The 114375-nt window shown below is 71.0% G+C and carries 104 protein-coding genes, 1 tRNA gene and 1 riboswitch (2 of these 106 running past the window's edge); of the genes, 44 read left to right on the top strand and 61 right to left on the bottom strand.

What is annotated here, in order from left to right; all coding sequences use genetic code 11:
* Nucleotides 1-103: the 3' portion of a cysteine synthase A gene (cysK, locus tag VNR19_RS07175; protein ID WP_325725298.1), read on the top strand. Its footprint begins 836 nt before the window's first position; 103 of the gene's 939 nt are visible here — the last part of the coding sequence; the start codon falls outside the window, past its left edge; it ends in the stop codon at nt 101-103.
* Between the two features lies 1 nt (nt 104).
* The gene (epsC, locus tag VNR19_RS07170; RefSeq protein ID WP_325725296.1) at nt 105-674 is read left to right on the top strand and encodes a serine O-acetyltransferase EpsC; all 570 of its coding nucleotides are present in this window, start codon (nt 105-107) and stop codon (nt 672-674) included.
* A gap of 7 nt (nt 675-681) precedes the next feature.
* Here the strand turns inward: epsC and VNR19_RS07165 are convergent, their stop codons facing one another.
* From VNR19_RS07165 to VNR19_RS07110, 12 genes are all read right to left on the bottom strand, one after another.
* The gene (locus VNR19_RS07165) at nt 682-1083 is read right to left on the bottom strand and encodes a phage holin family protein (protein WP_325725295.1); all 402 of its coding nucleotides are present in this window, start codon (nt 1081-1083) and stop codon (nt 682-684) included.
* Nucleotides 1084-1199: 116 nt separating this feature from the next.
* Nucleotides 1200-2279 carry a peptide chain release factor 1 gene (prfA, locus tag VNR19_RS07160; protein ID WP_325725293.1) on the bottom strand — a complete coding sequence of 360 codons (1080 nt, stop codon included), beginning with the start codon at nt 2277-2279 and terminating at the stop codon, nt 1200-1202.
* A 29-nt stretch (nt 2280-2308) separates the two neighbouring features.
* Nucleotides 2309-4183, bottom strand: a complete 1875-nt coding sequence (gene rho / locus VNR19_RS07155; protein ID WP_325725291.1) for a transcription termination factor Rho — start codon at nt 4181-4183, stop codon at nt 2309-2311.
* Nucleotides 4184-4341: 158 nt separating this feature from the next.
* Nucleotides 4342-5298 (bottom strand): homoserine kinase, encoded by a 957-nt coding sequence (gene thrB, locus VNR19_RS07150; RefSeq protein ID WP_325725289.1) that lies wholly within the window; start codon nt 5296-5298, stop codon nt 4342-4344.
* Nucleotides 5295-6404, bottom strand: coding sequence for a threonine synthase (thrC, locus tag VNR19_RS07145; protein WP_325725287.1), 1110 nt, complete (start codon nt 6402-6404; stop codon nt 5295-5297). The genes thrB and thrC overlap by 4 nt, the downstream gene beginning before the upstream one ends.
* 1 nt (nt 6405) lies before the next feature.
* Nucleotides 6406-7752, bottom strand: coding sequence for a homoserine dehydrogenase (locus VNR19_RS07140; protein ID WP_325032906.1), 1347 nt, complete (start codon nt 7750-7752; stop codon nt 6406-6408).
* Nucleotides 7749-9182, bottom strand: coding sequence for a diaminopimelate decarboxylase (gene lysA / locus VNR19_RS07135; RefSeq protein ID WP_325725284.1), 1434 nt, complete (start codon nt 9180-9182; stop codon nt 7749-7751). The genes VNR19_RS07140 and lysA overlap by 4 nt, the downstream gene beginning before the upstream one ends.
* Before the next feature lie 189 nt (nt 9183-9371).
* Complete coding sequence (locus VNR19_RS07130) at nt 9372-10184, bottom strand: LmeA family phospholipid-binding protein (RefSeq protein WP_325725282.1); 813 nt, start codon at nt 10182-10184, stop codon at nt 9372-9374.
* Nucleotides 10185-10212: 28 nt separating this feature from the next.
* Nucleotides 10213-11877 carry an arginine--tRNA ligase gene (gene argS, locus VNR19_RS07125; RefSeq protein WP_325725280.1) on the bottom strand — a complete coding sequence of 555 codons (1665 nt, stop codon included), beginning with the start codon at nt 11875-11877 and terminating at the stop codon, nt 10213-10215.
* 38 nt (nt 11878-11915) lie between these two features.
* The gene (locus tag VNR19_RS07120; RefSeq protein WP_325725278.1) at nt 11916-12821 is read right to left on the bottom strand and encodes an SRPBCC family protein; all 906 of its coding nucleotides are present in this window, start codon (nt 12819-12821) and stop codon (nt 11916-11918) included.
* The gene (locus tag VNR19_RS07115; RefSeq protein WP_325725276.1) at nt 12818-13147 is read right to left on the bottom strand and encodes an ArsR/SmtB family transcription factor; all 330 of its coding nucleotides are present in this window, start codon (nt 13145-13147) and stop codon (nt 12818-12820) included. The genes VNR19_RS07120 and VNR19_RS07115 overlap by 4 nt, the downstream gene beginning before the upstream one ends.
* A gap of 44 nt (nt 13148-13191) precedes the next feature.
* The gene (locus VNR19_RS07110; protein WP_325725274.1) at nt 13192-14037 is read right to left on the bottom strand and encodes a transglutaminase-like domain-containing protein; all 846 of its coding nucleotides are present in this window, start codon (nt 14035-14037) and stop codon (nt 13192-13194) included.
* 101 nt (nt 14038-14138) lie between these two features.
* Here VNR19_RS07110 and VNR19_RS07105 point away from each other — a divergent pair, with 101 nt between their 5' ends.
* From VNR19_RS07105 to VNR19_RS07085, 5 genes are all read left to right on the top strand, one after another.
* Nucleotides 14139-15014 carry an SGNH/GDSL hydrolase family protein gene (locus tag VNR19_RS07105; protein ID WP_325725272.1) on the top strand — a complete coding sequence of 292 codons (876 nt, stop codon included), beginning with the start codon at nt 14139-14141 and terminating at the stop codon, nt 15012-15014.
* Nucleotides 15015-15120: 106 nt separating this feature from the next.
* Nucleotides 15121-15648, top strand: a complete 528-nt coding sequence (locus tag VNR19_RS07100; protein WP_325725270.1) for a DUF1269 domain-containing protein — start codon at nt 15121-15123, stop codon at nt 15646-15648.
* A 102-nt stretch (nt 15649-15750) separates the two neighbouring features.
* On the top strand, nt 15751-16131 hold the full coding sequence (locus VNR19_RS07095) for an SHOCT domain-containing protein (RefSeq protein ID WP_325032915.1): 381 nt from the start codon (nt 15751-15753) through the stop codon (nt 16129-16131).
* A gap of 15 nt (nt 16132-16146) precedes the next feature.
* Complete coding sequence (locus VNR19_RS07090) at nt 16147-16575, top strand: DUF6325 family protein (RefSeq protein WP_325725268.1); 429 nt, start codon at nt 16147-16149, stop codon at nt 16573-16575.
* A gap of 2 nt (nt 16576-16577) precedes the next feature.
* The gene (locus VNR19_RS07085) at nt 16578-16940 is read left to right on the top strand and encodes an SHOCT domain-containing protein (RefSeq protein ID WP_325725266.1); all 363 of its coding nucleotides are present in this window, start codon (nt 16578-16580) and stop codon (nt 16938-16940) included.
* Nucleotides 16941-16946: 6 nt separating this feature from the next.
* Here the strand turns inward: VNR19_RS07085 and VNR19_RS07080 are convergent, their stop codons facing one another.
* Nucleotides 16947-17984 carry an AI-2E family transporter gene (locus VNR19_RS07080; RefSeq protein WP_325725264.1) on the bottom strand — a complete coding sequence of 346 codons (1038 nt, stop codon included), beginning with the start codon at nt 17982-17984 and terminating at the stop codon, nt 16947-16949.
* A gap of 128 nt (nt 17985-18112) precedes the next feature.
* A complete protein-coding gene (locus tag VNR19_RS07075) occupies nt 18113-18523 on the bottom strand; it encodes a DUF7144 family membrane protein (protein ID WP_325725262.1) in 411 nt (136 codons plus the stop codon).
* Between the two features lie 232 nt (nt 18524-18755).
* Between VNR19_RS07075 and VNR19_RS07070 the strand changes: the two genes are divergently transcribed.
* Nucleotides 18756-18995: a DUF8691 family protein gene (locus VNR19_RS07070; RefSeq protein ID WP_325725260.1), complete on the top strand. Its 240-nt coding sequence runs from the start codon at nt 18756-18758 to the stop codon at nt 18993-18995.
* Here the strand turns inward: VNR19_RS07070 and VNR19_RS07065 are convergent.
* From VNR19_RS07065 to gadC, 7 genes are all read right to left on the bottom strand, one after another.
* Nucleotides 18986-19711 carry a potassium channel family protein gene (locus VNR19_RS07065; protein ID WP_325725259.1) on the bottom strand — a complete coding sequence of 242 codons (726 nt, stop codon included), beginning with the start codon at nt 19709-19711 and terminating at the stop codon, nt 18986-18988. The two genes, VNR19_RS07070 and VNR19_RS07065, sit on opposite strands and share 10 nt — an antisense overlap.
* 22 nt (nt 19712-19733) lie before the next feature.
* Nucleotides 19734-22328: a winged helix-turn-helix domain-containing protein gene (locus VNR19_RS07060; RefSeq protein ID WP_325725258.1), complete on the bottom strand. Its 2595-nt coding sequence runs from the start codon at nt 22326-22328 to the stop codon at nt 19734-19736.
* Between the two features lie 71 nt (nt 22329-22399).
* Nucleotides 22400-23455: a DUF998 domain-containing protein gene (locus VNR19_RS07055; RefSeq protein WP_325725256.1), complete on the bottom strand. Its 1056-nt coding sequence runs from the start codon at nt 23453-23455 to the stop codon at nt 22400-22402.
* A gap of 166 nt (nt 23456-23621) precedes the next feature.
* Nucleotides 23622-25205 (bottom strand): MFS transporter, encoded by a 1584-nt coding sequence (locus VNR19_RS07050; RefSeq protein WP_325725254.1) that lies wholly within the window; start codon nt 25203-25205, stop codon nt 23622-23624.
* The gene (locus tag VNR19_RS07045) at nt 25195-26568 is read right to left on the bottom strand and encodes a dipeptidase (protein WP_325725252.1); all 1374 of its coding nucleotides are present in this window, start codon (nt 26566-26568) and stop codon (nt 25195-25197) included. The genes VNR19_RS07050 and VNR19_RS07045 overlap by 11 nt, the downstream gene beginning before the upstream one ends.
* Nucleotides 26565-27014, bottom strand: a complete 450-nt coding sequence (locus tag VNR19_RS07040) for a hypothetical protein (RefSeq protein ID WP_325725250.1) — start codon at nt 27012-27014, stop codon at nt 26565-26567. The genes VNR19_RS07045 and VNR19_RS07040 overlap by 4 nt, the downstream gene beginning before the upstream one ends.
* Complete coding sequence (gene gadC, locus VNR19_RS07035) at nt 27011-28474, bottom strand: glutamate/gamma-aminobutyrate antiporter GadC (RefSeq protein ID WP_325725248.1); 1464 nt, start codon at nt 28472-28474, stop codon at nt 27011-27013. The genes VNR19_RS07040 and gadC overlap by 4 nt, the downstream gene beginning before the upstream one ends.
* Nucleotides 28475-28791: 317 nt before the next feature.
* Between gadC and VNR19_RS07030 the strand changes: the two genes are divergently transcribed.
* Nucleotides 28792-30258: an MFS transporter gene (locus VNR19_RS07030; protein WP_325725246.1), complete on the top strand. Its 1467-nt coding sequence runs from the start codon at nt 28792-28794 to the stop codon at nt 30256-30258.
* A 1134-nt stretch (nt 30259-31392) separates the two neighbouring features.
* On the opposite strand, the gene VNR19_RS07025 is transcribed toward VNR19_RS07030, so the two are convergent.
* From VNR19_RS07025 to VNR19_RS07000, 6 genes are all read right to left on the bottom strand, one after another.
* Nucleotides 31393-31465 (bottom strand) — tRNA-Arg (locus tag VNR19_RS07025).
* Nucleotides 31466-31742: 277 nt separating this feature from the next.
* Entirely contained in the window at nt 31743-33353 is a 1611-nt protein-coding gene (locus tag VNR19_RS07020; protein ID WP_325725244.1) for a M20/M25/M40 family metallo-hydrolase, read from the bottom strand.
* Nucleotides 33354-33492: 139 nt separating this feature from the next.
* Nucleotides 33493-33813, bottom strand: a complete 321-nt coding sequence (locus VNR19_RS07015) for a DMT family transporter (RefSeq protein ID WP_325725242.1) — start codon at nt 33811-33813, stop codon at nt 33493-33495.
* 10 nt (nt 33814-33823) lie between these two features.
* Nucleotides 33824-33888, bottom strand: a riboswitch (guanidine-III (ykkC-III) riboswitch).
* Between the two features lie 50 nt (nt 33889-33938).
* Nucleotides 33939-34841 (bottom strand): CPBP family intramembrane glutamic endopeptidase, encoded by a 903-nt coding sequence (locus VNR19_RS07010; RefSeq protein WP_325725240.1) that lies wholly within the window; start codon nt 34839-34841, stop codon nt 33939-33941.
* A gap of 21 nt (nt 34842-34862) precedes the next feature.
* Nucleotides 34863-35525: a tRNA (guanosine(46)-N7)-methyltransferase TrmB gene (gene trmB / locus VNR19_RS07005; protein WP_325725425.1), complete on the bottom strand. Its 663-nt coding sequence runs from the start codon at nt 35523-35525 to the stop codon at nt 34863-34865.
* A gap of 94 nt (nt 35526-35619) precedes the next feature.
* Entirely contained in the window at nt 35620-36453 is an 834-nt protein-coding gene (locus VNR19_RS07000; protein ID WP_325725239.1) for a DUF3097 domain-containing protein, read from the bottom strand.
* A gap of 174 nt (nt 36454-36627) precedes the next feature.
* Here VNR19_RS07000 and VNR19_RS06995 point away from each other — a divergent pair, with 174 nt between their 5' ends.
* The 4 genes from VNR19_RS06995 to VNR19_RS06980 all read left to right on the top strand — a co-directional run bounded on the left by VNR19_RS06995 (nt 36628) and on the right by VNR19_RS06980 (nt 40930).
* Nucleotides 36628-38670, top strand: a complete 2043-nt coding sequence (locus VNR19_RS06995) for a TPM domain-containing protein (RefSeq protein ID WP_325725238.1) — start codon at nt 36628-36630, stop codon at nt 38668-38670.
* A gap of 73 nt (nt 38671-38743) precedes the next feature.
* Nucleotides 38744-39514: a PspA/IM30 family protein gene (locus VNR19_RS06990; RefSeq protein WP_325725236.1), complete on the top strand. Its 771-nt coding sequence runs from the start codon at nt 38744-38746 to the stop codon at nt 39512-39514.
* 106 nt (nt 39515-39620) lie between these two features.
* Complete coding sequence (locus VNR19_RS06985; protein WP_325725234.1) at nt 39621-40442, top strand: arginase family protein; 822 nt, start codon at nt 39621-39623, stop codon at nt 40440-40442.
* The gene (locus VNR19_RS06980) at nt 40439-40930 is read left to right on the top strand and encodes a Fe-S oxidoreductase (RefSeq protein WP_325725232.1); all 492 of its coding nucleotides are present in this window, start codon (nt 40439-40441) and stop codon (nt 40928-40930) included. The genes VNR19_RS06985 and VNR19_RS06980 overlap by 4 nt, the downstream gene beginning before the upstream one ends.
* On the opposite strand, the gene VNR19_RS06975 is transcribed toward VNR19_RS06980, so the two are convergent.
* From VNR19_RS06975 to VNR19_RS06960, 4 genes are all read right to left on the bottom strand, one after another.
* Nucleotides 40885-41445 carry a hypothetical protein gene (locus tag VNR19_RS06975; RefSeq protein WP_325725230.1) on the bottom strand — a complete coding sequence of 187 codons (561 nt, stop codon included), beginning with the start codon at nt 41443-41445 and terminating at the stop codon, nt 40885-40887. The genes VNR19_RS06980 and VNR19_RS06975 overlap by 46 nt on opposite strands.
* 53 nt (nt 41446-41498) lie before the next feature.
* On the bottom strand, nt 41499-41987 hold the full coding sequence (locus tag VNR19_RS06970) for an SIP domain-containing protein (protein WP_325725228.1): 489 nt from the start codon (nt 41985-41987) through the stop codon (nt 41499-41501).
* 63 nt (nt 41988-42050) lie between these two features.
* On the bottom strand, nt 42051-42788 hold the full coding sequence (locus tag VNR19_RS06965) for a tyrosine-protein phosphatase (RefSeq protein WP_325725226.1): 738 nt from the start codon (nt 42786-42788) through the stop codon (nt 42051-42053).
* Entirely contained in the window at nt 42785-43294 is a 510-nt protein-coding gene (locus VNR19_RS06960; RefSeq protein ID WP_325725224.1) for a carboxymuconolactone decarboxylase family protein, read from the bottom strand. The genes VNR19_RS06965 and VNR19_RS06960 overlap by 4 nt, the downstream gene beginning before the upstream one ends.
* 78 nt (nt 43295-43372) lie before the next feature.
* Between VNR19_RS06960 and VNR19_RS06955 the strand changes: the two genes are divergently transcribed.
* The 8 genes from VNR19_RS06955 (at nt 43373) to VNR19_RS06920 (ending at nt 51084) form a co-directional block, all read left to right on the top strand.
* The gene (locus VNR19_RS06955) at nt 43373-44329 is read left to right on the top strand and encodes an alpha/beta fold hydrolase (RefSeq protein ID WP_414684127.1); all 957 of its coding nucleotides are present in this window, start codon (nt 43373-43375) and stop codon (nt 44327-44329) included.
* Nucleotides 44330-44506: 177 nt separating this feature from the next.
* Entirely contained in the window at nt 44507-46021 is a 1515-nt protein-coding gene (locus tag VNR19_RS06950) for an ABC transporter substrate-binding protein (RefSeq protein WP_325725220.1), read from the top strand.
* Nucleotides 46018-46968, top strand: coding sequence for an ABC transporter permease (locus VNR19_RS06945; RefSeq protein WP_325725218.1), 951 nt, complete (start codon nt 46018-46020; stop codon nt 46966-46968). The genes VNR19_RS06950 and VNR19_RS06945 overlap by 4 nt, the downstream gene beginning before the upstream one ends.
* A complete protein-coding gene (locus VNR19_RS06940; RefSeq protein WP_325725216.1) occupies nt 46968-47864 on the top strand; it encodes an ABC transporter permease in 897 nt (298 codons plus the stop codon). Before VNR19_RS06945 ends, VNR19_RS06940 begins: the two co-directional genes overlap by 1 nt.
* Nucleotides 47865-47922: 58 nt before the next feature.
* Nucleotides 47923-48711 carry an ABC transporter ATP-binding protein gene (locus VNR19_RS06935; protein ID WP_325725214.1) on the top strand — a complete coding sequence of 263 codons (789 nt, stop codon included), beginning with the start codon at nt 47923-47925 and terminating at the stop codon, nt 48709-48711.
* On the top strand, nt 48708-49517 hold the full coding sequence (locus VNR19_RS06930) for an ABC transporter ATP-binding protein (protein WP_325725212.1): 810 nt from the start codon (nt 48708-48710) through the stop codon (nt 49515-49517). The genes VNR19_RS06935 and VNR19_RS06930 overlap by 4 nt, the downstream gene beginning before the upstream one ends.
* 150 nt (nt 49518-49667) lie before the next feature.
* The gene (locus VNR19_RS06925) at nt 49668-50747 is read left to right on the top strand and encodes a M4 family metallopeptidase (RefSeq protein ID WP_325725210.1); all 1080 of its coding nucleotides are present in this window, start codon (nt 49668-49670) and stop codon (nt 50745-50747) included.
* Entirely contained in the window at nt 50719-51084 is a 366-nt protein-coding gene (locus tag VNR19_RS06920; protein ID WP_325725208.1) for a protealysin inhibitor emfourin, read from the top strand. The genes VNR19_RS06925 and VNR19_RS06920 overlap by 29 nt, the downstream gene beginning before the upstream one ends.
* Nucleotides 51085-51108: 24 nt before the next feature.
* On the opposite strand, the gene VNR19_RS06915 is transcribed toward VNR19_RS06920, so the two are convergent.
* Genes VNR19_RS06915 through VNR19_RS06900 form a run of 4 tightly spaced genes read right to left on the bottom strand, consistent with a single transcriptional unit; the run spans nt 51109 to nt 57370 of the window.
* The gene (locus VNR19_RS06915) at nt 51109-55182 is read right to left on the bottom strand and encodes a DUF7507 domain-containing protein (protein WP_325725206.1); all 4074 of its coding nucleotides are present in this window, start codon (nt 55180-55182) and stop codon (nt 51109-51111) included.
* 55 nt (nt 55183-55237) lie between these two features.
* On the bottom strand, nt 55238-55852 hold the full coding sequence (locus VNR19_RS06910; RefSeq protein ID WP_325725204.1) for a GNAT family N-acetyltransferase: 615 nt from the start codon (nt 55850-55852) through the stop codon (nt 55238-55240).
* Nucleotides 55853-55875: 23 nt separating this feature from the next.
* Complete coding sequence (locus VNR19_RS06905; protein ID WP_325725202.1) at nt 55876-56568, bottom strand: uracil-DNA glycosylase; 693 nt, start codon at nt 56566-56568, stop codon at nt 55876-55878.
* Nucleotides 56569-56581: 13 nt separating this feature from the next.
* Nucleotides 56582-57370 carry an SDR family oxidoreductase gene (locus VNR19_RS06900; protein ID WP_325725200.1) on the bottom strand — a complete coding sequence of 263 codons (789 nt, stop codon included), beginning with the start codon at nt 57368-57370 and terminating at the stop codon, nt 56582-56584.
* Nucleotides 57371-57538: 168 nt separating this feature from the next.
* On the opposite strand from VNR19_RS06900, the gene VNR19_RS06895 reads away from it, so the two are divergent.
* The 3 genes from VNR19_RS06895 to metX all read left to right on the top strand — a co-directional run bounded on the left by VNR19_RS06895 (nt 57539) and on the right by metX (nt 61239).
* Entirely contained in the window at nt 57539-58861 is a 1323-nt protein-coding gene (locus VNR19_RS06895; protein WP_325725198.1) for a bifunctional o-acetylhomoserine/o-acetylserine sulfhydrylase, read from the top strand.
* 81 nt (nt 58862-58942) lie between these two features.
* A complete protein-coding gene (locus tag VNR19_RS06890; protein WP_325725196.1) occupies nt 58943-59974 on the top strand; it encodes a DUF2332 domain-containing protein in 1032 nt (343 codons plus the stop codon).
* A 59-nt stretch (nt 59975-60033) separates the two neighbouring features.
* Nucleotides 60034-61239: a homoserine O-acetyltransferase MetX gene (gene metX / locus VNR19_RS06885; protein WP_325725194.1), complete on the top strand. Its 1206-nt coding sequence runs from the start codon at nt 60034-60036 to the stop codon at nt 61237-61239.
* A gap of 13 nt (nt 61240-61252) precedes the next feature.
* Here the strand turns inward: metX and VNR19_RS06880 are convergent, their stop codons facing one another.
* Genes VNR19_RS06880 through VNR19_RS06865 form a run of 4 tightly spaced genes read right to left on the bottom strand, consistent with a single transcriptional unit; the run spans nt 61253 to nt 64540 of the window.
* The gene (locus tag VNR19_RS06880; protein ID WP_325725192.1) at nt 61253-62032 is read right to left on the bottom strand and encodes an NUDIX hydrolase; all 780 of its coding nucleotides are present in this window, start codon (nt 62030-62032) and stop codon (nt 61253-61255) included.
* 38 nt (nt 62033-62070) lie between these two features.
* Nucleotides 62071-62388: a thiamine-binding protein gene (locus VNR19_RS06875; protein WP_325725190.1), complete on the bottom strand. Its 318-nt coding sequence runs from the start codon at nt 62386-62388 to the stop codon at nt 62071-62073.
* Between the two features lie 14 nt (nt 62389-62402).
* Nucleotides 62403-63653, bottom strand: coding sequence for a glycosyltransferase 87 family protein (locus VNR19_RS06870; RefSeq protein ID WP_325725188.1), 1251 nt, complete (start codon nt 63651-63653; stop codon nt 62403-62405).
* Between the two features lie 23 nt (nt 63654-63676).
* Entirely contained in the window at nt 63677-64540 is an 864-nt protein-coding gene (locus VNR19_RS06865; RefSeq protein WP_325725186.1) for an ADP-dependent NAD(P)H-hydrate dehydratase, read from the bottom strand.
* Between the two features lie 32 nt (nt 64541-64572).
* Between VNR19_RS06865 and VNR19_RS06860 the strand changes: the two genes are divergently transcribed.
* Nucleotides 64573-65655 carry an NADH:flavin oxidoreductase/NADH oxidase gene (locus VNR19_RS06860; protein WP_325725184.1) on the top strand — a complete coding sequence of 361 codons (1083 nt, stop codon included), beginning with the start codon at nt 64573-64575 and terminating at the stop codon, nt 65653-65655.
* 36 nt (nt 65656-65691) lie between these two features.
* Here the strand turns inward: VNR19_RS06860 and VNR19_RS06855 are convergent, their stop codons facing one another.
* Together VNR19_RS06855 and VNR19_RS06850 are read right to left on the bottom strand one after the other, a co-directional pair.
* The gene (locus VNR19_RS06855; RefSeq protein ID WP_325725182.1) at nt 65692-66750 is read right to left on the bottom strand and encodes a hemolysin family protein; all 1059 of its coding nucleotides are present in this window, start codon (nt 66748-66750) and stop codon (nt 65692-65694) included.
* Nucleotides 66747-68099 (bottom strand): hemolysin family protein, encoded by a 1353-nt coding sequence (locus VNR19_RS06850; RefSeq protein ID WP_325725180.1) that lies wholly within the window; start codon nt 68097-68099, stop codon nt 66747-66749. The genes VNR19_RS06855 and VNR19_RS06850 overlap by 4 nt, the downstream gene beginning before the upstream one ends.
* Before the next feature lie 376 nt (nt 68100-68475).
* Between VNR19_RS06850 and VNR19_RS06845 the strand changes: the two genes are divergently transcribed.
* Complete coding sequence (locus VNR19_RS06845; protein ID WP_325725178.1) at nt 68476-69438, top strand: hypothetical protein; 963 nt, start codon at nt 68476-68478, stop codon at nt 69436-69438.
* A gap of 130 nt (nt 69439-69568) precedes the next feature.
* Here VNR19_RS06845 and VNR19_RS06840 read toward each other — a convergent pair whose 3' ends face one another.
* Nucleotides 69569-71074: a GuaB1 family IMP dehydrogenase-related protein gene (locus tag VNR19_RS06840; protein ID WP_325725176.1), complete on the bottom strand. Its 1506-nt coding sequence runs from the start codon at nt 71072-71074 to the stop codon at nt 69569-69571.
* A 174-nt stretch (nt 71075-71248) separates the two neighbouring features.
* Here VNR19_RS06840 and VNR19_RS06835 point away from each other — a divergent pair, with 174 nt between their 5' ends.
* A complete protein-coding gene (locus VNR19_RS06835) occupies nt 71249-75028 on the top strand; it encodes a multifunctional oxoglutarate decarboxylase/oxoglutarate dehydrogenase thiamine pyrophosphate-binding subunit/dihydrolipoyllysine-residue succinyltransferase subunit (RefSeq protein WP_325725174.1) in 3780 nt (1259 codons plus the stop codon).
* Nucleotides 75029-75074: 46 nt separating this feature from the next.
* Here VNR19_RS06835 and VNR19_RS06830 read toward each other — a convergent pair whose 3' ends face one another.
* Entirely contained in the window at nt 75075-76367 is a 1293-nt protein-coding gene (locus VNR19_RS06830) for an APC family permease (RefSeq protein ID WP_325725172.1), read from the bottom strand.
* Between the two features lie 98 nt (nt 76368-76465).
* Nucleotides 76466-78025 carry a glycerol-3-phosphate dehydrogenase/oxidase gene (locus VNR19_RS06825; RefSeq protein ID WP_325725171.1) on the bottom strand — a complete coding sequence of 520 codons (1560 nt, stop codon included), beginning with the start codon at nt 78023-78025 and terminating at the stop codon, nt 76466-76468.
* 106 nt (nt 78026-78131) lie between these two features.
* On the opposite strand from VNR19_RS06825, the gene VNR19_RS06820 reads away from it, so the two are divergent.
* Entirely contained in the window at nt 78132-79769 is a 1638-nt protein-coding gene (locus VNR19_RS06820) for an FAD-binding oxidoreductase (protein WP_325725169.1), read from the top strand.
* Nucleotides 79766-80671, top strand: a complete 906-nt coding sequence (locus tag VNR19_RS06815) for a diacylglycerol kinase (protein WP_325725167.1) — start codon at nt 79766-79768, stop codon at nt 80669-80671. The genes VNR19_RS06820 and VNR19_RS06815 overlap by 4 nt, the downstream gene beginning before the upstream one ends.
* Before the next feature lie 102 nt (nt 80672-80773).
* Here the strand turns inward: VNR19_RS06815 and VNR19_RS06810 are convergent, their stop codons facing one another.
* Together VNR19_RS06810 and VNR19_RS06805 are read right to left on the bottom strand one after the other, a co-directional pair.
* The gene (locus VNR19_RS06810; protein ID WP_325725165.1) at nt 80774-81019 is read right to left on the bottom strand and encodes a zf-HC2 domain-containing protein; all 246 of its coding nucleotides are present in this window, start codon (nt 81017-81019) and stop codon (nt 80774-80776) included.
* Nucleotides 81016-81777 (bottom strand): sigma-70 family RNA polymerase sigma factor, encoded by a 762-nt coding sequence (locus tag VNR19_RS06805; RefSeq protein WP_325725163.1) that lies wholly within the window; start codon nt 81775-81777, stop codon nt 81016-81018. The genes VNR19_RS06810 and VNR19_RS06805 overlap by 4 nt, the downstream gene beginning before the upstream one ends.
* 51 nt (nt 81778-81828) lie before the next feature.
* On the opposite strand from VNR19_RS06805, the gene aroA reads away from it, so the two are divergent.
* From aroA to bcp, 3 genes are read left to right on the top strand one after another with little or no spacing between them, the layout of a single operon-like run.
* Nucleotides 81829-83217 (top strand): 3-phosphoshikimate 1-carboxyvinyltransferase, encoded by a 1389-nt coding sequence (gene aroA, locus VNR19_RS06800; RefSeq protein WP_325725161.1) that lies wholly within the window; start codon nt 81829-81831, stop codon nt 83215-83217.
* A 32-nt stretch (nt 83218-83249) separates the two neighbouring features.
* Nucleotides 83250-84293, top strand: a complete 1044-nt coding sequence (gene rsgA / locus VNR19_RS06795; protein ID WP_325725158.1) for a ribosome small subunit-dependent GTPase A — start codon at nt 83250-83252, stop codon at nt 84291-84293.
* A gap of 34 nt (nt 84294-84327) precedes the next feature.
* A complete protein-coding gene (gene bcp, locus VNR19_RS06790) occupies nt 84328-84798 on the top strand; it encodes a thioredoxin-dependent thiol peroxidase (RefSeq protein ID WP_325725156.1) in 471 nt (156 codons plus the stop codon).
* A 25-nt stretch (nt 84799-84823) separates the two neighbouring features.
* Here bcp and VNR19_RS06785 read toward each other — a convergent pair whose 3' ends face one another.
* The gene (locus VNR19_RS06785; RefSeq protein WP_325725154.1) at nt 84824-85222 is read right to left on the bottom strand and encodes a histidine kinase; all 399 of its coding nucleotides are present in this window, start codon (nt 85220-85222) and stop codon (nt 84824-84826) included.
* 249 nt (nt 85223-85471) lie between these two features.
* Between VNR19_RS06785 and VNR19_RS06780 the strand changes: the two genes are divergently transcribed.
* A complete protein-coding gene (locus tag VNR19_RS06780; RefSeq protein ID WP_039397845.1) occupies nt 85472-85720 on the top strand; it encodes a WhiB family transcriptional regulator in 249 nt (82 codons plus the stop codon).
* Nucleotides 85721-85841: 121 nt separating this feature from the next.
* Here VNR19_RS06780 and VNR19_RS06775 read toward each other — a convergent pair whose 3' ends face one another.
* The 3 genes from VNR19_RS06775 to VNR19_RS06765 all read right to left on the bottom strand — a co-directional run bounded on the left by VNR19_RS06775 (nt 85842) and on the right by VNR19_RS06765 (nt 89419).
* Entirely contained in the window at nt 85842-87335 is a 1494-nt protein-coding gene (locus VNR19_RS06775; RefSeq protein ID WP_325725152.1) for a sensor histidine kinase, read from the bottom strand.
* Between the two features lie 69 nt (nt 87336-87404).
* Entirely contained in the window at nt 87405-88796 is a 1392-nt protein-coding gene (locus tag VNR19_RS06770; RefSeq protein ID WP_325725150.1) for a CpaE/TadZ family protein, read from the bottom strand.
* Entirely contained in the window at nt 88793-89419 is a 627-nt protein-coding gene (locus VNR19_RS06765; protein ID WP_325725148.1) for an SAF domain-containing protein, read from the bottom strand. The genes VNR19_RS06770 and VNR19_RS06765 overlap by 4 nt, the downstream gene beginning before the upstream one ends.
* Nucleotides 89420-89519: 100 nt before the next feature.
* On the opposite strand from VNR19_RS06765, the gene VNR19_RS06760 reads away from it, so the two are divergent.
* Nucleotides 89520-89798, top strand: a complete 279-nt coding sequence (locus VNR19_RS06760) for a helix-turn-helix domain-containing protein (RefSeq protein WP_325725146.1) — start codon at nt 89520-89522, stop codon at nt 89796-89798.
* Nucleotides 89799-89835: 37 nt separating this feature from the next.
* On the opposite strand, the gene VNR19_RS06755 is transcribed toward VNR19_RS06760, so the two are convergent.
* Nucleotides 89836-90441: a hypothetical protein gene (locus VNR19_RS06755; RefSeq protein ID WP_325725144.1), complete on the bottom strand. Its 606-nt coding sequence runs from the start codon at nt 90439-90441 to the stop codon at nt 89836-89838.
* A gap of 152 nt (nt 90442-90593) precedes the next feature.
* Here VNR19_RS06755 and VNR19_RS06750 point away from each other — a divergent pair, with 152 nt between their 5' ends.
* The gene (locus VNR19_RS06750; protein ID WP_414684126.1) at nt 90594-91022 is read left to right on the top strand and encodes an Rv3235 family protein; all 429 of its coding nucleotides are present in this window, start codon (nt 90594-90596) and stop codon (nt 91020-91022) included.
* Between the two features lie 38 nt (nt 91023-91060).
* Here VNR19_RS06750 and VNR19_RS06745 read toward each other — a convergent pair whose 3' ends face one another.
* The 3 genes from VNR19_RS06745 to secA form a co-directional block, all read right to left on the bottom strand.
* Nucleotides 91061-91408 carry a hypothetical protein gene (locus VNR19_RS06745; RefSeq protein WP_325725140.1) on the bottom strand — a complete coding sequence of 116 codons (348 nt, stop codon included), beginning with the start codon at nt 91406-91408 and terminating at the stop codon, nt 91061-91063.
* 93 nt (nt 91409-91501) lie between these two features.
* A complete protein-coding gene (locus VNR19_RS06740) occupies nt 91502-92725 on the bottom strand; it encodes a pyridoxal phosphate-dependent aminotransferase (RefSeq protein WP_325725138.1) in 1224 nt (407 codons plus the stop codon).
* 85 nt (nt 92726-92810) lie between these two features.
* On the bottom strand, nt 92811-95642 hold the full coding sequence (gene secA / locus VNR19_RS06735) for a preprotein translocase subunit SecA (protein WP_325725136.1): 2832 nt from the start codon (nt 95640-95642) through the stop codon (nt 92811-92813).
* Nucleotides 95643-95862: 220 nt separating this feature from the next.
* Here secA and VNR19_RS06730 point away from each other — a divergent pair, with 220 nt between their 5' ends.
* The 3 genes from VNR19_RS06730 (at nt 95863) to VNR19_RS06720 (ending at nt 99790) form a co-directional block, all read left to right on the top strand.
* On the top strand, nt 95863-96459 hold the full coding sequence (locus VNR19_RS06730; protein ID WP_325725134.1) for a PadR family transcriptional regulator: 597 nt from the start codon (nt 95863-95865) through the stop codon (nt 96457-96459).
* 112 nt (nt 96460-96571) lie between these two features.
* Nucleotides 96572-98359 carry a DEAD/DEAH box helicase gene (locus tag VNR19_RS06725; RefSeq protein ID WP_325725423.1) on the top strand — a complete coding sequence of 596 codons (1788 nt, stop codon included), beginning with the start codon at nt 96572-96574 and terminating at the stop codon, nt 98357-98359.
* Nucleotides 98360-98440: 81 nt separating this feature from the next.
* On the top strand, nt 98441-99790 hold the full coding sequence (locus VNR19_RS06720) for a hypothetical protein (RefSeq protein WP_325725133.1): 1350 nt from the start codon (nt 98441-98443) through the stop codon (nt 99788-99790).
* Nucleotides 99791-99828: 38 nt separating this feature from the next.
* On the opposite strand, the gene VNR19_RS06715 is transcribed toward VNR19_RS06720, so the two are convergent.
* The 6 genes from VNR19_RS06715 to mtrA all read right to left on the bottom strand — a co-directional run bounded on the left by VNR19_RS06715 (nt 99829) and on the right by mtrA (nt 106758).
* Nucleotides 99829-101049, bottom strand: coding sequence for an MFS transporter (locus VNR19_RS06715; protein WP_325725131.1), 1221 nt, complete (start codon nt 101047-101049; stop codon nt 99829-99831).
* An 8-nt stretch (nt 101050-101057) separates the two neighbouring features.
* Entirely contained in the window at nt 101058-101711 is a 654-nt protein-coding gene (hpf, locus tag VNR19_RS06710) for a ribosome hibernation-promoting factor, HPF/YfiA family (protein WP_325725129.1), read from the bottom strand.
* Nucleotides 101712-101828: 117 nt separating this feature from the next.
* Nucleotides 101829-102497 (bottom strand): ComF family protein, encoded by a 669-nt coding sequence (locus VNR19_RS06705; protein WP_325725127.1) that lies wholly within the window; start codon nt 102495-102497, stop codon nt 101829-101831.
* A gap of 115 nt (nt 102498-102612) precedes the next feature.
* Nucleotides 102613-104319 (bottom strand): LpqB family beta-propeller domain-containing protein, encoded by a 1707-nt coding sequence (locus VNR19_RS06700; RefSeq protein WP_325725125.1) that lies wholly within the window; start codon nt 104317-104319, stop codon nt 102613-102615.
* On the bottom strand, nt 104319-106070 hold the full coding sequence (gene mtrB / locus VNR19_RS06695) for an MtrAB system histidine kinase MtrB (RefSeq protein ID WP_325725123.1): 1752 nt from the start codon (nt 106068-106070) through the stop codon (nt 104319-104321). The genes VNR19_RS06700 and mtrB overlap by 1 nt, the downstream gene beginning before the upstream one ends.
* 7 nt (nt 106071-106077) lie before the next feature.
* Nucleotides 106078-106758 (bottom strand): MtrAB system response regulator MtrA, encoded by a 681-nt coding sequence (mtrA, locus tag VNR19_RS06690; RefSeq protein WP_325725121.1) that lies wholly within the window; start codon nt 106756-106758, stop codon nt 106078-106080.
* Nucleotides 106759-106938: 180 nt separating this feature from the next.
* Here mtrA and VNR19_RS06685 point away from each other — a divergent pair, with 180 nt between their 5' ends.
* The 6 genes from VNR19_RS06685 (at nt 106939) to aqpZ (ending at nt 113481) form a co-directional block, all read left to right on the top strand.
* Nucleotides 106939-108381 (top strand): DUF7847 domain-containing protein, encoded by a 1443-nt coding sequence (locus VNR19_RS06685; protein WP_325725120.1) that lies wholly within the window; start codon nt 106939-106941, stop codon nt 108379-108381.
* Nucleotides 108372-109064, top strand: a complete 693-nt coding sequence (locus tag VNR19_RS06680; protein ID WP_325725117.1) for a DUF4129 domain-containing protein — start codon at nt 108372-108374, stop codon at nt 109062-109064. Before VNR19_RS06685 ends, VNR19_RS06680 begins: the two co-directional genes overlap by 10 nt.
* Nucleotides 109061-110260 carry a DUF4350 domain-containing protein gene (locus VNR19_RS06675; protein ID WP_325725115.1) on the top strand — a complete coding sequence of 400 codons (1200 nt, stop codon included), beginning with the start codon at nt 109061-109063 and terminating at the stop codon, nt 110258-110260. Before VNR19_RS06680 ends, VNR19_RS06675 begins: the two co-directional genes overlap by 4 nt.
* A complete protein-coding gene (locus VNR19_RS06670) occupies nt 110257-111237 on the top strand; it encodes an AAA family ATPase (protein ID WP_325725114.1) in 981 nt (326 codons plus the stop codon). Before VNR19_RS06675 ends, VNR19_RS06670 begins: the two co-directional genes overlap by 4 nt.
* A gap of 20 nt (nt 111238-111257) precedes the next feature.
* Complete coding sequence (locus VNR19_RS06665; protein ID WP_325725112.1) at nt 111258-112571, top strand: DUF58 domain-containing protein; 1314 nt, start codon at nt 111258-111260, stop codon at nt 112569-112571.
* A gap of 121 nt (nt 112572-112692) precedes the next feature.
* A complete protein-coding gene (gene aqpZ, locus VNR19_RS06660; protein ID WP_325725110.1) occupies nt 112693-113481 on the top strand; it encodes an aquaporin Z in 789 nt (262 codons plus the stop codon).
* Nucleotides 113482-113568: 87 nt separating this feature from the next.
* On the opposite strand, the gene katG is transcribed toward aqpZ, so the two are convergent.
* Nucleotides 113569-114375: the 3' portion of a catalase/peroxidase HPI gene (gene katG, locus VNR19_RS06655; RefSeq protein ID WP_325725108.1), read on the bottom strand. 1473 nt of this gene lie beyond the right edge of the window; 807 of the gene's 2280 nt are visible here — the last part of the coding sequence; the start codon falls outside the window, past its right edge; the stop codon is at nt 113569-113571.

Raw genomic sequence — 114375 nt, 5'->3', positions numbered from 1 at the left:
GAAGCGGCCGGAGAACGCCGGCAAGAAGATCGTCGTTATCGTCCCCGACACGGGCGAGCGGTACCTCACCACGGCGCTGTTCGAAGACCTGCGCGAGGACTGACATGGGTGCGTGGCAGAGGGTGCGCGAGGATCTCGCCGCGGCGAAGCTTCGCGACCCCGCCGCGCGCTCATCCATCGAGATCGCGCTGCTCTACCCCGGCCTGCACGCCATCTGGGCGCACCGTGTGTGGCACGCCCTGTGGAAGCGACGCCTGCGGTTCATCGCGCGAGCAGGCTCTCAGATCACGCGCTGGCTGACGGGCATCGAGATCCACCCCGGTGCCCGGATCGGCCGCCGCTTCTTCATCGACCACGGGATGGGCGTCGTCATCGGTGAGACTGCCGAGATCGGCGACGACGTCATGCTCTACCACGGCGTGACCCTCGGCGGTCGCACGCGCGACGGCGGCAAGCGGCATCCGACCCTCGAAGACGGCGTCGCCGTCGGCGCCGGCGCCAAGGTGCTCGGCCCGATCACGATCGGCGCGGGATCGGTCATCGGGGCCAATGCGGTCGTGACGCGCGACGCCCCGCCCGACAGCGTCCTCGTCGGAGTGCCCGCCAAGCCGCGTCGGCGGCGGGCGGGCGAAGACACGCGCGCGATCCTCACGACGCCCGAGTACGTGATCTGACGCGACCTCAGCGCCCTGCGCGCTGCCGCCCGTCGTCCTTGAGGAACAGCGGCGTCAGCAGCCACGTGGCGACGGCCGTCACGAGCCAGACGATGAGCGCGCCCACGATCCACGCGGTGGGACCGTCGATGCCGACCCCCGCCGCTGGGAGGATCACCGCGATCAGCAGCGCGACGAACGTGGAGATGAGGCCGATGCCGCCCAGCAGCGCGTTCGCGCGGCGGCGTGCGAAGCGGGTCAGCAGCGGCGCGAGGATGCTCTGCAGCACCGCGAAGACCAGCACCGCCACCAGGATCCCCCACCAGTCGTTCCAGTGCAGGTGGAAGCCCGGCAGGATCAGGTCGGCCGCGATGAGGCCGAGGGCAGCCGACACGACGAAGATCATGGCGCGGATGAGGGCGGCGATCACGTGCTCAGGCTAGCGCCGCGCGGCTGAAGCCCGCCGAGATTGCGCGAACCGTGGTCCGGGACGCACCGCCGCCGCAGTTCGCGCAATGTCGGCGGGGCTGAGGCGGGAGGGTCAGCTCAGTCGTCGGAGCCGAGGGCCGCGAGACGCGCCTCCTCATCGGCGCGGATCGCGGACTCGATGATCGGGTCGAGCGCCCCGTTCATCACCTGGTCGAGGTTGTACGCCTTGTATCCGGTGCGGTGGTCGGCGATGCGGTTCTCGGGGAAGTTGTACGTGCGGATGCGCTCGGAGCGGTCCATGCTGCGCACCTGAGAACGGCGAGCGTCGGATGCCGCAGCCTCCCGCTCCTCCTGCTGCTTCGCGAGCAGCCGGGCACGAAGCACGCGCATGGCCGCCTCGCGGTTCTGCAGCTGCGACTTCTCGTTCTGCATCGACACGACGATGCCGGTCGGGAGGTGCGTGATCCGCACCGCCGAGTCGGTCGTGTTGACGGACTGGCCGCCCGGCCCCGACGAACGGAAGACGTCGATCTTCAGGTCGTTCGGGTCGATGTGGATCTCTTCCGGCTCGTCGACCTCGGGGAACACGAGCACGCCCGTCGTCGAGGTGTGGATGCGCCCCTGCGACTCGGTGGCCGGTACGCGCTGCACGCGGTGTACGCCGCCTTCGTATTTGAGGTGCGCCCACACCCCCTGCGCCGGGTCGGACGAGTTGCCCTTGATCGCGATCTGCACGTCCTTGTAGCCGCCCAGGTCGGACTCGTTGCGCTCGAGCAGCTCGGTCTTCCAGCCCTTCGACGCCGCGTACTGCAGATACATGCGCAGCAGGTCGGCGGCGAACAGCGCCGACTCGGCACCGCCCTCGCCCTGCTTGATCTCCATGATCACGTCGCGTGCGTCATCCGGGTCCCGCGGGATGAGCAGCCGCCGCAGGCGCTCGTGGGCCTCGGCGAGCTGCTCCTCGAGGTGCGGGACCTCGGCCGCGAACGCCGCGTCCTCTTTCGCGAGCTCGCGCGCGGCTTCGAGATCATCGGATGCCGCGACCCACGCCTCGTACGCGGCGACGATCTTCGACAGCTCGGCGTACCGCCGATTCACGCGCTTCGCGCGCGCGGCATCGGCGTGGACGGCCGGATCGGAGAGCTCGGCCTGGACGGCCTTGTGCTCTTCGATCAGGCTCTTCACCGAATCGAACACGGACTCCCCCGGTTCACGCTTCGACGGGCTCAGCGAATGCTGTTGTCGTGCGCGTGGCTGTGCCCGCCGCCGTGGCCGTCACGGGCAGGAGTCGGAATCGACTTCTGCATCTGCACGAGGAACTCGACGTTCGACTGCGTCTCCTTGAGCTTGCCGAGCACGACCTCGAGCGCCTGCTGCGGATCGAGGCCCGCGAGCGCGCGGCGCAGCTTCCACGTGATCTTGACCTCGTCGGGCGACAGGAGCATCTCCTCGCGGCGCGTCGAGGACGCGTTGATGTCGACCGCGGGGAAGATCCGCTTGTCGGCGAGCTGGCGCGACAGGCGCAGCTCGCTGTTGCCGGTGCCCTTGAACTCCTCGAAGATGACCTCGTCCATCTTGGAGCCGGTCTCGACGAGCGCGGTCGCGAGGATCGTGAGCGATCCGCCGTTCTCGATGTTGCGCGCAGCGCCGAAGAACCGCTTCGGCGGGTAGAGCGCGGAGGCGTCGACACCGCCGGTCAGCACACGGCCCGACGTGGGAGCCGTGATGTTGTAGGCGCGGCTCAGGCGCGTGATCGAGTCGAGCAGCACGACGACGTCGCGGCCCAGCTCGACCAGGCGCTTGGCGCGCTCGATCGCGAGCTCGGCGACCGTGGTGTGGTCCTCGGCGGGACGGTCGAACGTCGACGCGATGACCTCGCCCTTGACGGTGCGCTGCATGTCGGTGACCTCTTCGGGGCGCTCGTCGACGAGCACGACCATGAGGTGCACCTCGGGGTTGTTGATCGCGATGGCGTTCGCGATCTGCTGCAGAACGATCGTCTTGCCGGCCTTCGGGGGCGCGACAATGAGGCCGCGCTGGCCCTTGCCGATCGGGGCGACGAGGTCGATGATCCGCTGGGTCAGCTTCTCGGGCGCGGTCTCGAGGCGCAGGCGCTCCTGCGGGTACAGGGGCGTGAGCTTCGAGAACTCGACGCGGTTCGCGGCGTCATCGACCGACAGGCCGTTGATCGCGTCGACCTTGACGAGCGCGTTGTACTTCTGGCGGCTCGACTGCTCGCCCTCGCGGGGCTGCTTGATCGCGCCGACGACGGCGTCGCCCTTGCGGAGGTTGTACCTCTTCACCTGGCCGAGCGACACGTAAACGTCGCTCTGACCGGGAAGGTAGCCGGTCGTGCGCACGAAGGCGTAGTTGTCGAGCACGTCGAGGATGCCCGCGATCGGAATCAGCACGTCGTCCTCGCCGATCTCGGTCTCGAACTCGTCGGCACCCCCCTGACCGCGACGCTTGTTGCGCTGGCGGTTGCGGCCGCCCTGGCTCTTCTCGTCGTCGTCGGGCTCGGAAGCGGCCTTCTTCTCGTCGGCCTGACCGCCCTGCTGACCGCCCGCCTGGCCGTTCTGGCCGCCGCGGTTGCGGCTGCGATTGCGGCTGCGGTTGCGGCCGCGCGACGGGGCCTCGTCGCCTTGGCCTTCGGCCTGCTGGTCGCCGGATTCGGCGGCGGCCTTCTCGTCGACGGACGCCTTCTCGTCGGCGGCAGCCTCGGCACCCTCGACGGGGGTCACGGCGGCGGCCTCGGCGGGCGCCTCGGTCGGGGTCTCGGCGGGAGCCTGCTGGTCTGCCTCTGCGGGCGCGGCCTCGTCCTTCGCCTCGGCGGCCGGAGCAGCCTTCGCGTCGGTGCTCTTCGCACGGCGCGGAGCGCGCTTGCGCGGCGCCTTCGCGGGAGCGGCCGGTGCCTCGGCGTCGGCGGGTGCGGGTGCCTCGGCCTCTGCGGGCGCGGCCTCTGCGGGCGCGCCCTCCTCGGCAGGCGTGGCCTGCGCGGCGGGCGCGGCCGCGGTGTCAGCCGCCTCCGCGGCGACCTCGGGCGCGTCTGTGCGCTCCTCGGTCGAAGCATCGGCGGCGTGGATCTCGGAGATGGACTCCACGAGTTCTCCCTTGTGAAAACGGATGATGTACGCGTCCGCACGGACACGTAGCGCGACGAGTCACAACCCGGCGCGTGGTCGAGCGATCAGAGTCCTTCGACGCGGCGAGGGCCGTGCGGGGGGTTTCGCAGATTTGCGACGGAGGCCAGATTCACGGGCTACGTGGAACCCTCCGTGTACTCCCTCACTGTACCACCCTTGAAGTCGACGGCGAGCATCAGGGCCTCCCACGGGGTGTCGGCGATGGACGCGGCGACCTCGGCCGCCTCGAGCCGCCGACCCGGTCCGTCGGCGAGGACGAGCACGCTGGGACCGGCACCCGAGACCACCGCGGCGAACCCCGCGTCGCGGAGCGCCCGCACGAGCCGGTCGGTCTCGGGCATCGCCTGAGCGCGGTAGTTCTGGTGCAGCTTGTCCTCGGTCGCCGCCAGCAGCAGCTCGGGGCTCTGCGTGAGCGCGGCGATGAGGAGAGCGGAACGCGAGACGTTGAACACGGCGTCCTCACGCGGCACCTGCAGCGGCTGCAGACTGCGCGCGACGCTCGTCGACATCGTGAAGTCCGGCACGAACACGAGCGGCGACACGCCGCGGTGCACGAGGAGCTTCTTGTGCTGCGGCCCGTTCTCGTCGACCCACGCGATCGTGAGGCCGCCGAACAGGGCCGGAGCGACGTTGTCCGGATGCCCCTCGAGCTCCGTCGCGAGGCGCAGCAGCGTCTCGGGGCCGAGCGCGACGTCCCCTTCGAGGAGTCCCTTCGCGGCGAGCAGGCCCGACACGACCGCCGCGCCCGACGAGCCCATGCCGCGCCCGTGCGGGATGACGTTCTTCGCCTCGAGCCGGAGTCCGGGCATCCGCCGCCCCACCGCCTCGTACGCGTACGCGATCGAGCGGACGACGAGGTTCGACGCGTCGCGCGGCACGCCGTCTGCGCCCTCGCCGGACACCGTGATCTCGAGCTCGCCCTCGGGCAGCCGCGTCGCCACGAGCTCGTCGTACACGCTGAGGGCGAGCCCGAGCGTGTCGAACCCCGGTCCGAGGTTCGCGCTCGTCGCCGGCACGCGCACGATGACGCTCCGCTCCTCGGCGGGGCGATTCGCGGCGGCCGGCGTGCTCACGCGTTCGCCTCGGCGGGGGTTCCGTGGGCTGCCTCGGCGGCGAGGCCGAGAACGGATGCCACCTCCGACGTCGCGGCGTCGACCACGGTCGGCTGGACCTGGGAGCCGTCCGCGTTGCGCAGCGCCCACTGCGGGTCCTTGAGGCCGTGACCCGTCACCGTGAGCACGACGCGCGATCCGGCGGGGATGACGCCCGCCTCCGCGCGGTCGAGGAGGCCCGCGACGCTGATGGCCGACGCCGGCTCGACGAAGATGCCGACCTCGCCGGAGAGGATCTTCTGCGCCGCGAGGATGCGGTCGTCGTCGATGGCGCCGAAGTAGCCGTCGGTCGCGTCGCGCGCCTCGAGGGCGAGCTCCCACGAGGCGGGGTTGCCGATGCGGATCGCCGTCGCGATCGTCTCGGGGTTCTTCACGACCTCACCGCGCACGAGCGGCGCCGAGCCCTCGGCCTGGAAGCCGAACATGCGCGGGACGCGCGTCGAGACGCCGCGCTCCGCCTCCTCGCGGTAGCCGCGCGAGTACGCGGTGTAGTTGCCCGCGTTGCCGACGGGGATGAAGTGGAAGTCGGGCGCGTCGCCGAGCACCTCGACGATCTCGTACGCCGCGGTCTTCTGGCCCTCGATGCGGTCGGGGTTGACCGAGTTCACGAGGTGCACCGGATAGTTGTCGGCGAGCTCGCGCGCGATCTCGAGGCAGTCGTCGAAGTTGCCGCGGATCTGGATGAGGCGCCCGTTGTGGGCGACCGCCTGGCTGAGTTTGCCCATCGCGATCTTGCCCTCGGGCACGAGGACGGCGGCGGTGATGCCCGCGTGGGCGGCGTAGGCGGCGGCGGATGCGGACGTGTTGCCGGTGGACGCGCAGATGACGGCCTTCGCTCCGTGGTCGATCGCGCGCGAGACGGCGACCGTCATGCCGCGGTCCTTGAACGAGCCGGTGGGGTTCATGCCCTCGAACTTGACCCACACGTCGGCGCCGGTGCGGCGCGACAGCGCGGGCGCGGGCAGCAGGGGCGTGCCGCCTTCGCCGAGGGTCACGACGGTCGAGGCATCCGTCGCTCCGAGCCGGTCGGCGTATTCGCGGAGGACTCCGCGCCAGACGTGTGCCATGTCAGTCTCCTTCCACGCGCAGGACCGAGACGACGCGCTCCACGACGCCGCTCGCGGCGAGCCGGTCGACCGTCTCGCTCAGGTTCTGCTCCAGGGCCTTGTGGGTGCCGATCACGAGGCGCGCGACGGTGTCGCTCGCGGGCTCGGTCACGGGGCTGCCGTTGCCGGGGACCGGCTCGCTGCGCACCGTCTGCTCGACGGTCGCGATCGAGACGTCGCCCTCGCTGAGGATGCCGGCGACCGTCGCGAGCACGCCCGGCTGGTCGTCGACCTCGAGCGTGATCTGGTACCGGGTCGTGACGTTCGCGATCGGCAGGATCGGCAGGTTCGCGCGGTTCGACTCCCCCACGCCCACACCGCCCGCGAGGTGGCGGCGCGCCGCCGACACGACGTCTCCCAGGACGGCGGATGCGGTCTGCACGCCGCCGGCGCCCGCACCGTAGAACATGAGGTTGCCCGCGGCCTCGGCCTGCACGAACACGGCGTTGTTCGCGCCGTGCACGCTCGCGAGCGGGTGGTCGCGGCGTACGAGGGCGGGATACACGCGCACCGAGATGGACTCGGCTCCGTCGGCGCCGGTGAGCCGCTCGCACACGGCCAGCAGCTTGATGACGTAGCCCGCGTGACGCGCGGCGTCCATCATCGCCTTGTCGATGCCCGTGATGCCCTCGCGGTGCACGGCCTCGAGCGGAACCGACGTGTGGAACGCGAGGCTCGCGAGGATCGCGGCCTTTTGAGCGGCGTCGTAGCCCTCGACGTCGGCCGTCGGGTCGGCCTCGGCGTACCCGAGGCGCTGGGCGTCGGCGAGCACATCGGCGAACTCCGCGCCCTCGGAGTCCATGCGGTCGAGGATGTAGTTCGTCGTGCCGTTGACGATGCCCATGATGCGCTGCACGCGGTCGCCCGCGAGCGAGTCGCGCAGCGGACGGATGATCGGGATCGCACCGGCGGCGGCCGCCTCGTAGTACACCTGCGCGCCGACCTGGTCGGCCGCCTCGAAGATCTCAGGACCGTGCGTCGCGAGCAGCGCCTTGTTGGCGGTCACGACGTCGGCGCCGGAGTTGATCGCCTGCAGGAGGTACGAGCGCGCCGGCTCGATGCCGCCCATGAGCTCGATGACGATGTCGGCGCCCACGATGAGCGGCTCCGGGTCGGTCGTGAGCAGCTCGCGCGGCAGGTCGGCGTCGCGCGGAGCATCAGGATTCCGCACGGCGATGCCGATGAGCTCGAGATGCGCCCCCGCGCGATCCGCGAGCTCGTCGCCGTGCTTGCGCAGCAGCGACGCCACCTGCGATCCCACGGCTCCCGCTCCGAGCAGGGCCACCCTCAGTCGGCGATAGTCCGTCACTTCGTCTCGCTCCGCTCGCTCAGCACAGGCATGTCCTCCCCTTCCGCCGCGAGCCCGTCGCTCGCCTCGGCCGCAACGTCGCGCGCCAGCAGATCGTCGATCGTCTCGCCCCGCACGATGACGCGGGCGCGCCCGGCACGCACCGCCACGACCGGCGGGCGCGGGACGAAGTTGTAGTTGCTCGCGAGCGAGAAGCAGTACGCACCGGTGGCCGGCACCGCGAGCAGGTCGCCTGGCGCGACATCGGCAGGCAGATACTCCGCGTCGACGACGATGTCGCCCGACTCGCAGTGCTTGCCGACGACGCGCGACAGCTGAGGGGCGGCGTCGCTCGTGCGCGACGCGACGCGCGCGGAGTACTGCGCCCCGTACAGCGCGAAGCGCGGGTTGTCGCTCATGCCGCCGTCGACGCTCACGTAGTGGCGGGTGGCGTCGTCGCCGATGGCGACGGGCTTCGTCGTACCGACCTCGTAGAGCGTGACGCCGGCGCGACCGACGATCGCCCGCCCGGGCTCGAACGCGAGATTGGGCATCGGGATGCCTCGCACCTCGCACTCGCGCGCGACCGCGTCGGCGATGCCGGTCGCAAGGTGCTCGATGGGCGTGGGGTCGTCGGCGGCGGTGTAGGCGATGCCGAACCCGCCGCCGAGGTTGAGGACGGGGATGTCGCCGCCCGCGAGCAGCTCCGCGTGCAGCTCGACGACGCGGGCCGCCGATTCCTGGAAGCCGGCCGAGCCGAAGATCTGCGAGCCGATGTGGCAGTGGAGCCCTGCGAACTGCAGACCGGGGACTTCACGGATGCGGGCGACCGCGGCCGCGGCATCCGTCAGCGTGAACCCGAACTTCTGGTCTTCGTGGGCCGTCGCGAGGAAGTCATGGGTCTCGGCGTGGACGCCGCTGTTCACGCGGACGAGCACGGACTGCGTCGCGCCGGTGCGCTCGACGATCGCGGCCAGCCGCTCGATCTCGATGAAGCTGTCGACGATGATCGAGCCCACCCCGACCTCGACCGCTCGCTCGAGCTCTGCCTGGCTCTTGTTGTTGCCGTGGAAGCCGATGCGCGCGGGGTCGGCGCCGCCGGCGAGCGCGACCGCGAGCTCGCCGCCGGAGCACACGTCGACCGCGAGCCCCTCCTCGGTGACCCACCGCACGACCTCGGTCGACAGGAACGCCTTGCCGGCGTAGTACACGCGGGCCTGCACGCCGTGCAGGGCGGCGGCCGCGCGGAACGCGTCGAGCGCGCGGCGGGCGGCGGTGCGCACGCCCTCCTCGTCGAGCACATAGAGAGGCGTGCCGAACCGGTCGCGCAGCTCGGTGGCGGAGACGCCCCCGATCGCGAGGACGCCGTGCTCGTCGCGCCGCGCCGATGCGGGCCACACGGCCGGAACGAGGTCGTTGACGTCGTCGGGGACCGCCGGCCAGGCGGGCACCGACTGCGATGAGGACGAGGCGGCGGACACTGTGACCAATCAGGATGAAGCGGTTCGGCGGGAGCCGATCAGCGGATGAGACGGGCGCTGCGGCGGGATCACGCGAGCGCCACGCGATGCTTGAAGTCTAGTCTGACCCGCGCGCCGCTCCCCGCCGCCAGCGCCCGCGTGTGACGGCGGATGACCCGTTCACGCGCACGTGCCCGGCGACTGCAGGGCGGTGTCGTGCACGATTCCCGGGGCGATCTCGAAGTCCGCGACGAGCGTCTCCGCCTCCACGCCGACCTCGCTGAGCGTCACGCCCGCCGGCAGGCGGTCGGCGATGCACACACGCCAGTCCCGCAGGAGGACGTCGGCGAGCACGCCGAACTGATCGCGCAGGCGGTCGGCAGAGACCGTCGAGCCCGAGATCTCGAACTCGGCGGGACTCAGCACGAGCTGCGCCTGCTCGGCCGACGGCGTGAGCGCGACCGCGACCGGGAACGTCCCGCCGAACAGCGACAACTCGGTCGACATCGTGACGTTCGGCGCCGCGAGGCCGATCGAATCGGCCGGGAAGCCCTGCACGCCGCTCATGAGCGCTTGCAGTTGCGGCTCGTCGAGAGTGACGGTGGCCGTGGCATCCGTCAGATCTCCGTCGCCGCGCACCGGCACGCCGTGGGCCTCGACGTGGATGTCGCCCGAGAACGACCGGAACACGACGTCCTCCCCGGAGATCGTGAGGCTGTCGAACGTGCCGGCGGCGAGCTGGGGCAGCACGAGTCCGGGCACCTGGACGTCGGCGTTCGAGGCGTCGATGCCCGTGCGCGTCGTGATCTGGTCGCGGATCGTCTTGGTGACGAGATCGCGCACGATCGCCTCGGCGACGAAGAACGCCGCGACAGCGAGGCCGACGACCACGATGATCGTGACGATCCACGGCCACACACGCCGCCGTCGACGCAGGTCACGCGCGGGTGACCCGGGCAGGGGAAGCGTCGGATGCCCGTCCGGCGTCGTCACGATGCCCCTCTCTCTGCGGCGGAGGCCGCTACATGCGCTCGGGCGCGCTCACGCCGAGCAGGTTGAGGCCGTTGCGCAGCACCTGCCCGGTCGCGTCGTTCAGCCACAGGCGCGTGCGGTGCACGTCTTCGACGGGCTCGTCGCCGAGCGGGATCACGCGGCAGTTGTCGTACCAGCGGTGGTAGAGGCCGGCGAGCTCTTCGAGGTACCGGGCGACGCGGTGCGGCTCGCGCACCTCGGCCGCGAACGCGACGACGCGCGGGAACTCCTGGAGGGCGCCGAGGAGCGCCGACTCCGTCTCGTGCTGGAGCAGCTCGGGCGCGAACACGGAGCGGTCGACACCGGATGCCGCGGCGTTGCGCGCCACGTTGTGGGTGCGCGCGTGCGCGTACTGCACGTAGAACACGGGGTTGTCGTTCGTGCGCTTCTGGAGCAGATCGAGGTCGATGTCGAGGTTCGAGTCGGCCGAGCTGCGGGTGAGGGCGTAGCGCGCCGCGTCGACGCCGACGATCTCGACGAGGTCTTCGAGCGTCACGATCGTGCCCGCACGCTTGGACATCCGCACCGGCTGCCCGTTCTTCACGAGGTTGACGAGCTGCCCGATGAGGATCTGCAGGTTGACGTTCGGCTCGTCGCCGAACGCGGCGCACATCGCCATCATGCGGCGCACGTAGCCGTGGTGGTCGGCGCCGAGCATGATGATGCAGCGGTTGAAGCCGCGCTCGCGCTTGTCGAGGTAGTACGCGAGGTCGCCGGAGAAGTAGGCGGGCACACCGTTCGAGCGGATGATCACGCGGTCGCGATCGTCGCCGAACTCGGTGCTGCGCAGCCAGATCGCGCCGTCCTCCTCGAAGATGTGGCCGAGTTCGCGCAGGCGGTCGACCGCGCGCTGCACGGCGCCCGACGTGTGCAGGTCGTTCTCGTGGAAGTAGACGTCGAAGTCGACGCCGAAGTCGTGGAGGCTCTTCTTGATCTCGTCGAACATGAAGTTCACGCCGAGCTCGCGGAAGACCTCCTGCTTCGCGTCAGGCTCGAGCGCGTCGAGGTCTCCTTCATACGCGAGCGCGACGCGACGGGCGATGTCGGCGATGTACGCGCCGCCGTAGCCGTCCTCGGGGGTCGGGCGGCCCTCGTGCGCCGCCACGAGGCTCTTCGCGAAGCGGTCGATCTGCGCGCCGTGGTCGTTGAAGTAATACTCGCGTGTGACGCTGGCGCCCTGCGACGCGAGGATGCGCGCAAGCGAATCGCCGACGGCGGCCCAGCGCGTGCCGCCGAGGTGGATGGGGCCGGTCGGGTTCGCCGACACGAACTCGAGGTTGATGATCTGGTCGGCCAGCGCGTCGGACGTGCCGTACTTCTCCCCCGCGTCGACGATCGTCTTCGCGAGGGCGCCGGCCGCCGCCGCCTCGAGACGGATGTTGATGAAGCCGGGGCCCGCGACCTCGACGGATGCCACGCCCGGCACGCTATCGAGGCCGGAGGCGATCTCCGCCGCGAACTCACGCGGGTTCGCCCCGACCTTCTTCGCGAGCTTGAGCGCCGCGTTCGAGGCCCAATCGCCGTGATCGCGGTTCTTCGGACGCTCGAGCGGGAGGTCTGCCGCCGTCAGCCCCTCGGTCGATCCCGGACGTCGCGCCTCGGCGGCAGGGCGGATGACGTCGAGCAGGGCGGCGGAGAGGGCTGCGGGATCCATAACCCGTCAAGTCTAGTTCGCGGGCGGTGTGCGCCTTCTCAGGGTGCGGATGCCACTGACCGCGCGAGCTCGCCGAGCACGAACTCCCAGCCCTGCCGGTACGACTCGGCCGGGGCGTCGTCGGCCCACGGGCCGGTGTGCCGCACGATGAGCCGCGTGCCGTTCCCGGATGCGGCAAACGCCACGTCCACGGCTTCGTCGCGGCTGACGCCGTCGGCGTCGCTCCACACCCACGTGAACGCGAGGCGCCGCTCGGGCTCGACGTCCACGAACCGCCCCGTCACCGACATGCCCACGCGAGGCGCCTCGATGCGGTAGGCGCCGCCCACGCGCACATCCGCCGCGATCCGCACGTCGTCCCAGTGCGTCCACCACCAGCTCGCGAGTCCGTCGGCGCTCCCCCACGCCTCCCACACGCGCGCGACCGGCGCGTCGATCTCGACCGCGAGCTCGAGCGGGCGGGAGCGCAGCAGCTCCCAGCGCGCGGCGCGGGCCGTGGCATCCGCTTCGTCCGCCGCTGCGCCGACCACCGCCGCAAGCGTCGCGAGGTTGCCCTCCCACCCCGCGCCGTAGCCCACGAGACGGTGCGGTCGCAGACGGTCGTGGTGCACCGTGAGCTCGGTCGCGTCGCCCGCGGGCTCGAGCCGCAGCCGCACGAGGCCCGGATCGTCGTCGCCCGACCACCACGTGTACTCCAATATGCGGGGCGCATCGCACGCCTCGAGCCGCGCGCGCCGCACCGTCCCGCCGCCGATGTCGACCTGGAAGCCGTCGCCCGCTCCGCGCGGCACCGGGCCGACGATCGCGCCGTACCACCGGGCGATGCGATCGGGGTCGGTGAGCGCGCGCCACAGGTCGTCGATCGACGTCTCGTAGCGCCGGACCAGCGTCACGGACTGGTGCTCCTCGTCGCCGGTCAGGGCGCGGATGAAGGGATCGGTCATCGTTCCTCCTTGCGGCGACCGCGGCGCACCTCGGTCTCGAGGGCATCGAGGCGCTGCGACCAGAACGCGAGGTGCCGCTGCACCCAGTCGGTGACCTCGGCGGTACGGGCGGCTTCGAGCGCGTAGATGCGGCGCGTGCCCTCGGGCCGGCTCCGCGCGAAGCCGGACTCGCGGAGAACGCGCAGATGGTTCGACACGGCGGGCTGACTGATGCCGAACTCGGCCGTCACGATCTCGGTGAGCTCCCCCGCCGTGCGGTCGCGTTCGGCGAGGAGTTCGACGAGGCGTCGTCGCACCGGATCGCCGAGGACGTCGAGCGCATGCATGCGACCTTTATATCAGCATCCGTTTATATCACCAAGTGCTGATGTTATGAGATCTGGACGAGCTCCACGTGATCGTCGGCCGCCGGATCCTCCTCGGGCAGGGCGAGCGCCTCGAACCCGTCGAGCGGGGGCCCGTCCGGCACGACCCACGCGTTCACGCGCAGGCGATCGAGGCCGACGTAGCCGCCGTGGTAACTGAGGAAGGCGCTGTCCGCGGCGTCACGCCCCGTCGCGATGCGCACGAGCGACCTCCGGTTCGCGAGACGCGTCGCGTCGATCACGTACCACGCGCCGTCGTGGTACGCCTCGGCGACGGCGTGGAAGTCCATGGGCCGCAGGCCCGGCGCGTAGCACGCGGTGTAGCGCGCGGGCATGTCCATCGCGCGCAGCAGTGCGATCACGACGTGCGCGTAGTCGCGGCATACGCCCTGACCCGTCATGAGGGTCGTCACGGCACTGTCGGTGCCCTTGCTGAGCCCGGGCGTATAGGTCGTGCTGCTCGAGACGAACTCCGACACCGCCGCGATGAGGTCATGGCCGTGCAGCCCTTTGAACTGGCGCCGCGCCTGCTGGAACACCTCGTCGGACTGGCAGTACCGGCTCGGGCGCAGATACGTGATCGCCTCGAGGTCGCTCGTACGGCTCGTGGCGGACTGCCCGTCGACGGTCGCCTCGTAGCGCACCTGGATGTGGCCGGCCTCGCCCGTGAGGCGATGCAGACGGCTTCCGGACTGGTCGACGATCTCGGTCGGCGTGTAGACGCGATCGCCCTGCGTGAAGGTCAGCGACTCGCTCACGACCGGCACCTGCTGGGCGGCGGAGATCTGGAAGATGAGGTCGACCGACGACCCCAGTTCGAGGTCGAGCTCGGCGGTCACGACGCGTTGCATCGGAGTATCCTCGCACGCTCCGCCGAGCATCCGTCGCGGGTCTCCCCAGCCGTCCCCCCAGGCGATTCGGGGTGCGTGAAATCGTGACGTACCCTCACTTCATGACGTCGACGACGCCGACCCGAGCGCGGACGCCGCTGTGGGCCCTCGTGGCCCTCGCGGTCGCGCTGGCGCTCGTCGTCGCGGTGGCCGCGTGGAGGCCGTGGGCGGCTCCCGCGACGCCCGTCGCAGACGGCGAGGCCGCGGCTCCGCCCGCGATGCTCGCACCCGCGCCGCTCGCGCTGCCGGAGCATCCGAAGGTCCTCGTGTTCGGCGACTCGTGGGTGTACGGCTCGGCGGCCACAGTCCCGACGCTCGGATTCGCGTACGTGATCGGCGAGCGCCTCGGGTGGGACGTCGTCGTCGACGGCGTGCGCGGCAGCGGTTACCTGAAGCCGGGCATCGACGGTCCGTCGTACCCCGATCGCATCGCGGCCCTCGACCCCGAGCTCGATCCCGACCTCGTGATCATCGAAGGCTCGATCAACGACCGCAAGCGGCCCGCCGAGGGATACCGCGAGGCCGTGACCGGGGCATGGGACGCACTCGCCGCCCTCTACCCCGACGCCGCGTTCGTCGTGCTGGGGCCCGCGCCGCAGGTGCTCCCCGTCGAGACGGCGACCGCGCGCATCGACAAGGATCTCGCCGAGCTCGCCGGCGCCCGCGGCTGGTGGTACGTCTCCCCGCTACGGGAGGAGTGGATCTCGCCCGAAAACTACCTCGACGTGATCGACACGAGCCCCCTCGGCAACAATCATCCCTCCGACGCGGGCCATGCCTATCTGGCGGAGCGGCTCGAGCGGGCGATCGCGTCGATGACGGGCGTGACGGATGCCGCGGCCGACGTTCCGGCGGAAGAGCTCGATGTCACGCAGACCGTCGACGGCGACCAGGTGGTCGAGAACGTCGACGAGGTCGTGCCGGTAGGCGAGCGCTGACCTCCCACGTCTCACCCGGATCGGGTGAACGCCCCGCGCGTCCCGACGGCGAGAATGAGCCCGACGGCGACCGGGCGGCCGGTCACGCGGTTCGAAGGGGATCTCGATGAGCACACAGAACCTTGCGCTGGTCGTCGGCTCGTACGCCGACACCGAGTCGGCGACCGAGGACTACCGCTCGTTGCGCAGCGGCCAGGACGCCGGAGGCTACGAGGTCATCGGCGCCGTGGTGCTGGTGCGCGGTCGCGACGGAAAGGTGCAGGTCAAGGAGCACGGCGACAAGTCGGTCGGTCATGGTGCTGCCTGGGGCGCCGGCGCCGGTGTCGTCGTCGGCCTGTTCGCACCCCCGCTGCTGGCGGCTACAGCGGTCGGCGCCGGCATCGGTGCGGTCCTCGGGAAGATCAGGAAGAACCGCGAGGAGAAGCAGTTCGGCGTCGACGTCGACGAGTACCTCGCACCGGGCTCGTCCGCCGTGGTCGCCGTCGTCAACGAGAGATGGGCTGACCGGGTCGAAGAGGCGCTGCTGCGATCGGACAAGCGCGTCAGCAAGTCGATCGACTCGGACGACTTCACGCGGCTGCGCAAAGCCATCGAGGAGTCGGCGGACGACGTCGTGGAGCAGCTCAACGCCTGACACCGGCAGTCTCACCCGTGCGGGGTGACGCCGCGGCATCCGTCCTCTCCTAGCGTGCCTGGAGGACGGACGCCGGGTCTGTCATCGACGATTGGCGAGGAAATGGATCTGTGGAGTTGGATCGCGTGGTTCTTCTGGGTGTTCGTCTTCGTCGCCTACCTCATGGTGCTGTTCTCGATCCTGACCGACATCTTCCGCGACCACACGCTCAACGGGTGGCTCAAGGCGGTGTGGATCCTCTTCTTGATCTTCGTGCCGTTCCTGACAGCGCTCGTCTACCTGATCGCCCGGGGATCGAGCATGCAGGAGCGGTCCATGGCGCAGGCGCGTCAGCTGAGGCAGCAGCAGGACGAGTACATCCGCGCCACCGCAGGGGCGCCGAGCGCAGTCGACGACATCGCCAAGGCCAAGTCGCTCCTCGACGCCGGAACGATCTCGCAGACCGAGTTCGACGCGCTCAAGGCCCGGGCGCTCGCGGTGTGAGCCGCGGAGGCCGTGATGACGCGCTTCGACTACGGTCCGCTCGACTTCTACGCGATCGCCTTCGACGGTGATACTCCGGGGCCGGGAGTCCTGAAGGCGATCGACGATCTCGTCGCATCCGGAACCGTCAACCTGTGCGATCTCGTGTTCGCCAAGCGGACGGCGGACGGCGAGCTCACGGTCATGGAGCTCTCCGACACGACGGACAGCGACGGCGTGCCCGCGCTCGACCTCGCGGGTCTCGCGGGGATGGACGACATCGAGACGCTCACCACGCAGATCCCGCCCGGCAAGTCCGCGGCGATCCTCGTGGTGGAGCTGCTGTGGGCGAAGGCCTTCGCGGCCGCGCTGTGGGATGCGGGCGGTGCGGTCGTCGCACGCCAGGGCATCCCGGCGCCGGTCGTGAACGCATTCCTCTCCCAGCACGGCGACGAGGAGGTATGAGCATGCTTCGCAGAGTCGGACGACCGGGGCTCATCGGCATGGCGGCCCGCACCGCAGTCGTCGCCGGAACCGCGACCGCGGTGTCGGGCGCCGTGTCGCGCCACCAGCAGGAGAAGCAGTACGAGGCCTACGAGGATCGGCAGGCCGCGGCCGCGCAGCAGCAGGCCGCGATGGATGCCGCCGCCGCCCAGGCCGTGGCCCGCGCCCAGCAGGCGGCGCCGCCGCCTCCTCCGGCTGCGGCCCCGGCCGGTGCGGGTCGCGTCGACCTCGTCGCCGAGCTACAGAAGCTCGCGCAGCTGCAGCAAGCCGGCGTGCTGACCGCCGACGAGTTCGCGGCGGCGAAGGCGCGGCTGCTCTCCTCCTGACGTCGATCAGACCTTGAGGTCCTGCTTCGGCACGACCAGCTCGTGGATGATCAGCAGGAGCGACGCCATGACCGGCAGCGCGAGCAGCACGCCCAGCACGCCCATGAGCGTCCCGCCGACGAGCGCGCCGATGAGCACGAGCGCGGCCGGGATCGAGACCGCCCGGTTCATCACTCTCGGGCTGATCACGTAGGACTCGAGCTGGATGTAGACCAGATACGCGGCCGCGAAGATGAGCGCCTGGAGCGGGCTCGAGAAGAGCGCGACGATCGACCCGAGCACGAGGAAGATCACGGAGCCGAAGAGCGGCACGAGCGTGATGACGAACGCGACCGCGGCCATGAGCGCCGGGAACGGCAGCCCGATGAGCACGTGGAGCACGAAGACGGCCGCGGCGTTGAACGCGGAAAGCGTGACGGAGCCGAGGAGCGCACTGCCGACGGATGCCGTGATGCGCTCGGTCATTTCGCGCAGCGTCGGGCGGTTCCGTGCCGGCGCGAGCGAGTAGAGCGCGCTCTTCATCGCTGAGAGCGACGCGAGGAAGTACAGCGTGAGCGCGACGACGATGAAGCTCGCCGTGACGAACCCCACGAGCCCGACGACCGCGGCGAGGACGCCTCCTCCGAGGACGGCGAGCGTGTGCGGCGCCGACACGATGATCCGCAGCTGCTCGGCGACTGTCAGGAGGGCGGCCTGCACGTCGGGAGCGAGTCCCGTGATCCACTCCGAGCCGCGGATGTCGGCGAGTGCCTCGGGGATGTACGCGACGAACTCGCCGACCTGTGCGACGACAGGGGGAAGCACGAAGACCAGGAGGGCGACGACGAGCAGGCAGAACACGCCGAACACGATGCCGATGGCGGCGCCGCGCGGAATGCGGCGGCGCTCCAGCATCCGCACGATCGGATCGAGCCCGAGCGCGAGGAACAGCGCCAGCGCGATGTAGGCGAGGATCGTCGAGATCGATCCGAGCGCGCTGCCCAGGACGAGCGCTCCCAGCACGCCGAGAGCAGCCGCGAAGCCGATGATCACGGGGCGCTCCATCGCCGCAAGGACAACCAGGCGGCGGTGGAGCGGTTCGGACCTCGGGGGCGACGCCCGGACGCCCGCCGCCTCCCCGACGGCGGCGGGCGGGCCCGGGGTCCCCGACGCCTCGTCACGAGGCGGGAGTGTCATACGCTGTCCGCCACCCTCATCTCGCGTCCGTGCACGATGATCGCGTAGATCACGAGGATGTCGAGCGCGAGGACGATGAGCGACCACCAGGGCTGAACCGGCAGGAGTGCGAGCTGCCCGAGCGCATTGAGCGCGACGAGGATTACGCCGACGACTCGCGCCCACGTCGCGCCCGTCATCAAGAAGATGCCCACGAGCACCAGGAGCGCACCGGAGATGACATGCCACCAGCCCCAACCCGAGACGTCGAGCAGGAAGAGGTCTCCGGTCGCCGCGAGGAAGTAGGCGCTGTCGGGGCCGATGATCGCGATCAACCCGTAGATGATGTCGAAGAAGCCGGCGACCAGCATGATGACGCCCGCGAACACCACCCATCCGGTCCAGCGCGTCAGCGTCGTATCCGTCATGAATGCTCCCTCCGTCGACGCGATCCGGGTTCGGATCGTCGCGACAGACGCTACGCAGACGGGGCCTGCGGGGACTCACCCCCGCGGGGTGATTGTCCAGGCGCGTCGTGGGTGGTCCGGATGCCCTCGGGGGGGGAATCATCCGGGCGGGGTGATGGAGTCCACGCTCCGGACCGCGATGCTGTCTGAAGCACACGCGCCGACGGGAGATGCGACCATGCGCGCTCAGGTGATGGAACTGATCGTCCGCGGCCGCCTGAGCCCTGAGCTGATCCTCGCGCTCGACGGCTTCGACGTCGTGACCGACGAGCGGGGCCTCACGCGGATCATCGGGCCCGTCGCGGACCAGTCCCGGCTGCTCGGCGTGCTCGAGCTCTTCGACGGACTCCACATCGAGGTTGTCTCCGTCAATCCCGTGCGCCCGCCTTCCGCCTCGGACGACGACGGAGGGCCCAGCGACGCTCAGCCATGAGTGGCGTCCGGCTCCTGCGGGTCGGCCGGCCGGCCCAGGCCGTCGATCCGTGCCATGATGGCCCGCGCCTGCCCGCGGGTCGCGGGCTCCTCGTCGTCATGCCCGCGCGACGCCCGCTCCAGGATCCACGATGCCAAGGTCGCGGTGATGATGCCCGACAGGATGATGCCGCCGAACATCAGCCCGACGGCGACCGCACGGCCCGGCAACGTCACGGGCACGTAATCGCCGAACCCCGTGGTCGTCACGGTGACGCACGACCACCACAGGGCGACGCCGAAGTCGACGATGTCGGCTCCCGGCGCGTGCCGCTCGGCTTCGAGCACGGACAGCGACGCGATGTACACGAGCACGACGACGGCCCCGCCGCCGTACACGGCGATGCGCGTCCGCAGGGCCGCCCCGCGTGTGCGCCGCAGTCCGGGAAGCTGCGTCAGGCGATCGAGCAGCAGCACGAGCCGCAGCACGGGCAGCAGGGCGAAGGCGAGCGCGCCGGGGTGCTTGCGGAACCACCGCCAGCGATCGTCGGCGAGCGTGAGCCGCACGAGGTAATCGACGATGAAGAAGACCCACGTGACCACGATGAGGACCAGCGCAGCAGTCCGCGGCGGCCCGACGAGATCGGCGATCACGAGCCACGAGTAGCTCACGAGGTACAGGAGCGACGCGATCGACAGCGGCAGCGCCATCCGGCTGACCCAAGTCGGCTCGTCCATGATTCCCTCCGTCGCTGAGACGTCACATGACCGGGGCCGAATCTCCCACCGGGATGAGCCCGAGCTCCCGAGCCCGCTCCACGGCCGCGTCCCGGTTCTGTGCGCCGAGCTTGCGATAGATGTGGCCGAGATGCGTCTTGATGGTGTTCGTCGAGACGTAGCAGCGCGCGGCGATCCCGGGGATGGTCAGTCTGCTGGGGAGGTAGCCGAGCAGCTCGAGCTCGCGCGTCGTGAGGTGTTCGGCGAGGTGCTGACGCGGAGGTGCAGCTGCGGCCCGTGCCGTGTTCACGACGGCGCTGCGGAAGCGGTTCCCCACCCCCGGGAGCTCGTCGATCAGCTCCGCGACGGCTGCGCCCGCTCTGACGAACGGCTGGACGAGCCATTCGGGCTCGGCGAGCGCGAGCGCCGCCGTGAGGTGGGCCCTGGACTCCGGGTTCCGCTTCCCGGCGGCGCACAGCCAGCCCTCGAGGATCTCGTGCTCCACTTCGGGCAGCGGCGCGTCCGGCTCCGGCCTGGGGGCGAGCTCCGTCATGCGCGCGCGAGCCTGGCTGGGACGGCCGAGCGCCAGCAGCGCCGCGATCTCCTCGAACGCGATGTACGACCACGATGCCGGTTGGTTCGGCGGCGGCGGCACGGGTGCTCCTCGCGAGCGAGCCTGTCGCATCTCGAATGCGAGCAGCGCGTCGCGCACGAACGCCGGTCGCGGCCCTTCGGGCTCCTCGACGCCGGGCAGCCCGCCCCCCGGGTCCACCGCGTGCGAGATCAGCCATGCGATCCACAACAGGTGCGTGCGCTGGTTCGAGAGCGCGCGCGCGGCGCCCTCGTGCAGCGCGAGCGCACCTGCGGCCGGCTCCCCTCGCTGCACCGCGACGAGCGCGCGAGCAAGGTACGCCTCGGCGGGCGCCGGATGCACGAGAAGGTCGTCCTCGGTGGCGAGCGACAGGGCTTCCTCGGCATGTTCGGACGCGGCCACGAGGCATCCGGTCAGCGCCTCCGCCATCGCGAGCGCACCGAGCGTGTGTACGCGGTACGGCCGGTACGCGGTGCCCGCCGCTCGCAGCGCGGCCTCGAAGATGCGGCGGGCTCCGTGAATGTCGCCGAGGAGAAGCCGCGCGCGACCGAGCGAGACCTGACTCACCGTGAGCAGCAGACTCCGGGACGTGAGCCCGAGAAGGTCCGGTCGAGGTGCATCCGGATGCAGCGTGAGCTCGCTCACCGCCGCCCGCGCGACCGGCACGAAGAACTCGGTCTCGGGGTGGAACTGCACGCACGCGGCCAGGTAGGCGAGGGCGACCTGGCGCTGACCCGGCGTCAGCTCTCCGTCGGCGAGGAGGGTGCGGAAGCGGTCGACCGCGTGCATCGCGTGACCGCTCATGCCCTCGGCCATCGCCAGGAGGATCGCGGCGTCGGGACGCTCGGCAAGCTTCCTGTCGGGCACCTCGCGGAGCCATCGCACGACAGCGCCCATGCGATGCGACTCGTAGTAATCCCGTCCGAGACCCAGAACCAGGTCGAGCACGCGTTCCCAGTCGTGGGCGCGGATCGCGTACTCGATCGCGCCCCCCTCGTCGCCCGACTCCGAGAGCCACTTCGATGCCGCATCGAGCAGCTCCGCTTCGGCGTCGTGATCGTGAGCGCGCAACCGCAGCAAGAGGAGGTCACGGAACAGGCGATGGAACCTGTACCGGCCCGCACGCTCGGGCACGGGCACGACGAAGAGCGAGTCCCGCTCGAGCCCGGTGAGCAGCTTCTCTCCGTCGCGGCCCGTGACGACGCCGGCGAGGTTCGCGTCGAAATCGTCGAGCACCGAGAGCTGGACGACTGCCGCACGTCGTCGGGGCGAGAGCCCGTCCAGCACCTCTTCGCCGAGGTAGTCGGTGATCAGCCGATCCGTTTCAGCCATCGTCGCGACGACGAGATCGGGATCGGCCGCGAACCGCATCGAGAGCGCGGTGAGCTGGACACCGACCGCCCAGCCTTCGGTGCGCGCGGTGACCTTCGCCGCTACCTCTTCCGAGACCGCGATGCCGGTGATCGCCGAGATCACGCGCGAGGTGGTCGAGTCGTCGAATGCGAGCTCGCGCTGGCGGATCTCGACGAGGTCGTTGTGCACGCGCTGACGGCTCCAGCCGAGCTGAAGATCGGTACGCGACGCGAAGACCACGTGCACGCCCCCCGGAAGCATGTCGACGAGTCGCCACAGGTCGGTGAGCACCGGAGTGCCGCCGATCCGGTCGAGGTCGTCGAAGACGAGCACGAGGGGGTCGATCTCGTTCAGTCCGGCCGCGAGATCCTCCAGGTAGGGATCGCCCAGCCTGCGTGCGGCGGTGGACACGGCCGCGCGCGGCGGGCGGAACTCCGACGACGCCTCCGTGATCGCCGTGAGCAGCTTCCGAAACAGAACGAGAGGGTCCGCGTCAGCCGGGGCGATGTCCACCCAGGCCACGGGCAGGGCGGGGTGCGACGCGGCCCATTGCGCGAGGAGAACCGACTTCCCTGCGCCGGCGGGTGCGACGATCAGCGACAGCGGCGCGCTCGCCCCGGCGTCGAGCTGCGCACGAAGCGCAGGACGATCCACGGCGTGCGTCGGAATGCGGCGCGCCGCTCGTCCGATCACACCGACCTCCGCTCGATCGGCTCCCCTCAGCGAATGGTGCCACACCGGAGGTCGAGTCGACAGGACCAAGGTCACGGCGTGTCCGCTTCGAGAGCTGCCGTGTTCCGGATGAACAGGATCACCCACGTGAACACGAGCGCCCCGCCGATGAGCTCGACGGCGGTCAATGTGTAGTACCCCACCGCGTAGAAGACCCCGAACAAGGTCATGAGCGCGAGGAAGAGCCAGCCGAGCACGATGAACGGGCGAGCGAGCCCGGGCATCCATCGCGGAAGCCGCGTGACCAGGACGCCGAACGCGACGACCATCCCGAGCGAAACGCCGACATGGATCACGAAGTAGATGTCGACCGGGAACAGCCCCACGAGCGCGAGGAAGACGCCGAGCACAACGAGGCACGTGCGCACGCGAAGGAGGCCCGTCGTGCCGGTCGTCGTGGTCCTTGTGGCTGATCGCGCGAGCGACGTGACGAGGAAGCCCGACACGATGAGGGTCAGGTTGAACGCGCGGGCGGACGCGTTCGTCGTGACGCCCAGTGCACTGAGATTGTCCTTCCACCAATCCGGGTCGCTCGTCGCCAGCATGGCGGCCAGGACGCCGAGCACGAAGAACGCGGCGAACAGCATCGCGAGTCGCCGGGAGTCCATGGTCGCGGCGGAGGTGAACGAGACGTAAGCCGTCACAGCGGTCGCTACCCCCGCCAGCACGATCACCGCGAGCGGGAACACCTCGGCCCCCAGGAACGCCTCGGCGAGGATCGCCGCGAGCAGCGTCCACCCCAGCAGCGCGACGATCGCGTGGGCGATGGCGAGAGCGGCGATGTCGAGGTGGTCGAGCAGCCGAGGGCGCTCGCCGGCGCGCGCGGACGCGAGATAGCGCGCGACGGCGGCGCAGAGAAGTGCGACGAACGCGGACGCCAGCGCGGCGAATTGACCGATCGAGTCGGGTCCAGCGATCGGGGCCGACGCGAAACGGAAGGCGACCAGCGCCGCGATCGCTCCCCCGACGAAAGCGACGGCACCTGCGAAGAGCGCGAGCGACTCCAGATCGCGCGCGCTCACGCGGTCGGTCCAGCGGATGCCGCGCGCAGCGCCGCGCATGAGGAGGCCGTCCGGCTGCGCACTCATCGCCGACGCTCCGTCGCCGTCAAGGCGACCCCGACGAATCCCGCCATCCCGACCCCCTCCCGGTCGCTGGACGCGGCCGACGCGGGCCCATCCGTGAAGGTCAGTCCATCCAGCACGATCGGGCGCCGCATCATCCGACTCGGGTGACTTCGCGCCCCCGCCGAAGTCACCCGAGCAGCATTCCCTCTGCTCCCTCCGACGCGCGCGGGTCGGGCAGCCGCCGCATCCGCAGTCCGTTCACGATGCCGATGCCCGCCGACAGGATCGGCACGAGGAGCGCGATCTGCAGCGCGAGGGGCCGCGCCTGGGTGTTGATGCGGACGATCTCCTCCGCCACCGCGGGCGATGCGTCGTCCAGCAGCTCGGTCAGTGCGGTGTTGGAGACGAGCTGCGCATCCTCTTCGAGGACGGCGGCCACGCGCTGCTGCTCCTCGGCCGTCAGCACCTCCGACTGCGCGGAGAGGGAGGTGAACGAAGCCGACAGCATCGCGAGCATGATCGCGCCCGCGAACGCAAGCCCGAAGGACAGGCCGAACGACCCGGCCGCGGAGTTCACGCCCGCCGCCTCGCTCACGCGCTCGTCGGAGATGGGCGACAGCGTGTAATTGTTGAGCTGCGACACGAGCAGTCCGAGGCCCGATCCGGCGATCACGAGCGGCACCGTGAGGAACCATCCGGAGGTCGCGATGGGGATGATCGGCTCGAGGATCACGAGTCCGGCTGCCGCAAGCACGAAGCCCAAGAGAATGAGATTGGCGGGTCGGCCCTTGGCTCGACGGCCCGCCACAATCGCGACGGCGAACATGCTGAGCGACAGCGGCGCGATGGAGAGGCCTGCAAGCAGGGCGTTGTACTCGAGGACCATCTGGAGGTAGAGGGGAAGCACGATCATCGTGCCCCCGAGCGCGATCTGCTGCAGCAGCTGCCCGCTGACCCCGGTGCGGAACAACTTCGACCGGAAGAGGTCGGGGTCGAGCAGCACGGGCTTGCCCGCGCGGTGGCGTCGGCGCAGCCACATCGCCAGGCCGCCGAGCGCGACGACGCCGAGCCCGATGATGAGTCCGACGTAGCCTCCGCCCTCCTGCCACACGAGGATCCCGAGCACGACGCCGCCCATGCCGATCACCGAGAGAGCGGCGCCCACGAGGTCGATCGAGCGGTCGCCGGTGTAAGGGACATCGCGTACGAGCGGGAGCCCGATGAGGACGATCGCGATGATGACCGCTTCAAGCAGGAACCCGACGCGCCACGAGAGGAAGGTCGTGATGACGCCCCCCAGCAGCGGTCCGACCGCCGCGGCGATGGCTGCGGCCGCGCCCACGAGCGCGTAGACGCGCTTCTGGTGGTCGCCCGCGAAGTTCCCGTGGATGAGCGACTGCATCGCGGGTAGCAGCAGCGAGGCGCCGATCCCGCCGATGAGTGCCCAGAAGACGATGATCGCGGTGAGTCCCTGCGCGAGCGTCATCGCGATGGCGCCGATCGCGTATCCGATGAGGCCGAACGCATACGCCCGCTTGCGACCGATGAGGTCGCCGACCTTGCCGCCGATGAGGATGAACGCCGCCGACACGAGGGCTTCGAGGGCGATCGCGCCCTGCACGCCGCTCGCGGTCGTGTCGAGGTCGCGGACGACCGCGGAGATCGACACGTTCATGATCGACGTGTCGACGACGAGCACGAACATCGCCATGGCGAGCAGGATCGCCAGGCGGCGGTTCAGCCTGGTGGGCGCGGCGTCGTCACCGGTCATGAGCGGAGCCAGTCACGCCGCCGCGTCCATAGGCGCGCAGGAAGAGCGCCTCGGCCACCGCGAGGTTCTCGATCTCGCTCGGGTCGACGCTCTCGTTCGGCGCGTGGATGAGGGCGAGCGGCTCTTCGACGCCCATGAGGATGATCTCTGCATCCGGATACGCGTCCGCGAACACGTTGCACAGCGGAATCGAACCGCCTTGACCGAGCATCGACGGCTGCACGCCGTAAGCGGACCGCATCGCGTCGGCGAGGGCGCGATAGGCGGGACCGTCGGTCGACGCTCGGAACGGCTCCCCCACGGCTTCCGTCTCGATCTGCACCCGCGCCTGCCAGGGCGCATGGGCTTCGAGGTGGGCGCGGAGGGCGTCGAGGGCATCCGTCGCACGCGTCCCCGGCGGAACGCGAAGGTTCAGCCTCGCGCCCGCCCGAGGCACGATCGCCGCGGTCGATCCGACGACCGGCGGGCAGTCGATCCCGAGCACGGTGAGCGCCGGCCGCGCCCACAGCTCGTCGGCGACGCTGCCGTCCCCCAGCAGGTCCACACCATCGAGCACACCCGCATCGCTGCGGAACTGCTCGGTGTCATACGGCTCGCCGGGCCAGGTCTGGTCACGCTCTAGCCCGTCGACCGCCGTGCTTCCACCGGCGTCGCGCAAGGACGTGAGAAGAGCGACGAGCGCGGCCAGCGCATCGGGCGCCGGCCCGCCGAACATCCCGGAGTGCACCTCGGACACGAGCGTCTCGATCCGCACGATGACGTTGGCGAATCCGCGAAGCGACACGGTCGTCGCCGGACGCCCGACCGCCGCGTTGCCGGTGTCGCACACGAGGATCGCGTCGGCGCGCAGGACATCGGGGTTCGCTTCGACGAATCGCTCGAGACCTCCTGTCCCCTGCTCCTCACTCCCCTCCACCACGAGCTTCAGGTTCACGCGGATGTCCTCACCGAGCGCGCGGAGCGCGAGGAGGTGCATGACGATGTTCCCCTTGCAGTCCGCCGCGCCGCGGCCGGCCCAGCGCCCACTCACGTCCGTGAGCTCGAAGGGCGGTGTGCGCCACGCGGACTCCTCGAGCGGTGGCTGCACGTCGTAGTGCGCATAGAGCAGGACGGTCGGGGCATCCGGACGCACCGCGGCGCGCTGCCCGATGACCGCGTCGCTCCCATCCGGCGTCCGCTCGAGCCGCACGTCGGCGAAGCCGAGGTCCGCGAACCGGGAACGGACCCACTCCGCGGCTTTCGCGCACTCCTCCGGGGGGAACTGGCGGGGGTCCGCGACGGATCGCAGCGCGACGAGCTCGGCGAGCTCGGCGCGAGCCGCCGGCATCATCGAGCGGATGCGGTGGCGGATGTCCTCGCTCACCGGCCGGCGCTTTCGACGGTGTTGAGGCTGTCGACGAAGTCCTGGAACTCCTCGGCCTCCTCGGGACAGTACGTCTGGATGATGAGGAGCTGCCCCTGCAGAAGCCGCGACTCGACGAGGGTGGGGCGCTGACCCGGGCCACCGGCGCCATTGGACAGCCCGGCCAGCAGCGTCGCCCGTGAGAGGGCGGCATTGGGATCGGCGCACGCCGCGCCGCCGTCGTCGCCGAGCACCCGTGCGACCTGCTCCGCCGTGAACGGGGTGGAGATCCCGGCATCCGCGAACGAGTCGAGCAGCTCCTGCGCCTTGTCGACATCGCGCGCCTGCTGCCGCGCGCCGACGAATGTGATCGTCGCAATCACGGCGAGCGCCACCAGCACGACGATCGCGACGATCGAGATGATCGAGCGCTCTCGCGGATGCTGCGTCTCCTCGTGCGTGCTCATGATTCACTCACCTCCGCGTTCGCCGGCTGCTTCCACGAGGGCTTGCGGAAGCGGTAGAAGAGGAACGGCACGAGCAGCCCCAGCCCAAGCGCCCCGCCCCCGACGATCAGCAGGTATACCCACGGGCTGCCCCCGCCGAACTGCGACGGCGGGATGAAGCCCACCAGCAGCGCTGCGAGCGACGCGGCGAATCCGACGCCGCACAGCGCGACGAGGATCGGGGCGCGGTAGCCACGAGGGTGATCCGGATGCCGCCGCCGCAGCTGCACGGCGGCGATGAACATCAGGAGGTACATGATCAGGTACACCTGCGTCGTGATGACCGAGAAGATCCAGTACGCGCTCGATACATTCGGGATGAGCGCGTAGCCCAGGGCGATGATCGACGTGATGATGCCCTGGGTGACGAGCAGGTTCTGCTGTACGCCGTTCTTGTTCAGCTTCTGCAGGAACGGCGGCAGGTAGCCCTCTTCGCGCGAGATGAGGAGCAGACCCTTCGAGGGCCCCGCGAGCCATGTGAGCATGCCGCCGAGCGACGCCGCGACGAGCATGATGCCGACGATCGGGGTCAGCCACGCGATGTCGAAGGTCGAGAACACCGCCTCGAAGGCCTGCATGATCCCCGCCGTCAGCGAGATCTGCTCGGCCGGGACGACCCAGCTGATCGCGAGCGCCGGAAGGATGAAGATCAGCAGCACGAGTCCCATGGCGAGGAAGATCGCCTTCGGATACTCCTTGCCGGGGTTCTTCAGCGAAGACACGTGGACCGCGTTCATCTCCATGCCGCTGTAGGAGAGGAAGTTGTTCACGATGAGCACGAGGCTCGCAAGGCCTGCCCACTGGGGCAGGAGGTTGTCTGCCGTCATCGGGGCCGCGGACGGGTTGCCCTGCCCGAGGAACAGCGCCCCGAGGGTCACGAGCACGGCGCCGGGGATGAGCGTGCCGAGGATGAGGCCCCAGCTCGCGAGACCCGCGACACCCTTCGTGCCGCGCGACGACACGAACACTCCGGCCCAGTAGCAGACCATGATCACGAGCGCCGTCCACACGCCGTTCGACGCGAGTGCCGGGTTGATCACATAGGCGAGGGTGGACGCGACGAACCCCAGGAGGGTCGGGTAGTAGAAGATCGTCATCGCGAACTGGCACCAGATGGCGAGGAACCCCATCGGCTTCGAGATGCCCTCCGAGACCCACTTGTAGACCCCGCCCTTCCATCCCGACGCGAGCTCGGCGGCCACCAGTGATGTGGGCAGGAGGAAGACGACGGCCGGCACCAGGTACAGGAACACCGCGGCGAGGCCATACACCGCCATCGTCGGAGCCGGTCGCAGGCTGGCGACGGAGCTCGTCGTCATGAGGGCGAGCGCGATCCACGAGATCCAGACGGGTTTGGGGACCGCCGCCGCACGCGAGCGGATCGATTCGCGCCGCGATCCCGCGGCGTCTGTGGCGCTCATGACCGGCGGACCTTCCCGGAGACGGATCGCATCATGGCTGTTCCCCTCTCACCAGCGGCCCGCGGGCCGCGACCGATCGCGGTCGATTCGTGTGAAAAGTACGTCCCGTGCGCGAGAGGAGCATCACCCACGGCGGGTGACTGATCGCGGCGCATCCGTGGAATCACCTGTCTCGGATGACGCACGGGACGGATGCGGCACCGCACGATCGACCCGGGCACACGCCGCGAAGGGGGTCGTGATCCGCCATGGTCTCAGCATCGGATGAGCGCGACGAGCGCGCGACGGACACCAGGAGGAGCTCTCGCGGAGCACTCGTGGCGACGTGCTTGTCGACACTCGTCGTCAACGCGAACACGTCAGCCGTGAGCATCCTGCTCCCTGCGATCAGCGAAGACACCGGGACATCCGTCGACACCCTCCAGTGGGCCGTCACCGGCTACTCCTTGATGGGCGCCGCGGTGATCGTCACGTCCGGCTCGCTCGGCGACGTGTTCGGGCGCAAGAAGGTCTTCCAGCTCGGCCTGCTGCTGTTCGTCGCGTCGTGCGTGTTCATCGCCCTCTCGACCACAGGGCTCGCGGTGATCATCGGCCGCATCATCCAAGGCGCGGCGGGCGCCACGATCCTCGCGTGTGGGCTGAGCATCCTGACCGTCGCGACCGAGGGCCGCGAACAGTTGCGCGCTGTGTCGCTGTGGGGTGCGGCCGCGGCCGTGGGCGCGGCCGCCGGCCCCCTGCTGGGCGGCGTGCTCGTCGACGTCACCGGGTGGCAGGGGCTCTTCTGGATCGACGCCGTCGTCGCCGTGGTCTGCGTGGTGATCACGTACTTCGCGATTCAGGAGTCGCGCGACGAGGGACGGTCTCGCTCGATCGACTATCTGGGCACTGTGCTCGTGGCGCTGACGCTGAGCCCGATCGTGCTGGCGACTGCCCAGGGGCCGCAGTGGGGATGGATCTCGATCCCGACCCTCGTCTGCCTCGTGGTCGCGGTCGCCAGCGGCTTCGCGTTCGTCTTCACCGAGAAGCGCGTCGCCGTCCCGCTCCTCGACCTCGCGTTGCTGCGCAACGTCGTCCTCGTCGCCTCGACCGTCGCGATCCTCATCGGCGCGGGCACGATCAACGGGCTCATGTATCTGCTGAGCCTCTACTTCCAGAGCCCCGATGCCCTCGGCATGACTCCGTTCCAGGCCGGACTCGCGATGCTCCCCGCCACGGTCGGGCTCGTCGTCGTGGCACCGCTGGTGCCGCGCTTCGCCGCGAAGATAGGCGGGCGGAAGGTCGTTGCGCTGGGCTTCCTGATCACGGCGATCGGATTCGCCGTCGTCGGATTCGTGCAGCCGTCGTGGCTGTACCTCTCGTTCGTCCTGCCGCTGATCGCGATCGCGGTCGGCATGGGACTGTCGAACGGCCCCGCGTCGGCCGCCGCGACGGCATCCGTCTCGCAGGAGCAGGTCGGTGCCGCATCCGGCGTCTCGAACATGGCGCGCTACGTGGGCGCCGCCGTCGCCACCGCCATGGCCGCCACCATCTACTCCTCGGTCATCACCTCGCGGACCGACGCGGGCGTCGACATGTCCGGGGCCCTGGCTTCGGGGCTCGCCGCCGCGTCGTGGGTCATGGCCGGACTCAGCATCGCGGGCGTACTCATGGCCTTCCTGTTGAGGAAGCACCGGATGCCGCGCGGAACGCTCGCCGACGCAGCCGCGGCTGCCGCCGCGCACACCCACACCCTGCCCACGACCGCGTCAGGGGCGGGCGAGAGCGCCGAAGTCCCTCGACGCTGACGTCGTCGGCGCCGGAACGCGAACAGACCGGCCCGGCGAGCCGATCTCTTCACACCTTGCGGGAAGCGGCGACGGTGTCCTTGAGGTCGCGAGGGGTATGAGGTCGCTGGCAGCGCTTCCTCTGCTCTCTTGGCGGCGGCCGCGAGCGGTGGAATTTCAAGGGCCCTGCCGTGTCGGCGGTCGAGAAGCCGTCCAGGTGGGTGTAGTCGGATTCGTTCGGCAAGGTGCGCGCACTCCGTCGTCGAGGAAGGGCCGCATGACGAAGGCCGCGCCATGAGCCTCGACATCGACTAAACCGTCGTCGTCATGACGAGAGCGCTGTGATCGCTTCCTTCACGACGTTCGCTGCGTGCTCTGGCGTCGTCGTGATGACGCACTGATGTGCGAGCGAACCCTCCCGATCCCGCTCGCTTGGCACGTCGGCGAAGAGCCTCTCGAGAGGGTCGCGTGTTCGCCGAAAGCCACCTGCGCGCCATCAAAACCACCGCCAAGCGCAAACGCTCGGGGGATCGTCCGTTCAGGCACGAAAGAGTCCATTCCTGAGGTCGCGGACCATTTCTTGACTGCGTCGTTCGCCCGGCCGTACCACTCGCAGATCTCTGCCAGATCATCGCCGCTCACCTGCCCGCGGAAATTCCGCGCGGCATCACGAGCGGCATCCGGCAGCTTGCCCTGGTTGGGCCTCATGAGCAGGTCGTACATCGTCTGACGCGGCGTGGTGACCAGGCCCTCGCCGAGCTCGATGTCCTCGAGCTGCGCTCCACCCGGTCGAGGTCGCGTGGGATCATGTGCACGGTGCCTCGGCCGTCGAGTCTCACCGGCTGTCGGAGCTCGGGCACCGCAATGGTGGTAACCGCGATCGCGCGTGGGATCGCCGTCCAGTGGCGCGCAGCGCCGAGGCCCATGTTCATCCCCGTATACGAACGCGGTATACCTGGATGAAGTAAGTTGCCAATTTCGGCGCAGCTCTACGCTTGGGCCAGTCGCCGGCGACGCACGCCTCCACGGGCGCAGTGCCGGAAGGAGTACGGCGTGCCCCGGTTGATCTGCAAGGGAAGTGCTGTCACGAGAAAAGGGCCACGAGGACTCAGTGCCCCGCGACCCCTTGTCTCTACGGACTCTCTCGCTCGCTCGCGCCCCCGACAGGAATCGAACCTGCGACCTTTGGTACCGGAAACCAACGCTCTATCCCCTGAGCTACGGAGGCGTACCGATCGAGGTTATCACCGCCCGCTGTGCGCGCCGTGCAGGCAGCGCCGCGCTCCCCCGCACAACGATGATCACCCCCGGGAATCGCGGTCCGAAGACCACGCCCGGGGGCGATCGTCAATGCGATTTGCGGTTTCTGTATCCGGTACCTTGCGGTCACCTCGTTCCTGTTTTCTCTTCGCAGAACCGAAGATACTCACCCCGCGACGGCCGTCAAGACTTCGCGCGGAAGTCATTTCGACGTCATGTTGAAGGTGAGATCCGCACCTCGATTCTCAGCCGGCGGACCGGTTCTTGAAGGCGTCCATGCTCTTGCCCGCACCGTGCGACTTGCCCGGTGCGCGCACGCCGTTCACGGCCGACGTGTCGAACGCGAACGTGATGATCGCCGCGGCGATCGCATCGGAGTTCACGTCGAGGGCGTGCAGGTTCACGTTGCCCTCGAGGTCGTACTCCATGCGCAGCAGGTCGTACAGCGCGACGTCCTGGCCGGCGCCGGTCAGGTTGTCGCACGGCTGGTGGTAGCACGGGTCGTACGCCGCACCGATCACGCCGCCGTACAGCGCCGCCTCGTCAGCAGTCTTCTTGTCCTCCGCGCCGGTGAACAGGCCGCCGGCGGGGATGCCCACGTCGATGAACGGCCCGTAGTCGCTTCGGCCCGAGAAGTCGGTGTCCTGGTAGGGCTCGCCGATGCTGTCGTAGTAGGCCTCGAAGACGTCCTCGATCTCCGCGGAGCCCGGCGGGATGAACCCTCCCGGAGCCGTACCGCTCGAGTTGTCTCCGTCGTAGACGCCGAACATGTAGTTCGGCGACGCCACCATGTCGAAGTTGAGGTACAGCGCGATGTCGCGGCGCTCCTCCTCGGTCAGATTCCCGACGTAGTACTCGGAGCCGAGCAGGCCCTCTTCCTCAGCACCCCACCACGCGAAGCGCACGGTGTTGTTGGGCTTCACCTTCTGCATCTGGATCGCCGTCTCCAGCAGCGCGGCGCTGCCCGAGCCGTTGTCGTTGATGCCGGCGCCGTCCTGAACGCCGTCGAGGTGCGCGCCCGCCATCACGACGTTGTCGTCGTTGCCGGCCTTCGTCTCGGCGAGGACATTCCACGCCGTGCGGATCTCCTCGTCGTAGTCGACCGTCACCGTGACGGTGGCCAACGGGGTCGAGTAGAGGTCCTCACCGGCATCAGACGTGACGAACACGGTCGGAATGGTGAGTCCCGTCGCATCGCCGATCATGTTGAGCAGGCCCTCGCGATCGTCCGGGATGCTCTGGCCCTCGTTCATGATGATGACGCCTGCAGCGCCCGCTGCCTCGGCGTTGAGCGCCTTGACCGAGAACCCGCACGTGCCGCGCTGCATGAGCGCGATCGCCCCCACCGGGAAGCCCGCGAAGTCCGAGGCCTCGCAGCCGCTCGTGTTGCTGTTCGGCGGGTCGTCCTCGTCGACGAGGACGATGCCCACGGGCACGAGCGGACCCGTCGCCGTGCCCTCGGGGCTGCCCGAGTCGAACCGGTTGCGCAGGAAGTCGGTGCCGTCGATGAACGTGCGCGGGTTCGGTGAGATCCGCACGAGCGCGTTGTTCTCGTCGAAGTAGGGGAACTCGAACTCCTGAACCACGGGCGAGTAGCCGGCTCCCTCGAGCTGGTCGACGACGTAGTCGACGGATGCCCCGTACCCGTCGCGCCCCGCAGCGCGGTCGCCGTGCTCGTCGGCGATCGCCTGGAAGGCTTCGAGGTGCTCCATCACTCCCTCGAGCGTGACCGCCTTGGTCAGCTTCTTGACGGAATTGTTGTTCGGTACCGCGAGTGCGGGTGAGGCGATCGCCAGGCTTGCGGCGACCGCGCCGACGGCGACGATGGCCGCCGTCCGCGTCTTCGTTCTCAGCATCGTGTGCCCTTTCCGCCGGCGACCCCGATGTCGCCGACCCTGGCGCGACACTGTCACACGACCTGGAGCGCGTCCAGACCTCGACGTCGTTGCTCACGTAGCCCTCATCTTGCGGATGCGGCGGGTGGAGCATCCGTCGCTATTGGTGCCCCACGAGCTTCAGGCCGACCACGCAGCCCACGAGGCCGAGGATCAGCAGGAGGCGGACGATCGAGAAGGGCTCGGCGCCGGTGATCATCGCGTACGCGACCGTGAGCGCCGCACCGATGCCGACCCACACGGCGTAGGCGGTGCCGGTCGGGATGTCGCGCATCGCCCACGCGAGCCCGCCCATGCTCGCGACGAGAGCGACGCCGAAGATCACGCTCGGCCAGAGCTTGGTGAAGCCCTCGGACTTGCCGAGCGCGGTGGCCCACACGGCCTCGAGCACACCGGAGATGATGAGGATGACCCACGACATGACAGCGTCTCCTGGCCAGTCTTGTCGCACACCGGGTACTGAACCCTCGTCCGGGGATCCTGTCGGGACCCGCGTGCCAGCTTAGCGGGCCGATCTGGGCAGGGCCTGGGCAGCGAACGCGCGCGTCACACGAGGAACAGCCAGTCGAGCGCACCCGGGTTGTGCGCGTGCACGAGCACGAGGAAGACGACCGCGTCGAAGAGCAGGTGCACCGTCACGACGTACGCGAGCGAGCGCGTCTTCATGAAGATGAAGCCCTGCAGCAGGGCGAACGGGATCGTGAGCACGGGCCCCCACGCCTGGTAGCCGAGCTCCCACAGGAACGACACGAACACGACCGCCTGCAGGATGTTCGCCTGCCAGTCCGGGAAGTGCCGGCGCAGCAGCGCGAAGCACGTGCAGATGAAGAACAGCTCGTCCCAGATGCCGACCGCGCCGACGCCGACGAACAGCCGCGTGATGAGGTCGGGAGTGTCGACGACGGGCCAATTCGCGTACACGCCCGACGTGATGAAGTAGTACGGCAGGATCAGCCACCCGAGCGCGAGCACGGCGACGAGCCACAGCCACTGGAACCGCGTCCAGCGCCCTCCTCCGCGCCACGGGAAGCGGATCGCGTGGTCGCGGAACACCCAGCGCGACACGATGTACGGCACGACGACGGCTCCGCCGAGGGCGATCGCGAACCGCAGGATCGCGAGGTCGTCGAGCTCCGCCTTCAGCGGGATCGAGCTCACGATGAGCAGACCGATCGCGATGAGCGAGAGGTCGCGCACGAGGTTCGGGCGTCGACGGATGCCGCCACCGCCGTCGCCCGACGGCCCGGTTGCGGGGGCGGCTGACGCGGCATCCGTCCTCCGCTCCACCGCGATCGCGAGCGCGAGTGCGGCCGCCAGGAGCACCCACCCGAGCCACGGGATGCGCGCGACGAAGAAGGCGGGCGCCGCGAGGCACGCGAGGAGGGACGGCACGAGCCCCCACGACCACGCGGGGCGCACGCCGAGCTCGACGGCGGGATGCGCGGGCACGTCAGGCCGCCCCGGCGGCCGTCATCGGGCGAGCCTGCGGTACGCGAGATCGCGGATCTCCCGACCCGCGCGAGCGCCCTTGCGCTCGAACGCGGTCAGTACGCGACCCTCGTAGCGGTCGGCCCATTCGCCCTCGAACGCCTTATCGAAGGCATCCGCCTCGTTCAGCACGTCGCGCATCTGGAGGGCGTAGTCCTCCCAGTCGGTCGCGAGTCGAAGCATGCCGCCGTCGCGCAGGACGCGCGCCGCGAGCGCGGCGAACTCGGGGGTCACCAGGCGTCGCTTCGTGTGCTTCTTCTTGTGCCACGGGTCGGGGAAGAACACCCAGAGCTCGGACACGGACGCCTCGGGCAGCAGGTGCTCGAGCACCTCCGGTGCGTTCGCCTCGATGAGCCGCAGATTGCGGGCACCTGCGCGCTCGGCGTCGAGCATCGTGCGCGCGAGCCCCGCCTTGAAGACCTCGATGGCGAGGAAGTCCCACTCGGGGTGAGAGGTCGCCGCGTGGACGATCGCGTGCCCCTGGCCCGATCCGATCTCGACGACGAGCGGCGCTTCGCGCCCCCACACCGCTGCGGGGTCGATCGGCTCGTCGGCGGCCACGCTCGTCGCGGCGACGCCGCGCGGGACCTCGATCACGTACTCCGGGGCGAGCTCGCTCCACGCGCGCTCCTGCGCCTCGGACATGCGGCCGCTGCGGCGCACGAACGACACCGGCTTGTCGCGGAACACGCGCGGCGCGGCTGGGGTCTCCGTCACCCCTCCAGGCTACGGGAACCGCTCACGCGGTCACGAAGTCGATGAGCTCCTCGACGCGGCCGAGCAGCGCCGGCTCGAGATCGCGATACGACCGCACCGAGCCGAGGATGCGCTGCCACGCGCGCGCGAGGTCGGCCTGCGACTCGGCGGGCCACCCGAGCGCGCGGCACACGCCCGTCTTGAAGTCGACGCCGCGCGGCACCTCCGGCCACGCGCTGATGCCCACGGCATCCGGCTTCACGCATTGCCACACGTCGATGTACGGATGCCCCACGATCTTCACGTGCGCGCCGTGGCGGCCGCGCTGCACAGCCTCCGCGATGCGCGCCTCCTTCGAGCCGGGCACGAGGTGGTCGACCAGCACGCCGTAGCGGCGCTCGGCCGACGGCGGCTCGTCGTCGAGGAGGGCGGCCAGAAGGTCGACTCCCTGCAGGTACTCCACGACGACGCCCTCGACGCGCAGGTCGTCGCCCCAGATGCGCTCGACGAGCTCGGCGTCGTGGCGCCCCTCGACGAGGATGCGGCTCGCGCGCGCGACGCGGGCGCGTTCGGCCTCGACGGCGAACGACCCCGACGCGGTGCGCGACGGAGCGGTGGGCGCCTTCGCCTCGGGGCGCACGAGCACGACGTCCTCGCCGTCGATGAGGAACCCGGCGCCGAGCGGGAAGAGCCGCCGCCTGCCGTGGCGGTCCTCGAGCTCGACGTTGCCGCCGGACACCCCCACGACCGCCCCGCACCAGCCGTCGTCGGCGACCTCCACGACGAGATCGCGTTCGGCCTCGACACGAGGCACGACGCGGCGGGCGCGCTCGCGCCAGCCGGCGGCGAGAACATCGGTTCCGTAGCGGTCGTCCATGGGTCCTCCGAGTCGCACAGGCTACCGGCAGGCGGGTCGAAGAGACGGATGCCGCGCGGGCGGCCCGCTGGGCGGCATCCGGTCCGCTCCTGCCCACCCTCGTCGGCTATCGCCTGCCCATCGCGGCTGAATAGACTCGCGGTGGCGGTGTTCGATCGTGCCGAAGGGGGTTCGATGCGTGCTCGATGGGTCGCGGCGCTCGGGGCGGCGTGGGGGCTGGTGCTCGCGGGTGCCGGCGGGGCTGCGTGGGCGACCGACCCGGTGGAGCTGGGGGCGGGGCGCGTCGTCGACCAGGTCGACGCGCTCGGCGGTCAGCTGAACGCCGTCGAGAACCGGCTCGACGAGCTCTTCGACGACACCGGCCTCGACCTGTACGTCGTGTACGTCGACGAGTTCACCAACCCGTCGAATCGCCAGGAGTGGGCCGACCAGGTCGCGCTCGACAACGGCCTCGGCACGACCCAGTACCTGCTCGCGGTGGCGACCGAAGCACGCCAGTACTACATCTCGGCCGACAACGAGGGGCCGATCAGCGGCGAGCAGCTCGATGCGATCGAACAGTCGATCCGACCGCAGCTCAGCGACGGGGACTACGCGGGCGCGGCGATCACCGCCGCCGACGGCTTCGAGACCGCGGCGGGCGGCGGACGGCCGGGCGAGTCCGGCGGCGGAGGATTCCTCGGCGGCCTGCTGATCTTCCTCGTCATCGCGGCCGCGATCGCGGTCGTCGTGTGGCTCGTCGTGCGCAGCCGCCGCAAGAAGGGCGCTGTGGGCCCCGGCAAGGAGCAGACCCCGCTCGAGAACCTCGACACGAAGGAGCTCGCACGGCGCGCATCGTCTGCGCTCGTCGAGATGGACGACGCCGTGCGAACGAGCGAGCAGGAGCTCGGGTTCGCGCGCGCGCAGTTCGGCGACGCGGCGACCCAGGAGTTCGCGCAAGCGCTCGAGACCGCGAAGGCGAACCTGAACGAGGCGTTCACGCTCAAGCAGAAGCTCGACGACGGGATCGAAGACACCGAGGAGGAGACGCGCGCCTGGAACGCGCAGATCCTCCAGCTCTGCCAGCAGGCCAGCGACGAGCTCGACGAGAAGGCGGCTGCGTTCGACGAGCTGCGCAAGCTCGAGCAGAATGCGCCCGAGGCGCTCACGCGGGTGCAGGAGGCGCGCACGAAGGCCGCGGCCTCGATCGACGCGTCGGCCGCCGAGCTCGCGCGGCTGTCGACCCAGTACGCCCCGGAGGCGCTCTCGACGGTCGCCGACAACCCCCAGCAGGCGCGCGACCGGATCGCCTTCGCCGACGAGCAGCTCGCCGAGGCGCAGGCGGCGATCGGCGCGGGTGACGGCGGGCGCGCGGCCGTCAGCATCCGCGCCGCCGAAGAGGCCGTGTCGCAGGCCGTCCTGCTGCAGGAGGCGATCACCAAGGTCGGGACGGACCTGGCGGATGCCGAGAAGAACGCCGCCGCGCTCATCGCCGAGCTCGAGCAGGACATGGCGACCGCCGCGGCCCTCCCCGACTCCGACGGGCGCGTCGCGGGCGTGATCGCGTCGACGCGCCAGCAGGTCGACACCGCACGCCAGAACCTGTCGGGCGGCGCGAAGCGACCGCTCGCAACGCTGCAGGCGCTCGAGGCCGCGAACACCGCGATCGACGGCGTCGTCCAGAGCGTGCGCGACGCCGCCGCCCAGGAGCAGCGCAACCGCCAGATGCTCGGCCAGCTCATGATGCAGGCGCAGGCGCAGGTCTCCGCCGCCGAGGACTACATCACCGCGCGGCGTGGCGCGGTCGGCGCCGAGGCTCGAACGCGGCTCGCCGAGGCGGGCGCGTCGCTCGTACGTGCGCAGCAGCTTCAGGCGAGCGACCCGGCGCAGGCGCTGCAGTACGCGCAGCGGGCCGACCAGCTCGCCGGCCAGGCCATCCGGTCCGCGCAGAACGACGTCGGCGCGTTCTCCGGCGGCGGCATGCTCGGGGCGCCGACGGGCGGATCAGGCGGAGGCGGCGGAGGGATGCTCGGCGCCGTGCTCGGCGGCATCGTCATCAACTCGCTGCTCAGCGGCGGGGGCGGCGGCCGACGATCGTCCGGCGGCCTCTCCGGCGGAATGGGCGGGATGCTCGGCGGAGGCGGCGGCGGACGCGGCCGCAGCGGCGGAGGCGGATTCCGGCCCGGGAGCTTCGGCGGCGGCGGCACACGCGGCCGTCGAGGGGGTGGTCGCTTCTAGGCCGCACAACCTCAGGCCCGCCACCGGGCCGCCCAAGCCCTACGTGACTACCGAGTGAAAGGAATCCCTTGTGATGGCAAAGCAGTCCATCTTCGGCCGCATCTCCACCCTGGTGCGCGCGAACATCAATGCGCTCCTCGACCAGGCCGAAGATCCAGAGAAGATGCTCGACCAGCTCGTTCGCGACTACACGAACAGCATCGCCGACGCCGAGTCGGCCATCGCCGAGACGATCGGCAACCTGCGCCTGCTCGAGCGCGACCACCAGGAGGACGTGCAGGCCGCGGCCGAGTGGGGCAACAAGGCGCTCGCCGCCAGCCGAAAGGCCGACGAGCTGCGTGCTCAGGGCAACACGGCCGACGCCGACAAGTTCGACAACCTCGCCAAGATCGCCCTCCAGCGCCAGATCAGCGCCGAGAACGAGGCCAAGCAGGCCGAGCCGACGATCGCCTCGCAGACCGAGGTGGTCAACAAGCTCAAGGACGGCCTCAACGGCATGAAGCAGAAGCTCGAGCAGCTGAAGAACAAGCGCTCCGAGCTCGTCGCCCGCGCCAAGACGGCCGAGGCGCAGACCAAGGTGCACGACGCGGTCAAGTCGATCGACGTGCTCGACCCGACCAGTGAGCTGGGCCGGTTCGAAGACAAGGTCCGTCGCCAGGAGGCGCTCGCGGCCGGCAAGCAGGAGCTCGCTGCGTCGAGCCTCGACGCCCAGTTCAACCAGCTCGACGACATGGGCGAGCTGACCGAGGTCGAGGCGCGTCTGGCCCAGCTGAAGGCAGGGAACGCCCCGACCCAGAACCAGCAGCAGGCGATCGACGCGCCGTCGGCGCCGTACACGCCGTAACGGAACGATCGGCGAAGGCGCCGCACCCGGGGACGCGTTCCCGGGTACGGCGCCTTTCGCGGTCCGCCCGACGCCGGGCCGCTCGCGCATGCGGAATGATGTGAGCATGACCCGCTACCTCGTCGTGCCCCAGTGGCAGGGCAGCCCCTCCACGCGCGCGATGCAGCTCATCGACGGCGCCCACGCGATCGCGGGCGACCTCCCCCGCTCGGCGACGACGATCCTCGATGTGCCGATCGAGGCCGGGGAGTCGCTCGGCACCGGCATCCGTCGCCTGAGCACGCTCCAGCGCGTCCGCGCGCAGGTCGAGGAGGCGCTGTCGTCGCACGACGAGCCCGTGCTCACGATCGGCGGCGACTGCGGCGTCGCGCTCGGTCCGATCGCGCACGCGGTGGCGCGGCATCCGGATCTCGCCGTCGTGTGGATCGACGCGCACCCCGACTTCAACACCCCCGAGACGTCGCCGTCGGGTGCGTTCGCGGGCATGGTGCTGCGCGCGATCGTGGGCGACGGCGACCCCGCGCTCGTGCTCGACGAGGGCGCTGTCGCTCCAGGCCGGGTCGTGCTGGTGGCGACGCGCTCGTACGACGACGCCGAGCTCGAGGCCATCGAGGAACGCGGCATCCGGATCGTTCCCGCTGACGCCTTGGGCGAGGCGAAGGCACTCGCCGAGGCCGTCGCCGCGACGGGCGCGGACTCGGTCTACATCCACGTCGACGTCGACGCGCTCGACCCCGCCGAGCTCGCCGGCAACGCCCACCCCGAGCCGTTCGGCGTCCGCGCAGCAGACCTCACCGCGGCGATCGCGGCGGTGCGCGACGCCGTGCCGCTCGTCGGCGCGACGCTCGCGGGCTACTCCCCCGCATCGCCGGATGCCGCGACCGACGACCTCGGCACACTTCTGCGCATCGTGGGGGCGCTCGCGTGAGCCCGATCCCGACGCCTCCCCCCGGCTGGAAGGAGGCCGCCGAGAGGGCGCTCGCGCGCGGCCGGGCGATCGACCGGTTCATCCCGGCGTTCCTCCTCGACTCGCCCCTGAGCCGAGTCGGCTACTGGTACGGCACCGCCGTCGGATGGGTGTGGGGCACGCTGTGGAGCACGGGCCGCATCGAGCGCCGGGAGGGCCTGTGGGTGTTCCGCGGGATGCCGCGCTGGGCGTTCCCGCGCGGCGGCGTGTGCGCGGGCGGCTGCTACCTCACGGGCGATGCCGAGGTCACGGACCACGTGCTGCGCCACGAGGCAGTGCACAAGCGGCAGTGGCAGCGGTACGGATTCCTGATGCCGGTGCTGTACCTGCTCGCGGGGCGCGACCCGCTGCGCAACCGGTTCGAGATCGAGGCAGGCCTCGAGGACGGCAACTACGTGCCGCGTCAGCCCGCGAGGCGCGGGGCCGCACGCCCGACGCGCAGCACCTGACGCCCCAGCGCGATCACGACCGCGAGCGGGAACACGATCCAGAACAGGTTCGGCAGCACGGCGACCATGAGGAAGCCGACGATGTCACCGCGCTCGAGCGACTGGCGCGTCATCTCGAGGCCGCTGGACGCCTCGACCAGGAAGTAGATCACCGTCTTCCAGAACGTCGCGGTCGTCACGATGAGGCCGACCACGACTCCCGACCACTTCCTCGCGTGGAACAGCGCCCACACGATGAAGACGACCTCGACGAGGTTCGCCCAGCTCTGGGCGCTGCCGAACGCGTCGAACTGCCCGTACCGATGATCGAACGTGCCGTAGAACACGTGCCCCGGCCAGAAGCCCGCGAGCGGGCCGCCCGCGTGCGAGAGGGGTCCGAGCAGCACGTAGCAGGCGTCGTAGGTCTGGATGATCGCGGAGATCGTGAGCCACACGATGACCCACGTGGGCATGCGCAGGTCACGCGGTTCGACGGTCGAGGGCGAGGGCGCGGGGGCGGCGTCGACGGAAGTCATGCGCGCGAGTGTAGGACGAGCGCCGCTCGCGCTCGCAGCGGGCACGCCGGAAGTCAGCGCGTGGTGAGGCCGTACTGCTCGGGAGCGTGGATCGCGGCGGGGTCGACGCCCAGCCGCGTCGTGAGGTGGTCGACGATGTCGGCGGTGCCGAGGTAGCCGCCGAGGAGATGCACGCGCGTGTTGTCGTCGTCGGCGCACATCATCTCGTCGGCCCACGCGGTGACGGCGCGCGACAGCGCCTGGCCGGGAGCGCACGCGCGCCCCGTTCCGGGATCGCCGGTGCGGCGGGAGCGATCGAGCCACGTCACGATCATGCGCGGCGGCACGTCGAGGTGGGTCTGCCACGAGGCATCCGGCACTTCGATGAACACCCGACCTGTCGAGCACAGCGGAAGCGTCGTCAGCAGCGCCTCGAGGTCGGTCAGCGACGACTCGTCGGCCGTGATGAGGTGCTGCACGCGGGAATGACGCGGTGCACGACACGCGGCGGGGCTGTGCTCGCCGGCGTGGCGCGTGGTGCGGTCTGGTGCGGGGGTGGTCATCTCCCCTTCACTATACCGCGAACGAAGGGTTGCCTAACCTCACTCCCATCGAACGGAAGTCGCTCACCCGACGAGCACGCGGCGCAGCTCGCGGAGCTCGTCGTCGGAGAGGCCGCTCGCGCGCAGATAGTCGGAGGCGGATCCGAACCGCGTCGTGAGGTCGTCGAGCAAGCCCTTCATGACGTGTGCGGGCGATCGGGTCGCGAGCTCTTCGAGATGGCGGGCGCGCGGATGCAGCGCCCGCAGTCGCTCGATCACACCGCGGTTCCGCCACGCCGGCAGCAGCCCCTCGGTGCGGGCGTAGTCGGCGATGACAGCCTCCTCGTCGACGCCCGCCGCCGCGAGCGTCAGGGCCACGGCGACGCCCGTGCGGTCCTTGCCGACGGTGCAGTGCACGAGCACGGGCTGGTCGGACACGATCCCCCGCACGACCTGCACGACCCGGTCGGCGGAGTCGTCGACGAGCCTGCGGTACATCTCGGCCAGCGAGATGTCGTTCTCGAAGAACGACGCGACCGAGCCGAGGAACAGCGGAACGCGGACGATCTCGGCTGCGATGCCCGTCGGACTCGGCGCGTGGAGCACCTCCTCGTCGGAGCGCAGGTCGATGATGCGGCGCAGGCGCAGCCTCGAGAGGTCCTCGATGCCGCGGGACTCGAGCTGCGCCAGGTTGCCCGAGCGGTACAGCACGCCGTGGCGCGTGCGCCGATCGCCGGCCGGCAGCCCGCCGACATCGCGCAGGTTCACGGCGCCCGCGACGAGCGGAGCGGGCGCGCCGTCGGGAGAGTCCGCGGCGGTCACCAGGCCCTGCCCGCCGCCGCGTCGCTGTCCTCTCCGGCGAGGTCCTCACGCGGCGGCACGGCGTAGCGGCCGGCGATCGCGATGCGGTTGAACGCGTTGATCGACACGAGGATCCAGCTCAGCGCGACGTACTCCTGCTCGCTCAGGATGCCGCCGACGCGGTCGTACACATCGTCGGGGATGCCGCCCTCGGAGATGAAGGCGAACGCCTCCGCGAGCTCGAGACCGGCGCGCTCGCGCTCGGTGAAGACGCCCGAGTCGCGCCACACCGGCAGCTGGGCGATCGTGTCGAGCGTGACGCCGGCCTTCTCGGCGCGTTCGACGTGCACGCGCACGCAGTACGCGCAGCCGTTGAGCTGCGACGTGTGGATCTGCACGAGCTCCTTGAGGCGGTCGTCGATCCCGGCCTCGGTCGAGAGCGCGCCCACCGTCTTCGAGAACGCGGAGAGCGCCTGGTAGGCCGGAGGCGCCGACCGAGACAGGTGCACCCGCCGTTCGTTCGTCATTCCGCCAGCCTACCCGCGGCCGCGGCCGCGGGAACGGTGGCGCGCATCCGCCGCGCGGGCCGCCAGAATGGCGTCGTGATCGAACCCGCTGACGAGTTCTCGTTCCTGTCCGAACAGGCTGCCGAAGCCGGCCTCACCGGTCCCCTCCCCCACGGCGAGCGCCTCACCCTGACGCTCCCCGACGGACGCACGCTGAGTGCGTTGCGATTCGGATCACCGAGCGATTCGGATGCCGCGCCCGTCGTCACCCTGCTGCACGGCGCAGGACTGAACGCCCACACGTGGGACACGACGATCCTCGCGCTGGGCCTGCCCGCACTCTCGATCGACCTGCCCGGTCACGGCGACTCGTCGTGGCGGGAGGACGCCGCCTACGTGGCGCGGGTGCTCGCACCGGACGTGGCCGCCGGACTCGAAGCGTGGACGGACCGTCCGCAGGTCGTCGTCGGGCAGTCGCTGGGCGGACTCACCGCCGCGGCGCTCGCCGCCTCCCGCCCCGACCTCGTGCGACGTCTCGTCGTCGTCGACATCACGCCGGGAGTGGACCCGAACGCGGGCCCCACGCAGGTGCGCGACTTCTTCGCCGGGCCCACCGACTGGGCGTCCCGCGACGAGCTCGTCGACCGCGCGCTGAAGTTCGGATTGGGTGGAGGGTCGCGCCGCAAAGCCGAGCGCGGCGTGTACTTCAACTCCCGCATCCGCTCCGACGGTCGCGTCGAGTGGAAGCATCACTTCGCGCACCTCGCGAACGCCATGGCCTCCGCGGCGGCCGCCGGTCACGCTCCGTCTGCGCCGGATGACGCGCTCGCGCGCGTGCTCGGCGAGAACGGATGGGAGGACCTCGCCCGCGTGACGGCGCCTGTCGCCCTCATCCGCGGCGCGAAGGGCTACGTCAGGCCTGAGGACGCCGACGAGTTCGCGCGGCGGGTTCCTGCGGCATCCGTCGAGTCGATGGCCGGAGGCCACAACCTCCAGGAGGACAGCCCCGTCGCCCTCGGCCGGCGTATTGCCGAGATCGCGGCAGAAGTCGACTGATCGCGGACTGATCGCGGCCGGGTAACGATTTCGGTTTCTGTGACGTTTCGTTTTGCAACCGGGCCCGCCACTCGGGCACGATCCCTACGCTGACTCCTACAGGAACCACAGCCTTTGCACCGACATGGCACGACCCAACCGGCCGGCGCCGCCCGTGATGCAGCCGAAAGGAATCCGATGCTCCGCCGCACTGCCCTCCTCGCCACAGCAGGCCTCGCGGCCGCGGCACTCGCCCTCAGCGCGTGCACGGCCTCGCCGGGCCCCGATTCGACAGGCGGCGGCGAGCCCGACCCCGATGCGTCGCTCACCGTCGGCCTCGTCCTCGAGCCCGACAACCTCGACATCCGCCGCACGAGCGGCGCGGCGCTCGAGCAGGCGCTCATCGACAACGTCTACGAGGGCCTCGTGACGCGTGCGCCCGACGACGGCAACGCGATCGAGCCGAAGCTCGCCTCCGATTGGGAGGTCTCGGAGGACGGCCTGACCTACACCTTCACGATCCAGGAGGGGGTCACGTTCCACAACGGCGAGCCGCTCACGGTCGACGACGTCGTGACCTCGCTCACCGAGGTGAAGGACGACGAGTCGCTGCAGGGTCACGGAGACCTCGCGGGCGTCGCCTCGATCACCGCTCCCGATGAGTCGACCGTCGAGATCGTGCTCACCGAGCCGAACATCGACTTCCTCTTCTCGCTGACAGGTCGCGCCGGGCTCGTGTTCAAGGCCGGCGACACGACCGACATGAACAACGCCGAGAACGGCACCGGTCCGTTCACGATCGCCGACTGGACCGATGGCGACAGCATCACGCTCGCCCGCTTCGACGACTACTGGGGCGAGCCCGCGGGCGTCGCCGAGGTCGTGCTCCAGTACATCCCCGACTTCACGGCCGGCGTCAACGCGGCGCTCGACGGCAGCGTCGACGTGCTGACGGCGGTCGACGCGACGCTCGCGCCGCAGCTCGACGGCACCGGCTTCACGCTCACGACGGGCGAGACGACCGACAAGGGCACACTGGCGTTCAACAACCAGCGCCCTCCCCTCGACGACCCGCGCGTGCGCGAGGCCCTGCGCCTGGCGATCGACCACGACGCGCTCATCGAGGCCCAGGGCGCCGCACAGACGCTGTTCGGCCCGATCCCCCCGCTCGACCCCGGCTACGAGGACCTCTCCGACGTCGCGCCGTACGACCCCGAGCGCGCACGCGAGCTCCTCGCCGAGGCGGGCCAGGAGAACCTCAGCCTCACGCTCACGATCCCGGCCGTGTACGGCACCACGGTGCCCACCTTCCTCGTGTCGGCGTTCGACGATGTGGGCGTCGAACTCACCGTCGAGTCGGTCGAGTTCCCGACGTGGCTGCAGGACGTGTACACGAACAAGGACTACGACCTGAGCTTCGTGCTGCACGTGGAGGCACGCGACTTCGGCAACTTCGCCAACCCGGACTACTACTTCAACTACGACAACCCCGAGGTGCAGGACCTCTACGCACGGGCGCTCGCGACGACCGACGAGGACGAGTCCGCCGACCTGCTGCGGCAGGCCGCGCGCATCGTGTCGGAGGATCACGCGGCCGACTGGCTCTACCTGGGCAACACGATCACGGCGGTCGGAGAGGGCGTGAGCGGGTTCCCGGTGAACTCCATCAACGTTCGCCTGAACCTGGCTGACGTGACAGTATCTCGGGGGTGACCCGGTACGCGCTGACCCGGCTGGCCCTGCTGCTGGTGGGGCTGCTGGTGGCGAGCCTGCTCATCTTCTTCACGCTGCGGGTCCTCCCCGGTGACGTCGCCCAGCTGATCGCCGGGACGCAGGGCTCACCGGAGCAGGTCGCCGCCATCAGGGCGCGCCTGGGTCTCGACCGGCCGTTGTGGGAGCAGTACTCCGACTGGATCGGGGGCGTCCTGCGCGGCGACCTCGGCACGTCGCTGCTCAACGGCAGGTCGGTCGGCGCCGAGCTCGTCCAGAAGGCGCAGGTGACCGTGCCCCTGGGGCTCATGTCGCTGTTGATCGCCCTCCTGTTCGCGGTGCCGCTCGGCGTGCTGTCGGCCGTGCGCCGTCGCCGCGGCGCGGGCACCGCGATGAGCGTCGGCGCGCAGACCCTCGCCGCGGTCCCGGTCGTGTGGGCGGGCATGATGCTCGTGATCGTGTTCGCCGTGTGGCTCGGATGGCTCCCCGCACAGGGATTCCCGCGCACCGGCTGGTCGACGCCGTGGCTCGCGATCCGGTCGCTGCTGCTCCCCGCGATCACGATCGGCATCGTCGAGGGTGCGATGCTCCTGCGATTCGTTCGCTCGGCGACGATGCAGGCGATCGGCCAGGACTACGTCCGCACCGCCGCCGCGAAGGGTCTCACGAAGAACCAGGCGCTCCTTCGGCACGGCCTGCCGAACGTCGGCCTGTCGATCATCACGGTGCTGGGCCTGCAGGTCGCGGGCATCATCGTCGGAGCAGTCGTGATCGAGCAGCTGTTCACGCTGCCCGGGATCGGACGGATGCTGGTCGCCGACGTCGGCGGACGCGACCTCGTAAAGGTCCAGGGCGAGCTCCTCGTCCTCACCGGGTTCGTGCTGATCATCGGCTTCCTCGTCGATCTCGTCCACCGCGTGCTCGACCCGCGCCAGCGAGAGGCGGTGTGATGCATCGGCTCGCGTGGCTTCGGCGCCTATGGCGCATCTCGACCGGGCGCTTCGGGCTCATCGTCGTCGCCGTCGTCCTCATCGCGGCGCTCGTCTCGCTGTTCTGGACCCCGTTCGATCCGCGCGACGTCGACGTTGCGAACCGCTGGGGCTACCCCGGATGGCCGCACCTGCTCGGCACCGACGGCAACGGCCGCGACATCCTGAGCCTGCTCATGGCGGGCGCCCGCACGACGGTGTACGTCGCGGTCGGCGCCGGCGTCGTCGCGACCGTGGTCGGCATCGCCTTCGCGGCCCTCGGCGCGCTCACCGCGCGGTGGGTGCGCGAGTCGGTGGCGGTCTTCATCGACGTGCTCATCGCGTTCCCGGTGCTCATCATCGCGATGATGATCTCCGCCGTGTGGGGCGGGTCGCTCGGCGTCGTGATCTGGTCGGTCGGCATCGGCTTCGGAGTGAACATCGCCCGCGTGACCCGCCCCGAGCTGCGCCGCGTGCTCCACAGCGAGTTCGTGCTCGCCGGCAAGGCGTCGGGCCTCACCCCCGCGCAGAACCTGTGGCGCCACCTGCTGCCGAACGTCGCCCCCGTGTTCATCGTGCAGCTGTCGTGGTCGATGGCCGTCGCCGTGCTCGCCGAGGCGGGCCTGTCGTACCTGGGCTTCGGAGCCCCCGTCACCGACCCGTCGTGGGGCCTGCTCCTGGCCGACGTGCAGCGCTACATCGGCATCCACCCGCTGTCGGTCGTGTGGCCGGGCCTTGCGATCACGCTCACCGTGCTCGGACTCAACCTCGTGGGCGACGCGCTGCGCGAGGCGACCGACCCGACGCTCTCGCGCGGCCGCGACCCGCTCGCTCCCCCGCGCGGCGCGATCCGCCATGTTCCGGAGGTGGTCTCGTGAGCAGGCGGCACGCCTCCTGCGCGCGCGAGCGCGCTCGTCGCCCGAAGGGGGCGATCGAATGAGCCTGAGCGTCCGGGACCTCACGATCGACATCGCCGGCCGCCGCGTCGTCGACGGCGTCTCGTTCGATGTACCCGACGGCGCGCGTGTCGGAATCATCGGCGAGTCCGGGTCCGGCAAGTCGCTCACGGCGCTCGCCATCATGGGGCTCCTCCCCGAAGAGGCGACGGCTGCCGGCAGCATCCGCTGGAACGACCGGGAGCTGCTGGGACTGTCGGATCGCGAGCTCGCAGGCATCCGCGGCGACGAGATCGGCATCGTCTTCCAGGAGCCGCAGACCGCGCTCAACCCGATCCGCACGGTGGGGCGCCAGATCGCCGAGCCGATCCGCATCCACGAGGGCGCGAGCAAGAAGGAGGCGTGGGCGCGCGCCGTGAAGGCGGCGGAGCGGATGCTCCTCCCCGATCCCGAGCGCATCGTGAAGCGCTATCCGCACCAGCTCTCGGGCGGCCAGCGTCAGCGCGTCGCCATCGCGATGGCGCTCGTGGCCCGCCCGCGACTGCTCATCGCGGACGAGCCGACGACTGCGCTCGACGTCACGATCCAGGCCGAGATCCTCGAGCTGCTGCGCGACCTCGTCGACGACGCCGGCATGTCGCTCGTGTTCATCACGCACGACCTCGCGGTGCTGTCGCAGATCGCGGAGTTCGGCGTCGTGCTCGAGCACGGGAAGGTCGTCGAGTCGGCGCCCGTCTCGACGCTCCTCACCTCGCCGTCGTCGCCGGTCACGCAGGGGCTCCTGCGCGATGCGACGGCGACGCTGTGGCGTCCGGAGGGGGTCTCGTGAACGGCGACGTGCTCCTGCGCGCCCGCGGACTCACGCGGCGATACCGGCGCGCCAAGACGGCCCTGTTCGAGCCCAAGAGCTTCACGAATGCGCTCGAGGACGCCGACCTCGACGTGCGCGAGGGCAGCGCGGTCGGGATCATCGGCGAATCGGGGTCCGGAAAGTCCACGCTCGTACGGCTGCTGCTCGCGCTCGACACCCCGACGTCGGGCACGGTCGAGTTCGACGGTCGAGAGGTCGACGCCGCGGCATCCGCCCGTCGCCTTCATTGGCTCCGCCGCCAGACCGGCATCGTGTTCCAGGACCCGTACGCGTCGCTCGACCCGCGCATGAGCGTCGGCCGCATCGTCGGCGAGCCGCTGTGGGCGCTGGGCATCGAGGGCGACCGACGCGCCCGTGTGCGCGAGGTTCTCGAGGAGGTGGGCCTCGAGGCCGCGATGGCCGACCGGTTCCCGCATGAGTTCTCGGGCGGTCAGCGGCAGCGGATCGCGCTCGCGCGCGCACTCGTCCACCGGCCGCGCCTCCTCGTCGGCGACGAGCCGCTGTCCGCGCTCGATGTCACGGTGCGCGCGCAGATCCTGCAGCTCATCGCCGAGCTGCGGGCGCGCGAAGGGCTCACGCTCATCATGGTGTCGCACGACATCGGCGTCGTGCAGAACCTGTGCGACGAGGTCGTCGTCATGAAGGACGGCCGCATCGTCGAAGAGGGGCCCACCGAGAAGGTGCTGCTGCAACCCCAGGTCGGCTACACACGGCGGCTGCTCGCGTCGATCCCCGTGATCGCGCAGGGTCCGCGTTCGTCCTGAGCCTCCCGGTCGGCGCTCGCGCTGCCGAAACCTGCATCCGCGATCGGCAAGAGCACGAGCGGATGCCGATCGCGACAGCGCGAGCGTCGCGAGGGGCACAGCGAGAGCGCGTCGCGGCGGCCCGTCGGAGGGGCGGACTAGCCTCGGGGCATGCCCCACGCGATCGTCCCCCCTTACCTCCTGGCGCGTATCGCGTCGATTCGAGAGCCCGAGTTCGCACGGGCCGCCGAAGCCGCGCGCGAGACGCTCGCCGTGCAGCGCGAGTACCGGCCGCCCCGCCGCTCGCGCCTGCGCCTCTCACTCGACGGCACCGACACGCTCGTCGCCGAGACGACCCCCGCTCCCGACCGCACGATCAGCGACGCGCAGAACCGGGAGGAGCTGCCCGGCGTCGTCGTGCGCCGCGAAGACGACCCGCCCACGGGTGACACGGCCGTCGACGAGGCGTTCGACGGGCTCGGGTCGACGTTCGACTTCATGTGGGACGCGTTCATGCGCGACTCGATCAGCGGCGCCGGATCCGAGCTGCTCGCGACGGTCCACTTCGGCCGGGACTACGACAACGCGTTCTGGGACGGGCGGCGCATGGTGTTCGGCGACGGAGACGGCGAGATCTTCGCGGGATTCACGGGCTCGCTGTCGGTCATCGCGCACGAGCTGGGGCACGGCGTGATCGAGTCGGCGGGCGGCCTGCTCTACCGCGGGCAGTCCGGCGCGCTCAATGAGTCCATCGCCGACGTCTTCGGCGCACTCGCCGAGCAGCACCGCGCGGATCAGACCGCCGACCAGGCGTCGTGGCTCATCGGCGAGGGCATCTTCACCGACGCCGTCGAGGGGCAAGCGCTGCGCTCGATGATCGCTCCGGGCACGGCGTACGACGACGACGTCCTCGGCCGCGATCCGCAGCCCGCGCACATGAGCGACTACATCGTCACAAGCGACGACAACGGCGGAGTGCACCTCAACTCCGGCATCCCGAACCGCGCGTTCGCCCTCGCCGCGACGACGCTGGGCGGCCGCGCGTGGGAGCGCGCGGGACTCGTCTGGTACCGCGCGCTCACGTCGGGCACCCCCTCCCGCACGGCGGACTTCGTCCAGTTCGCGGCGGCCACCCTCGCGGCCGCCGAGGCGGAGTACGGTGAAGAGTCGGAGGAGGTCGACGCCGTGCGATCCGGATGGGTCGGTGTCGGCGTCATCGGGAATGGACGAGACAAGCAGCCGCGCTCCTGACGAACGCCACTCACCCGAGCCGCTGGTCGTCGCCGTGAAGCGGACGGGCGGTTTCGCCGGTCTCACACGCACGTGGACGGCCGAGGCACGGGGGGACGCGGCATCCGAACTCGTCGAGCTCGTCCACCGCTGCCCGTGGGACGAACCGGTCGACTCCGAGCCGCGCGGCGCGGACCGCTTCCAGTGGAACATCCGCGCACGGTGCGGCGCCGACGAGGATCGCGCCGCCGAGCTGCCTGACCACGCCGTCAAGGGCCCGTGGAGGGACCTCGTCGACGCCGTGCGCGAGTGGAGCGAGGGCGAGCAGAGCGAGCGTCGACCGGCGCAGCAGCGCTGATCGCCCCCCGACCGGCTCGCGAGGTCAGCGTCGGCGTGCTCGGGCCGTGGCCACGAGAAGCAGACCCAGAGCGAGCATGAGCGCTGCGATCCCGATCACCGCCGCGGCGATCTCCCCGCCGGTCGGTGGCAGCGGAGGCACGACCCGGACGATCGCCTGCGCGGAGCCGTCGACGTCGCAACCGGTGAACGGAGCGGCCAGGAGCACCTGAACGTCGGATGCTTCACACAGCACGTCACCGGTCGGGTCGACCGGCGTGCCGGTCACGACCGCGGTGTTGACCGTGGTCTCCGACACGAACGTCGCGCAGCGGAAGATCCACGTCTCTTCCGCCTCGTCCTCGAAGATGCTGTCGGGCGTGTCGAGGAGCCCGTCGGCGTCGGTGTCCCCGCTGACGTAGGCGATCGGGCTGCACGTGTCGTCCGCGATCGTCTCTGCGACGTTCGCGAGGGGGACATCACCCGTGTTCGTGACCGCGTACGTGTAGGTGACGTTCCCGCCCGGCGCGACCACGGCCGTCGGATCCGCCGTCTTGGTGATCGCGATCCCCGGCTGGAAGGTCGCGACGGCCTGGACGTCTGTGTCGGCGACGAGAAGGTCGAGACCGATCATGATGCCGCCGTGCCCGGTGACGGTGGCGAGGTTGAGCGTCGGCCGGTTGACGGCGGTCGTGCACGCGTACACCCACGTGTCGTCGCGGTCGAGGACGTCATCCGCGCCGGGAGCGGGATCCACGCGATCGGGCAGTCGGCAATCCGGCAGCGGCGGGCGGGCGATGTCGAAGAGGTTCACGTCGACGAGGGCGTCGTTCGCAGGATCCGGGCTCGTGCCGACGTTCGTCACGGTGAACGTGTACGTGACCTGCGAGCCGAGGAGCACCAGATGGTCGGACACCTCTTTCACGAGGGCGATCGCCGGATCGATGACGCTCACTTCGGCCTGGGCCGCGGCCTCGTAGACGTTGCCGAGCGGGTCGACGCCCGACACGGTCGCGACGTTCACGTCGGTGAGGGCGCCCGTGTTGTCGAGCGTGCGCTCGCACGTGAAGATCCAGGTCTCCGGGGCTGCGCTGTTCGCCCCTTCGAGGAGGCCGTCGCCGTCGGTGTCGCCGGACCGGTACAGGGGCGGGCCGCACTTGTCGTCGACGAGGACACCGGGTACGAGCGCGACATCTCCCGTGTTGGTCACCTCGAACACGTACGTGACCGCGGTGCCGTCCCGCACCGCGCTGACGGGCTGCCCGTTGACGGTGGGGACCTTCGTGAGCGCGATCGCGGGCTCGATGACGAGCACCTGCGCGATGTCCGTGTCGGACACCGCCTGGGTGAGGTCTGTGCCGGGGATGAACCCGATGCCCATGACCTCGGCCGTGTTCTGCACGATCGCCGACTCTGCGCCCGTGGGCGGCGGTGCGCCCTGGCTGCGCTCGAGGGGGGTCTCGCACGTGTACTGCCACACCTCGCCCAGTCCCAGAACGCCGTCGCCACCCTCATCGCCGCTCGGTCCCGTCACGGCGGAGCACGTGTCGTCCACGAGGGCGACATCCTCGATGGGGGTGAACCCCGTGTTCGTCACCTCGTACGCGTACTGGGCGGGGCGCGGGTCGGGGAAATCGGGACCTGAGACAGGCCCCGCCGCGGGGTCGACGACGACCGGCGTCAGCGCGGTCTTGACAACCTCGATCGACGGCGACACGACGAGCACGACCGCCTGGTCGGTCCGCGAGAGCGGATCACCGGCCGGGAGTCCTTCGACGACCGGCTGTCCCTGGATCTCGGCCGTGTTGAGGGTGTTCACCGTGATGGTCGCGCCGCACGTGAAGGTCCACGATTCGCCGGGGTTCATCAGGCCGTCGCCGTCGTCTCCCGACTGCAGCACGACGGGAGCGCATCGGTCGTCCGCGATCCAGTCGGGCCGGCCCGCGGGGAGGGCCAGATCGGCGGTGCCCGCGTTCATGGCGACATAGGTGTACGTCACCGCCGTCCCGGGGAAAACCAGGGAAGCGCTCACGGTCTTCACGAGCTGCAGGTCGGGATACTGCACATCGACGCTTGCGACGTCGGTGGCCGTCACCGGCGGACCGGGGAACGGCTCGAGCGTCGGTGACACCGGGTTCAACGGAGCGCCCGACACGGTCGCAGTGTTGTCGACGGACGAGGCCGGTGAAGCGGGGCAGCTGTAGTTCCACGTCTCGCCGACGTCGAGGATCTCGTTGCCGTTCGGATCGGGGTCGCGATCGGGATCCGTGCACGGGGGCGTGTCATCGACGAGTTGGACCGAGCCGAGTGGTGTGTCGCCGGTATTCGTCGCGGCGTACGTGTACGTGACCTGCTCGCCGGTCACGATCGTCACCGACTCCTCGCCGTTGACGAGCTTCGTCAACGAGATCGATGGGATGTACACGTCGACGTCGTCCTGCGCGGTGCTGCTCACGACGGCGCCCGACGGATCCGTTCCCTGCACCGTGATCGTGTTGACGAGGTTCAGCGCGCCGAGCACGCTCGCCGGGGCACGCGCGACGCGCTCGCAGCTGTACACCCACGTCTCGGTGAGGTCCAGCTTGCCGTCGCCGTCGACATCGCCGGAGTTGGGCTCGCCGGTCGCCGGGGTCACCGGCGAGCAGCGGTCGTCGCTCATCACGAGGTTCGAGAGCGGGGTGTTCCCTGTGTTCGTGACCGCATAGCTCGAGGTGACGCTCGCCGGCGGGACGAGGTCGCCGCGCACCTCCGTCGGCGAGTTCACCTTGGTGACCGCGATGCCGGGTGCGTAGACGAACGAGTTGTAGACGGAGCACGTGCCGATCTCGTTACCGATGCCCGTCAGCTCGAAGGTCGCCTCACCCGCGGCGACGCTCAACTCGCCGGCGACCTCTCGGACGCCTCCGAACTCGTTCCTGAACTCGCACCGGAAGTCATTCGCCGGCCCGGGCCGGCCGGGCGTGAATCCCGGCTGCGCGACCTCGGTCACCGAAGCGCCCGAAAGCACGTCCGGGACGATCGGCTCCCACTGGAACTGCGCGAACCCCGTAGGCGACGTCTCGACCGTCGCGGACGGTCCGGTCGCGGCCTGCGGCAGCACCCAGTTGAAGCCGCCGGGCACCGTCGGCGTGACGGTCATGTCCCAACCGCCGGCAGGAGCGTACGTCGCGTCCGAAGCGGATTGCGCGAACTTGCGGATCGTGAGCGACGGCGAGCACAGATCGAGCACGAGCGCCCGTACAGCGGATGCGAGATCCGCGAAGTCGGCCACGAGGGCGACGTCTGTCGTCTCGACGTCGAACTCTGAGACCGTCCGTGCGATGTCGTTCCCGGAGATCTGCGTCAGGCGGGCGACGCTCGCATCGTTCTGAAGCGCCTCGCCCACCCCGACCGCGAGGATGCGCGCGCCGGTCAGCTTGACGGCGTTCGCACGCGTCACTGCACGGTCGAGGGTGATGCCCGCCACGGCGCTCGTCCGGTCCGTGCCCACTCCGACATCGGGAGGAGGACCCGGGCTGAACGGGTCGCCCGGCTCGGTGAAGTCGTAGGCCGTCGGGTCGCCGTCGGTGATGTAGACGACGAGGTCCCCGGCATCCGCGGCCGTCTGGCGCAGCGATTGATCCCAGTTCGTGTACTGGGTGCTCGCGTTGGAGGCGACCCAGCTTCCTGACTGCTGCGGGTTGCCGCTGTTGAAGCGCTTGATCTCCACGTCGCCCGGCTGCGGTGGCAGCGGGTTGTAATACCGGTCGATCGCATCCCGGAACGCCCCGCCCGAGGCGAGGCTCGCGTTCGTCACCTCGGCCCGGGGTGCGAGCTGCTCGGAGAGGGACGCGAACTGCAGCACGCGGGCGGTCGATCCCGTGTCGGCGAACGCCTCGAGGAAGGCCTCGGCGGCGGTGCGGACCTGGCTGACCGCACCGGCCGTCTGCACCGAACCGGATGCGTCCAGCACGAGCGTCACGCCGAGACCGCACTGCGCGGGAATGGTCGGGTTCGGCAGCGGATCTGCCGCCGATGCGGGGGCAGCAGGCCCTGCGACAACCGCGAGGCACGCGACGAACGCGGCCACCGCGGCGGTCGCCGCGGCGCGGCTGGCCCTGCGCAGGGGCGCGCGCGTCACAACGCACAATCTGCCACACCGGTCACGCGTGTACCAGGGACCGCGCGCGACGGCTTCAGCGGCTGAACAGCCCGCGCTTGCGCTTCGCGGGCGTGAGCGATTTCTGGAGGTAGATCGTGCCCAGCCAGCGCCCGAATTTGAAACCCACACGGCCCATGCGCCCGACCTCGACGAAACCGAGCTTCTCGTGCAGCGCGAGCGAGGCTTCGGCGCCCTTGTCGCTGATGACGGCGACCATCTCGCGGATGCCGCGCTGCTCGCACGCCTCGATGAGAGCCTCCAGCAGCGCGCGCCCCAGTCCCTTCCCCGCGGCCGCCTGCCCGAGGTAGATCGAGTTCTCGACCGTGTAGCGGTACGAGGACTTGCCCGACCACGGCGACACGAGCGCGTAGCCGAGGATCTGGCCGCTCGGCGACTCCGCGACGAGGAAGGGGAGGTCGAGCTTCGAGAGGTATGCGAACTTGTCGCGCCACTGCGCGATCGTCCACTTCTTCTCGTCGAACGTGACGACGGAGTTCGTCACGTAGTGGTTGTAGATCTCGCGGATGTCGGGCAGGTCGGTCTCTCGCGCGGGACGGATCTCGTACGAGAAGGGGCGCTCCGGCTCGGGCTGCCTGCGCAGATGGCGCGGCAGCCTTCTGCGGCTCTTCTCGTACTCCTCCTCCAGCACGCGAGACAGCCTACGCGTCGGCGTCACTCGGGCAGGCGCCAGTCGACGGGTTCCGCGCCTTGGCGCACGAGCAGGTCGTTGGCGCGCGAGAACGGGCGCGAGCCGAAGAACCCGCGGCTGGCCGAGAGCGGCGACGGATGCGGCGACTCGATGATCGGCGTGCTCCCGAGCATCGGGCGGAGGCTGCGCGCGTCGTTCCCCCACAGGATCGCGACGAGCGGTCCGCCGCGTGCGACGAGCGTGCGGATCGCGTGCTCGGTGACCTTCTCCCACCCCCATCCGCGGTGCGACGCGGGGGCGCCCGGGGCGACCGTGAGCACCCTGTTGAGAAGCATGACACCGCGGTCGCTCCACGCCGACAGGTCGCCGTGCGACGCGGGCGGGATTCCGAGGTCGGTGTGCAGCTCCTGGTAGATGTTCGCGAGGCTGCGCGGGAGCGGGCGCACATGGCGGTCGACGGCGAACGACAGCCCGATCGGATGCCCCGGGGTCGGATACGGGTCCTGTCCGACGATGAGCACCCGGACTTCGGCGAGCGGCCGTTGGAACGCGCGAAGCACGCGGTCGCCGGCTGGAAGGTATCGACGCCCGGCGGCGGTCTCGGCGCGAAGGCGGTCCCCGAGCGCCGCGATGTCGGGCGCGACGGGCGCGAGCGCGGTCGCCCATTCCGGGTCGAGCAGCCCGGCCTCGGCGAGCTGCGGCAGGGTCATCGCCACCCCGGCCGACCCCCTACAGGCGCTCGGCGCCGCGTACGCGCAGCGGTCCGCGGGCGAGCAGATGCTGCGCCGACTGCGCGACCGGACGCATCGTCACGAGGTCGAGGTTGACGTGCCCGGGAAGGTTCAGCGAGAACGCGATGACTTCGGCCACGTCATCCGCCGTCAACGGATTCTCCACACCCTCGTACACGCGGGCCGCGGCCGCCGCGTCACCGCCCAGGCGATTGAGCGTGAACTCTTCGGTGTGCACCATGCCCGGCGCGATCTCGATCACGCGGATCGGCTCGCCGTTCAGCTCGAGCCGCAGCACGTGGGCAACCATCCCCTCCCCCGCCTTCGCGGCGTTGTAGCCGCCGCCACCGGGGTACGGCGTGAACGCCGCCGTCGAGGTCACGAAGAGGGTGTCGGCGTGACCGGACTCCGCGGCGCCCGCGCGCAGCAGCGGCAGCAGCGCCGCGACCAGTCGCTGCGCCGACAGCACATTGACGTCGAACATCCACTGCCAGTCGTCGGGGTCGCCGTCCTCGATGCGGTCGGTGCCTCGTGCACCCCCCGCGACGTGGACGAGCGCGTGGATCGGACCCGAGTCGGCGAGCCACTCGGCGAGCGCGTCGACGTCGGCCTGCACCGTGAGGTCGGCTGCGTACGCGACGGCGCCGGTCTCGGCCTCGAGCTCGGCGAGCCGGTCGGCGCGTCTCGCGACGCCCACGACGTCCCACCCGCTCGCGCGGAGGGCGCGCACCGTCGCAGCCCCGATGCCCGAACTGGCCCCTGTCACCACAGCACGTCTGTCAGCCATGGCTCAACGCTACCGAGGTCGCGACGTGTTCGACGACGCGACGACACGGATGCCACCACCCCGCCGTTACGTCATATTTCCCCTTCGTTGTTGACAAGCCGCCCGCCTCCGTACTCTCGGACGAGCCGACGACGACCCTCGTCGCCGACCGACCCGCAGGAGCCCGACATGTCCGCAGCAGAGAACTGGCGCTTCGAGACCAAGCAGATCCACTCGGGCGCGCAGCCCGATCCGGTCACGAAGGCGCGTGCCACCCCGATCTACCAGACGACGTCGTACGTCTTCGACAGCGCCGACCACGCGGCGAACCTCTTCGCCCTCGCCGAGTTCGGCAACATCTACACGCGCATCCAGAACCCCACCCAGGATGTCGTCGAGCAGCGCATCGCGGCGCTCGAGGGCGGCACCGGCGCGCTGCTCGTCTCGAGCGGCCAGGCGGCCGAGACGTTCGCGGTGCTCAACATCGCCGAGGCCGGCGACCACATCGTGTCGTCGAGCTCGATCTACGGCGGCACGTACAACCTCTTCAAGTACACGCTCGCCAAGCTCGGCATCGAGACGACGTTCGTCGAGAACCAGGACGACCCCGAGGAGTGGCGTCGCGCCGTCCGCCCGAACACGAAGCTGTTCTTCGCGGAGTCGGTGGGCAACCCGAAGGTGAACATCCTCGACATCCGCGCGGTCGCCGACATCGCGCACGAGAACGGCGTCCCACTCATCGTCGACAACACGATCGCGACCCCGTACCTCATCCGTCCGTTCGAGCACGGCGCCGACATCGTCCTGCACTCCGCGACGAAGTTCCTCGGCGGGCACGGCACGACCATCGGCGGCGTCATCGTCGACGGCGGCCGCTTCGCGTGGTCGCAGCACGTCGACAAGTTCCCCGGTCTCACCGAGCCCGACCCGTCGTACCACGGCGCGAGCTACACGACCGCGGTCGGCGACGGCCTCGCCTACATCATCAAGGCGCGCGTGCAGCTGCTGCGCGACCTCGGGTCGGCGATCGCACCCATCAGCGCGTGGCTGCTCCTGCAGGGAATCGAGACGCTCTCGCTGCGCGTCGAGCGTCACGTGCAGAACGCCCAGGAGATCGCCGAGTGGCTCGAGAACCATGACGACGTGGCATCGGTCAATTACTCGGGCCTGCCCACCTCGCCGTGGTACGCGGCCGCCAACACGTACGCCCCGAAGGGCGTCGGCGCGGTGCTGTCGTTCGAGCTCAAGGGCGGCGTCGAGGCGGGGCGCGAGTTCGTCAACTCGCTGTCGCTGTTCAGCCACCTCGCGAACATCGGCGACGTGCGCTCGCTCGTCATCCACCCCGCGTCGACGACCCACTCGCAGCTCACGCCCGAGCAGCAGCTCTCGAGCGGCGTGACGCCGGGCCTCGTCCGCCTTTCGGTCGGCATCGAGAACATCGACGACCTCAAGGCCGACCTCGAGCAGGCACTGGTCGCGGCTCGTCGCGTGAGCGACGGCGCGCGCGCCTGATCTCCGACACAGGGAACGGCGGATGCCCCGGCCCGCTGCGGGCGGGGCATCCGCCGTTCCCTGTCACCGTAGGGTGTGCTGGTGAGCACGACCGACGGAACCGACCCCGCCCGCGTCGCCGCCCTCTACGACGACTTCGGCCGGCACTGGGCGCATGGCACGTCGCCGCTGTACGAGGAATGGGCGCTCGGCATCGCGGGCGACCGTGAGCTGACCACGCGCATCGCGGGCCTGTCGAGGCGGCTCCGCCAGCCGAACCTGCTGTTCGCCTCGGCGCGCTGGGCCGGGTCGCCCCTCGCCCCGTTCGCGCAGTGGCGCGAGTGGCTGCTCGCGGCCTGGGATCGCGTGCTCGACATCGCGAAAGAGCGCTCGACGCAGACGAACGAGCCCAATCGCTGCGCAACCCTGCTGCCGGTGATCTCGCGCATCGACGGCCCGGTGGCGCTCCTCGAGGTCGGCGCTGCCGCGGGCCTCTGCCTCTTTCCCGACCGGTACGCGTACGAGTACTCGACGCCGACCCGCATTCGTCGCCTCGCGCCCTCCGCCGACGACCGCCGCGTGAATCTCGCGTGCCGCATCGACGCCGACGACGTCGTCCCCGACCGTCTGCCCGAGGTGGTGTGGCGGCGCGGCATCGACCTCAACCCGATCGACCCGCGCGACCCGGAAGAGGTCGACTGGCTCGCGACGCTCGTGTGGCCCGGGCCCGACCACGACCGCCGCGTCGAGCGTCTGCGAGCGGCGGCCGAGGTCGCGGCATCCGATCCCCCCGAGATCATCCGCGGCGATCTTCTCGAGACGGTGACCGAAATCGCGGCGTCCGCGCCACACGACGCGACGCTCGTCGTGTTCCACAGCGCGGTGCTCCTCTACCTCGACGCCGCCGGACGCGAGCGGTTCGCCGACATCATGGACGGGCTCGCCGCTGAGGTCGACCGCCGTGTCGTGTGGCTCTCGAACGAGTCGCGCGGCACGCTCACGGCCGTCGACGCGCGCGTGCCGGCCGATCTCGACACGTCGCGCCGCTTCATCCAGAGCGTCGACGGTGCGCCGATCGCACTGGCGGGGCAGCACGGCGCCACCTACGAAACGTCGGCCTTCCGCGGTCGGTGATCCCGCCGGGCGGGTGTAACACGTCGTCATGTGTGACGGCGGCACGCGAGAATGGTCGGATGGACTGGCAGACCTCCGAAGACACGGTGCCGAGCGCGCCCGTCACGGAGGCCGACGCGCGCCTGCTCCTCGGGCGTCCGCCCGCGACCGGCGCGTGGCGCGACGGCGATCCGGTCGGCGACCGGCACTTCGCCGCGTTCGGGCCGTTCCGCACCGAGGGCGGCCGCGAGCTGCCCGGCTACCGCCTCGCGTACGAGACGTGGGGCGAGCTCAACGCGACGCGCGACAACGCCGTGCTCGTTCTGCACGCCCTCACCGGCGACAGCCACGTGCGCGGGCCCGCCGGGCCGGGGCATCCGACCGACGGCTGGTGGAGCGACATCGTGGGCCCCGGCGCTCCGATCGACACCGATCGCTGGTTCGTCGTGGCGCCGAACATGCTGGGCGGATGCCAGGGCTCGACCGGTCCCGCGAGCATCGGGCCCGACGGGTACGAATGGGCGTCGCGCTTCCCGTACCTCACGATCCGCGATCAGGTCGCCGCGCAGGTACGCCTCGCCGACGCGCTCGGGATCGACGTGTGGGCCGGTGTCATCGGCGGCTCGATGGGCGGCATGCACGCGATGGAATGGGCGGTCGGCTACCCGGAACGCGTCGAGCGCGTCGGCATCCTGTCGGCTCCGCCCGTCAACACCGCCGACCAGATCGCGCTCAACTCGGTGCAGCTCGAGGCGATCCAGATCGACCCGCGCTTCCAGGGCGGCGAGTACTACGACGCGGATGCCGGCGACGGCCCCCACCGCGGCCTCGCGCTCGCGCGGCGCATGGCGCTGCTGAACTACCGGTCTCCCACCGAGCTCAATCAGCGGTTCCAGCGGTCGTGGCAGTCCAGCGTGAGCCCGCTGGGCCACGGCGGACGCTTCGCCGTGGAGTCGTACCTCGACTTCCACGGCAACAAGTTCACGCGCCGCTTCGACGCGAACTCCTACATCACGCTCGTCGAGGCGATGAACTCGCACGACGTCGGCCGCGACCGCGGCGGGGTCGAAGAGGCGCTCGGACGCGTGACCGCCAAAGCGCTCGTGCTCGGGATCGACTCCGACCGCCTGTTCCCCATCGACGGACAGCACCGCATCGCGCGCGGCATCCGCACGACCCTCGACGGCGACCGGGCCGTCGTCCTCACGAGCGACTTCGGGCACGACGGCTTCCTCATCGAGACCGAGGCCGTCGGCCGGCACATCCGCCGCCTCTTCGAGTCGTGACGGCGCGAGGGCGTCAGAACGAGCGCTCGTAGATCCAGGGAAGGTCGCCGATCGAGAGGCGGTGACGCGCGCGAGCGCGTGATCCGGATGCGGCGGCCGCGGCATCCGCGTCGTACTCGGCGTCCTCCTGCCACAGCATGAACGGGCCGGCCGGACCCCGCCGGGCGAGAGTCTCGTACGCACGCACCCCGCCGAGGCGCGCCGTCGCGAGGAGGTCGTCGACGTCGGACTGCCCCGCGAGCTCGTGCAGCGTGACCCACGTGGGCGGATACAGCGTGAGCTCGCCGCGCCCATGGCGCTCGAGCACATCGGCGGGGCGCGCCCACGTCGCCGACACCGCCTCGTCGGCGGCGAGCTCGAGGCTCACGTCGTCGGGCGCACGCGTCACGAAGAACCACGTGAGGATCCGCAGCGGCAGACCGGGGGGTGGGCTCCACCGCGAGATCGGCACGAGCGCGTCGGCGTCGAGCACGATGCCGGTCTCCTCGCGCGCCTCTCGCACCGCGGCGCGGCGCGCGGCGCGCTCGTCCGCGTCGTCCGATGAGGCGTCGCCCTCGCGGTCGATCGGGTCGAGCTTGCCGCCCGGGAACACCCACGCGCCCGCGAACGACCCGCGGTCGGGCCGCTCGATGAGCAGCACCTCCGGACCCTGTGCTCCGTCGCGCGCGATCACGACGGTCGCGGCGACCGGCATCTCGTCGGGCTCGTCGACGCCCTCGGCGGGGTCGGGGCTCGTACCGATCGCCCGCGCGAGCGCCTCTTGCGCGCGGGATCCGGGAGTCTCGTGGGGCACCCGACCACTCTAGGCCGGGGCTCGGTGCGGGCCGTGCGTCAGTCGGCCGAGCCGCCCTCGTCGAGAGCACGCTCGAGCCGCTCGATCTTGCCGTCGAGCTCGCCGGTCCAGCCGGGACGGATGTCGGCCTTCAGCACGAGCGAGATGCGCGAGCCGAACGGCATCACGGCATCCGTCGCGCGCTTGACGACGTCGAACACCTCGTCCCACTCCCCCTCGATCTCGGTGAACATCGAGGTCGTGCGGTGCGGCAGGCCGGAATCGCGCACGACGCGCACCGCGGCCGCGACGGCGTCGTGCACCGAGCCGTCCGCGCGTCCGGTGCCGCTCGGGGCGACGGAGAAGGCGACGAGCATGGGTTCCTCCTGAATCAGGGTTCGGTGGGCGTCGGTGTCGGTGAAGGCGAGGCGGATGCCGCGGCTCGCGGCTTCACGCGGGGGTGAGTGGGCGTGCGCGCGACGCGCACGACCGCCCAGACGAACAGCACCGCGAGGGCGAGGTTGCGCAGCGTGAGCACGACGGTGGGGAACGCCGACGCGACGAGCAGTTCGCCGTAGGTGAGCGGATAGACGATCTGGGTGAGCAGCGCCGTTCCGAGCCCGAGGAGGGCAGGCCCCCACCAGCGCCAGCGGTCGATCACGAGTCCGACCACGAGCGGCGCGATGATCCACGAGAGGTACTGCGGCGAGCCGACCTTGTTGAAGAGAATCATCGCGGCGACGGTCGCGAGGCCGAGTGACGGGAAGAGCCCCGCGAAGGTCGCCCCGCGCCACATCTTCACGATGCCGAGCACGAGCACGCCGATGACCGCGATCACGAGCACGGGGGTCATCGCGGCGATGACGATGTCGACGGAGGGTCCCGTCACCTGGAACGTGAGGATCGCCTGGTCGTAGTAGATGAAGGAGTCCTCGTACCCCAGGACCGCGCGCCACAGGTAGTAGCCGCTCACGGGAGCCTCGAGCTGGAGGCCGCGATCGGTCTGACCCGCGACGAAGCCGAGTGCGTGGGCTCCCGCTCCGGCCGAGAGGACCATGAGCAGGATGACCGCCGACAGCGCGATCGACGTCCCCGCGATCGCGCGCCGACGCCGCACGGCGACCACCGCCGACGCCAGCAGCGCGGCGGGCCACACCTTGATCCACATGCCGATGGTCAGCAGCACCGATGCGAGCGCCGGCCTGCCGACGAGCCACAGGCACGCCGCGAGCGCGAGCGGCGTGGTCACGCCTTCGAGCCGGTAGATCCCCACCGGGCCGAGCAGCGCGATGAAGACGAGCCAGAACCACGCCGCGATCCAGCGGCCGCTCGACCGGCCCCGGCCGACGAGCACGGCGAGCGCGACCGCGTCCGCGGCGGTGACGACGACGGCCCACGCGATCTCGTAGCCGCCGAGCCATGACATCGCCTTCGCGAGAACCATGGGCACGAGCGCGAGGTGCGGATACACCCAGCTCTCGGTGACTCCGACGATCGCGATCCCCTCGACGGCGCGCGTCGACCACGGCTCGTAGACGAGGTAGACGTCCCCCATCGGCTGGTTCGGCAGCAGCCATCCGAGCACCGCGACGCCGACGTGCACGACCGCGAACCCGACCCACAGCACCGCGCGCCTCGACACCCTCCTCATCCTAGAGAGGCGGGTCACAGAGTCTGTGCGAGCACTTCCGATACCGCGGAGGGCAGCGCTTCGGCGACGTCGAGCGCCGTGATGGGCCCGCCGTGCGCGCCGCGCGCCTCCGCGGCGAGCGTGGCGGCACGACCGTGGAGCCATACTCCGGTCGCCGCGAGCTCACCGAGCTCGCCCGAACTCACCTTGCGGTCCTGACCACCGGCACCGGTCGCGAGTGCGCCCGCGACGACGGCGCCGATGACACCCGCCAGCACATCGCCCGTGCCGGCGGTCGCGAGCCACGGGGTTCCGCTCGCGACGACCGTCGACCAGCCCGACGGCGTCGCGACGATCGTGTGCGCACCTTTGAGGACGACGACGCCGCGCAGCGCCGACGCGGTGTGAAGAGCGGATGCCGCGCGCTCGCCGCCGTTCGCAGGTGCGAGGCCGAGCCGCGAGCGAAGCCGCTCGTGCTCGCGGTCGTGCGGGGTCACGATGCAGGGCGCCGCCGCGCCCACGGCGTGGTCGAGCGCACCTGCGTCGACGACGACCGGGGCGCGACCGGCGAAGATCTCACGGACGGCCCGGGTTGCGGCATCCGTCTCCTCCTGCTCGACCGGAGTGCCCGACCCGACGACCCACGCCTGCACACGCCCGTCGACCGTCACGGTCTCGGGCCGCCGCTGGAGCACGAGGTTCCGTGCGAACTCGGGCCCGAGGTAGCGCACCATGCCGACCCCCGTGCGCCACGCCGCCTCGACGCCGAGCACCGCCGCTCCCGGATACTGGGCCGACCCGGTTCGGAAGCCGACGACGCCTCGGGAATACTTGTCGTCGCGGTCGGTCGGACGTCGCAGGTGGCGCGACGCGTCATCCGCCGTCCACTGGCCGCTCATGGCGACACCCTACCGGCAGGACGATCCGACACATGAGCATTCTCTTCTCCCCTCTGGCCGTGGGCCCGAAGACCGCGCGCAACCGCCTGTGGGTCTCGCCGATGTGCCAGTACAGCGCGATCGACGGCATGCCGCAGGAGTGGCACCACGTCCATCTCGCGCAGTTCGCGTCCGGCGGGGCGGGAATCGTGATGACGGAGGCGACCGCCGTGTCGCCCGAGGGGCGCATCTCGCCCGACGACACGGGTATGTGGAGCGACGCGCACCGCGACGCATGGGCGCCCATCGTCGCCGCCGTCCGGGCTCGCGGCGCCCTCGCCGGGATCCAGCTCGCGCACGCGGGACGCAAGGCATCGACGTCGTCACCGCTGAACGGACAGCGCGGCTCCGTCCCCCGTGAGCACGGCGGATGGCAGACCGTCGCTCCGTCGGCGATCCCGTTCGAAGGGCTCGCGACCCCCGTCGCCCTGGATCACGACGGCATCGACCGCGTCGTCGAAGACTTCGCGGCGGCCGCGCGGCGCGCCGTCGAGGTGGGCTTCGACGTCGTCGAGGTGCACGCGGCGCACGGCTACCTGCTGCACGAGTTCCTCTCTCCCCTCTCGAACCACCGCGACGACGAGTACGGCGGCTCGCTCGAGAACAGGGCGCGCCTCGTCCTGCGCATCGTCTCAGCGGTGCGGCGGGCCGCGCCGGACCTCGCGCTGCTCGTGCGCTTCTCCGCCTACGACTGGGCCGACGGCGGGTTCACCCCCGACGAGACCGCGACCGTCGCGACCTGGGCGGCGGAACGCGGCGCCGACCTGTTCGACATCTCCAGCGGGGGGCTCGTCGCCCACCAGCGCCTGAAGACGGGCCCGGGCTACCAGGTGCCCTTCGCCGCGCACGTCCGGCGGACGGCGGGTGTTCCGGTGTCCGCGGTCGGCATGATCGACGATGCAGCCCAGGCCGAAGCGATCCTCGAGGCGGGCGACGCCGACGCGATCATGGCCGGTCGCGAATGGCTGCGCGACCCGCACTACGCACTGCGCGCATCGATCGAACTCGGCGTCGACATCGACTACTGGCCGGCGCAGTACCTGCGGGCACGACCCGCACGCGTGCGCGCCGCCTGACCCGGCGGGCTCGGCGGGGCATCCGGATGCGTCGTGTCACCGCCGGCCGCGGCGGGTCGCGTCCTGCACCTCGCCGATCAGCTCCTCGATGATGTCTTCGAGGAAGAGCACCGCGGTCGTACGCCCGCTCGCGTCGCGCACCTGGGCGAGGTGGCGGCCTGCGCGGCGCATGAGCGCGAGCGCGTCTTCGAGGTCGGTCGTCTCCAGCACCGGCACCATGTGGTGGATGCGCTTCGCCGGAATCTGCGCGGCCGCGCCGGCCGCAGAACCCGGACCCTCCGCGACGCGGAGCACGTCTTTGAGGTGCACGTAGCCGAGCGGCTCGCCGGTCTCGTCGACGATCACGTACCGCGAGAACCCGTGCTTCGCCACCGCGCGCTCGATCTCGTCCGGCGTCGTGGTCTGGGGCAGCGTCACGAGTTCGCTGAGCGGCACCGCGATCGCCTTCGCCTTCTTGTCGGTGAACTCGAGCGCCGCCGCGACGGTGCCCGCCGAATCGTCGAGCACCCCCTCGATGCGGGACTGGCTCACGATCGTCGCGACCTCTTCGAGCGTGAACGTCGAGGCCGCCTCGTCCTTCGGCTCGACGCGGAACAGGCGCACCGCGTGGTTCGCGATCCAGTTGAGCGACACGATCACGGGGTGGAACAGCTTCGAGATCCACACGAGCGGCGTCGCGAGCATCAGCACCGACCGGTCCGGCACCGAGAACGCGAGGTTCTTCGGCACCATCTCACCGAACACGACGTGCAGGTACGACACGAGCACGAGGGCGATCACGAACGCGATGACGTCGACCATCGACTCGTTGAGGCCCGTGAGCCCGAGCGGCTCGGCCAGCAGGTGGTGGATCGCCGGCTCCGACACGTTCAGGATCAGCAGCGAGCAGATCGTGATGCCGAGCTGACACGTCGCGAGCATGAGCGTCGCGTGCTCCATCGCGAACAGGGCCGTCTTCGCCGCGCGGGAGCCCTTCTCGGCGCGAGGCTCGATCTGCGATCTGCGCGCCGAGATGACGGCGAACTCGGCGCCCACGAAGAACGCGTTCGCCATCAGCAGCACGAACAGCCAGGCGAGGCCCGCCCAATCGCTCATCGCGCACCGCCCTCTCGGTCGGCGCCCGCTTCGGTGCTGAGGTTCGCGGCTCCGTCGGGAACGGGTGCGGGCGTGAACCGCACCCGGTCGACGCGGCGGCCGTCCATGCGCTGCACCTCGAGCGTGCCGTCCTCGATCTCGACCGCATCGCCGACGACGGGGATGCGCTCCAGCACGCTCATGAGGAACCCGCCGACGGTGTCGTACACGTCCCCTTCGGGGATGCGGATGCCGGTGCGGTCGCGCACCTCGTCGGGCCGCAGCTCGCCCGGAAGGATCACCGAGCCCTCGGCCCGCACGATGCCCGCGCGGCGGCGGTCGTGCTCGTCGAGCACCTCTCCGACGATCTCCTCGACGAGGTCCTCGAGCGTCACGATGCCGGCCGTTCCGCCGTACTCGTCCACGACGATCGCCATCTGGTAGCCGCGCGCCCGCAGCTCCGACACCAGCGCGTCGAGGTGCACGGCCTCGGGCACGCGCAGCGGCTCGGTCGCGATGGCCGCCGCGGGGACATCCGGTCGTCGCTCGCGGGGAACCGACACCGCGGCCTTCAGGTGCACGATGCCGACGATGTCGTCCATTGAGTCCTGGTACACGGGGAACCTGCTGTGGCCCGTGCGGCGCGCGAGCTGCACGACGTCGTCGACCGAGTCGTCCGCCGCGAGCGCGTGCACGCTCGGGCGCGGCGTCATGACATCGGCGGCGGTCAGGCGCGCGAACGTGAGGCTGCGGTCGAGGAGCGTCGCGGTGTCCTCCTCGAGCACGCCGGCACTCGCCGAGCGGCGCACGAGGCTCGAGAGCTCCTCGGCGGTTCGGGCCCCCGACAGCTCCTCCTTCGGCTCGACGCCGAGCAGCCGCAGCACACCGTTCGCGCTGCCGTTGAGCACGGCGACGGCCGGGCGGAACACCGTCGTGAACGCGACCTGGAACGGCAGGACGATCTTCGCGGTCTGACGCGGCACCGCGAGGGCCAGGTTCTTCGGGATGAGCTCGCCGAGGATCATCGAGAGGATCGTGGCGATCGTGACGCCGATCACCGCGGCGACCGGGGTCACCACGGCATCCGCCCACCCCCATTGCCGGAACACCGGACCCAGGAGGTTCGAGATCGCCGGCTCCATCGTGTAACCGGTGAGGAGGGTCGTGAGCGTGATGCCGAGCTGCGCGCTCGACAGGTGCGTCGAGGTGAGCTTCAGCGCGCTGATCGTGAGCGACAGACGGGACTCGCCGCGTTCGCGCCGCGCTTCGAGGTCGGCCCGGTCGAGGTTCACGAGCGCGAACTCGCTCGCGACGAAGAGTCCGGTCCCGATGGTGAGCAGGAGCCCCACGCCCAGCATGACGTAATCCATCACGCGTCACCCCCGATCGCGGGGGCCGGTTCGTGGGGCGGGCGTCTGCAACTGGGCGGGTCGTCCATCTCGCGAAAAGTCTACGGCAGGGCAGGCGCGCGACGGATGCTCCTTCTCCCTCCCCTCGCGGCGCCCCGACCCGCCCCTCTCCCGTCGCCTCCGCCCACGCCCAGCCCGTCGCCATCACCCACGCCTCGCGCTGTCGAAATCCGCACGCGCGGGCATCGGGGAGGGCAGCGGATGCCGGTCTTGACAGCGCGAGCCGTGAGGTCGCCGATCGAGCACGGCTCCTCCCCAGCCACCGGAGGCGTGGGGGCGCCCCACTGTCCCGTGGAGTGTCGGCACCCGAGCGCGTCGCGCGAGGGAGAGTGTCCGCGTGAGGACGATGTCAACCGCGGACGAGCTCGTCGCGATCTTCCGGAGGGCGGACCAGCTCGATCCGGTGGACGATCGCCGCCTTCGGCGCGACGTCCGATCCGGCCGGCTCGTCCGGGTCGCCGCCGGCGCATACGTCCGCGCTGACGCCTGGCGAGGGCTGCGTCCGATCGAGCGACATCGCGTCCGCGTGCACGAAGTCGCGCGGCGTCTGGAGCCAGGCGCCACCATCTCGCACTTCGCGGCCGCCGCGGTGCACGACATCGACATCCTCGGCGCCTGGCCGGAGCTCGTCGACGTCACCATCGACCGCGCGTCCGGCGGCCGATCCGGCGGCGCAGTGCGTCGCCGCGCGCTCGGTCTCGAGGACGTCGAGCGCACTCCGCTCGGCGTGCACCACGTCACGACTCCGGCTCAGACCGCACTCGACATCGCTCGCGCGGCACCTTTCCTCATCGCGTCCACGGCCGTCGACCAGGCGATCTGGAGCCGACGTGCGTCTGGTCCGCTGACGACCAGAGACGAGCTCTTGCTGCGGCTCGATCACGATGCACCCCGACGAGGCGACGTGCGCGCACGACGCGTCATCGAGAACGCCGACTGCGGTGCCGCGAATCCCCGTGAGACGCAGGCGCGTGTGCTCCTCGAGCACCTCGGATTCCCCCCGTCCCGCTCCCAGGAGCGGCGCGTCCTCCGCAGCGGCCGGCTCGTGTTCGCGGACCGCTACTTCCCGGGGCACGACCATTGGCTGGAGATCGACGGCCGCGGAAAGTACCTGAGCCCCGAGTTCGATGCAGGCCGCGATCCGGCGGCGATCGTGATCGATGAGAAGAACCGCGAGAACGAGATCCGACGCGAGGTGCGCGGTTTCAGCCGGCTGGAAGCGGGCGACCTCGACTTCCCACGCCGCGTATACGACATCCTGACCGCGGACGGGCTGCCGAGCTCGAAGCGCCGCCCCTGACCGCGATCCCCTCAGATGGTTCGCGCTGTCGAAATCCGCGATCGCGCACGAGGGTGGCGGCCGCGGACGCTGATTTCGACAGCGCGAAGCAGCCGGTGTGAGCGAGAAGGCGCGGGCGGATGCGGGCGGCTCACCAACTGACCGGGAGCGCCTTGCCCTCCTCGTAGCCGGCGGCGGACTGCAGGCCGACGCGCGCGCGCTCGTGGAACTCGGGCACCGTGGCCGCACCCGCGTACGTGAAGGACGAGCGCACGCCCGAAGTGATCATGTCGAGCAGGTCCTCGATGCCCGGACGCAGCGGGTCGAGATAGATCTTCGACGACGAGATGCCCTCGGCGAACAGCTCCTTGCGCGCGAGCTCGTACGGGTCGAGCCGCCCGAAGCGCTCGTGCACGGCCTTCGTCGACGCCATGCCCCACGACTCCTTGTATGCGCGGCCGTCGGCGTCGACGAGCAGCTCACCGGGCGCCTCGATCGTTCCCGCGAACCACGAGCCGATCATGACGGAGGACGCACCGGCGGCGAGCGCGAGGGCGACGTCGCGCGGGTACCGCACGCCGCCGTCGGCCCACACGTGGGCGCCCATGAGCCGCGCCGCCTCCGCCGTCTCGAGCACGGCCGAGAACTGGGGTCGTCCGACTGCGGTCATCATGCGGGTCGTGCACATCGCGCCGGGGCCGACGCCCACCTTGAGGATGCTCGCGCCCGCCGTGACGAGGTCGTGGACGCCTTCGGCCGTGACGATGTTTCCCGCCGCGAGCGGGATGCCCAGGTCGAGGTCGGCGATCGTGCGCAGCGCCGCGAGCATGTTCTCCTGGTGCCCGTGCGCGGTGTCGACGACGAGCACGTCGACTCCGGCGGCGGCGAGCGCGCGAGCCTTCGCCGCGACGTCGCCGTTGATGCCGACGGCGGCTGCGACGATGAGCCGCCCCGACGCGTCGACCGCCGGACGGTACAGCGACGAGCGCAGCGCGCTGCGGCGCGAGAGCGTGCCGACGAGCATGCCGTGCCGCAGCACGCACACGACGTCGGCCTCCGCCGCGACGAGGAGGTCGAACGCCTGGCGACCGCTCTCGACGTCTTCGGCGTCGATCGACGCCGATCGTCCGCGTGCGATGTCGCCGAGCCGCGCGTCGGGAAGAGCGGTGCCCAGCCGGGTCGCGGGCACGACCCCGAGGATGTCCTCGGCGCGCAGTCCCGTGCCGGGCAAGCGGGTGTCGACTCCACCGCCGTGCTGCTGACCGGCGCCGGACGGGGTCTCGGCGACGACGATGCCGTAGCCCTGTGTCGCGGGGAGCAGCCGCGCGGCGTCGGCGACCGTCGCGTCGGGCGGCAGCACGAGCGGGGTGTCCCACGGAACGGGCTGAGCCTTCACCCACCGGATCGCCGCGTCGAGCTCCTGCAGCGGCATGTCCTGGGGCAGGACCCCCAGGCCGCCGCGGCGCGCGAGTGTCGCGGCCAGGCGCGCCCCGGTGACCGAGTTCATGTTGGCCGAGACGATCGGAAGGGTGGCGGTCGTGCCGTCACCCGGGGACAGGTCCACGTCGAGGCGGCTCGCGACCGTCGACCGCCGGGGGACGAGGAACACGTCCGAATACGTCAGGTCGACGTCGGGGCGGTCTCCGTAGAACTCCATGTCCGTCAAGGGTAGCGACTGGAAGGGCCGCGGATGCCGTTGCCGAATCGTGCTTTCCCACGGAGCGCAACCCCGACGAAGAGCGACGCGGACTGGGTTACGCTTAAGGATCGTGCCCGAGGGTCGTTGCGGACCAGGCATCCACATCTTCTTCACGAAAGCAGGCGATCGAGCGTGTCGAGCCAGGTGACGGGCGTCGGTGTATCGAACGAAGGAGAGTTCGGAGCCAATGAATGGCTCGTCGACGAACTCTACGAGCAGTACAAGGTCGACAAGAACTCGGTAGACAAGGCCTGGTGGCCGATCCTCGAGGCCTACCACCCCGTCGACGCGGACGGGGCGTCGGCGCCTTCGGCTCCGGCCGGCCCCGCATCCGAGGCTCCTGCGCCTGCGGCATCCGCCTCGGCCGCCGCTCCCTCTTCCGCCGCCCCCGCGACCGCTCCGGCGACCGTGAACGGGGCGGCGACGTCGTCTGAGCCGCGCCCGGTCACGGCACCGGTCCCGGTGATCGGGAGCCAGCCGGTCGCCCGCACGACCGCGCGCCCCGCCGCGCCGCAGCCGATTCCGGCCCAGGCGCCGAAGATCAAGCCGTCCGCGCCCGAGGAGAGCGTCGACGAGGACGTCGTCACCGCCCTCAAGGGCCTCCCGAAGACCCTTGCGGCCAACATGGACGAGTCGCTCACCGTCCCGACCGCGACGAGCGTCCGGACGGTGCCGGCGAAGCTCATGATCGACAACCGGATCGTGATCAACAACCACATGTCGCGCACGCGCGGCGGCAAGGTCAGCTTCACGCACCTCATAGGGTGGGCGCTCATCCAGGCGCTCAAGGACTTCCCGAGCATGAACGTCTTCTACGCCGAGGTCGACGGCAAGCCGTCCGTGGTGGCGCCCGCGCACGTGAACCTCGGCATCGCGATCGACCTCCCGCGCCCAGACGGCTCGCGCGCGCTGCTCGTCCCGAGCATCAAGCGAGCCGAGACCCTCTCGTTCGGCGAGTACCTCGCGTCGTACGAAGACCTCGTGTCGCGCGCCCGCGCCAACAAGCTCACGCCCGCCGACTTCCAGGGCACGACGATCTCGCTGACCAACCCGGGCGGCATCGGCACCGTGCACTCGGTCCCCCGCCTCATGAAGGGCCAGGGGTCGATCATCGGCGTCGGCGCGCTCGAGTACCCGGCCGAGTTCCAGGGTGCGAGCGACAAGACGCTCAACGAGCTCGCGATCGGCAAGACCATCACGCTCACGAGCACGTACGACCACCGCGTCATCCAGGGCGCGGCGTCGGGCGAGTTCCTCAAGAAGGTGCACGAGCTGCTCATCGGCCAGCGCAGCTTCTACGAAGACATCTTCGCGGCGCTGCGCATCCCGTACGCGCCGATCCACTGGGCGAACGACATCAACGTCGACGTCGCCGAGCGCGTCGACAAGACCGCGCGCGTGCAGGAGCTCATCAACTCCTTCCGCGTGCGCGGCCACCTCATGGCCGACATCGACCCGCTCGAGTACGTCCAGCGCACGCACCCCGACCTCGAGATCGAGAGCCACGGGCTGACGTTCTGGGACCTCGACCGCGAGTTCGTGACCGGCGGCTTCGGCGGCAAGCGCCTCATGAAGCTGCGCGACATCCTGGGCGTCCTGCGCGACTCGTACTGCCGCACGATCGGCATCGAGTACATGCACATCCAGGACCCGGCGCAGCGCGCGTGGTTCCAGCGCAACGTCGAGGTCAAGTACCAGAAGCCCGGCCACGACGAGCAGCTGCGCATCCTGTCGAAGCTGAACGAGGCCGAGGCGTTCGAGACCTTCCTGCAGACGAAGTACGTCGGCCAGAAGCGCTTCTCGCTCGAGGGCGGCGAGTCGCTCATCCCGCTGCTCGACCAGGTGCTCCAGGGCGCCGCCGACGCGGGCCTGGACGGTGCCGCGATCGGCATGGCGCACCGTGGCCGCCTGAACGTGCTCACGAACATCGCCGGCAAGACGTACGGCCAGGTGTTCCGCGAGTTCGAGGGCTCGGTCGCGATCGGCTCGAAGAGCGGATCGGGCGACGTCAAGTACCACCTCGGCACCGAGGGCACGTTCGTGGCGGATTCGGGCGCCGAGCTGCCCGTGTACCTCGCGGCGAACCCGTCGCACCTCGAGACGGTCGACGGCGTGCTCGAGGGCATCGTCCGCGCCAAGCAGGACCGCAAGCCCATCGGCACGTTCTCGTGGCTGCCGATCCTCATCCACGGTGACGCGGCCTTCGCGGGCCAGGGCGTCGTCGTCGAGACGCTTCAGATGTCCCAGCTGCGCGGCTACCGCACGGGCGGCACCGTGCACATCGTCGTCAACAACCAGGTCGGCTTCACCACGACGCCGCAGGACGGCCGCTCGTCGGTGTACGCGACCGACGTCGCCAAGACGATCCAGGCGCCGATCTTCCATGTGAACGGCGACGACCCCGAGGCCGTCGTGCGCGTCGCACAGCTCGCGGTGCAGTACCGCGAGGAGTTCCACCGCGACGTCGTCATCGACCTCGTCTGCTACCGCCGCCGCGGTCACAACGAGGGCGACGACCCGTCGATGACGCAGCCGCACATGACGAACCTCATCGAGGCGAAGCGCTCGGTGCGCCGCCTGTACACCGAGGCTCTCGTCGGTCGCGGTGACATCACCGAGGAGGAGTACGAGCAGGCCAAGCGCGACTTCCAGAACCGCCTCGAGATCGCGTTCGCCGAGACGCACGCCGCCGAGACCGGTTCCTCCCCCGTTGTCGAGGAGGAGGCGATCGTCCCGACGGTGATCGGCGAGCCCGACACGACGGGTGTGTCGCGCAGCGTGATCGAACTCGTCGGCGATGCGTTCGTCAACAAGCCGGAGGGCTTCACGGTGCACCCGAAGCTCCAGCAGCTCCTCGAGAAGCGCTACGACATGAGCCGCAACGGCGCGATCGACTGGGCGTTCGCCGAGTTGCTCGCGTTCGGCTCGCTGCTGCTCGAAGGCACGAACGTGCGCCTCGCCGGGCAGGACTCGCGCCGCGGCACGTTCGTGCAGCGCCACGCGGTGCTCCACGACCGCGCGAACGGCCAGGAGTGGCTGCCGCTGTCGAACCTCAGCGAGAACCAGGGCCGCTTCTGGGTCTACGACTCGCTGCTCAGCGAGTACGCGGCGATGGCTTTCGAGTACGGGTACTCCGTCGAGCGCCCCGATGCGCTCGTGCTGTGGGAGGCCCAGTTCGGCGACTTCGCGAACGGCGCCCAGTCGGTCATCGACGAGTACATCTCCGCCGCCGACCAGAAGTGGGGCCAGCAGTCGAGCCTCGTGCTGCTGCTCCCGCACGGCTACGAAGGCCAGGGCCCTGACCACTCGTCTGCCCGCATGGAGCGCTACCTGCAGCTGTGCGCGCAGGACAACATGACCGTCGCGCGTCCGTCGACGCCGGCGTCGTACTTCCACCTGCTGCGCCGCCAGGCCTACGCGCGCCCGCGGCGTCCGCTCATCGTGTTCACGCCGAAGGCGATGCTGCGCCTGCGCGGAGCGACGAGCGCCGTCGAGGACTTCACGCACGGGCGCTTCGAGCCGGTGATCGACGACGAGCGCGGCGTCGACAAGTCGGCCGTCCGTCGTGTGCTGCTGCACTCCGGCAAGATCCACTGGGATCTGCGCGCCGAGCTCGAGAAGAACCCCGACCCCACGATCGCCCTCGTGCGGATCGAGCAGTTCTACCCGAAGCCGGTCGACGAGCTCAACATGGTGATCGACAAGTACCCGAACGCGGAGCTTGTGTGGGTTCAGGACGAACCCGAGAACCAGGGTGCGTGGCCGTTCATCGCGCTCGAGTTCGTCAAGCACCTGCACGGTCGCACGATCCGGCGCGTCTCGCGTCCGGCCGCCGCATCGACCGCGACGGGCTCGCCGAAGGTGCATGCGGCCGAGCAGGCCGCGGTGATCGCGGAGGCACTCGCCCGCTGAGCGGAGACTTCGCGGATGCCGGGCGGCCGGCGCATCCGCGTCGGGATCACGTCTTCGTGCGGGCGGTCCGCGCCCGCCGCCACACGGTGACCGCCACCGCGATGAGCGCGAGCACGAGGCTCGGCACGAGCCTGACACCCGCGAGAGCGAGCAGCCCGGTCGACAGCACGGCGGCGACGAGCGCCATCCACCACCCGATCGTCCACCGGCGGAGGATGAGCAGCGCGGCGACCATGCCGACCGCGTAGATCGAGACCATGTTGCTCGTGTGCACGAGGATGAACGGCTCGAGATCGAGGTCGACCACCAGCATGAGCGCGAAGTACACGGCGACGACGGCCATCGTGAGCGACAGCGCGCGCCGCGGGATCCCGCCCGCCTCCTCGCCGCGGCGGAACCACCGCGGCAGGTCGCCGTTCGCGGCGAGCGACGCCCCGAGCTTGCCGAAGGCCGCGAGGTAGGCGTTCATGACGCCCACCGACACGATCGCCGCGACCGCTCCGACCGCGACGGGGCCGAACCCCGGCAACACGGTCTGGGCCAGTGACAGCAGCGGCACTGCATCCGCTCCGGCTCCCTCACCCAGCACGCCCACCGTCGCGATCTGAAGCAGCAGGTACGACGCGCCCGTGAGCACGAGGGCGATCGCGGTCGCGAGCGGGATCACCCTGCGCGGGTTGCGGAACTCCCCCGCGATGTGGGTGCCGACCTCCCACCCCGCGAACGCCCACACGAAGAGGCTGATCGCGATGCCGACGCCGCCCCAGCCGTGCGGGAGGAAAGGGGTGAAGGCGGATGCCTCGACCGCCGGCAACGCAGCGGCGACCACCGCCACGACGACCGAGAGCAGGAGGCCCGTCAATACGAACTGCATCCACCCGGCGACGCGGATGCCGAGCAGGTTCGCACCGAACGGGATCAGCATGATCGCGACCGCGAGGATCGGCACGCCCGCGCGATCGATGCCTGCCACCGCCGCGACGTACTCGGCGCCGAGCACACCCACGACGGGGGCTCCCGCGCACACGCCGAAGTAGAACCAGTAGCCGGTCATGCGCGCCGCGGTCGCACCGAGCGCCCGGCGGACGTAGCTCGCGACTCCCCCGGCATCCGGATACCGCGCCGCCAGCGCGGCGAACGCGCCCGCCAGCGGAATCGACAGCGCGATGACCGCGAGGACCGCGACGACGCTCGCGGGGCCGGCCGCATCGGCGGCGAGCCCGGGCAGCACGAGCAGCCCGGTGCCGAGCACGGACGCGACGTAGAGGGCGGTGCCCTGCACGATCCCCAGTCGGCCGTGGGCGACCACCGGCTGGGGGTGGGTGGTGGTCGTGGTCATCGATCCAGTCTCGGACGGACCCCTGACATCCATGCCCGCACCGGCGGACGTCCGACCGAGGAATCCTGCCAACCCGTGCAGGCGTCGCCGGGGCGACGTCAGAGCGGTTCGACGCCCGCACGTTCGAAGGCGGCGGCCGCGGCATCCGTCGATTCGTCGCGATCGGCCGTCACGAGGCCGAGGCGCGTGCGGCGGTCGACGAGGTCGTCGATCGAGAGGGCACCCTCGGCGCGGACCCCCCACTCGAGCTCCTGCGCGGTGACGCCGCGTGCGGCGGTCGGGCCGCCGGCCAGGCGCGCGACGAACGGGGCCTCGGCGCCGTACCGTCGCACGAGCCGCGGCGGCGCGTCGAGCGACGCGAGCCGCTCGCGTGGCCACGCTCCGACAAGGGGGATCGATCGCGTGCGCGAGCTCGCGACACCACTGCCGAGACGGCTGCGGACGGCGGCATCCACGCCGTCCTGCGCCATGCGCCGGTACGTCGTGAGCTTGCCGCCGACGACGCTCAGCACGCCCGTGGACGACTCGATGATCGCGTGGCGACGCGACAGATCGCTCGTCTCGTCGTGGCGCGGATCGGTGAGCAGCGGCCTGAGGCCGGCGAACGCGCCGATGACGTCGTCGCGCGTGAGCGGCTCCTCGAGGACCGTGTTCATGACGTCGAGCAGCAGGGTCACCTCGTCATCGCCGGGGGTGGGCACGGGCGGAAGCTCCGTGCCCGCGGGGACGTCCGTGATGCCGATGTAGGCCCGCCCGTGCGGCGCGGGCACCGTGAACACGAAGCGGCTGCTCGATCCGGGCACAGGCACCGTGAGCGAGGCGTCGGAGCCGCCGAGACGTGAAGCCTCGACGACGAGGTGCGTTCCGCGACTCGGACGCAGGTGCACGTCGGGGTCGATGCGCCCCGCCCACACGCCGGTCGCGTTGATCACGCAGCGCGCGCGGACGGCGAGCTCCGAGCCCGTCACGCGGTCGCGCAGCCACGCGCCGTCTCCTGTGGCCGACATGACCTCGACCCGGGTGAGGACGGATGCCCCGAACCCCGCCGCCGTGCGCGCGACGGCGACCACGAGACGCACGTCGTCGATGAGCTGGCCGTCCCATCCGCGCATGCCGCCGCGCAGACCTTCGCGACGGACGGCGGGCACGAGCCGGAGCGTCTCGTCGCGGCCGAGCGGTCCGGGCGAGTGCAGCACCGCGTCCGGTGTGCCCACGAGGCGTCGCAGCCCGTCGCCGAGACCGTACCCGAGACCGACGTATGCCCCGCGGGTCATGTGTCCCGGTGCGTACAGCGGAACGACCTGCGCCATTGACCGCGAGAGGTGCGGCGCGAGACGCGTCATGAGCAGGTGACGCTCAGCGGCGCTCTCGCGCGCGATCCCGAACTGGCCCGAGGCGAGGTAGCGCAGACCCCCGTGCACGAGCTTCGAGCTCCATCGGCTCGTGCCGCTCGCGAGGTCGTCGCGCTCGACGAGCACTGTCCTCAGCCCCCGCGACGCGGCGTCGAGGGCGATGCCCGCGCCCGTGATGCCGCCTCCGATGACGAGCACGTCGATCTCACCCGCATCCGCGAGGGCGTCGAGCTCGCGCGCGCGCCGGCGCGCGTCGAGCGCGGTGGAACGGGGCGGTCGGGGCGCCCCGGGTGTGACGGCGCTCACGACGGACGGTATCGGCGGATGACCTCGCCGGGACGGCCGCAGGCGCATGCGCCGTGGGGGGATTGCGACATTCGTCCACCTTATGGCGACTGACATACTGGACGCCATGGATGCGACGCCGCCCGAGCGCGCACCCCTGGCCGTTCCCGCACCGCGCCCGCGTTCGGACTGGGACGCGTGGGGCGCGCACACCGCCAAGCTCCCCGCGGCCGCCCGCACCGTCCTCGCGACGCTGCTGCCCGGCAAGCCGCATCCGATCCCGCGCCGCGACGCCCCCGTGCTCACGCCGTCGCGCATGGGCGACGACGACCTCGCGGCGTTCGCCGCGATCGTCGGCGTGGACCGCGCGACGCGCGACGACGCCGTCCGCACGCTGCACCTCGGAGGCAAGAGCACTCCCGACCTGCTCGCCCGCCGGCTGGACGAGCCGCAGACGGCGCCCGACGCGGTCGTATCGCCCGCGAGCCATGCCGAGGTGCTCGCGGTGCTCAGGGTGTGCGCGCGGCTCGGGATCGCGGTGGTTCCGTTCGGCGGAGGAACGAGCGTCGTCGGCGGCGTGCAGCCCGACCGCGGGCGCCACGATCGCGTGATCGCGCTCGATCTGGCGCGCACCGCCGCCCTGCTCGACCTCGACGAGACATCGCTGCTCGCGACCTTCGGCGCGGGCACGACCGGCCCGCAGGCCGAGGAGCTGCTCGGCGCGCGCGGGTACACGATCGGCCACTTCCCGCAGAGCTTCGAGTACGCGTCCCTCGGAGGCTTCGCGGCGACGCGGTCGAGCGGCCAGGCTTCGCGCGGCTACGGCCGCTTCGACGACCTGGTGCACGCGATGCGCGTCGCGACGCCCGTCGGCGAGGTCGAACTCGGCCGCGCGCCGGCGAGCGCCGCCGGTCCCGACCTGCGCGAGCTGTTCCTCGGCTCCGAGGGTGCGTTCGGCGTGATCACCGAGGTCACGGTCCGCATCCGCCCGGTTCCCGTGGCGACCGTGTGCGGCGCGTGGACGTTCCCCGACTTCGCGGCGGGCGCGTCCGCCATCCGCGAGGCGACGCAGCGCGGCATCCGCCCCACCGTCCTCCGTCTGAGCGACGAGACGGAGACCCGCGTGAACGCGGCGCTCGGGGGTCACCTGCTCCGTCTGCGCGGGTGCCTCGCGATCGCGACGTTCGAGGGTGGGAGCGAAGCGGATGCCGCCGCCGTCCGCGACGCGATGGAGACCGTCTTCGCGGCGCACGGCGCCTCCTCGCGCGGCGAGGACCCGGCGCGCTCGTGGGAGCGCGGACGCTTCTCATCCCCCGCGCTGCGCGACACGCTGCTCGGTGCGGGAGTGCTCGCCGAGACGCTCGAGACCGCCGCCACGTGGGCGAACCTCTCGGCTCTCAAGGCGGCGGTGACGGATGCCCTGCGCGAGACGCTCACGGCGGAGGGGACGAAGCCGATCGTGCTGTGCCACATCTCGCACGTGTACCCGGCGGGCGCGTCGCTCTACTTCACCGTCGTCGCCGCCCTCACAACCGACCCCGTCGCGCAGTGGGCGCGTGCGAAGGACGCCGCGTCGCGTGCGATCGGAGCAGCGGGCGGCACGATCACGCACCACCACGCGGTGGGGCGGGATCACCGCCCCTATCTCGAGGCCGAGATCGGCCCGCTCGGGGTCGCCGTGCTGCAGGCCGTGAAGGACACGCTCGACCCCACGCGCGTCATGAATCCGGGGGCGCTGGTTCCGCCGCGCGACGAGCCGGCATGAGCGTCACGCTCCTCGTGAACCCCGTCGCCCGCGGGGGCGCGCACGCGGGTGCGGCGGAGCAGGCCGCCGAGCGGCTGCGCGCACACGGCATCCGCACCACCATCATCAGCGGCGGCAGCGCCGCCGAGTCGACCGAGCTGCTGCGCACCGCGATCGGGCTCGGCGCGACGGCCGTCGCCGTCGCAGGCGGCGACGGCACGGTGAACCTCGCGCTGCAGGAGCTCGCGGGCACCGGCATCCCGCTGGGGATCATCCCGCTGGGAACGGGGAACGACTTCGCGATGGCGCTCGGCCTGCACGAGCTCGACGTCGCGCAGGCGGCCGAGACGATCGCCGCTGGACGCACACGCACGGTCGATCTCGCTCGCGTCACCCGCCACGACGGGTCCACGGCCCACTTCGGGAGCGTGCTCGCGAGTGGGTTCGACTCGCGCGTCAACGACCGCGCGAACGGCATGCGGTGGCCGCGCGGCGGCTCGCGGTACACGATCGCGCTGCTCATCGAGTTCGCGACGCTCGCCGGCATCCCGTTCGACGTCGAGCTCGAGCTCGAGGACGGCACGACCGCGCGCGTCGACCGCGACCTCGTCATGGCGACGGTGGGCAACGGGCGCTCGTACGGCGGCGGCATCCCGATCTGCCCCGACGCCGATCCCGCCGACGGCCTCCTCGACGTCGTGCTCGTGCGCCCCGCGGGGCGACTCCGCCTGCTGAGGCTGCTCCCCCGCGTCTATCGCGGCACGCACACGTCGATTCCCGAGGTCTCGACCTATCGCGTGCGCTCGGTGCGACTGGCCTCATCCGGCGTGACGGCGTACGCCGACGGAGACCCCATCGGCGCGCTCCCCCTCACGATCGACGTCGCGCCGGGGTCGGTCACCGTGTTCGCGCCGGAGCCGTGACGCGGGGCGGCGGGTGCGGCATCCGGTTCACCCGCCGATGGTCGCGGGCGAGGTCGAGGACCTCGATCCGGGCGACCGCGGAGCAGCGCCGTGGAGATGCGCTCAGGCGGATGCGAGCCCGGCGGCGCGGAGCTTCTCGACGACCATCACCCGAAGCTCTTCGGGGGCCTTCTCACGGCACGCCCGGGCGACGGCCTCGGTCAGTGTGCGCGCGACGTGCGCCTCGTCGGCGCAGCCCTCGCAATGGGCGAGGTGCTCGGCGATGTCGGCGCGTTCGGTCGAGCACACCTCGTTCCGCAGGTACTCCTCGAGGTCGCGCCGCGCCTTCTCACAGCCGCAGTCGGTCATCTCTTGCTCCTCGCGGCGGTCGCCTTGCGACCGCTGTTCTCGGTGTCCGCGGCGATGCCGCGTTCTTTCGCGTAATCGGCGAGCAGGTCACGCAGCAGCCGCCTTCCACGATGAAGGCGGCTCATGACCGTGCCGATCGGGGTCTTCATGATGTCTGCGATCTCTTGATACGAGAATCCCTCGACGTCGGCAAGATACACCGCGAGCCGGAAATCCTCGGGGATCGACTGCAGCGCTTCCTTCACGATCGAGGCGGGCATGCGGTCGATCGCCTCAGCCTCGGCCGAGCGCGTGCGCGTCGCCGTCGTGGACTCGGCTCCGCCGAGCTGCCAGTCCTCGAGATCGTCGATCGTCCCCTGGTACGGCTCGCGCTGCTTCTTGCGGTACGTGTTGATGTACGTGTTCGTCAGGATGCGGTAGAGCCACGCCTTGAGGTTCGTGCCCTGCGTGAACGTCGCCCACGACGAGAACGCCTTCACGAACGTCTCCTGCACGAGGTCGGCGGCGTCGGACGGATTGCGCGTCATGCGCATCGCGGCCGCGTACAGCTGGTCCATGAATGGGAGCGCCTGCTCCTCGAACTGGGCTCGCACGTCGACCGGCCCGTCGCTCGTGGCGTCGGAGTCGGGTGCGTCGGCGGTGCGCGGCGGGAGGGCGTGCGACGGATCGGTCATCACCGGCCAGCCTAGCGCCGGCGCCTGGGCGGACGACGAGATGCGCGTCGACAGGGTCGACGGCCGCTCGAGGGTGGCAATCATCGTGTGTCCGCTCCGCTGGTTCGGGTGAGGGGTTCGTTAGGGTAGAACCCGATGACTGCCGACGGGTATTCCCCCCGCACGAAGCCGGGTGCTCCGGTCAAGGCCTGGAGCGCACCGGTGGCCGTCGAGCCGCTCCACGCGACACTCACCGTCCCCGCCTCCAAGTCCCTCACGAATCGTGAGCTGATCCTCGCCGCGCTGGCCGAGTCGCCCAGCCGGCTCGCCTCTCCGCTGCACTCCGACGATTCGGCGCGCATGATCGAGGCGCTGCGCGCGCTCGGGGTCTCGATCGAGCCCGAGCCGGGCGAGGGCGAGTTCGGCGACGACCTCATCGTGACGCCGATGTGGCCGCTCGACGGCGGCGGCACGGTCGACTGCGGGCAGGCCGGCACGGTCATGCGGTTCGTCACGGCGCTCGCGGGTTTCGCGCAGGGCGACGTCACGATCACGGCGCACGAGAGCGCGTTGCACCGCCCCATGGGGCAGATGATCAAGGCGCTGCGCGACGTGGGCGTCGACATCGACGACGGCGGGCGCTGGGCCCTCCCCTTCGTCGTGCGCGGGCACGGCCACGTGCGCGGCGGCGAGGTGACGATCGATGCGAGCACCTCGAGCCAGTTCGTGTCGGGACTTCTGCTGGCGGCTCCGCGCTTCGACGTCGGCCTCCACCTCGTGCACTCCGGTGAGCGGCTGCCGAGCATTCCGCACATCGACATGACGGTCGAAGCACTCGGGCGCCGCGGCGTGCACGTCGAGCGCCCCGCCCCCGGTGAATGGATCGTCCCCGCGGGCTCGCTGCGCGGCAAGGAGCTCGCGATCGAGCCCGACCTCTCCAACGCGGCGCCGTTCCTCGCCGCCGCGATGATCGCGGGCGGCTCCGTATCGGTGAAGGGCTGGCCCGCCCACTCGACGCAGCCGGGCGCCATGCTCGGCGACATCCTGTCGCTCATGGGCGCGCGCGTCGTCCGCCGGGGCGGCGCCCTCACCGTGACCGCCGGCCCTGCCATCACCGGCATCGACCTCGACCTCTCGGCCGCGGGTGAGCTGACCCCGACGATCTTCGCGCTCGCCGCGTTCGCCGACGGGCCGACGACCCTCCACGGCATCGGGCACATCCGCGGTCACGAGACCGACCGCATCGCCGCGCTCATCGGCGAGCTGCGCCGCCTCGGCGGCGAGGCGCACGAACTCGAAGACGGCATCCGGATCGTTCCCCAGCCGCTGCACGGCGGCACGTGGCGCGCCCATCACGACCACCGCATGGCCACCACCGGCGCGCTCATCGGCCTCGCGGTGCCCGGAGTGGAGGTCGACGACATCGGCACCACCGCGAAGACCATGCCGCAGTTCGTGCAGCTGTGGGCGCGGATGCTCGAAGGCGACGACACGGATGCGACGACCACGACCCGCCCGCACAGTGTGCAGGACCTCGCTTCGTGAAGTGAAAGACAGAGGGTGAGGAGCGCCGCGCGATGAGCTGGCTCGAACCGGACGACGAAGACGACGAGCCCGAGTTCGACGAGGAAGACGTGCGGGTTCGGCCCAACCCGAAAGCCAACCGCCCCCGCACGAAGCGTCGCCCGAAGCACACGGATGCCACGATCGCGCGCGTCCTGGGCGTCGACCGAGGCCGGTACACGGTGCTCGTCGACGAGAACCTCCCCACCGAGCGCCCCGTCTCGGCGGTGCGCGCTCGCGAGCTGCGCAAGACGCCGATCGTCACGGGCGACCGCGCCCGCGTCGTGGGCGACACATCGGGCGACGAAGGCACGCTCGCACGCATCGTCGGGATCGAGGAGCGCACGTCGCTGCTGCGCCGCTCCGCCGACGACACCGACCAGGTCGAGCGTGTCATCGTCGCGAACGCCGACCAGATGCTCATCGTCGTCGCGGCGGCCGATCCCGAGCCGCGTCCCCGGCTCGTCGACCGGTACCTCGTGGCGGCGCTGGACGCCGGCATCCGTCCGCTCCTCGTCGTGACGAAGACGGATCTCGCCGACCCGTCCGAGTTCCTCGCGCACTTCGACGGCGTCGACCTCGAGGTGTTCACGAGCCGGCAGGACGACATGCCGCTCGAGCGCATCGGCCAGGCGCTCGTCGGTCACTCGACCGTGTTCGTCGGGCACTCCGGCGTCGGCAAGTCGACCCTCGTCAACGCACTCGTGCCGACCGCGGGCCGCGCGACCGGCGACGTCAACGAGGTGACCGGCCGCGGGCGGCACACCTCGAGCTCGACCGTGTCGCTGCGCTATCGCGGCGAGGGCGGCACCGGGTGGGTCATCGACACCCCCGGCGTGCGCTCGTTCGGACTCGGGCACGTCGACCCCGCGAACATCCTCGCCGCGTTCACCGACCTCGCCGAGATCGCCGAGGACTGCCCGCGCGGGTGCACGCACCTGCCGGACGCCCCCGACTGCGCGATCGTCGAGGCCGTCGCCGAGGGAAGACTCGGACCGAGAGGCGCGGCCCGCCTCGACTCGCTGCAGCGCCTGCTCGCGACCTTCGCCGACCGGTGATCGGGGCGCGGCGCACCCGCCGTACGCTGGATGGATGACCTCCGCACGCCTCGAACCCGGCTCCCCCGCACCCGACTTCACGCTCATCGACCAGGACGAGCGCCCGGTCTCCTTGGCGGACCTCCGCGGCGGCCGCGTCATCCTCTTCTTCTACCCCGCCGCGATGACGCCCGGGTGCACGAAGGAGGCGTGCGACTTCCGCGACAGCCTTGCGCCCCTGCAGGCCGCTGGGTACACGGTGCTCGGCATCTCGCGCGACGACACCGAGAAGCTGCGGCGGTTCCGCGAGCGCGACGGCCTCACGTACGACCTGCTGAGCGACCCCGACCACACCGTGCACGAGGCCTACGGCGCGTGGGGCGAGAAGGTGAACTACGGCAAGAAGATCGAGGGCGTCATCCGCTCGACGTTCGTCATCGATCCGGACGGGCGCATCGAGCACGCGCTGTACAACGTGCGGGCCACCGGTCACGTTGCCCGGGTGCGCACGCTGTTGGGCGTGTGATCGCGCGCCGGCCTCGCGTCGGCGATCAGGAAGCGTCGGATGCCTCGGTCTTCGCGCGTCCGGCAGCGCGCGCCGCGAGGATCAGCAGCACGAGCGCGACGATCGCCGGCACAGCGATCGCGAGCGCGATGAGCGGGTGGGCGTAGTCCCCGGTGGCCGCGCCGAGCGCGACCGCGAGGATGAGCACCTGTGCGACGATGCCGCCCGAGCGCCCCCATGAGCGAGCGCGCCACACCGCGACCGCGAACGCGAGCAGCGCCGCGGCCCCGACGACGGTGAGCACCAGCAGCGCGATCGCGCTCTCGATGGACCCGGTGTCGCCCTGCGCCATCGCCACGACCTGCCACACCGCGAGCGCCGCGAGCGCCAGTCCCTCGAGACCGACGAGGACGGCGGCGATGCGCGCGGGGGTGTTTGTGCCCATGGTCCAGGGTCTCCGTTCGTGTGGTCAGACGTTGTTGTGGGGTTTCTCCATAGCCTGGAGAGAACTCTCAGCAATGCCTCACAGGTTCGGCCTCTGAACCCTTGATTCAGGTGAATCGCTATGGGACGATTGCTTAAGCAGTGTGCTCCCACAGCGTTGTGGGGCGAGTATCGCTCGCACTCCCACAGGGTATCGGAACCCGAATCCGGGCTCTGTTCTGATCATCATTCCGCATCAAGGAGCACAACCATGGATTGGCGCGACAAAGCCGCCTGCCTCACCGTCGACCCCGAACTCTTCTTCCCTGTGGGCAACACCGGCCCCGCGGTCGACCAGATCGAGAAGGCCAAGGCCGTCTGCGCCCGTTGCACCGTGACCGAGATCTGCCTGCAGTACGCCCTCGAGACCGGACAGGACTCGGGCGTGTGGGGCGGTCTCTCCGAGGACGAGCGGCGCGCTCTCAAGCGCCGCGCCGCCCGCGCGCGCCGAGCTTCCTGAGGCGACCATCCCTGTACCGGGCGCAACCCGGTACAGCCGGCACCGCCGCGCCGCCCGCGCGCCGAGCTTCCTGAGGCGACGCCGATGATCCCGGATGCCGCGGCTGCCGCATCCGTCTCGCTCAGTTCGTCGCGCGCTTGATGTAGCGCAGCGGGATCTCGATCGTCACCTCGGTGCCGCTGCCCACGAGCGTGTGCCAGTCGATCGTGCCGCCGAGCTCGCCCTGGATGAGCGTGCGGACGATCTGCGTGCCGAGCCCGCGACCCACCTGGCCCTCGGGCAGCCCGACGCCGGTGTCGCGCACGCGCACCTCGAGACGCTCGTCGGTGCGGTCCGCGATGATCTCGACGTCGCCCTCCTGCCCCGCGAGGCCGTGTTCGACCGCGTTCGTGACGAGCTCGGTGAGCGCGAGCGCGAGCGGAGTCGCGTATTCGCTCGGCAGCGTGCCGAACTTGCCCGTCGAGCGGGTCCTCGCGCGGGTGTTGGGGGCAGCGGCGACCTCCGCCACGAGCTTGAGCACGCGTGCGAAGACGTCGTCGAAGTCGACGCTCTGCGTGAGGCCCTCCGACAGCGTGTCGTGCACGACCGCGATCGCCGACACGCGGCGCATGGCCTGCGTGAGCGCCTCGCGCGCCTCGTCGGAGTGCGTGCGCCGCGCCTGGATGCGCAGCAGGGATGCGACCGTCTGCAGGTTGTTCTTGACGCGGTGGTGGATCTCGCGGATCGTCGCGTCTTTCGTGATGAGCTCCTGCTCCTGGTGCCGCATCTCGGTCACATCGCGGCAGAGCACGATCGCGCCGATGCGCGTGCCGTGGTCGCGCAGCGGGATCGTGCGCAGCGAGACGGTGACGCCGCGCGCCTCGATGTCGGTGCGCCACGGGGCACGGCCGGTCACGACGACCGGCAGCGACTCGTCGAACTGGCGCTTCTCGGGGAGGATCCGCGTGACGACCTCGACGAGGGACTCGCCCTCGAGCTCGTCGTCGAACCCGAGGCGGTTGAACGCCGACAGCGCGTTCGGGCTCGCGAACGTCGTGATGCCGTCGACGTCGAGCCGGATGAGCCCGTCTGACGCGCGCGGCGCGCCGCGACGGGGCCCGGTGGGCGCCGACAGGTCGGGGAAGTCGCCCGTCGCGATCATGCCGAACAGGTCGTCGGCACAGTCGTTGAACGTGATCTGCTGACGCGACGGCGTGCGCGTCTCGCCGAGGTTCGTGTGTCGCGTGAGCACGCCGATCACGCGCGGCTCCTCCCCCTGCTGCGCGTGATCGCGCACGATCGGCACCGCCCTCACGCGTGTGGGGGTCTCTTCGAACCAGTCGGGCGAGGCCGAATCGACGATCCGCACGGTCGTGAACGCGTCGCGCACCTGCGTGCGCCACTGCGGTCGAACGCGGTCACCCACGATGTCGCGGTAGAAGAGCGTCGCGGCGCTGCTCGGGCGCGTGTGCGCGACGGCGATGAACGAGTCGTCGGCGGTGGGCGCCCAGATCACGATGTCGGCGAAGGCGAGGTCGGCGAGCAGCTGCCCGTCCCCGGCGAGGCGGTGCAGCCATTCGACATCCGCTTCGCTCGAGAGGCCTTGGGCGTATACGAGATCGCTGAGCGTCGACACCCGTCCAGCCTAGAGGCGACGGGCGGATGCCGCGTTCCGCCGCTCTCCTGCCGTCGTCGCGACGAGGGCTCAGCCCGCGACCAGTGCCTCCCGCTTCCGGCGCGGGCGACGACGCGGGGTGCGCGGCGCCGCCCGCTCGGCCGGCGGGACGACCGCCTCTCCGACGAACCGCCGCAGTGCGAGCGCGAACGCCGACCGCGGGGCGACCTCGGCGATCGGCCGCGCGGCGAGCAGCGAGGCATCCGCCGCCTTCGGATCGGACGGCACGAACCACACGTCCTCGATCCCCGCGAACCGGTCGAGCGTGCGGCGGGTCTGACCGCGTGCGTCGATTCCGAGCGCGCCTCCGCGGAGCCGGTTCGCGACGACGGCGACGGGCGTCGCGCCGATCGTCGAGCGCAGGTCGGGGTAGGCGCGCAGGAATCGTGAGACTCCGACGGGGTCGGCGCCGACGACGGCGACCACGAGGTCGGCGCTGCGCAGGGCGGCGAGCGTCGCGGCGTTGCGTCGCGGCCCCGCGAGGTCGCTCACGATCTCCTCGTCGCGCTCGAGCGGCGAGGCGACGTCGACGACGGTGTGCTCCGCCCAGTCACGGCATGCCGCGAGCGCCGCGGTGACGCGCGCGTCGCTCAGCTCGGGCCAGCGCGACGGTCTGTTGACGCCGGTGAGCACGTCGACGCCGGATCGCCCGAGCGGCGTGGAGATGCGTGTGAGCTCGCGTGCGTCCAGTCCACCGAGCTCCGCCTGGCGGCATGCGGCGGCGAACCCGGGACCCTCGTCGGCGAGGCCGAGAACGAGCGCGAGTGATGGCGCGTGCGAATCCGCGTCGACGAGTCCGACGTGCCGGCCGCCTCGCGCGAGCTCGACGGCGAGATCGATCGCGATGGTCGTGCGCCCCGGAGAACCTGCAGGACCCCACACGACGACCACTCGCGGCCCGTCCGCACCGAGCAGGCGCTCACCGGGCGCGGACTCGGGCTCGGGCGGCCACGCGTCGAAGTGCGGGATGACCGGCGGAAGGGCGACCTCGCCGTGCGACTCGCCTTGCGTCTGACGCGGAGCCGGCTCGACTCGCGCGGATGCGAGGCGCGGCGTCTCGAGGCTCTCGGCGAGCCGCCACGGCTCGACGTCGACGGGCATCGCCGGCGGGAGGCCGAACAGGCCCGCGATCCGCTCGTCGCCCGGAGCGGCGCTCAGCGGCGCGATGCGCACGCCCCGGCGGTCGCACAGCTTCACGACATCAGCGGTGAGGGTGTCGCGCGATGCCTGAAGCACCACGACGTCGACATCCTCGATGAGAGTTGCGGCCGACCCGGTGTCGGCGCCGTAGGCGGCCGGGTCGCCCGCGGCGAGCGACAGGGCGGATGCCGCGACCACCGCCGCCACCTCGACGCCTTCGCGCTCGAGACCCGCGACGAGGCCCTCGGACCACGGCTCGTCGACCGCGACGAGGACCCTCATCGCGGTGCCGCCGCGGGGACGATCGACAGCGCCGAGTCGTCGGACATCGCCGCGAGGAGACCGGCGACCTCGGCGCGCGGCACGACGAGCTCGAGAGCGGCGGATGCCCCGCCGATGACGCCCTCGTCGCGCGTGACCGACACGACCGACGCGTCGGCCACCAGGATGCGCGGCGTCTCGTAGCGACCGCGCTCGACGAGAGGCGCGGCCCAGACCTCGACGAGCGATCCGGTGCGCACCGACTCGGGCACGTCGACGGCGCTGCGCACCACGACGTGCGTCGTGTCGGCTCTCGACGCGTCGCCCACGGCGCTGAGTGGAACGAGCTCGCCCGACTCGATCGTGCGGGTCGCGATGACGCCGTCGGCGAGCGCGTCGGGAGCCAGGTACACGTCGACGGTGCGACCGAGCGCGACATCGACCGTGCGGACGTCGCCGGCGGCGACCGCCTGGCCCGCCACGATCGTGCGGGCTGCGGCGAGCACCGGAACCGTCTGACGCGAGGCCGAGACGACGAACCACACGCCCGCGATCGACGCGACGACCACTACCACGCCGATGAGGAATCGGGCGTCGGACCAGAACGGCTTCGGGCGTGGTCGGGAGGCGTCGATCGCGGTCATGCCAACCATCGTGACCCAGGCCGCGGAGTGCCCCTCTCGGTTATCCACAGACCGGGATGCGACATGCCGCATACCCCGCGGGGCCACGATAATCGGAGACATGTCCGCGACCCCGTCCGACTCCCGGCTGCTCGCCCCCGCGCAGGTCGCCGAGCTTCTCGGCATATCGGTCGACGAGGTCGTCGACCTCGTCCGGACGGCCCGCATCCGTGGAGTCCGGATCGGATCCGCCGCGCAGATGCGCATCTTCGCGCGCAGCGTGAACGAGTACCTGGACGACCTCGCGGAGGAGGAGCGGCTCGCGGCCCTGTGGCGCCAGTCGAACGAGGCGAGCTTCCCCGAACTGTGGGGCACGGGCGTCGTCCGGAACGCCGACTGAGGCATCCGCCCCGTCTTCTCCCGATGGTCGACCGCCGTCAGATCACGCCTGCCGGGCCATCGAGCCGCACCCACGCGATCGATGAGAACGGGATCAAGCGGTAGCCGATCACGTCGGACGCGCGTCTCGGCGCACCCGGTTCATGCAGAGCGAGGTCGAGGTGGTCGGCCCCGGCGCGGTCGATCGTGCCGGTGAGCGCGCGACCGGCGGTGAGGTGCACCGCCACTCCGGCGCGGCGGCGCACGAGATCGCGCAGGACGAAGCCGAACGTCATCCGGTCGGTGAGCGATGAACGGGCCTCGACCGGACGCGCGCTGCGCAGGATGTCCGCGTAGCCGGCGCCGATCGCCACGATGGACGTGAGCGGCACGAGCGCGGCCCCCGCGCGCGAGTCGACGGGATCGAGCGCCACCCAGTCGGCCCCGATGCTGGAGACCTCGGCCGCGATGACGCCGCCGTCGGTCAGTTCGAACGACGGAGCGGCTGCTGTGCGCTCGCGACCCCGAAGGGCCGCGAGGCGGTCGTGAAGCGGCACACGCGAGAGGCGCAGACGCTCGGCCTCGGTGTCGAGCGCCGCGCGCTCCGCCTCCCACTCCGAGGCGAACTGAGCCTCCAGGTCGTCGAAGAAGCGATCCCAGCGCACCACGCGAGCGTAGGGCACGCGGCGACGGGCGCCCGCAGTTATCCACAGCGTCCCGAACCTGAATTTCTCCTGAGAGTTCGTTCGTGTTCTACTGAGGACACCCCCTCCCGATCGACATCCCCCCACGTCGAGATAGGTCACGCATGGCAACGATGCCCGCGGGCGCCGCCCGCGCATATCCAAGAGACGATCCGTTTGACATCACCCGGCACTTCGCCCCCCAGCGAACTTCGACTGCGGCACTCCCCGACCCGGGGCCGCTTCTGCGCAACCTCACGGTCGGCGTGCTCGAGGTCTTCGCCGGCGTTCGCGATGTCGACCAGCTCGCACGCTGGCTGAGCGAAGACGCGTACCGCAAGCTCGTCACGCGCTCGAACCTCGCCGCCCGCGCACGGAGCGCACGCGGCGTGCCTGCGTCGCGACCGGTGCATGCGATCCTGTCGGTGCATCACTCCTCCCCCGCCGACGGCATCGTCGAGGGCGTCGTGATCGTCGCCGGGCCCGCGCGGACCCGCGCCGTGGCGATGCGGCTCGAGGGCACCGACCGGCGCTGGCGCGCGACGTCGCTCGCGCTGCTCTGACGGTCGTCGCGGTACGGCGGCAGAGATCCCGACGGGCCTCAGCCCTCGTCGATCAGCTCGAGGAGCTTCTTGAGCGCGTCGCGGATCTCGGTGTGGTCGTACTGACCGGCACGGCTCTCGGCCGAGATGACGCCCGAGCGATGCACCTTTCGGAAGTCGCCGAACGGGAACGAGTACGCCTGTTTCGTCTCGCGGTTCTCGGACTTGTCGATGCCGAGGTGCCAGTGCGAGAACTCGGTCCACCCCTCACGCTCGATGAAGGCGTTCTCCTCATCGGCGGTGGGCGCGGCTTCCGACCAGTCGTCCCGCTCGTCCCTGACGACCTTGCCCTCGCGGATGAGTGCGCGGGCGTGCTTCAGTGCGGGTTGGTTCAGTTCGATGGCCATGCGCGCGACGCTACGTCGCCCGTGTGGCGACCCACGAGGGTCTTGACGGATGCCCCGCCCGTCGTTCTCGCGGCGGGGGCGGCATCCGCATGATCACTGCTTGTACGAAGCGAGGAAGTTGCCCAGCCGCTCGATCGCCTCGGTGAGCACGCGCGCCTCGGGGAGCGTCACGATGCGCAGGTGGTCGGGCGTCGGCCAATTGAAGCCCGTGCCCTGCACGAGCAGGACGTGCTCGGCAACGAGGAAGTCGTACACGAGCTTCGCGTCGTCGCGGATCTCGTACACCTCGGGATCGAGGCGCGGGAACGCATAGAGGGCGCCCTCCGGGCGGTGGCACGACACTCCGGGGATGGATTCGAGCGTGCGCCACGCGGCGTCGCGCTGCTCGTGCAGGCGCCCGGAGGGCGCGATGAGCGCGTCGATCGACTGCACGCCCGACAGCGCGGCCTGCACCGCGTGCTGAGCCGGCACATTCGGGCACAGGCGCGTGGAGGCGAGCAGCTGGATGCCCTCGAGGAACCCGGCCGCGTGCTTCTTCGGGCCGGTGATGACGAGCCAGCCGGAGCGGTAGCCCGCCACGCGGTACGTCTTCGACAGGCCGTTGAAGGTCAGGCACAGCAGGTCGGGCGCGAGCGTCGCGAGCGGGATGTGCTCGGCGTCGTCGTACAGGATGCGGTCGTAGATCTCGTCGGACAGCAGCAGCAGCGAGTGCTCGCGTGCGATCTCGACGATGCCCTCCAGCACCTCGCGCGTGTACACCGCACCCGTGGGGTTGTTCGGGTTGATCACCACGATCGCCTTGGTGCGCGGCGTGATCTTCGACCGGATGTCTTCGAGGTCGGGCTGCCACCCGTTCTGGCCGTCGCACAGGTAGTGCACCGGCGTTCCGTCGGCGAGGCTCGTCATCGCCGTCCACAGCGGATAGTCCGGCGCCGGGATGAGCACCTCGTCGCCCTCGTCGAGAAGCGCCTGCATCGTCATCGTGATGAGCTCGGACACGCCGTTGCCGAGGTAGACGTCGTCGGGGTCGAACAGAGGGAACCCGGGGACCTGCTCGTATCGCGACACGACGGCGCGTCGCGCGGACATGATGCCGCGGCTGTCGCTGTAGCCGTGGGCGTGCGGCATCGCCTCGATCATGTCGCGCACGATCTGGAAGGGTGCCTCGAAGCCGAATGTCGCAGGGTTGCCCGTGTTGAGCTTGAGGATCGTGTGGCCCTCGGACTCGAGCCGGTCGGCCTCCACCAGTGCCTGCCCGCGGATCTCGTAGAGGACACCCTTGAGCTTGCTGGATTGGTCGAGGGGACGGAGGGTCATCGTCTCAGGATATCCGCGAGGTCAGAGGTCCAATCGACGGCAGGTGGCCCGGGGCGTCCGCCCCGGGCCACCGTCGAGTCTGTGCTCAGCGCTTGCGCTCGGCCGCGCGGCGCTGCGCGCGGTTCATCGGTGCCTGCTGCGGGGCGGACTGGTCCGCGCCGTCGGTGCGCTGGCCGAACGCGCCGCGCGGGGCCTCGGCGGCGGGAGCCTGCGGCTGCTGCGCGGGCGCCTGAGCGGCCGCGGCGGCCGCACGACGAAGACGCGTCGCCGCCTGCTGCACCTGCCCGCGCTCGTTGCGCACCTCGACCTCGCCCGCATCGTTCGCGGCGGTGTACTGCAGGCGCTGACCGTCGACGGTGGGCGCGCTGAGCCCCTTCGCCTCGACCTGCGTCGCCTGCTCGTCCTCGCCGGCACGACGGACCTCGACCTCGAGGTTGTAGAGGTAGCCGACCGACTCCTCCTTGATCTGGCCCATCATCGCCTGGAACATCTGGTACCCCTCGCGCTGGTACTCGATGAGCGGGTCGCGCTGGGCCATCGCACGAAGGCCGATGCCGTCCTTCAGGTAGTCCATCTCGTAGAGGTGGTCGCGCCAGCGGCGGTCGAGCACCTGCAGCACGACGCGGCGCTCGAGCTCGCGCATCGCGGCGGACCCGAGCTGCTCCTCGCGCTTCTGGTAGGCGATCTTCGCGTCGGAGAGGATCTCGCGCTTGAGTCCCTCCGCGGTGATGCCGCCCTTGCGGCCGGCGGCCTCGGCGACGACCTCGTCGATCGTGACGCCGACAGGGTACAGCGTCTTCAACTCGGTCCACAGGGCGTCGAAGTCCCAGTTCTCGCTGTGACCGGATGCCGTGTGGTCGTCGATGATCGCGTTGATCGCATCCTCGATGAAGTGCTGGACGCGGTCGGCGATGTCGTCGCCCTGCAGGATGTGACGGCGGTCGGAGTAGATCGCCTCGCGCTGCCGGTTGAGGACGTCGTCGTACTTGAGGACGTTCTTGCGGATCTCGGCGTTGCGCGCCTCGACCTGCGCCTGCGCGCTCTTGATGGCGCGCGTGACCATGCCCGACTCGATCGCGACGTCGTCGGGGAAGTTCGTGCGGGCGAGGATCGCCTCGGCTGCGCCCGACTGGAACAGGCGCATGAGGTCGTCGGTGAGCGAGAGGTAGAAGCGGCTCTCGCCGGGGTCGCCCTGACGGCCGGAGCGACCGCGCAGCTGGTTGTCGATGCGGCGGGACTCGTGGCGTTCGGTGCCGAGCACGTACAGACCGCCGACCTGGACGACCTTCTCGGCCTCGGCGGCGACCTTCTCCCGCACGTCCGCATAGACGGCGTCCCACTCGGCCTCGTACTCCTCGGGCGTCTCGACGGGGTCGAGGCCGCGCGCCTTCATCTCCTGGACTGCGAGGAACTCGGCGTTTCCGCCGAGCATGATGTCGGTACCGCGACCGGCCATGTTCGTCGCGACGGTGACCGCCCCCAGCCGACCGGCGCGGGCGACGATCTCGGCCTCACGCGCGTGGTTCTTCGCGTTGAGGACCTCGTGCTTGATGCCCTTCTTCGCGAGCAGGCGCGAGAGGTACTCGCTCTTCTCGACGCTGACCGTGCCGACGAGCACGGGCTGGCCGGTCTCGTGACGGCGGGCGATGTCTTCGACGACCTGCGCGAACTTGGCCTCCTCGTTCTTGTAGACGAGGTCGGGCATGTCCTTGCGGATCATGGGCTTGTTCGTCGGGATCTGCACGACGCCGAGCTTGTACGTCGACATGAACTCGGCCGCCTCGGTCTCGGCGGTGCCGGTCATGCCGGAGAGCTTCTCGTACAGACGGAAGTAGTTCTGCAGCGTCACGGTCGCGAGCGTCTGGTTCTCGGCCTTGACCGGCACGCCCTCCTTGGCCTCGATCGCCTGGTGGACCCCCTCGTTGTAGCGGCGGCCCACGAGGATGCGGCCGGTGTGCTCGTCGACGATCATGACCTCGTCGTTCATGACGACGTAGTCGGTGTCGCGTTTGAAGAGCGCGAGCGCCTTGAGCGAGTTGTTCAGGAAGGAGATGAGCGGCGTGTTGGCCGACTCGTAGAGGTTGTCGATGCCGAGGTAGTCCTCGACCTTCTCGATGCCGGGCTCGAGTACGCCGACGGTGCGCTTCTTCTCGTCGACCTCGTAGTCGACGCCCGGCTCGAGCGTGCGCGCGATCTTCGCGAACTCGACGAACCAGCGGTTCGCCTCGCCCGACGACGGACCGGAGATGATGAGCGGTGTGCGCGCCTCGTCGATGAGGATCGAATCGACCTCGTCGACGATCGCGAAGAAGTGGCCGCGCTGGACGAGGTCCTCCTTGCGCCAGGCCATGTTGTCGCGCAGGTAGTCGAAGCCGAACTCGTTGTTCGTGCCGTACGTGATGTCGGCGTTGTACTGCTCGCGGCGGACCTCGGGCGTCTGCCCGGCGACGATCGTGCCGGTCGTCATGCCGAGCGCGCGGTAGATGCGGCCCATGAGGTCGGACTGGTACGACGCGAGGAAGTCGTTGACCGTGACGATGTGCACGCCCTTGCCGGCGATCGCGTTGAGGTACGCGGGCAGGGTCGCGACGAGCGTCTTTCCTTCACCGGTCTTCATCTCGGCGATGTTGCCGAGGTGCAGCGCCGCGCCGCCCATGATCTGGACGTCGTAGTGGCGCTGGCCGATCGTGCGCTTGGCCGCCTCGCGGACGGCGGCGAAGGCCTCGGGCATGAGGCGATCGAGCGATTCGCCGGCGTCGTAGCGCGCGCGAAGCTCCGCGGTCTCGCCGCGCAGCTCCTCGTCGGTGAGCTGCGCGTAGTCCTCTTCGAGGGCGTTGACGGCCTTCACGACCTGCTGAAGCCGGCGGAGGAGGCGTCCTTCACCGGCGCGGAGCAGTTTCTCGAGAGGGTTGGCCACGGAGTGTCTCCATCTGTCGGGCTGTGCGGCGGCCGCCGCTCCCGCGCGCACGCCGTCGGGCGCCCCGCGGGCATACCTGCCTATGTTATCCGCCCGTGACCTTGGTGTGCGCTGGGTGTGGAGTGCGAGAAGGGCGGGGATGCGGCATCCGTGTTGCTCGGGTATTCATATACTCGGCAATCACATACGCGGTGTGCCCGCGTGACGGACGGGAGAGCGCATGTCGGTGCGGCAGAGCCTCTTGGCCATCCTCGATCAGGGGCCCTGCTACGGCTACCAGCTGCGCGCCGAGTTCGATCGGCGCACGGGCTCGACGTGGCCGCTCAACGTGGGGCAGATCTACAACACCCTCGACCGGCTCGAGCGCGACGGACTCGTCGAGAAGGGCGCACCCGACGAGCACGGCCATGTCTATTGGCAGATCACGGATGCCGGCTCCGCCGCCGTGCGGGAATGGCTGGACTCCACCGTCGAGCGCCCCGCCGGCACGCGCGACGAGCTCGCGATCAAGCTCGCCGTGGCCGCGACCCTTCCGGGCGTCGACGTCGGCGGGATCCTGGACGCGCAGCGGCGCGCGTCCCGCACGCGCCTGGACGCGCTCCGCGCGGCGACCTACCCGGGCGACGACGCCGACGGCCCGGAGGGCATCGCGTGGTCGCTCGTGCACGACGCGATGACGTTCCAGGCCGAGGCCGAGCTGCGCTGGCTCGATCACGCCGAGCGGCGCCTCGCCGAGCACCCCGACCACACGGTCGGGCTCGCGCTGTCGACGATCCGTCCCAAGCGCGGGCGGCCCGCGGCATCCACCGCCCGCTGATCGAGTGCCCGCCGCACGCGCCCTGTCGCTTCCCAGGCGGCGCGCATTAGCCTGAACTGTGTCCACTGACCAGACCCAGATCGACGCCGAGGCCCCCGCCGAGCCCGCGCCGATGACGTTCTCAGACCTCGCTCTCGGCGATGCGGTCCTCAAGGCGCTGCGCGATGTGGGGTATGAGACCCCTTCCGCGATCCAGGCCGCGACGATCCCTCCGCTGCTCGCCGGCCGCGACGTCGTGGGTCTCGCCCAGACCGGAACCGGCAAGACCGCCGCGTTCGCGCTGCCGATCATCGACCGCCTCGACCTCTCGCAGAAGAGCCCGCAGGCGCTCGTGCTCGCCCCGACCCGTGAGCTCGCGCTGCAGGTGTGCGAGGCGTTCGAGAAGTACGCGTCGCATCTGAAGGGCGTGCACGTCCTCCCGGTCTACGGCGGGCAGGGCTACGGCGTGCAGCTGTCGGCGCTCCGGCGCGGCGTGCACATCGTCGTCGGCACGCCGGGCCGCATCATCGACCACCTCGACAAGGGCACCCTCGACCTGTCGGAGCTCAAGTACCTCGTGCTCGACGAGGCCGATGAGATGCTCAAGATGGGCTTCGCCGAGGACGTCGAGACGATCCTCGCCGAGACTCCCGCGACGAAGCAGGTCGCCCTCTTCTCGGCGACGATGCCCACGACGATCCGCCGCATGTCGCAGCAGTACCTGAACGACCCCGAAGAGATCACGGTCAAGGCGAAGACCAAGACGTCGGCGAACATCACGCAGCGCTATCTCGTCGTGCCGTGGCAGCAGAAGATGGACGCTCTGACGCGCATCCTCGAGGTCGAGAACTTCGACGGCATGATCGTGTTCGGCCGTACGAAGAACGTCACGGAGGAGATCGCCGAGAAGCTCCGCGCCCGCGGCTACTCGGCCGCCGCGATCAACGGCGACATCGCCCAGCCGCAGCGCGAGCGCACGGTGAACCAGCTCAAGTCCGGCAAGCTCGACATCCTGGTGGCGACGGATGTCGCAGCGCGCGGCCTCGACGTCGACCGCATCTCGCACGTGGTGAACTACGACATCCCGACGGACGCCGAGTCGTACGTGCACCGCATCGGCCGGACGGGCCGCGCGGGCCGCACCGGCGACGCGATCAGCTTCGTCACGCCACGTGAGCGGGGGCTGGTGCGCATGATCGAGCGCGCGACGCGCCAAGAGCTGACCGAGATGCCGCTGCCGAGCGTCGACGAGGTCAACGTCACACGCCTCGCGCGGTTCGACGACCGCATCTCGGCGGCGCTCGCCGAGACGGAGCGCATCGAGGGCTTCCGCGAGATCATCGCCCACTACGTGCGCCACCACGACGTGCCGGAAGTCGACGTGGCCGCGGCCCTCGCGATCGTCGCGCAGGGAGAGGAACGCCTGCTGCTCGAGCCGGACCCCGAGCCGCGCGCACGCCCGGAACGCCGCGAGCGCGGCAGCCGGTTCGAGCGGGACGGCGAGCGCGAGAGCGCCCGAGGCGAGCGCCCCGACCGCGGGCCCCGCAAGCCGCGCGAGGGCTTCGCGACGTATCGCATCGCGGTCGGGCGCCGTCAGCGCGTCGAGCCGCGGCAGATCGTCGGCGCCCTCGCGAACGAGGGGGGCCTGCGCCGCGACGATTTCGGCGCGATCCAGATCCGCCCGGACTTCTCGCTCGTCGAGCTTCCCGCCGACCTGTCGCCCGAGACGCTCGACCGGCTGTCGGGAACACGCATCTCGGGGCAGCTCATCCAGCTGCGGCTCGACTCGGGCGGGCCGAGCCGGCGTTTCGACCGCCCGTCCGACCGCGGCCCGCGGTCGAAGGACCACCGCCCCTCGCGGCGCTTCGACGGCGACCGATCGGAGCGCAAGCCGCGGCACAGATCCGATCGCGACGGCTGATGCCGAGCATCCGTCTCGGATGCTCGGCACAGTGCCGCCGACCGCCCAGCCGCCTTCAAGCTCGGCCCGTAGGATCGAGACATGGCGGGTTTCTGGGGCGCACGCAGGCGCGAAGAGAAGGCGGCGCTCGAGGCTCAGGACGCCGATCTGGCCCGCCGCGCGCGCAGCGCGCTGGTCTCCGCCGATGAGCGCATCCGCCTGACCACCGACGAGCTCGCGTTCGCCGAGGCCGAGCTCGGCCCGGGGCCCACCAACGACCTGCGCGAGGCGCTCAAGGCGGTGCGCACGCACATGCAGGAGGCGTTCCACCTCAACCAGCTCAACCACGACGACATCCCCGACACCCCGGAAGAGCTGCGCACGCGCAACGCGCGCATCGTGCAGCTGTGCGAGTGGGCCGAAGATCTGCTCGACGACCGTACGGCGGCGCTCGCGGAGCCGATCGAGCGGGCGCGTCGCGCTCCCGAGATCATCGCGGGGGTGAGGGCGGATGCCGCGCGCCTGCGCGCCCGGCTCCCCGAGGCCCGCGCGACCATCGAGCGCCTCTCGGCCCGCTACTCGGCCGACGCCATGAAGCAGATCGAGGCGAACCCCGCCGAGGCGGAGCAGCTGCTGTCGTTCGCGGAGCACTCGGCGGGCGTGGCCGAGCGTCGCCGCGAAGCGGGGCAGCGCGAGCAGGCGAACCTCGCGCTGGAGGCCTCGACCGAAGCGGTGCGCCGCGCGGCGACGCTCCTGGACGCGGTGGAGACGTTCGAGATCGAGGCGCTGCGCGCCGAGGCGACCCTCGCCGCGATCGTCGAGGACTCACGGGGCGACATCGCCGCCGCGCTCAAGGAGCCGCACACCCCCGCGGTGTCGAAGGCGATCGCCGACCTGCAGGCGGCGCTCGCCGCGCTTCCCCCGGCCGGCGTCAACACCGACCCGTTCACCCACCTGTCGCGCCTTCGCGAGGCGAACTCGGCGCTCGACGCCGCGATCGCCGCCGCCCGCGAGCGTGCGGCGCGACCGATCCCCCCGCTCGAGCACGTGCACCACGCGATCGACGACGCCGACCGCCAGCTCGCGGTCGCGCGCGACGTCATCGCGGGGCACCGCGGCTGGATCGGCGCCGACGCCCGCACGCGCCTCGCCGAAGCGGAGCGCGTGCGCGTCGACCTCGACCGCCACCTCGGCACGTCGGCGGCCGCGGCGACGTCCATCGACGAGGACCACCGTGAGCAGGCCATGGCGATGGCCCGCCGCGTCGCATTCCTCGCGGGCGAGGCCCTTCAGCTCGCGCAGCGCGACATCGACGCCGCCCGCCCGCAGGACATGGCCCCGTGGGGCGCCCCGCAGCAGGGCTGGGGCGGTCGCCGCGGCGGCGGAGACCTCATGGGCGGGATTCTCGGCGGTCTTGTGATCGGCAGCATCCTCGACGGCATCTTCGACTGAGACGGATGCCGCGGCGGCGCCGCTCGCGCGGCATCCGGTCAGCCGGCTTTGTCGGGCACAGCCGACCGCAGCGGTCGCGCGCCCGTGAGCCGCAGCGCGATCGCGCTCATGATGCCGCCGCCGGCGCACAGCGCGACGACGAGCCACATGACGGGTGCGAAGCCCGCCGCGCCGGTCCCGGCGATGAGCGACGCGAACAGGGGCGGGCCGACCGTCGACCCGAGGTTGCCGAGCTGCGTCAGCACGCCGTTCGCGCGTGAGGTGACCGTCGGGTCGGTCGACAGCGACGGGATGAGCCCGAACGCCGCGCCCTGGATGAGGCCCGAGAAGAACATGAGGGCGAGCGGCACGAGCAGGATCGGTATCTCAACCGCCAGCAGCGCCCACGTCGCGATGACGAGCACCGCGACCCCCGCGTAGCCGACGATGAGCACGACGGGCGGCGTCGTCGTGTACTGACCCACGAAGCCAGCGGCGATCGTGCCGATGATGCTCACGAGCGGCATCCACACCAGGAGCACGCCCGCGATGGACGCATCGTCCGCGAAGAGCGGCACGAACGTCACGAGCGGCACGTACATGAGTGTGTGGAAGATGAACACGACACCCGGCAGGAACTGCCGCGGCGAGCGGTACGCGTCGACGTGCGCACGGAAGAAGCCCTCGGGGTGAGCCTCCCGGTTCGGCTGCTCCCCCGGCACGTGCGGCAGCACGAGCAGCACCGCCGCGAGCAGCACCGCGAGCAGGATCGCGTGCCCGAGGAACACCGCACCGACGCCGCCCGCCTGCTCGACGATCGGCGCGAGCCATCCCGCGAACGCGAACGCCAGCCCGAAGAACGCGCCCCACAGGCTCATCGCGAGCGACACGTGTCGCGGGGCGCTCAGCAGGATGATGAGCACCGGGCACGAGATGACGAGCCCGAGGTGGGCGATCCCTTCGAGCACCCGAGCGCCGAGGAAGACGGGAAGCGGCGGCAGGAACGACTGCACGAGCGACAGGATCGCGCCGATCGCGAGGCAGCCGACGATGACGCGGCGGAATCCGATGCGGGCGGCGAGCACGCTCGCCGTCAGCCCGAGCACCATCCCGACGACCGCGGGCGCCGAGACGAACAGCGCCGCGACGGTCTCGGGGGCGTCGAAGGCCGCAGCCACCGGCAGGAAGACGGCTGCGACCTTCGCGAACTGCATGCCCGCCGCGATCCCCACCACGACGAGCAATCCGATGGGCACCCAGCGGGTGCGCGTGAGCGTCACCGGTGGCGCTACGAGGCGGCGCGCTCGGGAGGGGCCTGCGTGGTGAGCGAGATCACGCCGTAGTCCCAGCCCTTCCTGCGGTACACGACACTCGGGTGGTCGGTGCGCGTGTCGATGAAGAGGAAGAAGTCATGCCCGACGAGCTCCATGCGGTCGACGGCCTCTTCGACGGTGAGCCACTCGGGCTCGAAGTTCTTGGTGCGGATGACGACCGGCGTGTACTCGCCCTCGCCGTCCTCTCCCGTGATCACCGGGATCTCGCCGGTCGCGACGGCGTGGAGCACGTCGGCCGACACTGGCTGGACGTCGATGCCCTGGAGGGAGCCGTTCTGGAACTTCGCCCCGCGGGGGTGCTGACGGGCGTCGACCCGCTTCTCCTTCGCGCGACGGAGCTGCTGGCACAGTTTGTCGACGGCCATGTCGAGGGCGGCGAACTTGTCGCCGTCGGTCGCTTCGGCCCGCACGACGGGGCCCTTGCCCGTGACCGTCAGTTCGACGGTGTCGTCCTCCATGCGCCCGTTCTTGTACGACTGGTGCGTGACCTTGACGTCGAGGCGCTGTGCGCGCGGCGCGAGGTGCTCGATGCGGACGGCCTTCTCTTCGACCACGGTGCGGAAACGATCGGTGATACCGACACCCACGCCGACGATGCTGGTTTCCATCCTTGACCTCCTTGCTCCGGTCCCCCGGCCAAGGGCGGACCGGTCAGTCGCCTTGTTGACACCCACGCTATCCCGGCACCGCCCGGGTGTCACGTGAGGAAAGTCCCGTCGCGCGGCTTATGACGTCGCCCGGGCGTGTCGCGGGGTGCGGGCGACGCAGACGCCGCCCGCGACCTCGACGCCGGCCGCACGCAGGGCGCGGGCGGCCTCGTCGAGCGTCGCACCGGTCGTGACCACATCGTCGACGACCAACGCGCGGCGCGCGTCCGTGTCGCGCGCGCGCATGCTTCCGCCGACGTTCGCGCGTCGGGCGTCGATCCCGAGCCCGCGCTGATCGGCGGTGCTCCGCGCGGGCACGAGCAGGCGCTCCGCGCGCACACCGGACCGCCGGGCGACGAGGTCGACCACGCGGAACCCGCGGCGGCGGTAGGCGGCCCTCGAGGTCGGCACGGGGACGACCGCGTCGACGACGCCGACCGCCGACGCCGCCTCGACGAGGGCGGCGCGCAGCGGAACCGCGAGGGGACGGGCCAGGCCCGTGCGGCCGTCCTCCTTGAGGGCGCGGATGACGCGTGCCGCGACTCCCTCGAAGGCCAGGCCACTCCACACCTCGAGCCCCGATGCGAGACGGTCACGCGCCACCGCGGGCGCGAGCGCGCCGCGGCACACATCGCACAGCGAGACGTCGGGTTCGTCGCATCCGGCGCAGCTCACCGGGAAGAGCAGCGCGATCGCATCGGCGAGCGATCGGGTGAGGACGTCGGCGAGGGAGTCGGGAGGGGTCATGCCCCCACTGTGGCCGCCCTCGGCGGCCCTGAACGTTCGAGAGCGGCGGCCGGTGGATCGCGCGGGACGCGGCCCGCGCCGGGGAGGAGACGACGCCCTCAGCGTCCGCGCGCGATCAGCGCGGGCGGCCCTGCTGCGTCGCGAGCACGAGGACGCCCTGGGTCGTCTGCGCCCAGCTCGAGCCGCGCCGCACGTAGACGAGACCGTCGTCGGTGCGCAGGCGCACGGCCGCCGGAGAGTTGACCCCGGACACCGTGGACGCGGTGGTCGGGGCATCCGTCGTCGTCATCGTCCCGCCGACGACCACCTCGAACAGCGACACGCCTCCGCCTGAGCCCGAGGCGAGCACGCCCACGGTCGAGTCGTCGAGCCACGAAAGGGACGACGCTTCGCCCGGGAGAGTCGCGATGCGCTCGTGCTCGCCGAGCCGCACGGGCAGGCCCTGCGCGTCACGCACGATGCCGGCGACCCACACCTCATTGCTGCCGCCCGCGCTGACCGCCGCCGCGATGCGCGTGCCGTCGCGAGACACCGACATCGCATGCAGCTGGGTCGCTCCGGTCCACGCGTCGGCGACCGGTCGCACCGCCCCGTCGGCCCCGGAGACCTGCACCGCGGAGGGAGCGGCGGACGGAACGCTCCACACGTATCCGAGCGGGTCGGCGCTGGGGTCGACCAGCCCGGACCGCGTGTCGGTCACGAGCACGCCCTGGTCCGCGTCGAGTCGTGCGACGGCGCCGTTCGCGAGCCGCGCCGCGGCGAAGTCGCGATCCGGTGCGACCTGCACCGCGGCCGGCTGCGTCTCGACGACGAGCTGCGACAGTCCGGGGATCGGCGCGATCTCGCCGCCCGTGAGGAACCCGAATCCGTCGTCGGTGAGCACGAGCGGCTGCGCGACGACGCTCGTCGAGCGCGTCACCGCGGGCTCGGGCTCGAGTGGAGTCGTCTCGACGAAGAGGTCCGCGTGCGAGATGTTCGCCGTCTGCAGGCTCGCGTCGAGCTGCGCCTGGATGCGGCTCAGGGTCTCGGCGTCGAGGTCGAGCGCCTCGGACGAGAGCCCCACGTTCGCGACTCCGGACGACACGGGCACCGCGGCGGGCTCCAGGTGCACGCTGTCGGGCACGGCCGTCACGACCGACTCCGCGAGCCACGGGCTGGGGGCGCCGTCCAGGAGAGCGCGGGAGATGCGCGTCGCGGCGTTCGTCGCGAACCAGCGCACATCCGGCACGAGGTAGGTCCACGTCGGATCGAAGTACATGACCGCGTACTCGTGGAAGATGCTCGGGAACACGTTGCGCGCCAGCACGATGCCGTCGGGCGCCTCGGTGATGCGCCACTCCCCGTCGTCCTGCTGCGCGAGACGGAACGGCAGCTCCGTCGTCGTGCCCTCGTCGAGCGAGTACGCACCGTTCTCGTCGACCGTCGCAATCCGCACGAGGGCCGCCGACACCTGCCCCTCGGACGCCGAGGTGAACTCGCGTTCGCCGATGTCGACCGTGACGCTCGCCGTCGGGTCCCACTCGTCGCGCAGCGACGGCGCGAGGAACTCGCGCGCACGCTCCCAGCCGCCCGCGGCGCCCGTGCCCGCGCGGATGAACCCGTCGACGATCTCCTCGGGGGTCGCGCCCGGCTGCGGACCCGCCGGGATGAACGCGAACTCCGGCGCCGTCGCGACATCGCCCGCGGGAAGCCCCGGCTGCACCTGTCCGGTGGTGGGCAGCGACCCGCACGCGGTGAGCGTGAGCGCCGCGGCGATCGCGACGATGACGGACCGGATGCCGCGCCGCACCGCGCGACCTGTCCACGGCGTTCCGGTGGGCATCACGAGCGGCCTCCCGTGGTCGAGGCATCCGCGTCGGACCGGGGATCGGATGCCGCGGCATCCGGCGCCTGCACATCGAGCGGCTGCGTGAGGCCCAGGTCGTCGAGCGGCGCCGAGGCGTCGTCGCCCGGATCGACCGGGACCGGCGACGTCCCGGTGAGCTGTCCGCCCGAGCGCGGGAGCATGAGCACGAAGTTCGAGCCGCGACCGGGCTCGGACCACACGGCCAGCTCGCCGCCGTGCAGTCGGGCGTCGCCGAGGGCGATCGACAGTCCGAGGCCGGTGCCCCCGATCGTGCGGCTGCGAGAGGGATCGGCGCGCCAGAAGCGGTCGAACACGTGCTCGACGTCCTCGGGGCGCATGCCGATGCCGAAGTCCCGCACGCCGAGCGCGACCGTCTGCTGGTCGCTGTCGACCGTCACGACGATCGGGCGCCCCTCGCCGTGCTCGATCGCGTTGCCGAGCAGGTTGCGCACGATGCGGCGCACACGGCGCGGGTCGAGCTCGACCGGCGAGTACCCGCCCGGTGCGACGAGCCGCACGTCGCTGCCGTGCTGCTCGGCGAGCGTGTGCATCGAGGCGATGACGTCTTCGGCGAGATGCGCGAGGCTCGTGGGCTCGAGCTCGAGCTGCACGGAGCCCGCGTCGTACCGGCTGATCTCGAGGAGGTCGGTCAGGAGCGTCTCGAAGCGCTGCACCTGCGCGTTGAGCAGCTCGGCGGCGCGGGCGGTCGCGGGGTCGAACTCGTCGCGCCGGTCGTTGATCATGTCGGCCGCGAGGCGGATCGTGGTCAGCGGCGTGCGCAGCTCGTGCGACACATCCGACACGAAGCGCTGCTGCACGAGCGACAGGTCGGCGAGCTCCTTGATCTGCGACTCGATGCTGTCGGCCATCGCGTTGAACGAGCGGCCGAGCGTCGCGAACTCGTCCTCACCGCGCACCGGGAGCCGCACACCGAGATCGCCGGCCGCGAGCCGCGCGCTCGTGTCGGCGGCCTCGCCGATGGGCGTGGTCACCGACCGCAGCACGAACCACGCGATCGCGCCGATGAGCAGGACCAGCCCCACCCCGACGACCCACAGCGTGAGCTGCACGAAGCCGAGGGTCTGCTGCGCCGCGGCGAGGTCGTACGCGAGATACAGCTCGTACGCGCCGAGCTCGGGCACCTGGAGCTGCTGGCCCACGACGATCCCCGGCACCGAGCGGTCGCCGACGTCGATGCTCACCGACTGCCACCACTGGCGCGAGGCATCCGCCTGCACCGCCGCGCGCATCGCGTCGCTCACCGTGACATAGGACTCGAACCCGCCCGACACGAGGTCGGGGGGTGCGATCGAAGACGGCGTCTGGTCGGACCGCTTCATCGTGAACAGGTCCGTCTCGGACTGCTGCGCGATCGTGCCGCCCACCGCGAGGAGGAGGTTCTGCAGCTGCACCTCGCTGCCCTGCGGCTCGGCGGAGTCGAGCGTCGCCTGGGCCTCGACACTCGCGCGCAGCGCATCGGCCTGCACCTGGCGTGCGCGCGAGTCGAAGAGGTCGTTCTGGATCGCGAGCGCCATCCACACGCACGCCACGAGGATCGCGAGCGCCGTCAGGGCGAGCGTGATCAGGACGGTGCGGAATCGCAGCGACCGCCGCCACAGGAGCGCGATCTCGCCCGGCCACGCGCGCCAGTCGCGCACGCGGTTCGCGGCGGTGCGAGCAGCGGGCGTCTTCGTTCCGCCCGGTGCCTCGGCGCTGCCCCGGGCCATGAGCGCCTCAGACGACGGCGCCGGCGCGATAGCCCACGCCGCGCACCGTCGTGACGATCTTCGGGTTGTCGGGGTCCTGCTCGACCTTCGCGCGAAGACGCTGCACGTGCACGTTCACGAGACGCGTGTCGGCCTTGTAGTGGTAGCCCCAGACCTGCTCGAGCAGCATCTCGCGCGAGAACACCTGCTGCGGCTTCGAGGCGAGCGCCACGAGGAGCTCGAACTCGAGCGGCGTCAACGCGATCACGGTGTCGCCGCGGCGCACCTCGTGCGCGGCGACGTCGACGGTCAGGTCGCCGACGCGCAGCATCTCGCCGCCCGGCTGCGCCGCGGGGCGCAGGCGGGTGCGGATGCGGGCGACGAGCTCCTTCGGATTGAAGGGCTTCACGATGTAGTCGTCGGCGCCCGACTCGAGGCCCTTCACGACGTCGGCGGTGTCGGTGCGTGCCGTGAGCATGATGATCGGGACGCCCGACTCCGCGCGCACGCGCGTGCAGATCTCGATGCCGTCCATGCCGGGGAGCATGAGGTCGAGCAGGATGAGGTCGGGTCGCTCCGACCGCCACACGTCGACGGCTTTCGCGCCGTCGGCGCAGAAGACGGTGTCGAAGCCTTCCGTGCGCAGCACGATTCCGATCATCTCGGCGAGGGCGGTGTCGTCGTCGACCACCAGAATTCGTGAAGTCATGTAACGCGTCGGTCCTTTGCGTCCGGCCCGGGTGCGGCTGCGGGCACGACGGTGGTGCGCGTCCGCCGGGCGCTTCGCCCAGCGTAATCCACACCGCCTGAAGGCAGGCCGAGGGATCGCCGCGCGTATGACACGATAGGGATTCAGCCCGCGCAGGTCCGTGCATCGAGGAGGCGAACCGTGACCGCCTATCCGGCCTGGACACCGGCATCCCGGCCCGGGATCATCCCCCTGCATCCGCTGACCTTCGGGACGATCCTGGGCAGGTCGTTCGCCGCGCTGCGGCAGAACCCGCGCGTGCTGCTGGGCTTCGCGCTGTGCGTCCAGACCGGCGCCTACCTGCTGCTGCTCGTGGCGATCGGCGCCATCGCATTCGCGTCGTTCTCGCGGCTCGACACCGTCCGACCGGGCACGGACGAGTACGACGCGATCGCCGCAGGATCCACCGCGATCACGATCGTCGCAGGCGTCGTCCTGTCGCTCGCCGTCGGCGTGCTGAGCGTCATCGTGCAGGGCATCGTCGTGAGCGAGGTCGCGCACGCCGCGGTGGCCGAGAAGCTCACGCTCGGCGCGCTGTGGCGCCGCGTGCGCCCGGTCGTGTGGCGGCTCATCGGCTACACGCTTCTCCTGCTGCTCGTCACGATCGCCGCCATCGCCGTCGTGGGCGGCGTGCTCTTCGCGATCGGCACGGCTTCGCCGCCGGCGGCGGCCGCGCTCATCGTCCTCGTCGTGCTCGGGGCGATCCCGCTCGGGCTGTGGCTGTCGACGAAGCTGCTGCTCGCCCCGGCGGCGATCATCCTCGAGAAGGCGTCGGTGTTCGGCGCGATCGCCCGTTCGTGGACGCTGATCCGGGGCCGCTTCTGGCCGGCGCTCGGCGTGATCGTGCTCATCTCGCTCGTGTTCGGCGTGGTCGGCCAGATCGTCGGGATCCCGTTCACCGTCATCGCCGCGGGACTCGGCACGGTGATCGCCCCGACCGGAGATCCGGGCCCCACGGGGATCGTCGCGATCATCGTGACCGGGCTGCTCACCCAGGCGGTCACACTGCTCATCCAGTCGATGGCGCTCATCGTGCAGGCGACGGCGGCAGCGCTGATCTACATCGACTGCCGCATGCGTCGCGAGGGCCTCGACCTCGACCTCCTCACCTACGTCGAGCGCCGCGACGCAGGGGCGACCGGCCTCCCCGACCCGTACACGCAGGGCATCGGCCGCTCGTTCGTGCGCCCGGCGCCCGTGGGCGTGCCTTATGGGGCTCCCGCGTACGGCCCGCCCGCCGGATATCCGCACTTCCCGCAGAACACCCCGGGTGCGTACGGAACGCCGCCCGCTCCGGGCGCGTACGCACCGGCACCGGGCGGCTACCCTCCGCCGCCGAACGCGTACCCGCAGACCCAGGGCGGCTACGCACCGGCGCCGAGCGGCTCTCCGCCCCCGCCCGCGATGCCGCCGTACGCGGCCTACCCGCCGCCCCCCGGAACGGCGCCCGCACCGCCCGCACAGCCGGCCCCGCCGGAGGGGGCCGGAGCCACGGCGCCCCACCCGGACGCACCTCACCCGACGCAGTGGGCCGCCCCCGGCCGCCCGGCGGGTGACGCCGACCGCGAGCATCCGTGGCCCTGATCGGCCCGCTCGCGGCGCGCGCGGCGGTGCTCGTCGTGAGCGCGCCGCCGCTCACGCCCGACGGCGACGAAGCGCGCGAGTGGGCTGAGCGCGAGCTGGCCGACCCGGTCTACGAGGCGGCCGAGCCCACGCTGTTGGACCGCATGGCGCGAGCGATCGGCGACTTCATCGTGAGCCTCTTCGACGTCCAGCTCGGCGGCGGGTGGGGCTCGGCGATCGCGATCATCGCGGCGATCGTCTTCGTCGCGGTCGTGGTCGCGGCGCTGCTCGTGTGGGGCGTCCCCCGGGCGACCAGGCGCGCCGCGACCGGTGTCGGAGAGCTTTTCGGCGCGAGGGAGGGACGCAGCGCGGCAGAGCTGCGCCGCGCCGCCGCGCAGCACGCGGATGCGGGCGACTGGGACGCCGCCGTCATCGTGCGCTTCCGCGCGCTCGCGCGCGGACTCATCGAGCGCGACGTCGTCGACGTGCCGCCGGGTGCGACCGTCCACGCGTTCGCGAGGGCCGCGGCGCGCGCCTTCCCCGCCCGCGCAGACGAACTCGAACGCGCGGCCGCCGCGTTCGACGACGTGCGCTACCTGCGCCGCCCCGGCACGAGAGAGCTGTACCGCGTCGTCGCCGACGCCGACGATGCCATCGCCTCCGAGCGTCCCCTCCTCGTCGACCGACCGGGGGCGCTCGCATGACCCTCACGGCCACGCCGACGCAGGTGCCGGCGACGCCTCCGCCCGCCGCGAAGCGCTCACGGGGCGCGATCACGTGGATCGTCATCGTCGTCGCGCTCGTCGTCGCGGCCGGCTTCGGCGTCGTGCTCTCGGGCATCGGCCAATGGGCCGAGCGCGGCATGCTCGACCCCGAGTCCGCCGGCCCCACGGGGACACGGGCGATCGTCGAGATCCTGCGCGACCACGGCGTCGACGTCACTGTGGCGCGCGACCGCGCGACCGCCGCGCGCGAGCTCACGGAAGGCCCGGCGACGCTCGTGCTGCCGGATGCGCCCGCCCTTTCGGACGAGGCGATCGAAGAGCTGGCGGATGCCGCATCCGACGTCGTCCTTGTCGACCCGCGCTCGCGCACCCTGCGCCTCGCGTTCGTGGGTGCGGGGCCGGCCGGCGCCGCGGGCGCCGACCCGATCGAGCCGCGGTGCGACCTGCCCGACGCGCAGCGTGCGGGGCCCGTCGCACCGGGCGCGGTGTTCCTCGCGGGCGACGCCGCGGAGGCGTGCTACCCGTCGGGTGAGGGCTTCGGTCTCCTGTCGGGCCCGCACGCCGACGGCGGCCGCATCTCGGCGGTCGACGCTCGGGCCCTCTTCACGAACGAGCATCTCGCCGCCGACGGCAACGCCGCACTCGCCGCGAACCTCATGGGCCGGCACCCCCACCTCGTCTGGTACATGCCGAGCCCCGCCGACTCCGACCTCGCCGACGCGAACCCGTCGCTCGGCGAGCTGACACCGCCGTGGGTCAGCCCCGTCATCGTGCTGCTCATCATCGCGGGAGTCGCCGCGGCGATCTGGCGCGGCCGCCGGTTCGGCCCCCTCGTCACCGAACGCCTTCCGGTCACCGTGCGCGCATCCGAGACGACCGAGGGCCGCGCGCGCCTGTACGCGCAGTCGCGCGACGCGGTGCACGCGCTCGACCAGCTGCGCATCGGCGCGCTCGAGCGCCTCTCACACCTGCTCGGACTCGGCCGGGCCGCGTCCGCGCCCGAGATCTGCGACGCCGCCGCCGCGCGCGCGGGCGTCGACCGCGCGATCGTGCGCGGCATCCTCATCGACCAGATCCCCGCAGACGACGCCGAGCTCGTCGCGCTGGCCCAGCGCATCCGGCAGCTCGAGCACGCCGTGCGGGCCGCCGTCCGTCCCGAAAGGAACAAGCAATGACCGACGCCGCGAGAAAGACCTTCGACGACGCCGCGCTGCGCGACGCGATGAACCGCGTCCGCCTCGAGGTGGGCAAGGCCGTCGTCGGGCAGGACGGCACGGTGACCGGGCTGCTCATCGCGCTCCTCGCCCGCGGGCACGTGCTGCTCGAGGGGGTGCCCGGGGTCGCCAAGACCCTCCTCGTGCGCGCCTTCAGCACGGCGCTCGGGCTCGACACCAAGCGCATCCAGTTCACGCCCGACCTCATGCCCGGCGACGTGTCGGGGTCGCTCGTGTACGACGCGAAGAGCGGCGAGTTCGAGTTCCGCGCGGGCCCCGTCTTCACGAACATCGTGCTCGCCGACGAGATCAACCGCACCCCGCCCAAGACGCAGGCGGCCCTCCTCGAGGCGATGGAGGAGCGACAGGTCTCGACCGACGGCGTGACGCGCCCGCTCCCCGAGCCCTTCCTCGTCGCGGCGACGCAGAACCCGATCGAGCACGAGGGGACGTACACGCTCCCCGAGGCGCAGCTCGACCGGTTCCTCCTGAAGCTCATCGTCGACGTGCCGCCGCGCGATGCCGAACTCGCGGTGCTGCGCCGCCACGCGAGCGGATTCGACCCTCACGACCTCGCGGCGGCGGGGCTCGTGCCGGCGGCGGGCGCCGACGAGATCCGTGCGGCGCAGCGGGCCGCGGCATCCGTCACCGTCGCCGACGACGTCCTCGGCTACGTCGTCGACCTCGCGCAGGCGACCCGCCGCAGCCCCTCGGTGCTGCTCGGCGTGAGCCCGCGCGCGGCGACCGCGCTGCTGGCCGCGGCGAAGGCGTGGGCGTGGCTCGGCGGCTATCCCGCGATCACACCCGACCACGTGCAGACGATGCTCGTGCCGACGTGGCGCCACCGCATCCGCCTGCGGCCCGACGCCGAGCTCGAGGGCGTCTCGGTCGACGCCGTGCTCGGCGCCGTGCTGCAGCAGACCCGCGTGCCGATCTGACGCCGGAGTCACGACGCCCGATGTACCTCACCTTCCGTGCTCCCCTGCTCGTCGCCGCCGGCGTCGTGCCCGTCGTGCTGCTGTCGCTCGCGGGCGTGGACGCGTGGCTCGCGACGGTCGGGTGGGTCGTGCTGGTCACGATCCTGGTGCTCGCGGATGCCGCGGCCGCCCCCGATCCGCGGGCGATCCGCGTCGAGCGCCGAGGCGCCCGTCGCACCCTGCTCGGCCAGCAGATCATGACGGAGCTCGTGCTCGCGAACGCAGGATCGCGCACCGTGCGGGCGCGCGTGCGCGACGCATGGCAGCCGACCGCGGGCGCTCCGGCTGAGCGGCCGCGCGTCGTGCTGCCTCCCGGCGAGCGCCGCCGCGTCGCGGTGCCGCTGCTGCCGCGCCGACGGGGCGAGCTCGTGTCGGAGTTCGTCGTGGTCCGGTCGGAGGGGCCGCTGCGGCTCGCGGGGCGCCAGGCGAGCATCGCGGCGCGCGGCGTCATCCGCGTGCTGCCGCCGTTCACCGCGCGGCGTCACCTGCCGTCGCGCCTCGCCCGCCTGCGGGAGCTCGACGGCAACACGAGCGTGCAGGTGCGCGGTCAGGGCACGGAGTTCGACAGCCTGCGCGAGTACGTGCGCGGGGACGACGTGCGCTCGATCGACTGGCGGGCGACGGCGCGGGCGACGACGACCATGCTGCGCACGTGGCGGCCGGAGCGCGATCGGCACGTCGTGATCGTCGTCGACACGGGCCGCACCGCGGCCGCGCGCGTGGGCGACGGCGTGCGTCTCGACGCCGCGATGGAGGCGGCGCTCCTGCTCGCGGCGCTCGCCAACCGCGCGGGCGACCACACCCACCTGCTCATGTTCGATCGCGTGACCCGCGCGCGGGTCACCCGGGTCGACGGGCCCGCGCTCCTGCCGGCGATGGTCGACGCGATGGCGAGCGTCGAACCGCAGCTCATCGAGACCGACTGGGACGCGGTGATCGCCGAGATGCGCACGCTCACGTCGCGTCCGTCGCTCGTCGTGCTCCTCACAGCCCAGGACGCGCCGGAGTCCGCACGGGGCTTCCTGGGATCGCTTCCGGCCCTCACCCGGCGCGCGCACGTGCTCGTGGGGACGGTCTCCGACTCCCCCGAGCCGCTCCCCGCCGACCACGAGTCGCGTCCCGATGCGGCCGATGTGTACCGCGCCGCCGCGGTCGAGCGCGCCGAGCGCGACGCCGCGCGCGTGGCCGCCGCCGTCGCGCGTGCGGGCGCCGAGGCGATCTCGGCAGGACCGGACGACCTCCCCCCGAAGATCGCCGACCGCTACCTCGCACTCAAGGCCGCGGGGCGTCTCTAGGCGCGAAGCGGCGGGCGGCGCATCCGCAGCCCGCCCTGATCGGTCGCAGACACGCCCGGAGCGGTGCGGCACGCGCGACACGCCCGAGCGCTACGCTCGCGCTCGAAAGGAAGGAGCCGCAATGTCGGACGACAACGCGAGCGCCCCCAGTACCGCGACGAAGCTCGTCGCGGAAGCGCTCGGAACGTTTCTGCTCGTCTTCGGATCCCTCGGGGCCGCCCTCTTCGCGACGAACGCCGGCGTCAGCGCCGAAGGCTCGCCGCTCGGAATCGGGTACCTCGGGGTCGCGCTCGCCTTCGGCCTCACGGTCATGGCGGGCATCTACGCGTGGGGTCCGGTATCGGGCGGCCACTTCAATCCGGCCGTCACGTTCGGACTCGCCGCGGCCGGCCGGTTCGAATGGCGCAACGTCGCCGGTTACGTCATAGCGCAGATCGTCGGCGGTGCCGTCGGCACGACGCTCCTCGTGCTCATCGGACTGTTCGGTCCGAACGGCTGGCTGTCGTCTGCGCAGGACGCCGGCTTCGCGAGCAACGGATTCGACGAGCACTCGCCCGGAGGCTTCGGCCTCGGGGCGGCGATCATCGCCGAGATCCTGTTCACGGCGATCTTCGTGCTCGTGATCCTCGGCGTGACGCACCCGCAGCGCGGCACCGCCGGATTCGCCGGGCTGGTCATCGGCCTCACGCTGACGTTCATCCACCTCGCGTCGATCCCGATCGACAACACGTCGGTCAACCCGGCGCGTTCGATCGCCGCCGCGATCTACGGCGGACCCGACGCGCTCATCCAACTGTGGGTGTTCATCGTGTTCCCGCTCGTCGGAGGCGTGCTCGCGGGGTTCCTGCACCGCGCGCTCTTCGAGAAGCGGCCCGTCGCACCCGCGCAGCGCGAGGCGCGCACGCGCTGATCGCCCGCGGGGTACTCGCAACGCGGAAGCCCGCCCCCATTGTCGGGGGCGGGCTTCCGCGTTGCGGTGCGGATCAGCGCGCGTGGATCACGCGTGCAGGTCGAAGCGATCGAGCTCGGTGACCTTGCCCCACGCGGCGGCGAAGTCGCGCACGAACTTCTCGCGGGCGTCGTCCGACGCGTACACCTCGGCGAGCGCGCGCAGCTCGGAGTTCGAGCCGAACACGAGGTCGACGCGCGTGCCGCGGCCGACGAGCTCGCCCGAGCCGTCCTTGCGACCCTCGAACGCGTGCGAGCCCGGGTCGAGCGGCTTCCACGTCGTGCCGAGATCGAGCAGGTTGACGAAGAAGTCGTTCGTCAGCACGCCCGGACGGTCGGTGAACACGCCGTACTCCGAGCCGTCCCAGTTCGCGCCGAGCACACGGAGGCCGCCGACGAGCACCGTCATCTCGGGCGCCGTGAGCGTGAGCAGGTTGGCCTTGTCGATGAGGTGGTACTCCGCGGGCAGCTCGGCGAGGGGCCCCTGGTAGTTGCGGAAGCCGTCGGCGGCGGGCTCCAGGTACTGGAACGACTCGACGTCGGTCTGCTCCTGCGAGGCATCCGTGCGACCCGGGTGGAACTCCACCTCGACGTCGACGCCCGCGTCCTTCGCCGCCTTCTCGACGGCCGCGTTGCCCGCGAGCACGATCAGGTCGGCGAGCGAGACCTTCTTGCCGTCGGTCTGCGCGGCGTTGAAATCGCGCTGGATGCCGCCGAGCGTCGAGAGCACCATCGCCAGCTGGGCGGGGTTGTTGACCTCCCAGTCCTTCTGCGGGGCGAGACGGATGCGGGCGCCGTTCACACCGCCGCGCTTGTCGCTGCCGCGGAAGGTCGAGGCCGCCGCCCACGTCGTCGA

The sequence above is a fragment of the Microbacterium sp. genome (assembly GCF_035556355.1).
Classification (GTDB): Bacteria; Actinomycetota; Actinomycetes; order Actinomycetales; family Microbacteriaceae; genus Microbacterium.
This window is presented reverse-complemented; position numbering and strand designations above follow the sequence as displayed.

Bases quoted from the DNA above. Each gene is read 5' to 3' on its own strand.
- VNR19_RS06740 (WP_325725138.1), bottom strand. From the start codon at position 92,725: ATGACCCTCCGTCCCCTCGACCAATCCAGCAAGCTCAAGGGTGTCCTC.
- VNR19_RS06750 (WP_414684126.1), top strand. From the start codon at position 90,594: ATGCCCGCGGGCGCCGCCCGCGCATATCCAAGAGACGATCCGTTTGAC.
- VNR19_RS06840 (WP_325725176.1), bottom strand. From the start codon at position 71,074: ATGGAGTTCTACGGAGACCGCCCCGACGTCGACCTGACGTATTCGGAC.
- bcp (WP_325725156.1), top strand. From the start codon at position 84,328: ATGACCTCCGCACGCCTCGAACCCGGCTCCCCCGCACCCGACTTCACG.
- VNR19_RS06900 (WP_325725200.1), bottom strand. From the start codon at position 57,370: ATGGCTGACAGACGTGCTGTGGTGACAGGGGCCAGTTCGGGCATCGGG.
- VNR19_RS06970 (WP_325725228.1), bottom strand. From the start codon at position 41,987: ATGACCACCCCCGCACCAGACCGCACCACGCGCCACGCCGGCGAGCAC.
- VNR19_RS07065 (WP_325725259.1), bottom strand. From the start codon at position 19,711: ATGGACGAGCCGACTTGGGTCAGCCGGATGGCGCTGCCGCTGTCGATC.
- VNR19_RS06720 (WP_325725133.1), top strand. From the start codon at position 98,441: ATGGCGGGTTTCTGGGGCGCACGCAGGCGCGAAGAGAAGGCGGCGCTC.
- VNR19_RS07040 (WP_325725250.1), bottom strand. From the start codon at position 27,014: ATGAGCACGCACGAGGAGACGCAGCATCCGCGAGAGCGCTCGATCATC.
- VNR19_RS07095 (WP_325032915.1), top strand. From the start codon at position 15,751: ATGGATCTGTGGAGTTGGATCGCGTGGTTCTTCTGGGTGTTCGTCTTC.
- VNR19_RS06820 (WP_325725169.1), top strand. From the start codon at position 78,132: ATGGATGCGACGCCGCCCGAGCGCGCACCCCTGGCCGTTCCCGCACCG.
- trmB (WP_325725425.1), bottom strand. From the start codon at position 35,525: ATGTCCGAGGCGCAGGAGCGCGCGTGGAGCGAGCTCGCCCCGGAGTAC.
- epsC (WP_325725296.1), top strand. From the start codon at position 105: ATGGGTGCGTGGCAGAGGGTGCGCGAGGATCTCGCCGCGGCGAAGCTT.
- VNR19_RS06875 (WP_325725190.1), bottom strand. From the start codon at position 62,388: ATGCTCGTCGCCTTCTCCGTCGCCCCGAGCGGCACCGGACGCGCGGAC.
- aqpZ (WP_325725110.1), top strand. From the start codon at position 112,693: ATGTCGGACGACAACGCGAGCGCCCCCAGTACCGCGACGAAGCTCGTC.
- VNR19_RS07050 (WP_325725254.1), bottom strand. From the start codon at position 25,205: ATGACCGGTGACGACGCCGCGCCCACCAGGCTGAACCGCCGCCTGGCG.
- VNR19_RS07090 (WP_325725268.1), top strand. From the start codon at position 16,147: ATGACGCGCTTCGACTACGGTCCGCTCGACTTCTACGCGATCGCCTTC.
- VNR19_RS07080 (WP_325725264.1), bottom strand. From the start codon at position 17,984: ATGGAGCGCCCCGTGATCATCGGCTTCGCGGCTGCTCTCGGCGTGCTG.
- VNR19_RS07115 (WP_325725276.1), bottom strand. From the start codon at position 13,147: ATGCATGCGCTCGACGTCCTCGGCGATCCGGTGCGACGACGCCTCGTC.
- VNR19_RS06770 (WP_325725150.1), bottom strand. From the start codon at position 88,796: ATGAGGGTCCTCGTCGCGGTCGACGAGCCGTGGTCCGAGGGCCTCGTC.
- VNR19_RS06785 (WP_325725154.1), bottom strand. From the start codon at position 85,222: ATGGGCACAAACACCCCCGCGCGCATCGCCGCCGTCCTCGTCGGTCTC.
- VNR19_RS07015 (WP_325725242.1), bottom strand. From the start codon at position 33,813: ATGTCGTGGGTCATCCTCATCATCTCCGGTGTGCTCGAGGCCGTGTGG.
- aroA (WP_325725161.1), top strand. From the start codon at position 81,829: ATGACTGCCGACGGGTATTCCCCCCGCACGAAGCCGGGTGCTCCGGTC.
- VNR19_RS06665 (WP_325725112.1), top strand. From the start codon at position 111,258: ATGTACCTCACCTTCCGTGCTCCCCTGCTCGTCGCCGCCGGCGTCGTG.
- mtrB (WP_325725123.1), bottom strand. From the start codon at position 106,070: ATGGCCCGGGGCAGCGCCGAGGCACCGGGCGGAACGAAGACGCCCGCT.
- VNR19_RS06990 (WP_325725236.1), top strand. From the start codon at position 38,744: ATGGCAAAGCAGTCCATCTTCGGCCGCATCTCCACCCTGGTGCGCGCG.
- VNR19_RS06985 (WP_325725234.1), top strand. From the start codon at position 39,621: ATGACCCGCTACCTCGTCGTGCCCCAGTGGCAGGGCAGCCCCTCCACG.
- VNR19_RS06805 (WP_325725163.1), bottom strand. From the start codon at position 81,777: ATGATTGCCACCCTCGAGCGGCCGTCGACCCTGTCGACGCGCATCTCG.
- VNR19_RS06815 (WP_325725167.1), top strand. From the start codon at position 79,766: ATGAGCGTCACGCTCCTCGTGAACCCCGTCGCCCGCGGGGGCGCGCAC.
- VNR19_RS06760 (WP_325725146.1), top strand. From the start codon at position 89,520: ATGTCCGCGACCCCGTCCGACTCCCGGCTGCTCGCCCCCGCGCAGGTC.
- VNR19_RS06860 (WP_325725184.1), top strand. From the start codon at position 64,573: ATGAGCATTCTCTTCTCCCCTCTGGCCGTGGGCCCGAAGACCGCGCGC.
- VNR19_RS06675 (WP_325725115.1), top strand. From the start codon at position 109,061: ATGACCCTCACGGCCACGCCGACGCAGGTGCCGGCGACGCCTCCGCCC.
- mtrA (WP_325725121.1), bottom strand. From the start codon at position 106,758: ATGACTTCACGAATTCTGGTGGTCGACGACGACACCGCCCTCGCCGAG.
- metX (WP_325725194.1), top strand. From the start codon at position 60,034: ATGGACTGGCAGACCTCCGAAGACACGGTGCCGAGCGCGCCCGTCACG.
- VNR19_RS07000 (WP_325725239.1), bottom strand. From the start codon at position 36,453: ATGGACGACCGCTACGGAACCGATGTTCTCGCCGCCGGCTGGCGCGAG.
- VNR19_RS06865 (WP_325725186.1), bottom strand. From the start codon at position 64,540: ATGAGCGGCCAGTGGACGGCGGATGACGCGTCGCGCCACCTGCGACGT.
- VNR19_RS06830 (WP_325725172.1), bottom strand. From the start codon at position 76,367: ATGACCACGACCACCACCCACCCCCAGCCGGTGGTCGCCCACGGCCGA.
- VNR19_RS06705 (WP_325725127.1), bottom strand. From the start codon at position 102,497: ATGACCCCTCCCGACTCCCTCGCCGACGTCCTCACCCGATCGCTCGCC.
- VNR19_RS06895 (WP_325725198.1), top strand. From the start codon at position 57,539: ATGTCCGCAGCAGAGAACTGGCGCTTCGAGACCAAGCAGATCCACTCG.
- VNR19_RS06725 (WP_325725423.1), top strand. From the start codon at position 96,572: ATGACGTTCTCAGACCTCGCTCTCGGCGATGCGGTCCTCAAGGCGCTG.
- VNR19_RS07020 (WP_325725244.1), bottom strand. From the start codon at position 33,353: ATGCTGAGAACGAAGACGCGGACGGCGGCCATCGTCGCCGTCGGCGCG.
- VNR19_RS06855 (WP_325725182.1), bottom strand. From the start codon at position 66,750: ATGAGCGATTGGGCGGGCCTCGCCTGGCTGTTCGTGCTGCTGATGGCG.
- VNR19_RS07110 (WP_325725274.1), bottom strand. From the start codon at position 14,037: ATGCAACGCGTCGTGACCGCCGAGCTCGACCTCGAACTGGGGTCGTCG.
- VNR19_RS07075 (WP_325725262.1), bottom strand. From the start codon at position 18,523: ATGACGGATACGACGCTGACGCGCTGGACCGGATGGGTGGTGTTCGCG.
- VNR19_RS06765 (WP_325725148.1), bottom strand. From the start codon at position 89,419: ATGACCGCGATCGACGCCTCCCGACCACGCCCGAAGCCGTTCTGGTCC.
- VNR19_RS07055 (WP_325725256.1), bottom strand. From the start codon at position 23,455: ATGAGTGCGCAGCCGGACGGCCTCCTCATGCGCGGCGCTGCGCGCGGC.
- VNR19_RS07100 (WP_325725270.1), top strand. From the start codon at position 15,121: ATGAGCACACAGAACCTTGCGCTGGTCGTCGGCTCGTACGCCGACACC.
- thrC (WP_325725287.1), bottom strand. From the start codon at position 6,404: ATGGCACACGTCTGGCGCGGAGTCCTCCGCGAATACGCCGACCGGCTC.
- VNR19_RS06730 (WP_325725134.1), top strand. From the start codon at position 95,863: ATGTCGGTGCGGCAGAGCCTCTTGGCCATCCTCGATCAGGGGCCCTGC.
- rsgA (WP_325725158.1), top strand. From the start codon at position 83,250: ATGAGCTGGCTCGAACCGGACGACGAAGACGACGAGCCCGAGTTCGAC.
- VNR19_RS06960 (WP_325725224.1), bottom strand. From the start codon at position 43,294: ATGACGAACGAACGGCGGGTGCACCTGTCTCGGTCGGCGCCTCCGGCC.
- VNR19_RS06850 (WP_325725180.1), bottom strand. From the start codon at position 68,099: ATGGATTACGTCATGCTGGGCGTGGGGCTCCTGCTCACCATCGGGACC.
- VNR19_RS06935 (WP_325725214.1), top strand. From the start codon at position 47,923: ATGAGCCTGAGCGTCCGGGACCTCACGATCGACATCGCCGGCCGCCGC.
- hpf (WP_325725129.1), bottom strand. From the start codon at position 101,711: ATGGAAACCAGCATCGTCGGCGTGGGTGTCGGTATCACCGATCGTTTC.
- VNR19_RS07085 (WP_325725266.1), top strand. From the start codon at position 16,578: ATGCTTCGCAGAGTCGGACGACCGGGGCTCATCGGCATGGCGGCCCGC.
- VNR19_RS06920 (WP_325725208.1), top strand. From the start codon at position 50,719: ATGGACGAGACAAGCAGCCGCGCTCCTGACGAACGCCACTCACCCGAG.
- gadC (WP_325725248.1), bottom strand. From the start codon at position 28,474: ATGAGCGCCACAGACGCCGCGGGATCGCGGCGCGAATCGATCCGCTCG.
- VNR19_RS06975 (WP_325725230.1), bottom strand. From the start codon at position 41,445: ATGACTTCCGTCGACGCCGCCCCCGCGCCCTCGCCCTCGACCGTCGAA.
- argS (WP_325725280.1), bottom strand. From the start codon at position 11,877: ATGGATCCCGCAGCCCTCTCCGCCGCCCTGCTCGACGTCATCCGCCCT.
- VNR19_RS06925 (WP_325725210.1), top strand. From the start codon at position 49,668: ATGCCCCACGCGATCGTCCCCCCTTACCTCCTGGCGCGTATCGCGTCG.
- VNR19_RS06810 (WP_325725165.1), bottom strand. From the start codon at position 81,019: ATGACCGACTGCGGCTGTGAGAAGGCGCGGCGCGACCTCGAGGAGTAC.
- VNR19_RS06670 (WP_325725114.1), top strand. From the start codon at position 110,257: ATGACCGACGCCGCGAGAAAGACCTTCGACGACGCCGCGCTGCGCGAC.
- VNR19_RS07070 (WP_325725260.1), top strand. From the start codon at position 18,756: ATGGAACTGATCGTCCGCGGCCGCCTGAGCCCTGAGCTGATCCTCGCG.
- VNR19_RS06780 (WP_039397845.1), top strand. From the start codon at position 85,472: ATGGATTGGCGCGACAAAGCCGCCTGCCTCACCGTCGACCCCGAACTC.
- VNR19_RS06950 (WP_325725220.1), top strand. From the start codon at position 44,507: ATGCTCCGCCGCACTGCCCTCCTCGCCACAGCAGGCCTCGCGGCCGCG.
- VNR19_RS07120 (WP_325725278.1), bottom strand. From the start codon at position 12,821: ATGACCGATCCCTTCATCCGCGCCCTGACCGGCGACGAGGAGCACCAG.
- VNR19_RS07105 (WP_325725272.1), top strand. From the start codon at position 14,139: ATGACGTCGACGACGCCGACCCGAGCGCGGACGCCGCTGTGGGCCCTC.
- VNR19_RS06745 (WP_325725140.1), bottom strand. From the start codon at position 91,408: ATGGCCATCGAACTGAACCAACCCGCACTGAAGCACGCCCGCGCACTC.
- VNR19_RS06995 (WP_325725238.1), top strand. From the start codon at position 36,628: ATGCGTGCTCGATGGGTCGCGGCGCTCGGGGCGGCGTGGGGGCTGGTG.
- VNR19_RS06940 (WP_325725216.1), top strand. From the start codon at position 46,968: ATGCATCGGCTCGCGTGGCTTCGGCGCCTATGGCGCATCTCGACCGGG.
- VNR19_RS06700 (WP_325725125.1), bottom strand. From the start codon at position 104,319: ATGCCCACCGGAACGCCGTGGACAGGTCGCGCGGTGCGGCGCGGCATC.